The organism is Streptomyces agglomeratus (assembly GCF_001746415.1).
Taxonomy (GTDB): domain Bacteria; phylum Actinomycetota; class Actinomycetes; order Streptomycetales; family Streptomycetaceae; genus Streptomyces; species Streptomyces agglomeratus.
In genome coordinates this window covers 1365001-1480343 of the sequence record NZ_MEHJ01000001.1, presented here as the reverse complement: position 1 = coordinate 1480343, position 115343 = coordinate 1365001, and the positions used below count along the sequence as shown (strand labels likewise).

Annotated in this window: 99 protein-coding genes, 1 tRNA gene, 1 rRNA gene, 3 pseudogenes and 1 riboswitch (2 of these 105 only partly in view); of the genes and pseudogenes, 64 read left to right on the top strand and 40 right to left on the bottom strand. The window is 71.2% G+C overall.

Annotated elements, in window-relative coordinates:
• Nucleotides 1-1058, bottom strand: partial view of an MDR family MFS transporter gene (locus AS594_RS06110; protein WP_069926047.1) — the 5' portion only. Its footprint begins 1027 nt before the window's first position; the window shows 1058 of its 2085 coding nt (coding positions 1-1058); it begins with the start codon at nt 1056-1058; its stop codon lies beyond the left edge, outside the window.
• A gap of 175 nt (nt 1059-1233) precedes the next feature.
• Between AS594_RS06110 and AS594_RS06105 the strand changes: the two genes are divergently transcribed.
• The gene (locus AS594_RS06105; protein WP_069926046.1) at nt 1234-2676 is read left to right on the top strand and encodes an FAD-dependent oxidoreductase; all 1443 of its coding nucleotides are present in this window, start codon (nt 1234-1236) and stop codon (nt 2674-2676) included.
• 13 nt (nt 2677-2689) lie between these two features.
• On the opposite strand, the gene AS594_RS06100 is transcribed toward AS594_RS06105, so the two are convergent.
• The gene (locus AS594_RS06100) at nt 2690-3766 is read right to left on the bottom strand and encodes an ATP-dependent DNA ligase (RefSeq protein WP_069926045.1); all 1077 of its coding nucleotides are present in this window, start codon (nt 3764-3766) and stop codon (nt 2690-2692) included.
• A 95-nt stretch (nt 3767-3861) separates the two neighbouring features.
• Between AS594_RS06100 and ligD the strand changes: the two genes are divergently transcribed.
• Both ligD and AS594_RS06090 read left to right on the top strand, forming a co-directional pair.
• Nucleotides 3862-4875, top strand: coding sequence for a non-homologous end-joining DNA ligase (ligD, locus tag AS594_RS06095; RefSeq protein ID WP_069930310.1), 1014 nt, complete (start codon nt 3862-3864; stop codon nt 4873-4875).
• A 7-nt stretch (nt 4876-4882) separates the two neighbouring features.
• The gene (locus tag AS594_RS06090) at nt 4883-5971 is read left to right on the top strand and encodes an ABC-2 transporter permease (protein WP_069926044.1); all 1089 of its coding nucleotides are present in this window, start codon (nt 4883-4885) and stop codon (nt 5969-5971) included.
• Between the two features lie 11 nt (nt 5972-5982).
• Here the strand turns inward: AS594_RS06090 and AS594_RS06085 are convergent, their stop codons facing one another.
• Nucleotides 5983-8145, bottom strand: coding sequence for an OmpL47-type beta-barrel domain-containing protein (locus AS594_RS06085; RefSeq protein WP_079144917.1), 2163 nt, complete (start codon nt 8143-8145; stop codon nt 5983-5985).
• A 60-nt stretch (nt 8146-8205) separates the two neighbouring features.
• Nucleotides 8206-10694: pseudogene (locus AS594_RS06080) on the bottom strand (ThuA domain-containing protein).
• Nucleotides 10695-10871: 177 nt separating this feature from the next.
• Between AS594_RS06080 and AS594_RS06075 the strand changes: the two are divergent.
• The 3 genes from AS594_RS06075 (at nt 10872) to AS594_RS06065 (ending at nt 13885) form a co-directional block, all read left to right on the top strand.
• Nucleotides 10872-11846: a multicopper oxidase domain-containing protein gene (locus AS594_RS06075; RefSeq protein WP_069933337.1), complete on the top strand. Its 975-nt coding sequence runs from the start codon at nt 10872-10874 to the stop codon at nt 11844-11846.
• Between the two features lie 90 nt (nt 11847-11936).
• Nucleotides 11937-12185, top strand: a complete 249-nt coding sequence (locus tag AS594_RS06070; RefSeq protein WP_069926041.1) for a WhiB family transcriptional regulator — start codon at nt 11937-11939, stop codon at nt 12183-12185.
• Nucleotides 12186-12283: 98 nt separating this feature from the next.
• Nucleotides 12284-13885 carry a GMC family oxidoreductase gene (locus AS594_RS06065; protein WP_069933977.1) on the top strand — a complete coding sequence of 534 codons (1602 nt, stop codon included), beginning with the start codon at nt 12284-12286 and terminating at the stop codon, nt 13883-13885.
• Between the two features lie 144 nt (nt 13886-14029).
• Here the strand turns inward: AS594_RS06065 and AS594_RS06060 are convergent, their stop codons facing one another.
• From AS594_RS06060 to ssgD, 3 genes are all read right to left on the bottom strand, one after another.
• Nucleotides 14030-15004 (bottom strand): acyl-ACP desaturase, encoded by a 975-nt coding sequence (locus tag AS594_RS06060; protein WP_069926040.1) that lies wholly within the window; start codon nt 15002-15004, stop codon nt 14030-14032.
• 197 nt (nt 15005-15201) lie between these two features.
• Entirely contained in the window at nt 15202-16836 is a 1635-nt protein-coding gene (locus AS594_RS06055; RefSeq protein ID WP_069933338.1) for an ABC-F family ATP-binding cassette domain-containing protein, read from the bottom strand.
• 297 nt (nt 16837-17133) lie between these two features.
• Nucleotides 17134-17550 carry a spore wall synthesis regulator SsgD gene (gene ssgD / locus AS594_RS06050; RefSeq protein WP_069934979.1) on the bottom strand — a complete coding sequence of 139 codons (417 nt, stop codon included), beginning with the start codon at nt 17548-17550 and terminating at the stop codon, nt 17134-17136.
• Between the two features lie 220 nt (nt 17551-17770).
• On the opposite strand from ssgD, the gene AS594_RS06045 reads away from it, so the two are divergent.
• Both AS594_RS06045 and AS594_RS06040 read left to right on the top strand, forming a co-directional pair.
• Nucleotides 17771-18868, top strand: coding sequence for a WD40/YVTN/BNR-like repeat-containing protein (locus AS594_RS06045; RefSeq protein WP_079148269.1), 1098 nt, complete (start codon nt 17771-17773; stop codon nt 18866-18868).
• A gap of 81 nt (nt 18869-18949) precedes the next feature.
• Nucleotides 18950-19453, top strand: coding sequence for an FBP domain-containing protein (locus AS594_RS06040; protein ID WP_069926036.1), 504 nt, complete (start codon nt 18950-18952; stop codon nt 19451-19453).
• A gap of 35 nt (nt 19454-19488) precedes the next feature.
• Here AS594_RS06040 and AS594_RS06035 read toward each other — a convergent pair whose 3' ends face one another.
• On the bottom strand, nt 19489-19788 hold the full coding sequence (locus AS594_RS06035; protein WP_069930306.1) for a YciI family protein: 300 nt from the start codon (nt 19786-19788) through the stop codon (nt 19489-19491).
• Nucleotides 19789-19822: 34 nt separating this feature from the next.
• Between AS594_RS06035 and AS594_RS06030 the strand changes: the two genes are divergently transcribed.
• Both AS594_RS06030 and mmpA read left to right on the top strand, forming a co-directional pair.
• Nucleotides 19823-20524: an endonuclease V gene (locus AS594_RS06030; RefSeq protein WP_069926035.1), complete on the top strand. Its 702-nt coding sequence runs from the start codon at nt 19823-19825 to the stop codon at nt 20522-20524.
• A gap of 51 nt (nt 20525-20575) precedes the next feature.
• On the top strand, nt 20576-20758 hold the full coding sequence (gene mmpA, locus AS594_RS06025; protein WP_069926034.1) for a morphogenic membrane protein MmpA: 183 nt from the start codon (nt 20576-20578) through the stop codon (nt 20756-20758).
• 19 nt (nt 20759-20777) lie between these two features.
• Here the strand turns inward: mmpA and AS594_RS06020 are convergent, their stop codons facing one another.
• A complete protein-coding gene (locus AS594_RS06020) occupies nt 20778-21989 on the bottom strand; it encodes a saccharopine dehydrogenase family protein (RefSeq protein WP_069933340.1) in 1212 nt (403 codons plus the stop codon).
• 132 nt (nt 21990-22121) lie between these two features.
• Here AS594_RS06020 and AS594_RS06015 point away from each other — a divergent pair, with 132 nt between their 5' ends.
• The 4 genes from AS594_RS06015 (at nt 22122) to AS594_RS06000 (ending at nt 27956) form a co-directional block, all read left to right on the top strand.
• Nucleotides 22122-23270 carry a CaiB/BaiF CoA transferase family protein gene (locus AS594_RS06015; protein WP_240508949.1) on the top strand — a complete coding sequence of 383 codons (1149 nt, stop codon included), beginning with the start codon at nt 22122-22124 and terminating at the stop codon, nt 23268-23270.
• 46 nt (nt 23271-23316) lie between these two features.
• Nucleotides 23317-24459, top strand: coding sequence for an acyl-CoA dehydrogenase family protein (locus AS594_RS06010; protein WP_069934978.1), 1143 nt, complete (start codon nt 23317-23319; stop codon nt 24457-24459).
• 72 nt (nt 24460-24531) lie between these two features.
• Nucleotides 24532-25746: an acetyl-CoA C-acetyltransferase gene (locus tag AS594_RS06005; protein ID WP_069926030.1), complete on the top strand. Its 1215-nt coding sequence runs from the start codon at nt 24532-24534 to the stop codon at nt 25744-25746.
• A 35-nt stretch (nt 25747-25781) separates the two neighbouring features.
• The gene (locus AS594_RS06000; RefSeq protein ID WP_069933343.1) at nt 25782-27956 is read left to right on the top strand and encodes a 3-hydroxyacyl-CoA dehydrogenase NAD-binding domain-containing protein; all 2175 of its coding nucleotides are present in this window, start codon (nt 25782-25784) and stop codon (nt 27954-27956) included.
• Between the two features lie 136 nt (nt 27957-28092).
• Here the strand turns inward: AS594_RS06000 and AS594_RS05995 are convergent, their stop codons facing one another.
• On the bottom strand, nt 28093-28821 hold the full coding sequence (locus AS594_RS05995) for a MerR family transcriptional regulator (RefSeq protein ID WP_069926028.1): 729 nt from the start codon (nt 28819-28821) through the stop codon (nt 28093-28095).
• Nucleotides 28822-28941: 120 nt separating this feature from the next.
• On the opposite strand from AS594_RS05995, the gene AS594_RS05990 reads away from it, so the two are divergent.
• The gene (locus AS594_RS05990; RefSeq protein ID WP_069926027.1) at nt 28942-29418 is read left to right on the top strand and encodes a macro domain-containing protein; all 477 of its coding nucleotides are present in this window, start codon (nt 28942-28944) and stop codon (nt 29416-29418) included.
• 58 nt (nt 29419-29476) lie between these two features.
• Here AS594_RS05990 and AS594_RS46010 read toward each other — a convergent pair whose 3' ends face one another.
• From AS594_RS46010 to sph, 4 genes are all read right to left on the bottom strand, one after another.
• The gene (locus AS594_RS46010; protein WP_069926026.1) at nt 29477-30034 is read right to left on the bottom strand and encodes a BBE domain-containing protein; all 558 of its coding nucleotides are present in this window, start codon (nt 30032-30034) and stop codon (nt 29477-29479) included.
• Nucleotides 30031-30600, bottom strand: a complete 570-nt coding sequence (locus AS594_RS46005; protein ID WP_069926025.1) for an FAD-binding oxidoreductase — start codon at nt 30598-30600, stop codon at nt 30031-30033. The genes AS594_RS46010 and AS594_RS46005 overlap by 4 nt, the downstream gene beginning before the upstream one ends.
• 35 nt (nt 30601-30635) lie before the next feature.
• Nucleotides 30636-31835 (bottom strand): cation diffusion facilitator family transporter, encoded by a 1200-nt coding sequence (locus AS594_RS05975; protein ID WP_079148271.1) that lies wholly within the window; start codon nt 31833-31835, stop codon nt 30636-30638.
• Between the two features lie 148 nt (nt 31836-31983).
• Nucleotides 31984-32997 carry a sphingomyelin phosphodiesterase gene (gene sph / locus AS594_RS05970; protein ID WP_069933344.1) on the bottom strand — a complete coding sequence of 338 codons (1014 nt, stop codon included), beginning with the start codon at nt 32995-32997 and terminating at the stop codon, nt 31984-31986.
• A gap of 253 nt (nt 32998-33250) precedes the next feature.
• Between sph and AS594_RS05965 the strand changes: the two genes are divergently transcribed.
• Together AS594_RS05965 and AS594_RS05960 are read left to right on the top strand one after the other, a co-directional pair.
• Nucleotides 33251-34120, top strand: coding sequence for an oxygenase MpaB family protein (locus tag AS594_RS05965; RefSeq protein WP_069926023.1), 870 nt, complete (start codon nt 33251-33253; stop codon nt 34118-34120).
• Between the two features lie 198 nt (nt 34121-34318).
• Nucleotides 34319-37096: a glycosyl hydrolase gene (locus tag AS594_RS05960; RefSeq protein ID WP_069933345.1), complete on the top strand. Its 2778-nt coding sequence runs from the start codon at nt 34319-34321 to the stop codon at nt 37094-37096.
• 65 nt (nt 37097-37161) lie between these two features.
• Here AS594_RS05960 and AS594_RS05955 read toward each other — a convergent pair whose 3' ends face one another.
• Together AS594_RS05955 and AS594_RS05950 are read right to left on the bottom strand one after the other, a co-directional pair.
• A complete protein-coding gene (locus AS594_RS05955) occupies nt 37162-38190 on the bottom strand; it encodes a LacI family DNA-binding transcriptional regulator (RefSeq protein ID WP_069933346.1) in 1029 nt (342 codons plus the stop codon).
• 308 nt (nt 38191-38498) lie between these two features.
• A complete protein-coding gene (locus AS594_RS05950) occupies nt 38499-40013 on the bottom strand; it encodes a M1 family metallopeptidase (protein WP_069926020.1) in 1515 nt (504 codons plus the stop codon).
• Between the two features lie 166 nt (nt 40014-40179).
• On the opposite strand from AS594_RS05950, the gene AS594_RS05945 reads away from it, so the two are divergent.
• The 6 genes from AS594_RS05945 (at nt 40180) to AS594_RS05920 (ending at nt 49520) form a co-directional block, all read left to right on the top strand.
• The gene (locus tag AS594_RS05945) at nt 40180-42162 is read left to right on the top strand and encodes a Xaa-Pro dipeptidyl-peptidase (protein ID WP_069933347.1); all 1983 of its coding nucleotides are present in this window, start codon (nt 40180-40182) and stop codon (nt 42160-42162) included.
• On the top strand, nt 42162-43442 hold the full coding sequence (locus tag AS594_RS05940) for a M14 family metallopeptidase (RefSeq protein WP_069926018.1): 1281 nt from the start codon (nt 42162-42164) through the stop codon (nt 43440-43442). Before AS594_RS05945 ends, AS594_RS05940 begins: the two co-directional genes overlap by 1 nt.
• 78 nt (nt 43443-43520) lie before the next feature.
• The gene (locus AS594_RS05935) at nt 43521-45260 is read left to right on the top strand and encodes a BCCT family transporter (protein ID WP_079144773.1); all 1740 of its coding nucleotides are present in this window, start codon (nt 43521-43523) and stop codon (nt 45258-45260) included.
• A gap of 604 nt (nt 45261-45864) precedes the next feature.
• Nucleotides 45865-46626 (top strand): DUF899 domain-containing protein, encoded by a 762-nt coding sequence (locus AS594_RS05930; RefSeq protein WP_069933348.1) that lies wholly within the window; start codon nt 45865-45867, stop codon nt 46624-46626.
• A gap of 159 nt (nt 46627-46785) precedes the next feature.
• The gene (locus AS594_RS05925) at nt 46786-47814 is read left to right on the top strand and encodes an oxidoreductase (RefSeq protein WP_069926015.1); all 1029 of its coding nucleotides are present in this window, start codon (nt 46786-46788) and stop codon (nt 47812-47814) included.
• A 68-nt stretch (nt 47815-47882) separates the two neighbouring features.
• Entirely contained in the window at nt 47883-49520 is a 1638-nt protein-coding gene (locus AS594_RS05920) for an ABC-F family ATP-binding cassette domain-containing protein (protein ID WP_069926014.1), read from the top strand.
• Nucleotides 49521-49636: 116 nt separating this feature from the next.
• Here AS594_RS05920 and AS594_RS05915 read toward each other — a convergent pair whose 3' ends face one another.
• The 3 genes from AS594_RS05915 to AS594_RS05905 all read right to left on the bottom strand — a co-directional run bounded on the left by AS594_RS05915 (nt 49637) and on the right by AS594_RS05905 (nt 53296).
• On the bottom strand, nt 49637-52066 hold the full coding sequence (locus tag AS594_RS05915) for a Tex family protein (RefSeq protein WP_069926013.1): 2430 nt from the start codon (nt 52064-52066) through the stop codon (nt 49637-49639).
• A gap of 96 nt (nt 52067-52162) precedes the next feature.
• The gene (locus AS594_RS44500; RefSeq protein ID WP_167367988.1) at nt 52163-52309 is read right to left on the bottom strand and encodes an LPFR motif small protein; all 147 of its coding nucleotides are present in this window, start codon (nt 52307-52309) and stop codon (nt 52163-52165) included.
• A gap of 126 nt (nt 52310-52435) precedes the next feature.
• Nucleotides 52436-53296 (bottom strand): SCO6745 family protein, encoded by an 861-nt coding sequence (locus tag AS594_RS05905; RefSeq protein WP_069926011.1) that lies wholly within the window; start codon nt 53294-53296, stop codon nt 52436-52438.
• A 110-nt stretch (nt 53297-53406) separates the two neighbouring features.
• On the opposite strand from AS594_RS05905, the gene AS594_RS05900 reads away from it, so the two are divergent.
• Nucleotides 53407-54417: a GlxA family transcriptional regulator gene (locus AS594_RS05900; RefSeq protein WP_069933350.1), complete on the top strand. Its 1011-nt coding sequence runs from the start codon at nt 53407-53409 to the stop codon at nt 54415-54417.
• A gap of 91 nt (nt 54418-54508) precedes the next feature.
• Nucleotides 54509-55147: a DJ-1/PfpI family protein gene (locus AS594_RS05895; protein ID WP_069934976.1), complete on the top strand. Its 639-nt coding sequence runs from the start codon at nt 54509-54511 to the stop codon at nt 55145-55147.
• Here AS594_RS05895 and AS594_RS05890 read toward each other — a convergent pair.
• Nucleotides 55134-55889 carry an enoyl-CoA hydratase/isomerase family protein gene (locus AS594_RS05890; RefSeq protein WP_069926008.1) on the bottom strand — a complete coding sequence of 252 codons (756 nt, stop codon included), beginning with the start codon at nt 55887-55889 and terminating at the stop codon, nt 55134-55136. The genes AS594_RS05895 and AS594_RS05890 overlap by 14 nt on opposite strands.
• Before the next feature lie 84 nt (nt 55890-55973).
• On the opposite strand from AS594_RS05890, the pseudogene AS594_RS05885 reads away from it, so the two are divergent.
• Together AS594_RS05885 and AS594_RS05880 are read left to right on the top strand one after the other, a co-directional pair.
• A pseudogene (locus tag AS594_RS05885) lies at nt 55974-56575 on the top strand (HdeD family acid-resistance protein).
• 95 nt (nt 56576-56670) lie between these two features.
• Complete coding sequence (locus AS594_RS05880) at nt 56671-57150, top strand: ATP-binding protein (RefSeq protein ID WP_069926007.1); 480 nt, start codon at nt 56671-56673, stop codon at nt 57148-57150.
• On the opposite strand, the gene idi is transcribed toward AS594_RS05880, so the two are convergent.
• From idi to galE, 4 genes and pseudogenes are all read right to left on the bottom strand, one after another.
• The gene (gene idi, locus AS594_RS05875) at nt 57116-57709 is read right to left on the bottom strand and encodes an isopentenyl-diphosphate Delta-isomerase (RefSeq protein ID WP_069930304.1); all 594 of its coding nucleotides are present in this window, start codon (nt 57707-57709) and stop codon (nt 57116-57118) included. The two genes, AS594_RS05880 and idi, sit on opposite strands and share 35 nt — an antisense overlap.
• Before the next feature lie 137 nt (nt 57710-57846).
• Nucleotides 57847-58557 (bottom strand): annotated as a pseudogene (locus AS594_RS05870) (class I SAM-dependent methyltransferase); the annotation flags it as partial.
• A 285-nt stretch (nt 58558-58842) separates the two neighbouring features.
• Entirely contained in the window at nt 58843-59784 is a 942-nt protein-coding gene (locus AS594_RS05865; RefSeq protein ID WP_069933351.1) for a cation diffusion facilitator family transporter, read from the bottom strand.
• 143 nt (nt 59785-59927) lie between these two features.
• Nucleotides 59928-60911: a UDP-glucose 4-epimerase GalE gene (gene galE / locus AS594_RS05860; protein ID WP_069933352.1), complete on the bottom strand. Its 984-nt coding sequence runs from the start codon at nt 60909-60911 to the stop codon at nt 59928-59930.
• 250 nt (nt 60912-61161) lie between these two features.
• Here galE and AS594_RS05855 point away from each other — a divergent pair, with 250 nt between their 5' ends.
• The 17 genes from AS594_RS05855 to AS594_RS44495 all read left to right on the top strand — a co-directional run bounded on the left by AS594_RS05855 (nt 61162) and on the right by AS594_RS44495 (nt 79478).
• On the top strand, nt 61162-62949 hold the full coding sequence (locus AS594_RS05855; protein ID WP_069933353.1) for a DUF5941 domain-containing protein: 1788 nt from the start codon (nt 61162-61164) through the stop codon (nt 62947-62949).
• Nucleotides 62946-63683 (top strand): phosphocholine cytidylyltransferase family protein, encoded by a 738-nt coding sequence (locus tag AS594_RS05850; RefSeq protein ID WP_069926003.1) that lies wholly within the window; start codon nt 62946-62948, stop codon nt 63681-63683. The genes AS594_RS05855 and AS594_RS05850 overlap by 4 nt, the downstream gene beginning before the upstream one ends.
• The gene (locus tag AS594_RS05845; protein WP_069933354.1) at nt 63671-64732 is read left to right on the top strand and encodes an iron-containing alcohol dehydrogenase family protein; all 1062 of its coding nucleotides are present in this window, start codon (nt 63671-63673) and stop codon (nt 64730-64732) included. Before AS594_RS05850 ends, AS594_RS05845 begins: the two co-directional genes overlap by 13 nt.
• Entirely contained in the window at nt 64710-65489 is a 780-nt protein-coding gene (locus AS594_RS05840) for a CDP-alcohol phosphatidyltransferase family protein (protein ID WP_079148481.1), read from the top strand. The genes AS594_RS05845 and AS594_RS05840 overlap by 23 nt, the downstream gene beginning before the upstream one ends.
• Before the next feature lie 50 nt (nt 65490-65539).
• On the top strand, nt 65540-66385 hold the full coding sequence (locus AS594_RS05835) for a glycosyltransferase family 2 protein (RefSeq protein ID WP_069933978.1): 846 nt from the start codon (nt 65540-65542) through the stop codon (nt 66383-66385).
• Between the two features lie 94 nt (nt 66386-66479).
• A complete protein-coding gene (locus tag AS594_RS05830) occupies nt 66480-67415 on the top strand; it encodes an ABC transporter permease (RefSeq protein WP_069933356.1) in 936 nt (311 codons plus the stop codon).
• Nucleotides 67408-68193, top strand: a complete 786-nt coding sequence (locus tag AS594_RS05825; protein ID WP_069925999.1) for an ABC transporter ATP-binding protein — start codon at nt 67408-67410, stop codon at nt 68191-68193. Before AS594_RS05830 ends, AS594_RS05825 begins: the two co-directional genes overlap by 8 nt.
• A gap of 326 nt (nt 68194-68519) precedes the next feature.
• Entirely contained in the window at nt 68520-69422 is a 903-nt protein-coding gene (hpnC, locus tag AS594_RS05820; protein ID WP_069933357.1) for a squalene synthase HpnC, read from the top strand.
• Nucleotides 69423-69436: 14 nt separating this feature from the next.
• Nucleotides 69437-70387 (top strand): presqualene diphosphate synthase HpnD, encoded by a 951-nt coding sequence (hpnD, locus tag AS594_RS05815; protein ID WP_420877883.1) that lies wholly within the window; start codon nt 69437-69439, stop codon nt 70385-70387.
• 130 nt (nt 70388-70517) lie between these two features.
• Nucleotides 70518-71945: a hydroxysqualene dehydroxylase HpnE gene (gene hpnE / locus AS594_RS05810; RefSeq protein ID WP_079144774.1), complete on the top strand. Its 1428-nt coding sequence runs from the start codon at nt 70518-70520 to the stop codon at nt 71943-71945.
• Nucleotides 71942-73036 (top strand): polyprenyl synthetase family protein, encoded by a 1095-nt coding sequence (locus AS594_RS05805; RefSeq protein WP_176741062.1) that lies wholly within the window; start codon nt 71942-71944, stop codon nt 73034-73036. Before hpnE ends, AS594_RS05805 begins: the two co-directional genes overlap by 4 nt.
• Before the next feature lie 120 nt (nt 73037-73156).
• On the top strand, nt 73157-75223 hold the full coding sequence (gene shc / locus AS594_RS05800; protein WP_069925995.1) for a squalene--hopene cyclase: 2067 nt from the start codon (nt 73157-73159) through the stop codon (nt 75221-75223).
• Nucleotides 75223-75894: a phosphorylase family protein gene (locus AS594_RS05795; RefSeq protein WP_069925994.1), complete on the top strand. Its 672-nt coding sequence runs from the start codon at nt 75223-75225 to the stop codon at nt 75892-75894. Before shc ends, AS594_RS05795 begins: the two co-directional genes overlap by 1 nt.
• A gap of 5 nt (nt 75895-75899) precedes the next feature.
• Entirely contained in the window at nt 75900-76922 is a 1023-nt protein-coding gene (gene hpnH, locus AS594_RS05790; RefSeq protein ID WP_069925993.1) for an adenosyl-hopene transferase HpnH, read from the top strand.
• 319 nt (nt 76923-77241) lie between these two features.
• The gene (locus AS594_RS05785; protein WP_069925992.1) at nt 77242-78639 is read left to right on the top strand and encodes an aspartate aminotransferase family protein; all 1398 of its coding nucleotides are present in this window, start codon (nt 77242-77244) and stop codon (nt 78637-78639) included.
• 82 nt (nt 78640-78721) lie between these two features.
• A complete protein-coding gene (locus AS594_RS05780; RefSeq protein WP_069933359.1) occupies nt 78722-79324 on the top strand; it encodes a helix-turn-helix domain-containing protein in 603 nt (200 codons plus the stop codon).
• 1 nt (nt 79325) lies between these two features.
• Nucleotides 79326-79478, top strand: coding sequence for a DUF6126 family protein (locus AS594_RS44495; RefSeq protein WP_167367987.1), 153 nt, complete (start codon nt 79326-79328; stop codon nt 79476-79478).
• Between the two features lie 13 nt (nt 79479-79491).
• On the opposite strand, the gene AS594_RS05775 is transcribed toward AS594_RS44495, so the two are convergent.
• Nucleotides 79492-80316 carry a tyrosine-protein phosphatase gene (locus AS594_RS05775; protein WP_069925990.1) on the bottom strand — a complete coding sequence of 275 codons (825 nt, stop codon included), beginning with the start codon at nt 80314-80316 and terminating at the stop codon, nt 79492-79494.
• Nucleotides 80317-80478: 162 nt separating this feature from the next.
• On the opposite strand from AS594_RS05775, the gene AS594_RS05770 reads away from it, so the two are divergent.
• The 3 genes from AS594_RS05770 (at nt 80479) to AS594_RS05760 (ending at nt 85076) form a co-directional block, all read left to right on the top strand.
• The gene (locus tag AS594_RS05770) at nt 80479-82575 is read left to right on the top strand and encodes an alpha-galactosidase (RefSeq protein ID WP_069925989.1); all 2097 of its coding nucleotides are present in this window, start codon (nt 80479-80481) and stop codon (nt 82573-82575) included.
• 327 nt (nt 82576-82902) lie between these two features.
• Nucleotides 82903-83074, top strand: a riboswitch (cyclic di-AMP (ydaO/yuaA leader).
• Between the two features lie 2 nt (nt 83075-83076).
• A complete protein-coding gene (locus AS594_RS05765; RefSeq protein WP_069925988.1) occupies nt 83077-84024 on the top strand; it encodes a M23 family metallopeptidase in 948 nt (315 codons plus the stop codon).
• A gap of 260 nt (nt 84025-84284) precedes the next feature.
• Nucleotides 84285-85076, top strand: coding sequence for an SGNH/GDSL hydrolase family protein (locus tag AS594_RS05760; RefSeq protein ID WP_069925987.1), 792 nt, complete (start codon nt 84285-84287; stop codon nt 85074-85076).
• Here the strand turns inward: AS594_RS05760 and AS594_RS05755 are convergent.
• The 6 genes from AS594_RS05755 to AS594_RS05730 are packed head-to-tail and all read right to left on the bottom strand — an operon-like array spanning nt 85026 to nt 91229.
• Nucleotides 85026-85934, bottom strand: a complete 909-nt coding sequence (locus AS594_RS05755; protein ID WP_069925986.1) for an STM4011 family radical SAM protein — start codon at nt 85932-85934, stop codon at nt 85026-85028. The genes AS594_RS05760 and AS594_RS05755 overlap by 51 nt on opposite strands.
• Before the next feature lie 8 nt (nt 85935-85942).
• A complete protein-coding gene (locus tag AS594_RS05750; protein ID WP_069925985.1) occupies nt 85943-87307 on the bottom strand; it encodes an STM4012 family radical SAM protein in 1365 nt (454 codons plus the stop codon).
• Nucleotides 87304-88116, bottom strand: a complete 813-nt coding sequence (locus tag AS594_RS05745; RefSeq protein ID WP_069925984.1) for an STM4013/SEN3800 family hydrolase — start codon at nt 88114-88116, stop codon at nt 87304-87306. Before AS594_RS05745 ends, AS594_RS05750 begins: the two co-directional genes overlap by 4 nt.
• A 1-nt stretch (nt 88117) precedes the next feature.
• Nucleotides 88118-89320 (bottom strand): STM4014 family protein, encoded by a 1203-nt coding sequence (locus AS594_RS05740; protein WP_069933361.1) that lies wholly within the window; start codon nt 89318-89320, stop codon nt 88118-88120.
• Nucleotides 89301-90272 (bottom strand): STM4015 family protein, encoded by a 972-nt coding sequence (locus AS594_RS05735; protein WP_069925982.1) that lies wholly within the window; start codon nt 90270-90272, stop codon nt 89301-89303. Before AS594_RS05735 ends, AS594_RS05740 begins: the two co-directional genes overlap by 20 nt.
• A 6-nt stretch (nt 90273-90278) precedes the next feature.
• Complete coding sequence (locus AS594_RS05730; protein WP_069925981.1) at nt 90279-91229, bottom strand: STM4015 family protein; 951 nt, start codon at nt 91227-91229, stop codon at nt 90279-90281.
• Between the two features lie 174 nt (nt 91230-91403).
• Between AS594_RS05730 and AS594_RS05725 the strand changes: the two genes are divergently transcribed.
• Together AS594_RS05725 and AS594_RS05720 are read left to right on the top strand one after the other, a co-directional pair.
• A complete protein-coding gene (locus tag AS594_RS05725; protein ID WP_069925980.1) occupies nt 91404-91730 on the top strand; it encodes a hypothetical protein in 327 nt (108 codons plus the stop codon).
• A 134-nt stretch (nt 91731-91864) separates the two neighbouring features.
• Nucleotides 91865-92866, top strand: a complete 1002-nt coding sequence (locus tag AS594_RS05720) for a DUF6745 domain-containing protein (protein WP_069925979.1) — start codon at nt 91865-91867, stop codon at nt 92864-92866.
• 22 nt (nt 92867-92888) lie between these two features.
• Here the strand turns inward: AS594_RS05720 and AS594_RS05715 are convergent, their stop codons facing one another.
• The gene (locus tag AS594_RS05715; protein WP_069933979.1) at nt 92889-93764 is read right to left on the bottom strand and encodes a carbohydrate kinase family protein; all 876 of its coding nucleotides are present in this window, start codon (nt 93762-93764) and stop codon (nt 92889-92891) included.
• Between the two features lie 241 nt (nt 93765-94005).
• Between AS594_RS05715 and AS594_RS05710 the strand changes: the two genes are divergently transcribed.
• Nucleotides 94006-94770: an SIMPL domain-containing protein gene (locus AS594_RS05710; protein WP_069933362.1), complete on the top strand. Its 765-nt coding sequence runs from the start codon at nt 94006-94008 to the stop codon at nt 94768-94770.
• Between the two features lie 79 nt (nt 94771-94849).
• Here AS594_RS05710 and AS594_RS05705 read toward each other — a convergent pair whose 3' ends face one another.
• Nucleotides 94850-95470: a TetR/AcrR family transcriptional regulator gene (locus AS594_RS05705; RefSeq protein ID WP_079148273.1), complete on the bottom strand. Its 621-nt coding sequence runs from the start codon at nt 95468-95470 to the stop codon at nt 94850-94852.
• A 268-nt stretch (nt 95471-95738) separates the two neighbouring features.
• Between AS594_RS05705 and AS594_RS05700 the strand changes: the two genes are divergently transcribed.
• Nucleotides 95739-96329, top strand: a complete 591-nt coding sequence (locus AS594_RS05700; protein ID WP_069925976.1) for a hypothetical protein — start codon at nt 95739-95741, stop codon at nt 96327-96329.
• A gap of 162 nt (nt 96330-96491) precedes the next feature.
• Here the strand turns inward: AS594_RS05700 and AS594_RS05695 are convergent, their stop codons facing one another.
• Nucleotides 96492-97676 (bottom strand): Glu/Leu/Phe/Val dehydrogenase dimerization domain-containing protein, encoded by a 1185-nt coding sequence (locus AS594_RS05695; protein ID WP_069933364.1) that lies wholly within the window; start codon nt 97674-97676, stop codon nt 96492-96494.
• Between the two features lie 629 nt (nt 97677-98305).
• Here AS594_RS05695 and AS594_RS05690 point away from each other — a divergent pair.
• From AS594_RS05690 to AS594_RS05650, 9 genes are all read left to right on the top strand, one after another.
• Nucleotides 98306-99520, top strand: a complete 1215-nt coding sequence (locus AS594_RS05690) for an MBL fold metallo-hydrolase (protein ID WP_069933365.1) — start codon at nt 98306-98308, stop codon at nt 99518-99520.
• A gap of 144 nt (nt 99521-99664) precedes the next feature.
• The gene (locus tag AS594_RS05685; protein ID WP_240508948.1) at nt 99665-100174 is read left to right on the top strand and encodes a DUF1360 domain-containing protein; all 510 of its coding nucleotides are present in this window, start codon (nt 99665-99667) and stop codon (nt 100172-100174) included.
• A 251-nt stretch (nt 100175-100425) separates the two neighbouring features.
• Nucleotides 100426-102537, top strand: a complete 2112-nt coding sequence (locus AS594_RS05680) for a sensor histidine kinase (RefSeq protein WP_079148274.1) — start codon at nt 100426-100428, stop codon at nt 102535-102537.
• Between the two features lie 67 nt (nt 102538-102604).
• Entirely contained in the window at nt 102605-103039 is a 435-nt protein-coding gene (locus tag AS594_RS05675) for a roadblock/LC7 domain-containing protein (RefSeq protein ID WP_069925971.1), read from the top strand.
• A complete protein-coding gene (locus tag AS594_RS05670; protein ID WP_069933368.1) occupies nt 103039-103413 on the top strand; it encodes a DUF742 domain-containing protein in 375 nt (124 codons plus the stop codon). The genes AS594_RS05675 and AS594_RS05670 overlap by 1 nt, the downstream gene beginning before the upstream one ends.
• Nucleotides 103391-103996 carry a GTP-binding protein gene (locus tag AS594_RS05665; protein ID WP_069925969.1) on the top strand — a complete coding sequence of 202 codons (606 nt, stop codon included), beginning with the start codon at nt 103391-103393 and terminating at the stop codon, nt 103994-103996. Before AS594_RS05670 ends, AS594_RS05665 begins: the two co-directional genes overlap by 23 nt.
• On the top strand, nt 103993-104562 hold the full coding sequence (locus AS594_RS05660; protein ID WP_069933369.1) for a GAF domain-containing protein: 570 nt from the start codon (nt 103993-103995) through the stop codon (nt 104560-104562). Before AS594_RS05665 ends, AS594_RS05660 begins: the two co-directional genes overlap by 4 nt.
• A gap of 299 nt (nt 104563-104861) precedes the next feature.
• Nucleotides 104862-105788, top strand: coding sequence for an alpha/beta fold hydrolase (locus AS594_RS05655; protein ID WP_069933370.1), 927 nt, complete (start codon nt 104862-104864; stop codon nt 105786-105788).
• Nucleotides 105789-105955: 167 nt separating this feature from the next.
• Nucleotides 105956-106032 (top strand) — tRNA-Pro (locus AS594_RS05650).
• A gap of 125 nt (nt 106033-106157) precedes the next feature.
• Here the strand turns inward: AS594_RS05650 and AS594_RS05645 are convergent.
• The 4 genes from AS594_RS05645 to AS594_RS05630 are packed head-to-tail and all read right to left on the bottom strand — an operon-like array spanning nt 106158 to nt 108709.
• Nucleotides 106158-106928, bottom strand: a complete 771-nt coding sequence (locus AS594_RS05645) for a metallophosphoesterase family protein (protein ID WP_069925966.1) — start codon at nt 106926-106928, stop codon at nt 106158-106160.
• Entirely contained in the window at nt 106925-107179 is a 255-nt protein-coding gene (locus AS594_RS05640) for a hypothetical protein (protein ID WP_069925965.1), read from the bottom strand. Before AS594_RS05640 ends, AS594_RS05645 begins: the two co-directional genes overlap by 4 nt.
• A complete protein-coding gene (locus AS594_RS05635; RefSeq protein WP_167367986.1) occupies nt 107176-107883 on the bottom strand; it encodes a nucleotidyltransferase family protein in 708 nt (235 codons plus the stop codon). Before AS594_RS05635 ends, AS594_RS05640 begins: the two co-directional genes overlap by 4 nt.
• A gap of 22 nt (nt 107884-107905) precedes the next feature.
• Nucleotides 107906-108709 carry a VOC family protein gene (locus AS594_RS05630; protein WP_028815235.1) on the bottom strand — a complete coding sequence of 268 codons (804 nt, stop codon included), beginning with the start codon at nt 108707-108709 and terminating at the stop codon, nt 107906-107908.
• A 299-nt stretch (nt 108710-109008) separates the two neighbouring features.
• Here AS594_RS05630 and AS594_RS05625 point away from each other — a divergent pair, with 299 nt between their 5' ends.
• Nucleotides 109009-109335 (top strand): plasmid stabilization protein, encoded by a 327-nt coding sequence (locus AS594_RS05625; protein ID WP_069933371.1) that lies wholly within the window; start codon nt 109009-109011, stop codon nt 109333-109335.
• Between the two features lie 64 nt (nt 109336-109399).
• Here AS594_RS05625 and AS594_RS05620 read toward each other — a convergent pair whose 3' ends face one another.
• On the bottom strand, nt 109400-110956 hold the full coding sequence (locus AS594_RS05620) for an FAD-dependent oxidoreductase (protein ID WP_069933372.1): 1557 nt from the start codon (nt 110954-110956) through the stop codon (nt 109400-109402).
• A gap of 243 nt (nt 110957-111199) precedes the next feature.
• On the opposite strand from AS594_RS05620, the gene AS594_RS05615 reads away from it, so the two are divergent.
• Both AS594_RS05615 and AS594_RS05610 read left to right on the top strand, forming a co-directional pair.
• The gene (locus AS594_RS05615; RefSeq protein WP_069934975.1) at nt 111200-112609 is read left to right on the top strand and encodes an NADP-dependent succinic semialdehyde dehydrogenase; all 1410 of its coding nucleotides are present in this window, start codon (nt 111200-111202) and stop codon (nt 112607-112609) included.
• Between the two features lie 35 nt (nt 112610-112644).
• Nucleotides 112645-113178 (top strand): GNAT family N-acetyltransferase, encoded by a 534-nt coding sequence (locus AS594_RS05610; RefSeq protein WP_069933374.1) that lies wholly within the window; start codon nt 112645-112647, stop codon nt 113176-113178.
• Here the strand turns inward: AS594_RS05610 and AS594_RS05605 are convergent.
• On the bottom strand, nt 113126-114298 hold the full coding sequence (locus AS594_RS05605; RefSeq protein ID WP_069933375.1) for a PP2C family protein-serine/threonine phosphatase: 1173 nt from the start codon (nt 114296-114298) through the stop codon (nt 113126-113128). The two genes, AS594_RS05610 and AS594_RS05605, sit on opposite strands and share 53 nt — an antisense overlap.
• An 804-nt stretch (nt 114299-115102) precedes the next feature.
• Between AS594_RS05605 and AS594_RS05595 the strand changes: the two genes are divergently transcribed.
• Nucleotides 115103-115343, top strand: a 16S ribosomal RNA gene (locus tag AS594_RS05595) (it continues 1285 nt past the right edge of the window).

Below are 115343 nucleotides of genomic sequence, written 5' to 3'. Positions count from 1 at the left end.
ATCCGGTACGTGCCCGTCTTGCTGACGACGTTGCCGCTGAAGACGGACGCGATGAGCAACCCGACGATCATGGGGAGCGTACGGACGCCCGAGACCGTGGCGGAGTCCCCGTCGACGTACTGGAGATACGTCGGCAGGAAGATCATCGCGCCGAGCATCGCGAAGCCGACGACGAAGCTGAGGATCGAGCACACGGTGAAGACCGGGTTCGAGAACAGCCGCATGGGCAGCATGGGCTCGACGGCGCGCGTCTCGGCGTAACAGAACAGCGCGAGCGCGATCAGGCCGCCCGCGAAGAGGCCGATGATGACGGCCGAGCCCCAGGCGTACTCGTTGCCGCCCCAGCTGGTCGCCAGGATCAGGGCGCTCGCGCCGACCGCCACGAGCGCGATGCCGAGGTAGTCGATGACCGGGCGGGCAGCCGAGCGCACCGCGGGGATGTTGCGGGCGGCGGCGATGACCACGACGATCGCGATCGGCACGTTGACGTAGAACGCCCAGCGCCACGTCAGGTGGTCGGTGAACAGGCCGCCGAGCAGCGGGCCGATGACGGTGGCGACGCCGAAGACCGCGCCGATCGCGCCCTGGTACTTCCCGCGCTCGCGCAGCGGGATGACGTCGGCGATCAGCGCCATCGAAGTGACCATCAGCCCGCCCGCGCCGACGCCCTGGAGGGCGCGCCAGGCGATCAGGAGGGTCATGTTGCCGGAGAGGCCGCACAGGAACGAACCGGTGATGAAGACGACGGCCGAGACCTGGAAGACGAGCTTGCGGCCGAACAGGTCGCCGAACTTCCCGACCAGGACGGTGGCGACGGTCTCCGCCAGCAGGTAGGCGGTGACCACCCACGACATGTGTTCGGCGCCGCCGAGTTCCGCGACGATGGTCGGCAGGGCGGTGCCGACGATCGTCTGGTCCAGAGCGGCCAGCAGCATTCCGAGCATGATCGTCCCGAAGACGATGTTGCGCTGCCGGCGGTCGAGCACGGGCGGCGCCGAGGCCGCCGCCCGTGCGGGTACCGGGGCCGTGGCCGGGCTGGTCTCGCGGGTGGTGGTCACCCTTGCACCCTCACACCGGCGAGTACGACACGCACGCGCTGACGGTCCGTACGCCGTACGGCGGCGCCGCGCACACCATTTCCCCACAGGGCCCGGTGCACCACGACGGGGTCATGGGTCCTCGTACTGGGCAGGCTTCAGCGACGGGTGGGCACACCGGGCTGAGGGGGGCGGCATGGCGGACTTCGCGGTGATCGGCGGCGGCATCGGAGGACTCGCGACCGCGCTCTTCGCGGCCCGGCGCGGCCACCGGGTGACCGTCTTCGAACGCGACGCCCGCGCCCCCGGGGGCAGCCGCTCCGCCCTGGACGAGGACTTCTTCGGCTGGCGGCGCCCCGGCGTACCCCAGGCCGCCCAGCCGCACCTGATGCTCGGCGCCGCCCGCTCCGTGCTCCGCGCCGAAGCCCCCGACGTCTACGCCACGATCATGCGGCTCGGCGCCCGCGAACGGCACGAGCTGGACTGGTTCGAGGAACGGCCCCCGGCCCGCGCCGGCGACGAGCACCTGGTGATGGTCCAGGCGCGCCGCATCGTCGTCGAGACGGCGCTCACCGAAGCGCTGCGTGCCGAGCCGCGCGCCGCCCTGCGCTACGGCGAGCCCGTCACCGGGCTGCTCGTCGACCCGTCGTGCGCGCCGCCGCGCGTACGCGGCGTACGGACACCCCTCGGGGCGTACGAGGCCGAGCTGGTGATCGACGCGGGCGGCCGCCGGTGCGCCTCGGGGGAGTGGCTGACCGCGGCGGGCTGCCGCCCCCCGGTCGTGGAGCGCCACCGTACCGGCATCGCGTACTTCTGCCGCTGGTACCAATTGCCCGCCGGCCGTACGGACGGCCCCTCCCGGCCCTGGACCGTCTCCGGAGGAAGCTTCGCCGGCTGCGCCGTCTTCCCCGCCGACAACGGCCTGTTCGCCGTCACCCTTTTCGTGCACACCGAGGACCCGACGCGTGGCGCCCTGCGCGACCCCGCCGTCTTCGAGGCGGCGGCCCGCACCTTTCCGCCCGGGGAGGCGTGGCTGGAGCTGGGAGCCCGGCCGCTCTCCCCGGTGCTCGCGACCGCCGGCCTCGACAACCGCTGGAGCGCCCTGGTCGACGAACAGGGACCCGTCGCCACCGGCATGGTCGGCGTCGGTGACGCCGTCACGCACACCAACCCGACCATCGGGCAGGGGATGTCGCTCGCGCTGTGGGCGGCCCGCCGGCTCGCCCTGGAGACGGACCCGGGCGCGGGGCGCGACCGGGGCCACGGCAGGGAGCCCCGCCCGGCCCCCGGGTCCCCGGACTTCGTCGCCGAGCACTACGCCTGGGCCCTGCGCACCCTCAAGCCGTGGTTCGACTTCCAGGTCACGGCGGACCGCGCGATCGGCGAGCGTTTCGCCGCCCGGGAGTTCACGGCGGGCCCCGCCCGGCATATGGCCGCGCTCTTCGAGTGCGCCCAGGAGGACCCGGAAGTGATGCGGGCGCGCGCCAGGGTCCGGCACCTCGTGGCGCCGCCCCCCGAAGCGTACGGAGCCCCCGAGGTCAGGCGGCGGGTGGAGGCGTGGCTGGCCGCGCACCCCGGTTACCTGCCGAGCGCGGCCGGCCCCGACCGCCGGGAGTGGGACAAGATCACCGCCCCCTGAGCCCGGCTCCGCGTCACCGCGTCCCGAGGACGTCCGCGAGGTCGTAGCTCACCGGCTCCTCCAACTGGGCGTACGTACAGCTCTCGGGCGTACGGTCCTCACGCCACCGGCGGAACCTGGCCGTGTGCCGGAACCGGTCGCCCTCCATGTGGTCGTACGCCACCTCGCACACCGCCTCCGGACGCAGCGCCACCCACGACAGGTCCTTTTTACCGGACCAGCGGCTCGGGGCGCCCGGCATCCGGGAGCTCTCGTGGGCCCTCTCGTCCGTCCAGGCCGCCCACGGGTGGCCCTCCGCCTCCGGCGACTCCATCCGCAGCGGCCCCAGCTCGTCGATCAGCTCCTGGCGGCGGCGCATCGGGAACGCCGCGCACACCCCGACGTGCTGAAGGCGGCCAGCGTCGTCGTAGAGGCCGAGCAGGAGCGAGCCGACGACGGCGCCGGTCTTGTGGAACCGGTAGCCGGCGACCACGCAGTCCGCCGTGCGCTCGTGCTTGATCTTGTACATCAGGCGGGTGTCGGGTCGGTACGGCATGGACTCCGGCTTGGCCAGCACCCCGTCGAGACCCGCCCCCTCGAAGTGCTCGAACCACTCCCTGGCCACCTCGATGTCCGTCGTCGCGGGCGCCAGGTGGACCGGCGGCGGCGCGCCTTCCAGCGCCCCGGCCAGCGCGCTGCGCCGGTACCCGAACGGGGCGTCGAGCAGGGCCTCGTCGTCCAGGGCCAGCAGGTCGAACGCGATGAAGCTCGCGGGCGTCCGCTCGGCCAGCGTCCGCACGCGCGAGTCGGCCGGATGGATGCGCTCGCTCAGGCGGTCGAAGTCGAGCCGGCCGTTGTGGACGACCACGATCTCGCCGTCCACGACGCAGCGGGGCGGCAGCGCCGCGCGCAGCGACTCGACCAGCTCCGGGAAGTAGCGGACCAGCGACTTTCCCGTCCTGCTGCCGATCTCGATCTCGTCGCCGTCCCGGTGGACGATCGCGCGGAACCCGTCCCATTTGGCCTCGTACTGCATGCCGGGCCCAGGCGGGATGGTGGCCACGGCCTTGGCCAGCATCGGTTTCACGGGTGGCATCACCGGGAGATCCATGGCTCGATTCTGCGACTGTTCGCACCGGATCGCCCGACATGGACACCGTGTGTCCCGGTGTGCGGCAAAAGCCCGACCGGCTTAGCGTGGCGGACATGGGTGAAGCGGTGGAGCTGCATGCCGGAGAGCGGACCGTACGGCTGTCGAGTCCGGACAAGATCTACTTTCCCGAGTCCGGCTACACCAAGTGGGACGTGGCGCAGTACTACCTCGCCGTGGGCGACGGGATCACCCGCGCCCTGCGCGACCGCCCGACCACCCTCGAACGCTTCCCCGAGGGCGTCGGCGGCGAGTCCTTCTTCCAGAAGCGGGTCCCCAAGAACCTCCCCGACTGGATCCCCACCGCCCGGATCGCCTTCCCCAGCGGCCGCACCGCCGACGAGATGTGCCCCACCGAGACCGCCGCCGTGCTCTGGGCCGCGAACCTGGGCTGTTTGACCTTCCACCCCTGGCCGGTACGCCGCGACCGCCCCGAGCACCCCGACGAACTGCGCATCGACCTGGACCCCCAGCCCGGCACGGACTTCGCGGACGCGGTCAGGACCGCGCACGAACTCCACGCGCTGCTCGACGAGCACGGCCTGCGCGGCTGGCCCAAGACCTCCGGGGGCCGCGGACTGCACGTGTACGTGCCGATCGAGCCCCGGTGGACGTTCACCGAGGTACGCCGCTGCGCCATCGCCGTCGGCCGCGAGCTTCAGCGGCGCATGCCCGAGCGGGTCACCACCGCCTGGTGGAAGGAGGAGCGGGGCGAGAAGATCTTCGTCGACTACAACCAGACGGCGCGCGACCGCACCATCGCCTCCGCGTACTCCGTACGGCCGCGCCCGCACGCTCCCGTCTCCGCGCCCCTGACCTGGGACGAGCTGGACGAGGCCGACCCTCGCGCGTTCGACATCGCCACCATGCCCGTGCGGTTCGCCGAGCTCGGCGACGTACACGCGGACATGGACGACCACGCATTCGGGCTGGAGAGCCTGCTGGAGCTGGCCCAACGCGACGAACACGACCACGGCCTGGGCGACATGCCGTACCCGCCGGACTACCCGAAGATGCCGGGCGAGCCGAAGCGGGTCGCGCCGAGCAGGGCGAAGCACGAGGACGCGTGAGCCACCGATGACCGGCGCACCGGAAGAGGCGGGGGAGGCGTCGCACGGTGCGCACGGCAGACCGCCGACCCGCGCCGAGAAGTGGGCGGCCTTCAAAGAGTCACCGTTCCTGCCCGCCCTCGTCCTGGTGTTCATCCTCGCCCTCGCCGCCGGGCTCTTCGCCGGCTCCTACACGTACACGATGGCCAACCCCACGCCGCACCGGATTCCCACCGCGGTGGTCGGGAGCCTGGAGAGCGGCGGCGGGCGGGCGTTCGTCACCGGCATGGAGAAGGCGCTCAACACCTCACTCGTGCTGACCCGTTACGCCACGTACGCCGGGGCGCGCGACGCCGTCGACGAGCAGGACGAGTTCGCGATCCTGCGGCCCCGGGGCCCGGGCGTGGAACTCGACGTGGCGGGCGCGTCCGGCGCCTCCGTCGCGCAGGTCCTCGCCGAAACGGGCGCGGAGGTAGGTCAACGGACCGGCGTACCCGTCGTGATCAGGGACATCAAGCCCCTCCAGGACGGTGACCCGCGCGGGCTCGCCCTCTTCTACATCTCGCTCGCGGCCGTCATCATCGGGTTCGTCGGTGCCATCCAGCTCAGCGTCCACGCCCGCGGCCTGAATCCGGCCGAGCGCATCGCCTTCACCCTCGCCTACGCGCTCCTGGGCGCGTTCGCGATCGCCGCCACGGTGGACTGGCTGCTCGGGGCGCTCGACCTGCCGTTCGCCGAGTCGTGGTTCATCCTGGCGCTGACGATGTTCACATCGGGCATGGTCTTCACGATGTTCAACACCCTCATGGGCCGCTGGGCGATGGTCCCCACCTGGGGGCTGATGGTGCTCCTCGGCAACCCGTCGTCGGGCGGCGCGGTGTCCTGGCCGCTGCTGCCGTCCGCACTCGGCCACATCGGCCGGTGGCTGCCGCCGGGCGCCTCCGTCAACGCGCAGCACACGGCCGTGTACTTCCAGGGCCACCAGCACCTCTTCCCCTTCCTGGTGCTGGCCGCCTGGTCCCTGGTCTCCTGCACGGTCTTCTGGGTCTACCGCCACCGTCACCCCGGCGGACGCGACCGCGTGCCCGCGCACGCCGCCGAGCCCGCCGGGGCGTAGGCCGCGGTCCCCTACAGCTCCTTGACGCGGATGTCGCGGTACGAGATCACGTCGGTGGTCCCGTGGACCTGGAGGCCGATGTAGCCGGAGGCGTACCGCCGGCCGTCCGTCCCCGGGTCGTCGGCGCGCGGCGGGGAGAAGTCCTGCCCGCCGTTGTTGTCGAACTCGTTGATCAGGACACCGTTCCTGAAGACCGAGTAGTGCTGGCCCTCCACCCGGATCTCGTAGTCGTTCCAGGTGCCCTTGGGCGTGACGCCCGCCCCGCCCAGGCCCACCCGGTCGAAGCCGTACACCGAGCCGGTCTTGTACATGTCGCCGTCCGGGCGGTCCAGGATCTGCACCTCGTGCCCGTACTTGATGGCGACCCACTCCGGACGCGGCTCCTCCGGATGGTCGTGGACCTGCGGGAAGCGGACGAAGACACCGGCGTTGGCGTTGCCCGTGCCGGGGGCGTCGTCGCGCCAGCGCAGCTTGAGGGAGAAGTCCTCGTAGCGGCGCTCCGGGAACCACAGCATGCCCATGCCGGGCGTCGTCGTGCTGCTCGTCATCGAGCCGTCCGCGTTCAGGCCGAACGAACCGCCGCCCACCTGCTGCCACTTGGCGAAGGAGGACCGCGTTCCGTCGAACAGGTCGCGGTACCCGGCCGTCTGACCCGGCTTGCCGATGCCGGACTGCCTGGCGGCGCGGTAGATCTTCCGGTGCTCCCGCTCGTCGATCACACCGTCGTACAGCAGCTTGTCGAGGACCTTGTCGACGTGCTTGAGGAACAGGGCCTGGGAGGTCCACTCCCGCTCGTCCTCGATCAGCTCGTTGATGGTGCACCGGCTGCGCGTGATGCGATTCGGTACGCCCGTGTCGACCGTGCCGACGATGACGGTCAGCCGCTCGTCGTGCTCCGGGCAGTTCGGCGCGGGTACGCCGCCGCCCTCCGCGACCGTGAAGGCCACCTGCTTGGCGACGGACGTGTTGCCCGCCTTGTCGGTCGCGCGGTGGGAGACCGTGTGCCGGCCGACGCGGTCGACGATCACCGGCACGGTGTACGCCAGGTACGGGCCGCCGTCCAGCGAGTACTCGACCTTGTCGACGCCCGAGCCGCCCGCGTCCGTCGCGGCGAGCGCCACCTTGGCGCTGGTGATGTACGCGCCGTCGGCGTTCTTGTCGCCGGTCACCGTCGCCGTCGTCTCCGGCGGGGTCTTGTCCTCGGTCGGCGGGGCGACGACGGTGAAGTCGACGGCCTTCTCGGCGGCGGTGTTGCCCGCCTTGTCGGTGGCCCGGTACCGGATCTTGTGTGTACCGACCTGGTGGACCATGACCGGGCCGCTGTACGCCGTCCAGGCACCGGACGCCCCGAGCGCGTACTCGATCGTGTTGACGCCCGAACCGGCGTCGGACGCGGTCACCGTGACCGTCGCCATGCCCAGGTAGCGGCCCTCGGGATTCTTCTCACCGCTCACCGTCGCCGAGGTCTCCGGCGGGGTCTTGTCGTCGGTCGGCGGGGCGACGACGGTGAAGTCGACGGCCTTCTCGGCGGCGGTGTTGCCCGCCTTGTCGGTGGCCCGGTACCGGATCTTGTGCGTACCGAATTGGTGGACCATGACCGGCGCGGTGTACGGCTGCCACGCGCCGTCCGCCCCGACCGCGAACTCGATCCTGTCCACGCCCGAGCCCGCGTCGGTCGCCGCCAGCGTCACCGAGGCGTGTCCGACGTACGCGCCGTCGGCGTTCTTCTCGCCCTCCACCTTCGCGGAGGTCTCCGGCGCCGTGGTGTCCTCGCCGCCGCCCTCGGTGACGGTGAGAATGCCCTGCATCGAGCCGTGCCCCGGGATCGTGCAGTGGTAGAAGTACCGGCCGGGGGTGAGGGTGACGGTGGCGGTGTGCCGGCCGCCCTGGGCGTCACTCGGGTTGGCGAGCATGTTCAGCTGTACGTCGTTGTTGTACTCGGGGTCGGAGACGTCGAACGTCAGCGTGTGCGGCATCCCGGTCGTGTTGCCGGTCGCCGCGCTGTTCTCGAAGACGATCGTCGTCTCGCCTGCCACCGCCGTCCTCGGGAAGGTCAGGTAGCGGTCGATCGGGTCGCCGGCGGTCCAGGTGAGGGTCTGAGCGGCGGCGGCCCGCGTCGCCGCCCCGCCGTCCTCGCGGCCGTACGCCGCCGTCGACGTCAGGCCGAGGACCATCAGCAGGGCGGCCGCGAGCGCCGTCCACAGGTGAGGAGCTCTTCGTTTCAGCTTCACTGCCTACTCCGCCTTCCTGGCCAGGTCGGCGGCGGCCGGCGTCGGCTCGCCGCCCTTGTACGTCACGCGCCACAGCGCCGACTTGGCGTCCGAGGTGAAGAACCCGCGCCCGTAGTCGAGGACGTAGAGCGAGCCGTCCGGCGCGAACTTCCAGTCCATGAGGTTGCGGATGCCGTCCGCGCCCACCGGAATGATCTTCTTCAGGGACTCGGCGTGCGTGGGAAGCCCGCCGTTGCCCACGGTCTTAGGGTCGGTCAGCACCGCGTGGCGCGGCTGGTCGCCGTCGTAGAAGTCCCCGACGAACCACTTGCCGTCCCAGTACGACGGCCACTTGCCCTCGCTGTCGCTCGCCGCGTCGTACCGGTAGACCGGGCCGTTCATCGTCGCCTGGCCGCCGCCCTTGAGCCACGGCAGGAGGATCTTCTGTTCCTCCTGCTTGTAGCTCGGCACGCCGTTGGCATCGCGCGGGTAGTCCACGCCGCCACCCTGGGGCGAGTACCAGATGGTGTTGGGCGTGACGGGCGGGAGGTTGACCAGGCCGTCGTTGTTCGGGGACTCGTTCTTCGGCTTGGCGCAGTCGTACCAGCCCAGCGGCTTGGCCGGGTCGGGCAGATTGCGGTCGCGGTACGGCTGGTTGTTGCCCATGCAGTACGGCCAGCCGTGGTTGCCCGGCTTCGTGATCGCGGCGAAGGTGTCGTACTTCGCAGGGCCCCAGGTGGTGCTGGGCGCCCCGGCGTCCGGGCCGACCCAACCGGCGTACAGGATGTCGGTCTTCGGATCGACCGCGATACGCGCCGGGTTGCGCACGCCCATCACATAGATCTCGCCGCGCGTCTTGCCGCCGCCCTCGTCCGGCTCCCTGCCCGTGAAGAGATTGCCCTCGGGGAGCGTGTACGTACCGTCGTCCTCGGGTGGATCCGCAGGATTTTGCCGTTGAGGTTGTTCGTGTTGCCGGCGGTACGGCGGGCGTCCGCGAAGGACACGCCCTTGAAGTTCGGCTCCGGGTTGTTGCCGGAGTAACCGTCGCTGAAGCGCGAGGAGTTGTTGTCACCCGTGGCGATGTAGAGGTTCTGCTTCGAGTCCCACGCCAGGCCGCCTCCGGAGTGGCAGCAACTGTGGATCTGCACCGGCCACTTCAGCAGGACCTTCTCGGAGGCGAGGTCCAGCTTGTTGGTGGCGAGGTCGAGCGTGAAGCGGGAGACGCGGCGCTCGGCCATGTGCGTGTCGCGGTTGATCCGCGAGTGGGGTGTGTAGTGCAGGTACACCCAGCCGTTGGTGAGGAAGTCCGGGTCCGTCTCGACGCCGAGCAGCCCCTCCTCGTTCTTGACCAGCTCGTCGCCGCCGCCCTTGTTGCCGAAGACGGTGAGGGCGCCCGCGAGCGTCACCTTCTTCGTCTTCGGGTCGTAGACGTGGATCTGGCCCTGGCCCTTGCCGATGTCGGGGTTGTTCCAGTCGGTGACGACCGGCGCGTTGCCGTCGCCGCCGCCCCGGCCGATGTAGATGACCCGGCCGTCCTTCGCGGTCACCAGGCCGTGCGGCTCACCGATCTGGTCCGACTGGCCGGGCTGGTTGGGCGCGGTGAGGCGCTCGGCCTTGTAGTGGGCGTTGACGCCCGCCTTGCAGTCGGCCCGTACGAGGCGCGTCGTCCACTGGAGGGCGCCGCGCAGGTGGTCGCGGAAGTCCGCCTCCTGGAAGGACTCGGCCGTACCGCCCATGCCGGTGTAGAAGGACCGGCCGCCGTCGTAGTCCCGGCACCAGGAGACCGGGTGGTCCCAGCCGTTCGCGCTCGTCCCGGGCTTGTACGTCGCCTCACGGACGCGCGCCACGGTGTGGACGTCCCCGGACGGGTTCTTCGTCCAGTTCAGCCACTTGTCGGGGCGCTTCCACTGGAGCGGGAGAGCCTTGGCCGCCGGGTGCTGCCGGTCGCCGACCTCCACGGTCGCGCGCTGTACGCCGGTGGGCCCGCCCGAGGCGGGCCGCGCCCCGATCAGGCCGCCGAACCAGTCGGAGTACGGTTCGGTGCGCGCCGCGTCGTGAATCCCGAGGAAGCCGCCGCCGGCCTCCATGTACGCCTCCAGCCCCGCCTCCTGCTCGGGATCAAGGACGTCGCCGCTGCCGGTCAGGAACACGACGGCGTTGAACTTGCCCAGTCGGGCGGCGGTGAAGACGCTCGCGTCGTCCGTGGCTTCGACGCGGAAGCGCTGCGCCGCCGGGCCGGACCGGCCGATGGCCTCGATGGCCTCGATGCCGGCGTTGACGGTCGGTGGCTCGTCGGCGCCCGCCGAACCGTGGAAGACGAGCACACGGACGTTCGCGCCGCCGGGCGGAGACGGCAGTGCGGGGAGCGACAACGTTGTCGTGGGCGGAGGCTCCGGGTACGGCCTGGCGGCGGCCGAGGCGCCGCCGAGCAGGCCGGTTGCGACAACTCCCGCTGTCAGCAAGGCCGTCAGGCCGCTTCGGCGTCTTGACCGGTGATGTGGTGCGCGCTGCATGTGTTCACCCATCCCTCAGTGGTCACAGGAACAGCCGATGAAGCTAGACCTCTTTTCGCGACGCGCCAAGAGGTATGACCGTAATGCCGCCAACTTTGTCCTTGGTGTGGATGAACTGGGGCGCTCCCGCTACGGTGTGCCCGTCAATCTCCGGTACGCGCGTGGGGAGTTCGGACCATGGACAGACGAAGCTTCAACCGGCGGCTGCTGGCAGGCGGAGCCGTCGCGGCGACCGGCGTGACATCGTTGTCGCTCGCGGGCTCCGCGAGCTCCGCGGCGGCGGAGGGCCCGCCGAGGACCGCTCCGGCCGGCGGTCGGGTCCACCGGCTGAAGATGTACGCCGAGAAGCTCCCCGACGGGCAGCTGGGCTACGGTTTCGAAAAGGGCAAGGCGTCGGTGCCGGGGCCGCTGATCGACATCGTCGAGGGCGACACCGTGCACATCGAGTTCGAGAACACGCTCGACGTGCCCGCGAGTCTCCATGTGCACGGCGTCGACTACGACATCGCCAGTGACGGCACCAGACTGAGCAGGAGTCATGTCGAGCCCGGCGGGACCCGGACGTACACCTGGCGCACGCATCTCCCGGGCCGGCGCAAGGACGGCACCTGGCGGAGCGGCAGCGCGGGGTACTGGCACTACCACGACCATGTGGTGGGCACGGATCACGGAACGGGTGGGATCCGCAAAGGGCTCTACGGCGGAGTGATCGTCCGGCGCAAGGGCGACATCCTGCCGGACAAGACCTTCACCATCGTCTTCAACGACATGACGATCAACAACAGGCCGGCGCACCAGAGCCCCGACTTCCGGGCCACCGTGGGGGATCGCGTCGAGATCGTCATGATCACGCACGGCGAGTTCTACCACACGTTCCACATGCACGGTCACCGCTGGGCCGACAACCGCACCGGCCTGCTCACCGGCCCCGACGATCCCAGCCGGGTGGTCGACAACAAGATCACGGGGCCGGCCGACTCGTTCGGTTTCCAGATCACCGCCGGGGAACACGTCGGCGCGGGAGCCTGGATGTACCACTGCCATGTGCAGAGCCATTCCGACATGGGGATGGCCGGACTCTTCCTCGTGGCGAAACCCGACGGGACGATCCCGGGACACGAACCCCACCACCCGCCGGAGCACGCGCACTAGGACCGGCTGATTCCGGCCTGCGGGGGGCGTTGACCGGACGTTGAGAAGACGTTGAGCGGATGTTGATCCATCGGGGGAAGGGTGGGGAGCATGTCCATCAACATCACTCACGAGCCCGAACTCTCCTGGCAGGAGAGCGCACTGTGCGCTCAGGCCGGGCCCGAGTTCTTCTTCCCGGCCCCCGGCAGCTCCACCCGTGAGGCCAAGCAGCTCTGCGGCGCCTGCGAAGGGCGGGTCGCCTGCCTGGAGTACGCGCTCACGAACGACGAGCGGTTCGGCGTCTGGGGCGGACTCTCCGAGAAGGAAAGACTGGGCCTCAGGCGCGGCGCGACGCGCTGACCGTACGCCCCCTGGCACGTCGGCTCACCGCCGTACATGCTGAGATCCGCACCGTCCGCGAACCGCCAGGGGGAGACGCGTTGAGCAGCAACGGCGACATGAGGGCGTACGACTACGTCGTCGTGGGGGCCGGATCGGCAGGCTGTGTGCTCGCCGCCCGCCTCTCCGAGGACCCCACCGTGCGCGTCGCGCTGGTCGAGTCGGGCGGCCGGGACCGCAAGGCCGAGATACGGATCCCCGCGGCGTTCCCCAAGCTCTTCAAGACGCCGTACGACTGGGACTTCACCACCGCCGGGCAACCGGAGCTGGGCGACCGCGAGCTGTACTGGCCGCGCGGCCACGGGCTGGGCGGCTGCTCGTCGCTCAACGCGATGATGTGGGTGCGCGGCCACCGCGACGACTACGACGCCTGGGGCGAGGCGGCCGGGGCCGAGTGGTCGTACGACGGGATCGAACCCTTCTTCCGGCGGGCGGAGCGGTGGACGGGCGACACGTCGGCCGTCGGCGGCCGCTCGGTGTACGGGACGGCCGGGCCGATGTTCGTCGCGCCGCCGCGCGACCCGAATCCGACCACCGCGGCCTTCCTCGCGGCCTGCCGGGGAGCGGGGCTGACGGAACTCCCGGAGCTGAACGGTCCCGACCCCAGCGGGTTCTCCCCGACTCCGGTCAACCAGCGCGCGGGGCGCAGGTGGAGTACGGCCGACGGCTACCTGAAACCGGCCGCGCGGCGCCGGAACCTGGACGTGGTCACGGGCGCGCGGGTACGGCGGCTGACCTTCGACGGCACCCGGGCCAACGGCGTGGTCACGGAGGGCGGCGCGGTGCTGCGGGCCCGGCGGGAGGTGATCCTGAGCGCGGGCGCCATCGGGTCGCCGCACCTGCTGATGCTCTCCGGCATCGGCGACCCGGACCACCTCCGGGAGGCCGGGATCGAGCCGCGGGCGGAATCCCCGGACGTCGGCCGCCACCTCCAGGACCACCTGTCCACCGCGGTCGCCATGCGCTGCCCGCTGCCCGTGACCCTGACGGGCGCGGACACGCTCGCCAACGTGGGCCGCTTCCTGCTGTCCGGGCGCGGGCCGCTCACCTCCAACGTCGGAGAGGCCGTCGCGTTCGTGCGCAGTACGCCCGGACTGGCCGCCCCCGACATCGAGCTGATCTACGCCCCGGTGCCCTTCCTCGAGCACGGCCTCACGCCGCCGGCCGAGCACGGCGTCACCATAGGGGTCGTCCTGCTCCAGCCGGCGAGCGAGGGACGCGTCACCCTCACCGACGCGCGGGTGGCCACCGCGCCCCGCATCGACCCCGGGTATCTGACGGACGTGTCCGACCTGCGGCGGCTGATGGCGGGCGTGCGCACGGCCGAGGCCCTGTTCGCGGACAGCGCGTTCGCGCCGTACACGGCGGGCCCGATGGCGCCCTATCCCGGCATCGTCGACGACGAGGCGCTGGCCCGGTCGGTGCGGGAGTCCTGCGAAACGCTCTACCACCCGGTCGGCACGTGCCGGATGGGGTCCGACGAGGGGTCGGTGACCGATCCGGGGCTGCGGGTCAGGGGAGTGGAGGGGCTGCGCGTGGTGGACGCCTCGGTGATGCCCCGGATCACGCGGGGGCACACGCAGGCACCCACGGTGGCGATCGCCGAGAAGGCGGCGGAACTCGTCCGCGAGGACGCCCGGGTGCGGCGGCCGGCTTCCTGACCCGCGGGGACAGCCTGGCCCGCTGAACCTGCCCGACCTGCGGAAACAGCCGCGCCGCCACCCGGTACAGGGCGTACGTGACGCGGCCTGTGCCGTGGTGACGGCGTACAGCCGACAAGGGGGAGCGCCGGGAAGCGCGGCGGGTCAGGAGGCGGCGCGGGCGGCCATCCGGGCCTTGCGCGCGGCCAGCTTCTCGTCGAATTTGCTCGCCTCGGCATCCAGCCCGTTCATGTACAGGCCGAGCTCCTCCTGTGCCTTGAGGCCCTCCGGGCCGAGCCCGTCGATCTCCAGGACCTTGAGGTAGCGCAGGACGGGCTGGAGCACGTCGTCGTGGTGGATGCGCATGTTGTAGATCTCGCCGATCGCCATCTGGGCGGCGGCGCGCTCGAAGCCGGGCATGCCGTGACCGGGCATCCGGAAGTCGACGACGACGTCGCGCACCGACTGCATCGTCAGGTCGGGAGCGATCTCGAAGGCCGCGCCCAGCAGGTTGCGGTAGAAGACCATGTGCAGGTTCTCGTCGGTCGCGATACGCGCCAGCATGCGGTCGCAGACGGGGTCGCCCGACTGGTGGCCGGTGTTGCGGTGCGAGACGCGGGTCGCGAGCTCCTGGAAGGCGACGTACGCGACCGAGTGCAGCATCGAGTGGCGGTTGTCGGACTCGAAGCCCTCCGACATGTGCTGCATACGGAACGCCTCGAGCTTGTCCGGGTCAACGGCACGGGACGTCAGCAGGTAGTCCCGCATCACGATGCCGTGCCGGCCCTCTTCGGCCGTCCAGCGGTGCACCCAGGTGCCCCAGGCGCCGTCGCGGCCGAAGAGGGAGGCGATCTCGTGGTGGTAACTGGGGAGGTTGTCCTCGGTCAGGAGGTTCACCACGAGCGCGATCTTGCCGATGTCCGTGACCTTCGACTGCTCGGGCTCCCAAGCCTGACCGTCGTCGAAGATGCCGGGGAAGTTCCTGCCGTCGGAGAACGGCACGTACTCGTGCGGCATCCAGTCCTTGGCGACCTTGAGATGGCGGTTGAGTTCCTTCTCCACCACCTCTTCCAGCGCGTACAGCAGTCGGGCGTCGGTCCACGCGTCCGAACTGCCGAGTTGGGGAGAGGTGATCGTCACTGGTGCTCCTGGGGACGGGGGCGGGGGCATGAAGTACCTACGGCTTCGTAGGTTACGTGACCGTAGGTTAAGGGGGTCGTAAGAGTTGAGCCAAGTCCCCGGCGGTAATGTCCCCTTACCGTCAGTTATGACACCAGGTCACCCGGGTGGACCGAGAGCCATGTCACGCCCACATCGTTTCGCCGGACCACCCGAAATCAGCCCAAAGACTCCTCCCGGTCCTCGCCGTCCTCCTCGTCGCCCGTCCGCCCCAGCTCCAGCCGCCGCGTGATCCCGATGGACTCCAGGAACGGCTCGTCGTGGCTCGCCACGATCAGCGCCCCTTCGTACGACTCCAGCGCCTGCGTCAGCCTCCGCACACTCGCCATGTCCAGGTTGTTCGTCGGCTCGTCCAGCAGGAGCAGCTGCGGCGCCGGTTCGGCCAGCAGCAGCGCCGCCAGCGTCGCCCGGAACCGCTCGCCGCCGGACAGCGTCCCGGCCGGCTGATCCGCTCGGGCCCCCTTGAACAGGAAGCGCGCCAGCCGCGCCCTGATGGCGTTGTTGGTCGCCGACGGCGCGAACCTCGCCACGTTCTCGGCCACCGTCAGCGCGTCGTCCAGTACGTCGAGCCGCTGGGGCAGGAAGCGCAGCGGCACATGAGCGACCGCCTCGCCCGCGACCGGTTCCAGCTCCCCGGTGATCGTGCGCAGCAGCGTCGTCTTGCCCGCGCCGTTGCGCCCGGTCAGTGCGATCCGCTCCGGTCCGCGGATCTCGAACTCGCCGGCGACCGAGGACCCGTACCGGAGTCCGAGGTCACACAGCGTCAACACCCTGCGCCCGGGATGCACGGTCGTCCACGGCAGTTCGACGCTGATCTCGTCGTCGTCGCGCACCGCGTCCACCGCGCCGCTCAGCCGCTCCCTGGCCTCCGCCAGTTTCTCGGCGTGCATGATGCGGTGCTTGCCCGCCGACTCCTGCGCGGCGCGCTTGCGTGCGTTCATGACGATCTTCGGCTCGCGCTTGGTGTCGTACATCTTCTGCCCGTACCGCTTGCGGCGGGCCAGCTTCACCTGCGCGTCAGCCAGCTCCTTCTTCTGCCGGTGCACATCGGCCTCCGCGACCCGCACCATGCGTTCGGCCGCCTCCTGTTCGACGGCGAGCGCCTCCTCGTACGCCGAGAAGTTGCCGCCGTACCAGCGGACTTCACCGTCCCGCAGCTCGGCGATCTGGTCGACACGCTCCAGCAGTTCACGGTCGTGGCTGACCACGATCATGACGCCCGACCACGACTCGACGGCGGCGTAAAGGCGCCCGCGCGCCCATCGGTCCAGGTTGTTCGTCGGCTCGTCGAGGAGGAGTACGCCGGGCCGGCGCAGCAGCAGCGCGGCCAGCCGCAGCAGCACCGACTCGCCGCCCGACACCTCGCCGATGGTCCGGTCGAGGCCGACACGGTGGAGCCCGAGCTGGTCGAGGGTGGCGCGGGCGCGCTCCTCGACATCCCAGTCGTCGCCGACGGCGGTGAAGTTCTCCTCCGTGGCCTCGCCCGCCTCGATGGCGTGCAGGGCGGTGCGCGCGTCGGCGATGCCGAGTGCTTCGTCGACGCGCAGCCTGGTGTCGAGGACGAGATCCTGCGGGAGGTAGCCGACTTCGCCGGCCACCTGGATCTTTCCCGCGGTGGGGGTGAGTTCACCGGCGGCCAGCCGCAACAGGGTCGACTTTCCGGAGCCGTTGAGGCCGATGAGCCCCGTTCGGCCGGGGCCGACGGCCATTTGGAACCCGTCGAAGACGGGCGTTCCGTCGGGCCAGCCGAAGGTGAGCCCGGAGCAGGTGAGATGGGTGGGGAAGGTGGACAAGGTGGCCTCCCGGTTGCTGGGTGCGAGCAAGGGCAACGGGTGGAGACACCGGGAGCGTGGGCGGCGTACGGCCGGAGAGGGGAGTCCCGCGCCGGGACCGGGACGGCGAAACAGCCCCGGTCAGGGGGTGGACGGCTCAGGTGCCGAGGTCGCACACGGGCGCACAGACGAGAGCTGTGCGACATGGTGTCTCAGGACCTCAGACGAGCAACGTCCACTCCGATCGACGACAACAGGGCCACGACCAAAGTACGTCGCGGCCCTGCGGGATGCCAAGCTGTTTTTACCGAGCCTGTTTCACAGCGCGTCACGCAGGAGTTCGGCCAAGTCGTGGTCGACGTCGAGGTGCAGGTGTTCGCCGCCGGCCGGGACGAGCGCGTGCGTGCGCTTGAGGAAGCGGCGCAGGTCGGCGGTGCGGATGTGGACCATCGCGGTGCCCTCCGCGGCATGGAACTCCAGCACGGTCCGCCCGTACCCGTAAGGCCGCACCTGTACGTCGCCCAGGCCGGCCTGCCGGTCCGTGCCCGTCTCCAGCAGTTCGCGGGCGAAGGCCCAGGACACCTCGGTGCCCTCCAGGGTGGCGTCGGGGGGGGAGGCCATGCGTACGGCGAACGGGTCCGCGCGGTCGTACCGCAAGGTCGCCGAGACCGTCTCCGTCCCGGGTGTCGACGAGACCAGACGGGCCTGCACGGCTTGCTCAATCACGGGAGACACGTCCTGCTCCCTCTCACGGTTCGGTTGTTGCGTCCTGTCACAGGGACAGACGTAAGAACGCGGGAATCCGTGCATGCGACGGTGATGTGACCTGCGTCACCGTCGCACCCCGCGCCGCGACGTGCCGTGCCGCGCGGTGCCGTGCCCGCCCCGGTACCCGGGCGCGCAGCGGGCGACGCACCCTGGACGGGGCCGGTGCTCTGGGCTAGCTTCCAGCGCCATGAGGGGCATGGGGAAGACGAGACGAATGGTGTCGCTGGGCCTGTGCGGGGCGGCGCTGGCCGCCGCCCTGGCCGCGCCCGCGCAGGCGGACGCACCCGCACCGCCGGAGGCGGCGGAGACAGCACCGCCCGGCTGGCGGCTGAAGGACACCGGCAAGGACGTACGGCTGCGCGGACTCGCGGCGGTCAGCAGGAAGACCGCGTGGGTGGCGGGCTCCAGGGGGACGGTGCTGCGTACGGCCGACGGGGGACGCGGCTGGCTCGATGTCTCGCCGGCGGGCGCGCAGGGTATGGAGTTCCGTGACATCGAGGCGTTCGACAGCCAGCGCGCGGTGGTGCTGGCGATCGGCGAGGGGGAGGCGTCCCGGATCTTCCGTACCGGGGACGGCGGCGCGACCTGGACCGAGAGCTTCCGCAACACCGACCCGAAGGCGTTCTACGACTGCGTCACCTTCTTCGACAGCCGCAACGGCCTCGCGATGAGCGACCCGGTCGACGGCAAGTTCCGCATCCTGTCCACCGGCGACGGCGGCAGGTCGTGGAAGATCCTCCCGGACGCCGGCATGCCCGCCGCGCAGAGCGGTGAGGCGGGCTTCGCCGCGAGCGGCCAGTGCCTGGTCAGCTCCGGGCCGCGGGACGTCTGGCTCGCCACCGGCGGCGGCGCCACCGGCCGGGTGCTGCACTCCGCCGACCGCGGCCTCACCTGGGCCGCCGCGGATTCAACGGTCCCGGCGGGCGACCCGGCGCGGGGTGTCTTCGGCCTCGCCTTCCGCGACCGCCACCACGGCATCGCGGTCGGCGGCGACTACCGCACAGGGCAGGCGTCGCCGAAGGCGGCGGCCGTGACCGGCGACGGCGGCGCGAGCTGGCGGCAGGCCGGCACCCCGCCGCCGGCGTACCGCTCGGGCGTGACCTGGCTGCCGCACACCAGGTCCGGCGCGCTGGCGGTCGGCCCCACGGGGACCGACCTCACCCTGGACGGCGGCCGCACCTGGCGGACCATCGACACCGGCTCGTACGACACGGTCGACTGCGCCGGCGACTTCGGCTGCTGGGCCTCGGGCGAGAAGGGCCGGGTGGCGCGCCTGGAGTTCTGACCCCCGAGCGGCCCCCGCGCGCCGGGATACGCCGGGATAATCGGATGCGGGTGCGGCGGACTGCCCGTACGGTCGACGCCCGTGGAACCGCTCAGTGAGAACCAGATCCGCTCGTCCTTCGTGAACTGCACCAAGGGCGAGGCGTCGCGCCTGAAACTGCCGCTCGACTTCGCCGAACTGCCCTGGGGCGACCTGGACTTCCTCGGCTGGGTCGATCCGGGCGCGCCGCTGCGCGCGCATCTCGTCCTGCCGCGCCCGGACGGACCGCTCGGGATGACCCTGCGGGTGCCCGGCGCGACCCGCACCAGCGCGGTGAAGTCCAGCCTCTGCCAGCTCTGCCTCACCGGGCACGCCTCCTCCGGCGTCACCCTTCTCGCGGCCCCTCTGGCGGGCGCCCGGGGCCGCGCGGGCAACACGGTCGGCATCTACGTCTGCGCCGACCTCGCCTGCTCCCTGTACGTACGGGGCAAGCGGCAGCCCAAGCTGCGCAGCGGCCGGTACGAGGAGAGCCTGACCCAGGACGAGCGGATCGCGCGCACGCTCGCGAACCTGGACGCCTTCGTGGCGAAGGTGACGCAGGGCTAGGGCGGCGCCACGCGCCCGCCCCTGCGCCGCGCCCCCTACGCCGGAAGCTGCTGGCGGTACGGGGCGAGTGCGGGCGCGGTCTTGGTCGCCACGAACTCCGTGATCCGGTACGCGCAGACGCCCGCCACCGTGAACGGATCGGCGGCCGCGATCTCCTCGATCCGGGCCCGGTCGTCCGCGACGGCAAGGATCACGCCGCCGTCACGCGGCTGCTTGCGCCCCGAGGCGATGAAAACACCCGCCTCGTACTGCGCGTCCAGCCACTCCACGTGCGCTTGCAGCAACTCGTCGACGCGCTCGACGGGTGCGGTGTAGGTCAACTCCATTACGAACATGATCGCCAGGCTACCCCGTACCCTTTTGATCACTATGAAGAGCCTGCGCACTCCCGCCGACGAAGCCGAAGCCTGCGCGATCCAGGACGAATTGCGCACGCGCGTCGTGCTCGACGAGCCCGGCCCGCCCCCGGGAACCGGTTTCGTCACGGGCGTGGACGTGGCATACGACGACGAGCGCGATCTGGTGGCCGCGGCGGCCGTGGTCATCGACGCCGCGACGCTCGCCGTCGTGGAGGAGGCCACGGCCGTCGGCCGCGTCGCCTTTCCGTACGTTCCCGGGCTGCTCGCCTTCCGGGAGCTGCCGACGGTCGTCGCCGCCCTCGAATCCCTGACGACGGACCCGGGGCTGGTCGTCTGCGACGGATACGGGCAGGCTCACCCGCGCCGCTTCGGCCTGGCCAGCCACCTCGGCGTCGTGACGGGCCTCGCGGCCATGGGCGTGGCCAAGAACCCCTTCACCTTCACGTACGAGCAGCCGGACCACCACCGCGGCGCCGTGTCGCCCCTGCTCGACGGGACGGGAGAGGAAGTGGGACGCGCGCTGCGCACCCAGGACGGGGTGAAGCCGGTCTTCGTCTCCGTCGGCCACCGCGTGAGCCTGGACAACGCGTGCGCGCACGCCCTGCGCCTGGCGCCCGCCTTCCGGCTCCCGGAGTCGACGCGCGCTGCGGACACCCTGTGCCGGCGCGCCCTGCACGAGGCGATTGGCACCGGTTTCGGCACAACCACGTAACTGAGTATCTGTACGGATGTTTGAACTGCCGTAATCGGACAGAGTGATCGTATGACCGCATACACGCACCCGGAGCACCCCACTCACCCCAGGACCCCCAGGCCGGCGGCCGAATCCGTCACCGTCCACCGTGCGGGCCGCCGTACGAACATGGTCATCCTGGTCGGCGGCCTGGCCGCGCTCGGCTGGACCGGCGGGATGATCTACACCCTGGCGGGCTGGTTCTCCGGCTGACGCACGCGACCCGCGCGCCTCACTCCCGCACGGCCGCCACGCGGAACCGCAGGCCGGCCGCCACCAGTCGCTCCAGCAGTGCGTCGCCCATCGCCGCCGCCGTGGTCACCTGACCCGACGTCCTGGGCAGCTCGTCGAAGGCCAGGCAGAGTACCGACTCGGCCAGGATCTTCGCCGTCTCGTCGTAACCGGGGTCGCCTCCCGACACCTCGGTGAACACCCGGCGCCCGCCGCCCTCGCCGACGAAGCGCACCGAGAACCAGCTCCGCGCCCGGCGCTCCTCGTCGGGGCCCGAGCCCGCCGTGTACCGGCTCATCAGCCACGCGCGGGCCGCCGGAATCTGGGCCAGCCCGAACGCGGCCCCCACCGCCGCGACCCCGCCGGCCGCCACCGGAAGCCACTTCACCGCCGCGTAGTGCCGGTAGCGGAAGTCTGGCCCGTACCGCTCCAGCGCGGCCGCCGAACGTGCCACCACCTGCGGATCAATGGTCGGCAGCGGCAGTGCCCAGGTCCCCGTCTCGCGGCTGCGTCGCGGTGCGCCGATCGGTGCCCGCGCCCGCCGCCCCACCAGCCTCGGCTCGGACAGCCGCCGTTCCTTCGCGGCCCGCAGCGTCTGCCGGCCGCGCCCGAAAGCGGTCATCGCGGACGCGAACGTACCGCCCGAGAACATCGCGTTCGACCGTACGTATCCGTCGACGCGCAGGGGTATGCCCTCCGGCAGCTGCTGGACCGTGAAGTACACACCGAGGTCGTGCGGGACCGAGTCGAAGCCGCACGCGTGCAGAATCCGCGCCCCGGTCTCGCGGGCCCGCGCGTCGTGCGCCAGATACATCCGGTCGGCGAACTCCGGCTCGCCCGACAGATCCGCGTAGTCCGTGCCCGCGTCGGCGCAGGCCGCGACGAGCCCCTCGCCGTACCAGACATAGGGTCCGACGGTCGTCGCCACGACACGGGTGCCGGCGGCGAGGGCGCGCAAGGAGCCCGGGTCGGCCGCGTCGGCCCGCAGGACGGGCAGGGTCGCGCAGGCCGGATTGACCGAGATGAGCCGCTCGCGCAGCTTCTCCAGTTTCGCCCGGTTGCGCCCGGCGATCGCCCATCGGCAGTCGGCGGGTGCGTGCGCCGCGAGGTAGCGCGCGGTCAGCTCCCCGACGAAGCCTGTCGCCCCGAAGAGCACGATGTCGTACGGGCGCTCCGCGCTGCCCGCGCCACTGCCTTGAACGGTCTCGGTCATGGGGGCAGAGGGTAGCGGTGAACACCGGTAAAAAGAACTAAGCGCTTGCTCGCCCCAAGGGCTTGTGCTGAGTGGAACACGTTCTTAGCATCATTGATGTTACATCAGTTGTGTCACATCGCTGGGGGCTTGATGGCAGGGACAGGGAACGGCCCGCTCGCCGGAGTGCGCGTGGTGGAACTGGCGGGCATCGGTCCCGGCCCGTTCGCCGCCATGCTCCTCGCCGACCTCGGCGCCGACGTGGTGCGCGTGGACCGTCCCGGTGGCGCGGGGCTGGGCATCGATCCGGCGTACGACCTCACCAACCGCAACAAGCGCTCGGTGATCGTCGACCTCAAGGCGGCGGACGGACCGGCCCAGGTCATCGACCTGGCCGAGCGCGCCGACGTACTCATCGAGGGCTACCGTCCCGGTGTGGCCGAGCGCCTCGGTGTCGGCCCCGACGCCTGCCTGGCCCGCAACCCGCGTCTCGTGTACGGGCGGATGACCGGCTGGGGCCAGGACGGGCCGCTCGCCCGGCGCGCCGGGCACGACATCGCGTACATCGCCCTCACCGGCACCCTCGGCATGTTCGGCAGGCCCGACGAGCCGCCCACCGTCCCCGCGAACCTCGTCGGCGACTACGCGGGCGGCTCGCTGTACCTCGTCATCGGCGTCCTCGCCGCCCTTCAGCACGCCCGTTCCGAGGGCGGCGCCGGCCAGGTCGTCGACGCCGCCATCGTGGACGGCGCCGCCCACCTCGCCACGATGATCCACGGCATGCTGGCCGCCGGCGGCTGGCAGGACCGGCGCGGATCGAACCTGCTCGACGGCGGCTGCCCCTTCTACGGCACCTACGAGACGTCCGACGGCCAGTACATGGCCGTGGGCGCGCTGGAGCAGCAGTTCTACGCCGAGTTCACACGGCTGCTGGGGCTGGAGGAGAGCGCGGCCGACGCCCGCCGCGACATGGCGCGCTGGGGCGAACTGCGCGAGTCGATCGCCGCCCGCTTCAGGACGAGGACCCGCGACGAGTGGACCGCCGTGTTCGAGGACTCGGACGCCTGCGTCGCTCCTGTCCTCTCCCTGGGCGAGGCCCCCTCCCACCCGCACCTCGCCGCCCGCTCCACCTTCCTCACTCACAGCGGCATCACCCAGCCCGCGCCCGCACCGCGCTTCTCGGCCACACCGGGCACCGTGCGCGGCGGCCCCGCCCGGCCCGGCGCGGACACCGCCGAAGTGGCGCGCGACTGGGACGTACCGAGCATCGCGAGGACCATCGGCAAGGACGGCGACGGCTGATGGAACCGACCGAAATATCAGGGCCGGACCCAGGAGGCAGAGTCAGTTGAAGCGTCAGATCTTCACCGTGGAGCACGAGGCATTCCGGGAGACGGTGCGCACCTTCCTGGCGAAGGAGGTGACGCCGTACTACGAGCAGTGGGAGAAGGACGGCATCGTCAGCCGTGAGGCGTGGCTTGCGGCGGGCAGGCAGGGCCTGCTCGGACTCGCCGTACCGGAGGAGTACGGGGGCGGCGGCAACGCCGACTTCCGCTACAGCGCCGTACTCGCCGAGGAGTTCACCCGCGCGGGCGCCGCGGGGCTCGCCCTCGGCCTGCACAACGACATCATCGGCCCGTACTTTACCGGCCTCGCCACCGACGAGCAGAAGCGGCGCTGGCTGCCCGGGTTCTGCACCGGCGAGACGATCACCGCCATCGCGATGACGGAGCCGGGCGCGGGCTCGGACCTCCAGGGCATCCGTACGACGGCCGAGGACCGGGGCGACCACTGGCTGCTCAACGGCTCGAAGACCTTCATCTCCAACGGCATCCTCGCCGACCTGGTGATCGTCGTCGCCAAGACGTCGCCCGAGGGCGGCGCCAAGGGCCTGTCCCTGCTCGTCGTGGAGCGCGGCGCCGAAGGGTTCGAGCGCGGGCGCAACCTCGACAAGATCGGCCAGAAGTCCCAGGACACCGCCGAGCTGTTCTTCAACGACGTACGCGTCCCCAAGGAGAACCTGCTCGGGGAGCTCAACGGGGCCTTCGTCCACCTGATGACCAACCTCGCCCAGGAGCGCATGGGCATCGCGGTCGCCGGGATCGCCGCCGCCGAGTACCTGCTGGAGATCACCACGACGTACGTCAAGGAGCGCGAGGCGTTCGGGCGGCCGCTGTCGAAGCTCCAGCACATCCGCTTCGAGATCGCGGAGATGGCCACCGAGTGCGCCGTCACCCGTACGTTCCTCGACCGCTGCATCGTCGATCACTCGAACGGGGAACTCGACGCGGTCCACGCGTCGATGGCCAAGTGGTGGGCCACCGAACTCCAGAAGCGGGTCGCCGACCGCTGCCTGCAACTGCACGGCGGCTACGGCTACATGAGCGAGTACCGCGTCGCCAGGGCCTTCACCGACGGCCGCATCCAGACGATCTACGGCGGCACGACCGAGATCATGAAGGAGATCATCGGCCGTTCGCTCCTCGCCTGAAGCCCCGCCCGGGTCATGCCGCCCGGCTCCTGATCGCCGACTTCTGTTAGTACCCCTCGAAAGGCTGCTGTCTTGAGTACCGAAGCGTTTGTGTACGACGCGATCCGCACCCCGCGCGGGCGCGGCAAGGCCAATGGCGCCCTGCACGGCACCAAGCCGATCGACCTCGTCGTCGGCCTCATCCACGAGATCCGCCGCCGCTTCCCCGACCTGGACCCGGCGGCCGTCGACGACATCGTCCTCGGCGTCGTCAGCCCGCTCGGCGACCAGGGCTCGGACATCGCGCGCACCGCCGCAGTGGCCGCCGGGCTGCCGGACACCGTCGCGGGCGTACAGGAGAACCGCTTCTGCGCGTCGGGCCTCGAAGCCGTCAACATGGCGGCGGCGAAGGTCCGCTCGGGCTGGGAGGACCTGGTCCTCGCGGGCGGTGTGGAGTCGATGTCACGCGTCCCCATGGGCTCCGACGGCGGCGCCTGGGCCATGGACCCCATGACCAGCTGGGACACGGGGTTCGCGCCCCAGGGCATCGGCGCCGACCTCATCGCCACCATCGAGGGCTTCAGCCGCCACGACGTCGACTCGTACGCCGCCCTGTCGCAGGAACGGGCCGCCGAGGCGTGGAAGGACGGCCGCTTCACCCGCTCGGTCGTTCCCGTCCTGGACCGCAACGGGCTGGTGGTCCTCGACCACGACGAGCACATGCGCCCCGGTACGACGGCCGAGTCGCTCGGCGCGCTCAAGCCGTCCTTCGCCATGATCGGCGAGCACGGCGGCTTCGACGCCGTCGCGCTCCAGAAGTACCACTGGGTCGAGCGGATCGACCACGTCCACCACGCGGGCAACTCCTCCGGCATCGTCGACGGCGCGGCTCTCGTCGCCATCGGCTCGCAGGCGGTCGGCGAGCGCTACGGCCTGACGCCCCGCGCCCGCATCGTGTCGGCCGCCGTCTCCGGCTCCGAGCCGACGATCATGCTGACCGGCCCCGCGCCCGCCACCCGCAAGGCACTCGCCAAGGCGGGCCTGACCATCGACGACATCGACCTGGTCGAGATCAACGAGGCGTTCGCGGGCGTCGTACTGCGCTTCGTCAAGGACATGGGCATCTCCCTCGACAAGGTCAACGTCAACGGCGGCGCCATCGCCATGGGCCACCCGCTGGGCGCCACCGGCGCGATGATCCTCGGCACGCTCATCGACGAGCTGGAGCGCCGCGACCAGCGGTACGGCCTGGCCACGCTGTGCGTCGGCGGCGGCATGGGCATCGCCACCGTCATCGAGCGTCTCTGACCGTCCCGTCCCACCCCTTACGGAGAAGAAAACTCATGAGCGAGAGCACCACCATCCGCTGGGAACAGGACGAGACCGGTGTCGTCACCCTCGTCCTCGACGATCCCAACCAGTCCGCGAACACCATGAACCAGGCGTTCAAGGACTCCATCGCCGTCATCGCCGACCGTGCGGAGGCCGAGAAGGACTCCATCCGCGGCATCGTCTTCACCTCCGCCAAGAAGACCTTCTTCGCCGGGGGCGACCTCAAGGACATGATCAAGGTCGGTCCGGAGAACGCCCAGCAGGTCTTCGACACCGGTACGGCGATCAAGGCATCCCTGCGCCGCATCGAGACCCTCGGCAAGCCCGTCGTCGCCGCCATCAACGGGGCGGCCCTCGGCGGCGGTTACGAGATCGCCCTCGCCTGCCACCACCGTGTCGCCCTCGACGCGCCCGGCTCCAAGATCGGCCTGCCCGAGGTCACGCTCGGCCTGCTCCCCGCGGGTGGCGGCGTCACCCGCACGGTACGCCTCATGGGCATCGCGGACGCGCTCCTCAAGGTCCTGCTCCAGGGCACCCAGTACAGCCCGCAGCGGGCCATGGAGAACGGCCTGGTCCACGAAGTCGCCGCCACGCCCGACGAGATGCTGGCCAAGGCCCGCGCGTTCATCGACGCGAACCCGGAATCGCACCAGCCCTGGGACGTCAAGGGTTACAAGATCCCCGGCGGCACCCCCGCCAGCCCCCGCTTCGCGGCGAACCTGCCCGCCTTCCCGGCCAATCTCAAGAAGCAGACGGCAGGCGCCCCCTACCCGGCCCCGCGCAACATCCTCGCGGCGGCCGTCGAGGGCTCGCAGGTCGACTTCGAGACCGCGCTGACCATCGAGGCCCGGTACTTCACCGAGCTGGTCACCGGGCAGATCGCCAAGAACATGATCCAGGCGTTCTTCTTCGACCTCCAGGCCGTCAACTCCGGCGCCAACCGTCCCAAGGGCATCGAGCCCCGCCCCGTCCGCAAGGTCGCCGTCCTCGGCGCCGGGATGATGGGTGCGGGGATCGCGTACTCCTGCGCCCGCGCCGGCATCGAGGTCGTCCTCAAGGACGTGACGGCCGAAGCCGCCGCCCGGGGCAAGGAGTACTCCGAGAAGCTGCTCGCCAAGGCCCTGTCGCGCGGCCGTACGACCGAGGCGAAGCGGGACGCGCTGTTGGCACTCATCACGCCGACCGCCGACCCCGCCGACCTGGCGGGCTGCGACGCGGTGATCGAGGCGGTGTTCGAGGACACCTCGCTCAAGCACAAGGTGTTCCAGGAGATCCAGGACATCGTGGAGCCGGACGCGCTGCTGTGCTCCAACACCTCCACGCTGCCCATCACCGGCCTTGCCGAAGGTGTCTCGCGCCCCGTCGACTTCATCGGCCTGCACTTCTTCTCGCCCGTCGACAAGATGCCGCTCGTCGAGATCATCAAGGGCGAGCGGACGGGCGACGAGGCGCTGGCCCGCGCCTTCGACCTCGTACGCCAGATCAAGAAGACGCCGATCGTCGTCAACGACTCGCGCGGCTTCTTCACCTCGCGCGTCATCGGCCAGTTCATCAATGAGGGCGTCGCGATGGTCGGCGAGGGCATCGAGCCCGCGTCCATCGAGCAGGCGGCGGCCCAGGCCGGCTACCCCGCGAAGGTCCTCTCCCTGATGGACGAGCTGACCCTCACCCTCCCGCGCAAGATCCGCAACGAGACCAAGCGGGCGGTCGAGGAAGCGGGCGGCACCTGGCCGGGCCACCCGTCGGACGCGGTCATCGACCGCATGGTCGACGAGTTCGGTCGTACGGGCAGGAGCGGCGGGGCGGGCTTCTACGAGTACGGCGAGGACGGGAAGCGCACGCGTCTGTGGCCGGGCCTGCGCGAGCACTTCGCGAAGCCCGGCGCGGAGATCCCCTTCGCCGACATGAAGGAGCGGATGCTCTTCTCCGAGGCGCTGGACACCGTGCGCTGCTTCGAGGAGGGCGTACTCACTTCCGTGACCGACGCCAACATCGGCTCCATCATGGGCATCGGCTTCCCCGCCTGGACGGGCGGCGCGATCCAGTACATCAACGGGTACGAGGGCGGCCTGCCCGGCTTCGTGGCCCGCGCGCGCGAACTGGCGGCGACGTACGGCGAGCGCTTCACGCCGCCCGCGCTGCTGGTGGAGAAGGCGGAGCGGGGCGAGAAGTTCAGCGACGCGTGATCCCGCCGTCCGGCGCCGGTCCCTCGCGCGGGCCGGCGCCGGACGGTGCGGGGCGGTGAGGGGCGGCGCCGGATGGTGCGGGGCCGAGGACCGCCGCCGACCGGGGGCTCCCCGCCCGGCGGCGGCCCCTCAGCCCTCACTCCGCGGTGAACGCCGCCCGCAGCTCTTCCTTCAGCGAGCGCTGGAATGCCGTTACCAGTGCCTGCACCACCATCGGCTGCATGTGCGCCGACAGCGACTTCATCGCTTTCACATGCTCGGGATCCGACTCGCGCTCGCGGTACGGACCCCACACCTCGTCCTTGAAAAGGTTCGTCAGGGCGTGCGCGGCCGAGCGTGTGTGCTCCAGCAGAATCGTGCGGGCGGCGAGGATCGTCTCGTGGGCTATGGGCACGCCGAGAAGCTGTACGCCGAGGGCCAGCAGGCCCGGGTCGACCCGGAAGGCGTCGGGGGAGTCCGCCCGCTCCAGGACCTCCATCGCGGCGAGCCGGTCGATGTCCTCCTCCGACAGCGCACGGCCCGCCCGGCGCTCCAGCTCCGCCCGTGTCGCGTCCTCCGCCGAGTCCGGCACCCAACTCGCCACCAGCGCACGGTGTATCGCCAGGTCATGGGCGCTCAGATCGGCCGGCAACTGCTCCAGGTAGCGCTCGATCGCCGCGAGCGTCATGCCGTGGTGCTGGAGTTCCTCGATGAGCGCCAGCCGCGACAGGTGGGCGGGACCGTAGTGGCCGACGCGGCGGGGTCCGATGACGGGCGGCGGCAGGAGCCCTCGGGTGCTGTAGAAGCGGACCGTACGCACCGTGACCCCGGCCCGTGCGGCCAGCTCGTCTACCGTGAGCGTCGGCTCGTCGGTGTCCGTCGTCATGTCTGCGCCTCGCTTCCCACTGCTGTGCGGCTCTCCGGTGCAACAGTATTGCTGTCTCACCATTGTTGTGAAAGCGTCCGGCACCGCCGGGCTGTCAGTGGTGGCCCGTACGGTTGTGCCATGTCCGAGATCGGTTACGTACGGGGGGACGCCACCGCCCCACAGGGCAAGGGCGTCAAGATCATCGCGCATGTCTGCAACGACCTGGGCGGCTGGGGCAAGGGTTTCGTGGTGGCGCTGTCGCGCCGCTGGCCCGGACCGGAGGCGGCCTACCGCCGCTGGCACCGGGAGCGGGCCGCCAACGACTTCGGCCTGGGCGCGGTTCAGTTCGTACAGGCCGAGCCGTACGTGTGGGTGGCCAACATGGTCGGCCAGCGCGGCATCCGCACCGGCAGCAAGGGGGTGCCGGTCCGGTACGAGGCCATCGGCACGGCGCTCGACGCGGTGGCGGCCAAGGCGGCCGAACTGGGCGCCTCGGTTCACCTGCCCCGCATCGGCTGCGGACTCGCGGGCGGAAAGTGGTCGCGCGTCGAACCGCTGATAGAGGAGCGGCTGGTGCGGCGCGGGATCGCGGTCACGGTCTACGACCACGACTGAACGCGGGCGCGCTGCTCGCCGCTCACATCACGTCCGGGGCGGCCCGGCGGCCTGCTGCCTACTTGGCCGCGGGCACGGCGACGGACTGCTCGTGGCGGAAGACGTTGTGCGGATCCCACAGCTTCTTGGCCCGTTGCAGACGCTGGTAGCTGTTCTTGTAGTACAGCTGGTGCCACGGCTGGCCCAGCGTGTTGAGTGTGGGATCGGAGATGTCGACGTCGGGGTAGTTGATGTAACAGCCGTCCGTGTTCGCGTCCTTGGTCGCGGGGAAGGCCGGATCCACCACCGCCGGCACTCCGCCGGTCGGCTTGTAGACGTCCTGGTAGAAGTTCCGGATCCAGCGCAGATGCGGACCGGCGATCTCCGGGTCCTTCTCGGCGTCCCGGTAATCGAAGAACCCGTTCTTGTCGGCGTCCGTGCCCCAGGTCCAGTACGTCTGGTACTGGAGTTTCATGACCGAGGAGCGCTGCGGCACAGCAGTTTCCTCCGACCGCACGTCGTTGACGGCCCCGCCGTACGAATCGACCTGGAGCACCGCCTCCGGGTTCTTGTACTCCGCGTCGGTGAGATGGCGGTGGATCGCCTCGATCTGGTGCTCGGTGAACCCCTTCGTCATGTACGCCGACTTGTGCGCAGCGCCTCGTCGGCCGAGTCCTTGCGGGCCACGGTCTTCTTGGGGGTCCTGCTGTCGGCGACGGTGACCACCTCCACGGCGTGCAGGTAGTCCACCGTCAGGCCGAAGTACCGGGAGAGCAGCCCGTAACCGCCGCCCGAGACGTGACCGCCCAGCCCCACCGAGTAGCAGGAGCCGCCGGGCAGGGCAAGGCCGGTCGACCGGTAGAGCTGAGTGGTGCTGTGCCAGTTCGTGGCACCGGCCTCGATGCAGTACGCGCTCATCTCCGGGTCGTAATAGACCCGGTTCATCTGACTCACGTCGATGATGACCCCGACGTTCGCGGAGGAGACGAAGTTCTCGTAGCAGTGACCGCCCGAGCGCACGGTGATCCGGCGCTGGGAGTTGGCCGGGTCGGCGACGAACTTGCCGACCGCCTTCACCACGTCGTCGGCCGACGTGGCCACCACGACGTAGGCCGGGTCGGCGATCCAGCGTTGGTTGAAGCCCCGGCGCAGCGCGTCGTACCGCGCGTCCTTGGGTCCCACTTCGATCGGATGCGCAGTCACGGCTTCCCCCCGGGGCAGATCAGAGCTTCAGGCACTCACTCCAAGTTATCAGTCGTGCGCGAAGAGTTACGAACCCGTTCGGGTGAATGTGCCGGCGTCCCGCGGCCTGCGCGGGCCAGCGGTCGAGGCGCCGAAGTCGCGCCCTGTGCGCTGTGGTGGGCCAGGGGCGCGTGCGGGTCGGGCGCCGCGGGCCGGGGCGCGTGGTCGACATGGACCGTCGCGCCGCTCAGCCGTCCCACCGCGTGCAGCAGCGCGTGCTCCGCCGCCACCGCCACCGCGTGCGCCTCGACCACCGTCAGCCCCGGGTCCACCACGACGGACGTCTCGGCGCGCAGACTGTGGCCGAGCCACCGCATGCGGACGGCGCCCACCGCCCGTACGCCATCGACGTGGGAGAGCGCGTGCTCGGCCGCGTCCACCAGAGCCGGATCCACCGCGTCCATCAGCCGGTGCCAGACCTCCCTTGCCGCGCCGCGCAGCACCAGCGCGATCGCGGCCGTGATCACCAGCCCGATCAGCGGGTCGGCGTAACGCCATCCGAGTGCGGAGCCGCCCGCGCCCAGCAGGACGGCGAGGGAGGTGAAGCCGTCGGTGCGGGCGTGGAGCCCGTCGGCCACCAGGGCGGCGGAACCGATCCTCCTCCCGGTGCGGATACGGGCCCGCGCCACCCACTCGTTGCCCGCGAAGCCGATCAGCCCGGCCGCGGCGACCGCCGGGAGATGACTGACCTCCTGTGGCTCGAACAGGCGCTGTAGTGCCTCGTACCCGGCGAACACCGCCGAGGCGGCGATCACCAGGACCACGAAGACACCTGCCAGATCCTCGGCCCGCCCGAAGCCGTAGGTGTAGCGGCGGGTCGCCGCACGCCGTCCCAGCAGGAAGGCGACGGCGAGGGGGAGGGCTGTCAGGGCGTCCGCGGCGTTGTGCACGGTGTCACCGAGCAGTGCCACCGAACCGGACAGCGCGGCGACGACGGCCTGCGCTGCGGTGGTGGCCGCGAGGACGGCGAAGGAGAACCAGAGGGTCCGCATCCCCGCCGCCGAGCTTTCCAGGGCGGAGTCGATCCGGTCGTGGGAGTGATGGTGATGGCGGTTCCAGCGCCGCCGCCCGCGCCCGTTGTCGTGCCCATTTCCATGATCATGACCATGGTCCCGACCGTGTTCGTGCCGGTCCCCGCGTCCGTCTCCGCGTACGTCTCCGCGTACGTCTCCGTGCCCGTGTTCGCGACCCGTCATGGGCACCACCGTGGCACATCAACTCCCCTGCGGCCACTGCCGAAAAACCGCCTGTGACCAGGTGCGAACGAGTTGCGATTGCGTCGTGGGCCCCGGTGCCGGGCCCGCCGCGCGGCGCAGCACGGCGGGCCCGGCCGGAGGGCGTGGCTCAGCGGCCGGCCGCCACCACCGGGTAGTGGTCGCTCAGGTTCGTGTACGTGTACTGCTTGCCCCAGCTGGACACGGTCCAGGGCGCGCTCTGCTCCTTGATCACCTCGTTCGTCCAGCCCGCGGGCTTGACGTGCCCGGCGCGGTGCAGGACGTAGTCGAGGTCCTCGCGCGGGTCGTCGGGGTAGCGCTCGGAGGCGATCGAGTTGTCGGCGGTGTCGAAGGAGTACGGGTGGCCGGTGCGCGCGTCGTCGCCGGTCAGGCCCCCGTCGGTGAGCATCGTGGCGTACTCCGGGCTGTGCGAGTCGACGTTGAAGTCACCCGCGACGATCACCTGCTCCGAGGCGGGGATGCTCTTCGCGTCGAGGAAGGCGTCGATCGCCTTGAACTGCCGGCTGCGCATCTGGGCGGCCTCGCCCGCGCCGCAGCCCGGGTCGGTGGACTGGGCGTGCGTGCCGACGACGTGGACGCGCGTGCCGCTCACGTCCAGTACGGCGTACACGAAGCCCTTGTTGGAGTACCAGTCGGCGCCGCAGGCGTCCTTGTAGACGTACTGCTCCTTGCGGACGACCGGCCACTTGCTGAGGATCGCGACCCCGCCGTCCTCCGGCGTCGTGGAGGAGTACGACCCGCCGGTCGCGTCCCAGCCTGTCCTGCCGCGGCCCATCACCGGCGTCTGGTACGGGTACTGCGCCGCGGCGTTGCTCTTCAGCGCGTCGGAGGCGCTGTTGTCGAACGCCTCCTGGACGACAACGACGTCGTTGCCGCGGAAGAAGGATGCCGCGGGTATGGCCTTCGCGCGGTGGTCCTGGCCCCAGTTCGGGTAAAGGTTCTTGCTGAAGAGGAACGTGTTGTACGACAGGACCTTCAGCGAGGGCACCTCGGCCGACGCGGACGCGGCGGCCGGGGTCACCGGCCCCGCCGTGGCGGCCGGTGCGGTCGCGGTGAGGGTGGCGGCCGCGAGTGCGGTGGCCAGGGCTGCGCCAGGGGTGCGGCGGAGCGCGGAGTACGGCACGGGGTCTCCCGTTCGGGGTGGGGGCAAGGATCGGCGCGGCACATCAAATCAGCCGGAGTTACCTTCCGGTAGCCATTGGACGGCGAATGCCTTGCGGCGCGCACACGATCTCCCCAACTCCTTCTTCCGGCAGGCTGGCCGCCTGGCCGGCCGGCGGCTCTGACCCGGCCCCGCCCCTCCCGGTCCGTGCGCGCCGGTCGTACGGCCTCCCGTGCTGATCGCACGCCCCCGCTCCGAATCGCATACTGGAGGCATGAAGATCAGCGGGCAGGACCCCGCGCCGCCTCCGCCCGACGGCGTCCTGTGGTCGGTCGCCGGTGACGTGCGCGCGCTGCTCATGCTGCCCGCCGCGCTCACCCTCCAGGTGGCGCACCCGGCCGTCGGCGCGGGCGTCGACCAGCACTCCGTCTTCCGCACGGACCCGTGGGGACGCGGCGAACGGTCGCTGCGCTCCTTGCAGCTGTGGGTGTACGGGGGAGCGGCGGGCGCCGAGGAGGGCCGCCGGCTCCGCCGGCTCCACAGGACCGTCCGGGGCATCGACGCGCACGGCCGCCCGTACCACGCGCTCGACCCGGCCCACTACTCCTGGGTCCACGCCACCGGTTTCCCCTGCTACCGGCACGCGCTGGGCTACCTCTTCCGGCCCCTCACCGAAGCGCAGGAGCGGCAGCTGTACGCGGAGTGGCTCCAGGTCGGGCGGATCCTCGGCATCGACGACCGGGACATGCCGCAGACCGTCGACGCCTTCTGGCCGTACTACCGCGAGATGCTGGCCGGGGAACTGGAACGGACCGTGGTGGTGCGCGAGCTGATCGCCACCGACAGCCCGGTGCCCGCCCCCGACCGGGGGCCGCTGCCGGTGCGGGTCGTCCTGCGCGCCCTGTGGCCGGTCCTGCTGCCGCCGCTGGCCCGCTTCAGGGCGTTCGTCACCGTCGGGTACATGCCGCCGGACGCGCGGGAGGCGCTGGGGCTGGAGTGGAGCGACGTCCAGGAGCGCAGGCTGCGCCGGTTCAGCCGCGCCGTACGCGCCGTGGTTCCGATGCTGCCCGAGCGGCTGCGCTACCTGCCCCTGGCGCGCGAGGCCAGGGCGCGGCGCCGCGAACAGGTCGCCCACGGCAAGTGAGAGCGCTCCCTGCAACCCTGCTCCGAGCATGCCGCCGCATGCCCTCATCCGTAAACACTTGAACGCTCCGGGGTTTGCGACGCCCTCAACTGCCGTCTGTGTCACATGTATTGACACTTCTGTTTCAGGAGTTTTACGTTCCCTGCTATCTGAGAGCGCTCTCGGACGCCCTTCCCCCACCACCCAGAGGTGCCGTCCATGTCAGCTCCTCCCTTCAGAACCGTGTCCGCGCTGGTCCTCGTCTCCGCCCTGACCGCCCTCGGCCTCGGGTCTGCCGCCTCCCCGGCCGCCGCCGCCACCGTCCCCGTAGGGGCGGGCAGTTACTCCGACGTACGCCCCGCGGGAACCTCCGGCCCCACCACCAACACCGGCACACCCGTCACCCCCAAGCTCACCCCCGCCGCGAAGGACAAGCCGCTCCCCACCAACGACTGGTGGTCCTCCCTCGCCTTCCAGCGGTACGGCGACAACCCGCACTCCACACCGATGTACGGCCACCCGCTCACCTACCAGTCCACCGCCGCCGGCCTGGAGGTCGGCTACCCGACGACTCCCGCCGTCGTCGGGGACGGCCGCCAGTACGAGTACGCCCACAAGCGCGACCTCACGCTCGGCCTGACCGGCCTGAACTCGCCCGACACCAAGGCCGACGACTGGTCCGACTGGACCGTCACGCCCTACTGGTCCGACGGCGCCCGCACCCTGCGCACCACCATCGGCCACGGCATGCCCTTCGTGTACGCCAAGGGCTCGGGCGCCGGCGCCCAGATCACCACCGCCGCCGCGCCCACCGTCTTCTCCGACCAGGGCAACGTCCTCGGCATCACCGTCGCCGGCCACCACTACGCCCTCTTCGCACCGACCGGCAGCGACTGGAACATCGCCGGCTCCACCCTCAGCGCGGGTCTGGGCGCCAAGGACTACTTCTCGCTCGCCGTGCTCCCCTCCACCGACGCCCTCGCGACGTACAAGAAGTACGCCTACAGCTTCGTGACGGGCTCGAAGGCGAGCTGGAACACCACCGGCGGCACCGTGAAGGCGACGTACACCCTCACCACCGAGGCGAAGGAGGGCAGCGAGACCGGCACGCTCCAGGCCCTCTACCGCCACCAGTGGCTGCACACCTCCGACCCGCTCACCCCGTACACCTACGTCTCGCCGCGCGGCACGATGAAGGTCCGCGAGGGCGCCTCCTTCACCACCAGCCAGCGGGCCTCCGGCGTGCTGCCCGCGCTGCCGCAGTCGAGCGGCGTCGACAAGGCGCGGCTCCGTGGCTACCTCAACGAGGCCGCGAACGCCGCCGACCCCTTCTCCGGCGCCACCGACACCTACTGGACGGGCAAGGCGCTGGGCCGCCTCGCCCAGCTCGTGCCCGTCGCCGACCAGATCGGGGAGACCGCCGTACGCGACAAGCTGCTCGGCCTGATGAAGGGCCGTCTCCAGGACTGGTTCACGGCCGGCGGAGCCAACGAGTTCTCGTACGACAGGACCTGGAAGACCCTGACCGGCTACCCGGCGTCGTACGGCAGCGACACCGAGCTGAACGACCACCACTTCCACTACAGCTACTACGTCTACGCCGCCGCGATCGTCGCCCAGTACGACCCGGCTTGGGCCGCCGATTCCGCGTGGGGCGGCATGGTCAAGACGCTCGTACGGGACGCCGCCAACCCCAGCCGCACCGACACCGCCTTCCCCTTCCTGCGCGGCTTCGACGTGTATGCGGGCCACAGCTGGGCCTCCGGCCACCAGGGCTTCGCGGCCGGCAACAACCAGGAGTCGTCGTCGGAGTCCACCAACCTCAGCGCCGGACTCGTCCTGTGGGGCGCGGCGACCGGTGACACGGCCCTGCGCGACCTCGGCACGTACCTCCTGACCACCGAGTCGGAGGCGATCGCGCAGTACTGGTTCGACGCCGACGAGCAGGTCTTCCCGTCCTCCTTCGGCCATGACACGGTCGGCATGGTGTGGGGGAGCGGCGGGGCGTACGCCACCTGGTGGACGGCCAACCCGGAGGAGATCCACGGCATCAACGTCCTCCCGGTGACCGGCGGTTCACTCCACCTGGGCGGCGAGAAGGCCGCCATCCGGCGCAACCTCGCCGAGATGGAACGCGAGAACGGGGGACCGGCCGTCGAATGGCGCGACATCCTCTGGGAGTTCCAGTCACTGGCCGACCCGGGCGCCGCCAAGGCCAAGTGGGACGCGGGCCACGCGGGCTACACCCCCGAGCAGGGCGAGTCGAAGGCGCACACCTACCACTGGATCAGCACCCTCGACACGCTCGGCGCCCCCGACGCGACGATCAGCGGCGACATCCCGACGTCCGCCGTCTTCACCAAGGGAACGGTACGGACGTACGCCGCCCACAACCACACCTCCACCGCCCGTACGGTCACCTTCTCCGACGGGGCGAAACTGACCGTCCCGGCCCGCTCGGCCGCGACCGGCACCGGCACCGGAGGCACCGACCCGGACCCCGACCCCGACCCGCCCACCGGGAACACCTTCCAGCTGCGCACCGGCGGCACCCTCACCACGGCCACCGGAACCACCGCCGCCACCGACACCATCGCCTCGGCGGGCGGCGCCAACCACGACGGCACCCCGCACCAGCCGCTGACGTACACCGCCAAGGGGGTCAACGGCACGCTCAAGTCCGGTACGCCGACGGCCTTCCGGCTCCAGGTCGACGCGGGCACGGCGGTCGGCCTGGGCCAGCAGGCCCGGGTCAGTTACGACCTGACCGGCGACGGCACGTACGACCGGACGGAGACCTACCAGTACTTCGCGACCGATCCGGTGGCGGGCTGGGAGGAGTACACCCAGGCACGCGGCCTCAAGTCGGCGACGGGCACACTCGGCGACCTCAAGGGCGGCACCGTACGCCTCGAAGTGTGGAGCGCCATCGGCAACGGCACGGCGAAGCTCCGTACCGGCACGGGCGATTCGGTGCTGGTGATTCCCTTCCAGTAGCCGCAGCGCACCCGACCGCAGCGCACCCCCACGGCACCGCCCCCCACCGCGGCGGGCCCGGCCGCTCAGGCCGAGGCCCGCCGCACCAGTTCCGTCGGCATGACGACCGAGGCGGGCGCGGCCCCTTCCCCTCCGCCGTCGCCCAGGACCCGCATCAGCAGCCTGACCATCAGCCGGCCCATCCCCTCGATGTCCTGACGGACGGTGGTCAGCGCGGGATCGGTTGCCTCGGCGACACCCGCCACGTCGTCGAACCCGACGACCGCGACGTCCTGCGGCACCCGTCGGCCGCGCTCCCGCAGGACCCGCAGCGCACCCGCCGCCATCAGGTCGTTCGCGGCGAAGACGGCGTCCAGATCCGGTCTGCGGTCCAGCAGCTCCGCCATCGCCCGCGCACCGCTGTCCACGGTGAAGTCGCCCTGTGCGGTGAGCGCGGGATCGGCGTCGAACAGTACGTCGCGGTATCCGTCGGCGCGGTCGGTGGCGGAGGTCTGGTCGCGGGGGCCCGCTATGTGCGCGACGCGCCGGCGGCCCAGGCCGACGAGGTGGTGTACGGCGCTGCGGGCGCCGCCCCGGTTGTCGCAGTCGACGTACGGGACCGCAGCGGCGCCGGAGCCGGGCCGGCCGCCGAAGACGGTCGGTACCTTGGCGCGGCCGATGAGGGCGGGCAGACCGTCGTCGGCGTGCAGCGAGAAGGCGAGCGCGCCGTCGACGTGGCCGCCGCCGAGGTAGCGGGCGATGCGGTCGTAGTCGCCGGTGCCTTCCACCCACAACAGGACCAACTGCGAGTCGTTCGCTGTCAGTTCCCTGCTGATGCCGCGTACCTGCTGCTCGAAGAAGGGGTCCGAGAAGATCCTGAACTCGGGCTCGGCGATGATCACGGCCACCGCGCCGCTCTGCCGGGTCACCAATGACCTGGCCGCGTGATTCGGGACGTATCCCAGCGCCTCGACGGCCTCCCGCACCTTGTCGGCCAGGGGCTGCCGGACGCCCGCACCCCCGTTGACGACACGGGAGGCGGTGGCCCGCGAGACTCCGGCGCGGGCGGCGACGGCTTCCAGAGTGGGGCGGTAGCCAGCGGGCTGTCCGGGCAAGGCGGGTGCTCCTCGGCGGGTCGGCGGAGAGGGGTGCTGGGGGGAGGATATCTGCCGCTCCGACCGCGTGAGAGCGCTTTCAGCAACCCGCGGCAACCGGCGGCGGCGACCCGCAGCGACCAGCCGCGAATCCACCACTCGCACCCATCACGACTACACCACGACGACACCGCGAACCACCGCGCACCCGCGTCGACGCCGCGAACCACCGCGCACCCGCCACGACGAGCCGCGAACCACCGCGACGCGCCTGCCACGACGCCGCCGCGCCCCCACCCGCACAAAGGGGCGCGGCGGCGTACCGGCGCTCAGTGGTGGTCGTCGTGCTCGTGGACCGAGTTCGTCGCGGCGATCTTCTTCCACGACTTGGGCTGTACGGGCTTCGCGCTCTCACCGGCGTACGAACCCGCGATCCGGGACCCGGCCGCGGCCGGGGCAGCCGGCTTCGACGGCTGGTACAGCCAGGTGTCGAAGAGTCCGGCCAGCGGCTTGCCCGAGACGCTCTCGGCGTACTTCACGAAGTCGGCCACACTCGCGTTGCCGTGGGCGAACTTGGCCGGCCACCCCTTCAGGATCGTGAAGAAGTCCTCGTCGCCGACCTCGTTGCGCAGCGCCTGCACGGCCAGCGCGCCCCGGTCGTACACGGCGGCGTGGAACTGGTTGTCCGGCCCCGGGTCGCCCGGCGCGACCGTCCAGAAGGGGTCGTCGGCCGCGCGCGTCCCGTAGACGTAGTCGGCCAGCTCCTGCGCCGTGCCCTCGCCCTCCTTCTCGGACCACAGCCACTGGCTGTAGCGGGCGAAGCCCTCGTTGATCCAGATGTCCTTCCAGCCCTTGACCGCGACGCTGTCGCCGTACCACTGGTGGGCCAGCTCATGGACGACGACCGAGACGTTCGCGCCGTTCGCGAACTGGCGGGGGCTGTAGAACGGCCGGGTCTGCGTCTCCAGCGCGTATCCGCTGGTCACGTTCGGGACATACCCGCCGAGCGCGTTGAAGGGGTACGGGCCGAAGACCTCGCTCAGGTACTCGGCGACCTCGGTGGTCCGCTCGACGCTGGCGCGCGCGGCCCCGGCGTTGTGCCCCAGGTCCTTGCTGTAGGCGTTCAGCACGGGCAGCCCGTCGGCCGTCCTGTCCGTCGTGATGTCGAATTTGCCGACCGCCAGGGTGGCGAGGTAGCTGGCCTGCGGCTTGTTCGAGCGCCAGTTGTAGCGGGTCCATCCGAGCCGCGAACTCTGCGACTGGAGGACGCCGTTGCTGATGGCCTGCGTGCCGTCCGGCACCGAAACGGAGACGTCGTACGTCGCCTTGTCCAGCGGGTGGTCGTTGCTAGGGAACCACCAGACGGCCGAGTCGGGTTCCTGCGCGGCGACGCCGCCGTCCGGGGTGCGGTGCCAGGCGGTGTAACCGGCGATCTTCAGCTGCGATGGCTTTCCGGCGTACCGCACGACGACCGAGACGGAGCGGCCCTTCTCCAGCGGGGCCGCCGGGGTGACGACGAGCTCCTGGTCGCCCTCCTTGACGAACGTGGCCTTCTTCCCGTTGACCCGCACCTCGCTCACCCCCAGACCGAAGTCCAGGTTGAAGCGCGAGAGGTTCTGCGTGGCGGTGGCGAGGATCGTCGCCGTCCCCTCCAGCAGGTCCGTCGTGGGCTGGTACTTGAGGCGGAGGTCGTAATGCGACACGTCGTAGCCGCCGTTGCCGCTGGCCGGGTAGTAGGTGTCCCCGATGCCCGGAGCGCCTGGGCCGAAACTCGCGGCCGATGCCGGGATCGCCAGCAGAAGTGAGGCCGCCAGGGCGCCCGGGACGAGAAATCTGCGGTGCACGGATGCTCCAAGTGGTCAGTCCGAAGGATCTGTTCGCACCCTATTCAGCCCACCTGCCACCAGTCATGTCCATGGTCGCTCCTGTCACACGACTGCCATCCGGCCGACACGAGTCCCCCTCCTGCCCTCTTTTGCACGGCAGTTGACCGGAGTACCTTCCAGCCCCATGCCCATACCTGCGCGGAGATCCCGCTTGAAGTGGCGAAGGCTCATACCGGTGGCCACGGCCGCCCTGATGGCGGTCGCACTGACCCCGGCGGGCGTCGCGGAGGGCGCCGCGGGCGCCGCGCCAAAGGAGAGCAGACCGGTCTACTCCTACGACAACGCGATCCGCGAAGCCGTATGGGTCGACACCAGGACGGACGCGGACGCCGACGGCAGGACCGACCGCGTCGCCGTGGACATCGTCCGCCCCCGGGAACCCGCCCAGCAGGGCAGGAAGATCCCCGTCATCATGGACGCCAGCCCGTACTACGCCTGCTGCGGGCGCGGCAACGAGAGCCAGAAGAAGACGTACGACGCCGACGGGAACCCGGTCCGGTTCCCCCTCTACTACGACAACTACTTCGTACCCCGCGGCTACGCGTTCGTCGCCGTCGATCTGGCCGGCACCAACCGCTCCGACGGCTGCGTGGACGTCGGCGGCCACTCCGACGTCCAGTCGGCCAAGGCGGTCGTCGACTGGCTGAACGGCCGCGGCAAGGCGTACACGACCCGCACCGGAACGGAGCGCGCCATGGCCCGCTGGTCCACCGGCAACACCGGGATGATCGGCAAGAGTTACGACGGAACCGTCGCCAACGGCGTCGCGGCGACCGGCGTCGAGGGCCTGAAGACCATTGTCCCGATCGGCGCGATCTCCTCCTGGTACGACTACTACTTCGCGCAGGGCGCGCCCCTCTACGATAGCGGCCCCGAGTGGCTGTCGGACTACGTCGAGAGCCCCGAGGCCCGCGCCCGCTGCCAGGCGGTGCAAAAGCGCCTCGTCGACGAGGCTCCGCGCAACGGCGACTTCACCCCCCTGTGGGCCGAGCGGGACTACGTACCGGACGCGGGGGACGTGAACGCCAGCGTCTTCGTCGTACACGGCATGCAGGACCTCAACGTCCGCGCCAAGCACTTCGGCCAGTGGTGGGACGCCCTCGCCGAGGCGGGCGTGGACCGCAAGATCTGGCTCTCGCAGACCGGCCACGTCGACCCGTTCGACTTCCGCCGGGCGGACTGGGTGCGGACTCTGCACCGCTGGTTCGACCACGAACTCCTCGGCTACGACAACGGCATCGACCGCGAGCCGATGGCCGACATCGAGCGCGCTCCCGACCAGTGGTCCACCGACAAGGTCTGGCCGCCCCGCTCCACCGACGCCACCACACTGCGCCCCGGCAAGGGCTCCGCGCCCGGCGTCGGCACCCTGTCGCTGAAGCGCGCGGCCCCCGGCGCCACGGAGACCTTCACCGACGACCCGAAGCTCTCCGAGAGCGACTGGGCGGCCGCGATCGACACACCCACCCCATCCAAGGCCGGCTTCACCACCCAGCCGCTCACCCGCGACCTGCGCCTTTCCGGCTCCTCCGCGGTGACGGTGACGGCGACGCCCTCCACCTCCACCGCTCACCTCTCCGCCGTTCTCGTCGACCTCGGCCCCGACACGATCCGCGACTACACCGCCTCGGGCGAGGGCATCACCACACTCGCCAACCGCACCTGCTGGGGGCCGAGCACCGCCGGTGACAGCTCCTGCTTCAAGGAGACGTCGGCCCGTACGGCGAACGTCGACTACACCGTCTTCAGCCGCGGCTGGGCCGATCTCGGCACCTACGCCGACGCGGGCAAGGGCCGCCCGCTCACCCCGGGCAAGCGGTACACGATCACCCTGGACCTCCACGCGAGCGACCACGTCGTACCCGCCGGACACCGGCTCGCCCTGATCGTCGGCGGTACCGACGCGGGTCTCATCGACCCGCCCGCCTCCACCCCGACCCTCGCCGTCGATCTGTCCCGTACGGCCGCGGAGCTGCCCGTCGTCGGCGGCGCCAAGGCATTCGCGGGCGCCACCGCCGGATCGCCCGCCGCCACCGCGCGGGGCGCCCGCCTCGACGGCGTGGCCGAACCCCGCCCCGTCCGCCCGATCCCGGGAGCCACCCGCTGATGCACCCGCGTATCCGCGCCCTCGCACTCGCCGCCGCCGCGACCCTCGCCGCACCCCTGGCCACGACCACCGCCCAGGCGTCCCCGGCCCCGCCCCGCACGGGCTTCGAGGCCACCGGCGGCGCCCGCTGGACGACGCAGCCGGAGGAGCAGAGTTTCCTGACCGCGGTCGACCGCGCCAGCGAGCGCGTCACGATGTCCACCATCGGCACGACGAAACTCGACCGCCCGCTTCGACTCGTACGCATCGCCGCCCAGCGGCACACCTCCACCACCGTCCTCCTGATCTGCTCCCAGCACGGCGACGAACCGTCCGGACGTGAGGCGTGCCTGACGACGGTCAGGGACCTCGCGTACGCCAGGGACAAGAAGACCCGCGACTTCCTCGCCCGCACCACGGTCCTCGTCATCCCCACCGCGAACCCCGACGGCCGCGCGGCCGGCACCCGCACCAACTCCGACAACATCGACATCAACCGTGACCACATCGCCCTCAAGACGGCCGAGGGACGGGCGATGGCCGCCGTCATGCGCGACCACAGGCCCGACGTCGTCTACGACCTGCACGAGTACGGCGCCACCCCGCCTTACTACGACAAGGACCTCCTCTCCCTCTGGCCCCGCAACCCCAACACCCACAGCAAGGTGCACGCCGAGGCCCGCACCCTCTCCGAGTCCTATGTGCGCCCGCACGCCGAGGACGCGGGATTCAGCAGCGGCATCTACGGCATCTGGACGGACCCGGTGACGGGTGAGCCGGTCAAACAGGTGGCGGGCGACGGCCAGGAGCGCATCCTGCGCAACACGGCGGGCATCAAGCACGCGGTCGGCCTCCTGGTGGAAACCCGCGTGGACCCGCTCACGGACGAGGAGAAGAAGGACCCGGCCCTCAACAACAAGCGGCGCGTGAACACCCAACTCGCGGCCCTCACAGGCGCGTTCACGTTCATCGACGAGCGGCGCCCGAGCATCCGGGCCGCGACCGCGCTCGCGCGCCTCGAAGGCTTCGCGGACCGCGGCCCCGTCCACCTCGGCGGCGCCGACAACGACCCGCCCGAACCCGCCGAGACGATCCAGAATCCCCCCTGCGGCTACCACCTCTCCCCGGCGCAGTACGCGGAGGTGGGGGACGAACTGGCACTGCACGGCGTCACCGCTCACCGGGACACCGAGGGCGCGTACGTACCCCTTCGGCAGTCCCGGCGCGACCTGGCCGTCCTGCTCCTCGACGACCGGGCGGCGTACCACCTGACAACCGGGAGGCCCGACACCAGCTGTTAGGCAGTTGTGACGTGCAACACATGTGGTAGGGGGTACGGGAGCGAAATCAAGCTCAGTAATTCCCGAAAGGTGCCGCTTGTGTCGCACGAACAGAAACCGGCTCAACGGCTTCGCCTGCCGGTGAGGGCGGCTCTCCCGGGCCGCCACCCGCACGAGGACGAGACGCCCCGGACCGACCGGGTGGTGTTCGGCGTGACGGCCGTGCTCACCCTGGCCTTCGTGCTCTGGGGCTCCGTCTTCACCGGGACGCTGGAGCGAGTCTCCGACAGCATGCTGAGCGGCCTGATGCACAACGGCGGCTGGGCCTTCGTCCTGGCCGCCTCCGGCTTCGTGGTCTTCGCTCTCTGGCTGGCCGTCAGCCGTTACGGCAGGATTCCGCTCGGCCAGGAGCACGAGGGACCCGAGTTCCGCACGGTCTCCTGGGTCGCGATGATGTTCAGCGCCGGCATGGGCATCGGCCTCATGTTCTACGGCGTCAGCGAGCCGCTCGCGCACTACATCACCCCGCCGCCCGGCACCGACCCCGCCGACTCGGCGGACGCCATGCAGACGGCCCTGGCCACCACCCTCTTCCACTGGACGCTCCACCCGTGGGCGATCTACGCGGTGGTCGGCCTCGCCATCGCGTACAGCACCTTCCGGCGCCGCAGGCGGCAGACCATCAGCGCCGTCTTCGTACCGCTCATCGGCAGGAAGCGCGCCGACGGCACCCCCGGCCGGGTGATCGACATCCTCGCCATCTTCGCCACCCTCTTCGGCTCGGCCACCTCCCTCGGCCTGGGCGCCCTCCAGATCGGCAGCGGTTTCCGCGAACTGGGCTGGATGGAGAAGGCCGGAACCGGACTCCTGATCTCCATCATCGGAGTCCTCACCGCCGCGTTCGTCTTCTCGGCCGTCTCCGGCGTCGAGAAGGGCATCCAGTGGCTGTCCAACACCAACATGGTCCTGGCGGTGATCCTCGCGGTCTTCGTCTTCATCGCCGGCCCGACCATCCTGATCCTCGACCTCCTCCCCACCTCCCTCGCCGCCTACATCGACGAACTCCCGCAGTTGGCCGGCCGTACCGAGGCCGCGACCGGCGGCGGCGAGGTCTCCGAGTGGCTGAGCAGCTGGACGGTCTTCTACTGGGCGTGGTGGATCTCCTGGACGCCGTTCGTCGGCATGTTCATCGCGCGCATCAGCCGCGGGCGTACGATCCGTCAGTTCGTCGGCGGCGTCATCCTCGTCCCCAGCACCGTCAGCCTGGTCTGGTTCGCCGTCTTCGGCGGTACGGCGATGAAGCTCCAGGAGGGCAGGCAGCTCGGTGACGAGACGACGCCGGAGGGCCAGCTCTTCGACGTACTCCAGCAGTTCCCCATCGCCGGCGCGATGAGCCTCCTGGTGATGATCCTGGTCGGCATCTTCTTCATCTCCGGTGCCGACGCCGCCTCCATCGTGATGGGCACGCTCTCCCAGCGGGGCACCTTCGAACCGGCCCGGTTCGTCGTCATCTTCTGGGGCGTGGTGACCGGCGCCGTGGCAGCGGTGATGCTGCTCGTGGGCGACGGCAAGGGGGACGCGCTGGCCGGCCTCCAGAACCTCACCATCCTCGTGGCGGCGCCCTTCGTACTCGTCATGATCGGCATGTGCCTGGCCCTGATGCGCGACCTTCGCCAGGACCCGCTGATCGTCCGCGGGGAGATCGCGGAGGAGGCGGTCGAGAGCGCGGTGATCGCGGGCCACGAGAAGTACGCGGGCGAATTCGAGATCCGCATCGGTCCGGGTCCGGGTCCGGGGCCGGAAGCGGAAGAGGGGAACGACGGCAAGAAGACTCCCTGACCCCGCGAGTCCCCTGGCGCACCCCCAGTGCCGGCAGGGGGTGCCCGCAGGGGTGCGGAACGCCCCCCTCCCCACACGTCACGGTGCGGGGAGGGGCAGCGCCGGCAGGACGCCTCCCGCCGCCGCACGCGGCAGGGGCCGTACCGCACAGCACCCTGCCGGACCCCGCCCCGCAGCCGCACACCGGTGGTTCCGGGCGTACGGGCCATGCGCTCCCGGACCCGCAGCGAGTCCGGCGACCACTCGCCCACGACTTCCGCTGAATCGATGCCGTAGGGCCCCCACCAGCGCTTCCGTCACGGCCGGGCACGTCCGTTCCGCGGGGCGGCGGCCCCACGTCCGCACCGGCCGCCCCCGCTCCGCCGACACGAACCGGTGGCCGGCGGAGCCAACCCGCCGCCCACGACCATCACCGCGCGCAGTAGGGCCGGAAACTGAATGCGCGAATCATGGCCAGAAACTGACGGAAGGTGGGTAGCGTGTTCGGCTTCCGCGGCAGTGAACGAATCGCCGCGGTATGTGGCCGTACTCGCGGCCGACCAGCAAAGGAGCGGCCGGAGAACACGAAGCGCGTTGCTGAGGCAACGGAGCGGGGGGAGAAACAGTGTCGGACAACAGAACCGGAACCCGGGAAGCATGGCTGGCGGCTCGGCTGGAACTGCTCGAAGCCGAGAAGGACCTGACGCGGCGCAGTGACGAACTGGCGCGCCGGCGACAGGAACTGCCCTGGGTTCCCATCGTCAAGGAGTACCGCTTCGAGACCGACGAGGGCGGGGCATCGCTCACCGATCTCTTCGCGGGGCGCTCGCAGTTGCTCGTCTACCACTTCATGTTCGGACTCGACTACACGGCAGGGTGCACGTTCTGCTCGGCGATCGCGGACGGCTTCGACGGCGCCGTCGTCCACCTCGCGAACCACGACGTGACGCTCTGCGCGGTGTCGCAGGCCCCGCTGGAGAAGCTCCAGGCGTACAAGCGGCGGATGGGCTGGAGCTTCCCGTGGGCCTCCACGTCCGGTGGCGACTTCACCTACGACTTCCAGGCGTCGCACACGGAGGAGGAGTGGCACGCGGGGGCCGTCGAGTACAACTTCCGCACGACGGACTTCCGGCTGCCGGAGGGCGCCGAGAGCGCGGGGTTCGACGAGATCGCGTTGAGCGTGGGAACGGACTGGGCGACGTACTGGCGAGAAGGGGCCGGCATGAGCGCGTTCGTGCTCCGGGACGGCGTCGTCCACCACACCTACTCCGCGTACGCGCGCGGGGTCGACAGCCTCTGGGGCATGTACCAGTGGCTCGACCGCGCGCCACTCGGTCGCAACGAGACCAGTTTCTGGCTGCGCCGCCACGACGAGTACCAGAGCTAGCTCGAACCGGCTCCGGCCGTGCGGCCCGTTCGGCGGCCGCGCGGAAGGGCACGGTCAACGCGCCGCGACCACCGGCGGTCCACGAGTGGGCGCACGTCGCACCCGACGCAATTCCGCGGCGTGTGCTCACATCGGGTCATACGTGGGGATACTCAGGACATGTCTGCCGACTACGCGACTTTCGGGCTGTCTCCGGCGATGCGGGCCGGTGGTGTTCTCGTCAACGGGGACTACCAAGTGCACCGCGATTTCATGGACTTCGTCATCGACGGCCGCCCGCTGCTCCACCAGCTCTCCGACCTGGACGCGGTGTCACCGCTGGCGGCCGACGTACCGCCCGCCGTCTTCACCGCCCAGGTGCGCGGTCTGCTGCTGGAAGCGGACGCGCCCCTCCCGCAGAGCAGGTACGTCATCTACGGCTGCCCCGAGTGCGAAAGCCTGGAGTGCGGCGCGGTCACCGCCGTGATCGAACGGTCCGGGGACGATTTCGTCTGGCGGGACTTCGCCTGGCAGACGTCCGAGGTGGCGGACCTCGACCGGAACGGCTACCACGGGATCGGTCCCTTCCGCTTCCGTGGCCGGGAGTACCGGACGGCGCTGGAGCTCCTCCTCGCGGCCGGCGACGAGGAGCCGCCACCCCGCCGCAGGGTTCTCCTGATCGGCGCGAGAGTGGACGTTCTGGCGAAGCTCGCCGCCGCGCTGCGCACGATCAACATCGGCGCGGACATCACCGGCGACGCGGCCGGCGTACCGCCCGAAGAGCTGCGGGCGTACGGAGCGGTGGCCTTCGGCAGGGCCGTCGACGAGCGCGTACGCGCCTCGGTGCGGCAGGCGTTCGAGGGCGCCGGCGCCGACGTCGTCTACGTGGACGGCCTCGCCCCCATCACCCCGCTCCTCGTCGCCCAGATAGAGGCGGCCCTGGACCGCAGCCCACCGGAGCGGCGCCGTCTCGCCCGGCTGGCGGCGCGGCGCGGCGAAGCGGACGTCGTGGTGACGTCCACCTGCCGGGTACAGCTCATCGCGTACCGCCTGGACCGGCTGTACCGGACCCACACCCAGGAGGTCTTCGACGGCGTGCTGGAACCGGGGGAGCACCGGATCCCGCTGGACGGCCGGGCGACGAAGGGCCAGTCGTTCGTCGTGGCCCGAACGGCCGGTGCGGTACTGACAGCCCCCATGATCCACTGACGGGGCGCACCCCTCGGACCACATCTGCCGACGGTCCCGCGCCGGGCGCTCGGTAGGATCGTCCCCTGATGACTGCCACTCTCGTCGCCAAAGATCTCGCCGCAGGCCACGGCGACCGTTCCCTCTTCGCCGGGCTCGACCTGGTGGTCGCCCCCGGCGACGTGATCGGCCTCGTGGGCGTGAACGGCGCGGGCAAGTCCACGCTGCTGCGCCTGCTCGCCGGACTCGACACCCCCGAGGCGGGCGAGCTGCGGCTCTCGCCGCCCACCGCCACCGTCGGGCACCTCCCGCAGGAGCCCGAGCGCCGCGAAGGCGAGACGGTACGGGCCTTCCTGGCCCGGCGTACCGGAGTGGCGGCCGCCCAGAGCGCCCTCGACGCGGCCACGCAGGCGCTCGTCGACGAGACCCCGGGTGCGGACGACGCGTACTCGGACAGCCTCGACCGCTGGCTCGAACTGGGCGGCGCGGACCTCGACGAGCGGGCGGAAGAGGTGGCCGCGACCCTGGGCCTGACCGTCGGACTCGACCAGCCGATGACCGCCCTGTCCGGCGGCCAGGCGGCCCGCGCCGGACTGGCCTCGCTCCTCCTGTCCCGCTACGACGTGTTCCTCCTCGACGAGCCCACGAACGACCTGGACCTGGACGGCCTGGAGCGCCTGGAGCGCTTCGTCTCCGGTCTGCGGGCCGGCACGGTGGTCATCAGCCACGACCGCGAATTCCTCACCCGCACCGTCACCAAGGTCCTGGAGCTGGACCTGGCCCAGCAGCAGATCAAGCTGTACGGCGGCGGCTACGCGGCCTACCTGGAGGAGCGCGAGACCGCGCGCCGCCATGCCCGCGAGGACTTCGACGAGTTCGCGGACAAGAAGGCCGCGCTGGAAGGCCGGGCGCAGATGCAGCGCGGCTGGATGGACAAGGGCGTCAGGAACGCCCGCCGCAAGGCCACGGACAGTGACAAGATCGGCAAGAACCTCCGCAGCGAGGCGAGTGAGAAGCAGGCCGCCAAGGCGCGCCAGACGCAGCGCATGATCGAGCGCCTCGACGTCGTGGAGGAGCCCCGCAAGGAGTGGGAGCTGCGCATGGAGATCGCCGCGGCCCCGCGCTCCGGTGCGGTGGTGGCAACGCTGCGCGACGCGACCGTCGCGCGCGGCGACTTCGACTTCGGCCCGGCGTCCCTCCAGATCGACTGGGCCGACCGCGTGGCGATCACCGGGGCCAACGGCGCGGGCAAGTCCACGCTGCTGGCCGCCCTGCTCGGCCGCCTTCCGCTGGACGGGGGCCACGCGTCACTCGGCCCCGGCGTCGTCGTCGGCGAGGTCGACCAGGCACGCGGCCTGTTCTACGGCTCCGAGTCGCTTCTGGACGCCTTTTGCGCCGCGGTGCCCGACACGGAACCGGCGGAAGTACGCACCCTCCTGGCCAAGTTCGGCCTGCGCGCCGCGCACGTACTGCGCCCCGCCACCACGCTCTCGCCGGGGGAGCGGACCCGCGCCGCGCTCGCACTGCTCCAGGGCCGGGGCGTGAACCTGCTCGTCCTCGACGAGCCGACGAACCACCTGGACCTGACGGCGATCGAGCAGCTGGAGTCCGCACTGGACTCGTACGAGGGCACGCTGCTCCTGGTCACCCACGACCGCCGCATGCTGGACGCGGTCCGTACGACCCGCCGCATCGAAGTGGCGGACGGCAAGGTCACCGAACTCTGAGGCAACGGCCCCCCCGGCCCCCGGAGCTCTTCGGGCGTGTCCCCGGTCGCCGGACGGACTCGTGGCGCGTCTGTCCGGCGACCGGAGGGCCGGGGCCCCGGGGGCGAGCCCCCGGTTCAGCCCCGCTTCGGGTCCGTCAGCCCCGCCCGCCGCAGCGCGTCCGCCATGGCACTGTTCGACGGCGCCGGCGCCTGCCGCGCACCACCGCCACCGCCACCGCCACGCCGTTCACCGGCACCACCAGCGCCACGCCGTTCGCCGCCACCGCCACCGCGACGCTCTCGGCCGCCCTGCCGCTGCGCCGGCGGACGGCCACCCGGACCGCCCCGATCCCGCTTCGCCTCGCCGCCGGGCGCCGTCGCCGCCACCTCGTCCTCCAGCCGCAGCGTCAACGAGATCCGCTTGCGCGGAATGTCGACATCCATGACCTTCACCCGCACCACGTCACCCGGCTTCACGACGTCGCGCGGGTCCTTGACGAAGGTCTTCGACAGCGCCGAGACATGGACGAGCCCGTCCTGGTGGACGCCCACATCCACGAACGCCCCGAACGCGGCGACGTTCGTCACCACACCCTCCAGGATCATCCCCGGCTCCAGGTCACCGATCTTCTCGACACCTTCCTTGAAGGTCGCCGTCCTGAACGCGGGCCGGGGGTCGCGCCCCGGCTTCTCCAGCTCCTTCAGGATGTCCGACACCGTCGGCAGCCCGAACTTGTCGTTCACGAAATCGGCGGCCCGCAGCGACCGCAGCACGGCGGTGTTGCCGATGAGCGTGCCGACCCCGCTGCCCGCCGTCTTCACCATCGCCCGCACCACCGGATACGCCTCGGGATGCACGCTCGACGCGTCCAGCGGGTCTTCGCCGCCCTGGATCCGCAGGAAGCCCGCGCACTGCTCGTACGCCTTGGGGCCGAGCCGCGCCACATCCTTCAGCCCCTTGCGGGACCGGAACGGGCCGTTGGCGTCCCGGTGCGCGACGATGTTCTCCGCCAGCCCCGAGCTGATGCCCGACACCCGCGAAAGCAGCGGCGCGGAAGCCGTGTTGACGTCGACACCCACACCGTTGACGCAGTCCTCGACCACCGCGTCGAGCGAGCGCGACAGCTTCACCTCCGCCAGGTCGTGCTGGTACTGCCCGACACCGATCGACTTCGGGTCGATCTTCACCAGCTCGGCGAGCGGGTCCTGGAGCCGCCGCGCGATGGACACGGCGCCGCGCAGCGACACGTCCATGTCCGGAAGCTCCTGCGAGGCGAAGGCGGACGCCGAGTACACCGACGCACCCGCCTCCGAGACCATCACCTTGGTGAGCTTCAGTTCGGGGTGCCTGTCGCACAGCTCACCGGCGAGCTTGTCGGTCTCGCGGGACGCGGTGCCGTTGCCGATCGCGATGAGCTCGACGTCGTGCTTCTTGGCGAGCCGCGCCAGCGTCGCCAGCGACTCGTCCCACTTGTTCCGGGGCACATGCGGGTAGATCACATCGGTCGCGACGACCTTGCCGGTCGCGTCCACGACGGCGACCTTCACGCCCGTACGGAACCCGGGGTCGAGCCCGAGCGTCGCCCGCGTCCCGGCCGGGGCCGCCAGCAGCAGGTCACGCAGGTTCGCCGCGAAGACGCGCACCGCCTCGTCCTCCGCCGCCGTACGCAGCCGCAGCCGCAGGTCGATCCCGAGGTGCACCAGGATCCGGGTCCGCCACGCCCACCGCACCGTGTCGCCCAGCCACTTGTCGCCGGGACGGCCCTGCTGGGAGACCCCGAACCGCCGGGCGATCATGTTCTCGTACGTGGAAGGCCCGGTCGCCTCCGAAGCCGACGGCTCCTCGGGCTCCAGAACCAGATCCAGTACGTCCTCCTTCTCGCCCCGCAGCATGGCGAGCACCCGGTGCGACGGCAGCGCGGTGAACGGCTCGGCGAAATCGAAGTAGTCGGCGAACTTGGCGCCCGCCTCCTCCTTACCCTCCCGGACCTTCGCGACCAGCCGCCCGCGCGACCACATGCGCTCGCGCAGTTCACCGATCAGATCGGCGTCCTCCGCGAAGTTCTCCGTCAGGATCGAGCGGGCACCGTCCAGGGCGGCCTGCGCGTCGGCGACGCCCTTCTCCGCGTCCACGAACGCGGCGGCGGCGGCCGTCGGTTCCACCGAAGGGTCGGCCAGCAGCCTCTCGGCCAGCGGTCCGAGCCCCGCCTCCCGCGCGATCTGCGCCTTCGTACGGCGCTTGGGCTTGAACGGCAGGTAGATGTCCTCCAGCCGCGCCTTGGTGTCGGCGGCCCGGATCCGCGCCTCCAGGGCCTCGTCCAGCTTGCCCTGTTCGCGTACGGACTCCAGGACGGCGGTCCGCCGCTCCTCCAGCTCCCGCAGATACCTCAGCCGCTCCTCGAGCGTGCGCAGCTGCGCGTCGTCGAGCATCTCGGTCGCTTCCTTGCGGTAGCGAGCGATGAACGGCACGGTCGAGCCGCCGTCGAGCAACTCGACGGCGGCCCGGACCTGCCGCTCCTTTACGCCGAGCTCCTCGGCGATCCTGCCTTCGATGGACGTCGTCACGATGTTCCCGACTCGCCTTCTCCTGCGGGCTGTGCTTGAGCCTGCATTGTGCAGCGTTGCCGGGCCTTCTGTCGCGCGCGCCCTGCGGCGGGGCCGTCAGGCGCGCCGCGCGCGTCCGCCGCCGCGGGACGCGGTGCTCGACGCGCCTCCGAAGAGCTTGGCGACCAGCCGGAAGGGCAGAGTCACCACTGTCGCGATGGCCGAGCCGATCATCCGCAGTCCATCTGCAATCGCACGCAACACGTTGAACCTCCTGCTGTCTCGGTGTCCGACACACATCACGTTGTCCGACACAGCACGGGTGTCCGTCATCGCGTCGCCCAAACGCCCTGAGCAGCGGGTGCTGTTCCGGGCGGGGTCACGGTGACGTCACTGGCCGGTGAGATCCGCGGGGAACGCGCCCGCCCCCAGCGCGACCGCGAGGAACCCCCGGCCGAGCTCGGTGAGCCGCTCCGTGCCCTGCGCGCCGAGGTGCTCGTACGGCGCCGAGTCGAGCCGGTCCGTCACCTCCTCCAGCTCGGCGCGCAGCGCGGTGCCCGCCTCGGTCAGCCCGCCCCCGGCATCCAGGAGCCCGCGATCCCGCAGCCGCGCCGACGCCGCCTCCCAGTCCGTACGGCTCCAGCCGCGCGTCGCCAGCGTCCAGCGCGGCGACATGCCCTTGCCCGTCGCCGTGTGGCTCACCAGCGCCTCCAGCGGGTCGAGCCCCGCGGCGAGCAGCGCGGCCAGGTGGCCGTCCCCGCGGTGCTCGCGCAGCAGAGTGGCGGCGTGCCAGTACGCGAGGTGGGGCCGCTCCGGGACCGGCAGGTCGGCGTGCGCGGCGTACAGCGGGCGCGCGTGGCGGGTGCACGCCTCGGCGGCGCGCAGGGCGAGCCCGGCGGCCTCCGCCATCTCGTCGGAGGCGAGCGCCTCCGCGCCGAGCAGCCGGCGCAGGGTGGTGTCGACGGCGCGCAGGCGCGCCTCCAGTACGACGCCGGGCGAGGCGGTGCGCCACACCTCGGGGACGTGACGCGCCACGAGCTCGTGGTTGAAGTTGTAGAAGGCGGCGGTGATCACACCCGCCCCGACCGCGCCCATGGCGGCGCCGCGGCCCGCGAAGTAGGCGGCGTTGCTGTCCTCGATACCCACCCCCGCCAGCTCCTTCGTGAAGTCCGGGGAGAAGTACACGGTCGAGTGGAGCGGATTGAGGGCGTTGTGGCAGCGGCGGCCGGCGCGCGCGGGAAGGGAAGTCATGTCCGTACGCTACCGACTGGTCAGTACGTCGGGAAGCGTCGGGGCCCCATGGCAGGAAAGGTGGGGTACTCGTCATTGCGGACGCGCCGGGCGCCCTCAAGGATGGCTGCATGACTCAGCGGTCCGAACGATCCGTCCGAACATCCCGGTCTGTCGTCGTCGTCCTGTTCGACGACGTCCAGAGCCTGGACGTGACCGGCCCGGTGGAGGTCTTCGCCGGCGCCGCCCTGGAGGCCGCCGGCGGGCACGGCGCCGCGGACGCCGCGTACCGCATCCGCACGGCCTCGCTCGACGGCGCGCCCGTCCGCACCTCCAGCGGGCTGACGCTCGTCCCCGACGGCGCCCTCGACGCCGAGCCCGCGCCCCACATCCTCCTGGTCCCCGGCGGCAGGGGCACCCGCACCCCGGACCCGCGCCTGATCGACTGGCTCCGCGAGAACGCCCCCCGCGCCGAGCGTCTGGTCAGCGTCTGTACGGGAGCGCTGCTGCTGGCCGCGGCCGGGCTGCTCGACGGCCGCAGAGCCACCACCCACTGGGGAGTGAGCGAGCACCTGGCCCGCACCTACCCGGCCGTCGAGGTGGACCCGGACCCCATCTACGTACGGGACGGCAACGTGGCGACCTCGGCCGGGGTCACCGCGGGCATCGACCTGGCGCTCGCCCTCGTCGAGGAGGACCTGGGCCGGGACATCGCCCTCACCGTGGCCCGCCATCTCGTCGTATTCCTCCGGCGCCCGGGAAACCAGGCCCAGTTCAGCGCCCAGCTCGCCGCGCAGACCGCCCTGCGCGAACCTCTCCGCGAGGTCCAGCAGTGGATCACCGAGCACCCCGGCGACGACCTGTCGGTCGAGTCGCTGGCCGGCCGCGCCCGCCTCTCACCCCGCCAGTTCGCCCGCGCCTTCCGGTCCGAGACCGGCACGACACCGGGCAAGTACGTCGAACGCGTACGCCTGGAGCACGCGCGGCGGCTCCTGGAGGACTGCGCGGACGGCATCGAGGAGATCTCCCGGGCCTGCGGCTACGGCACTCCCGAGGCGATGCGCAGGGCCTTCGTGAAGAGCCTCGGCACCGCACCCGCCGAGTACCGCCGCCGCTTCCGCCCCCAGACCACACCCCGTTGACAGCACGGACAGCACGGACAGCACGGATAGCACCGACAGCACGGACAGCACTGCCAGGACGCCCGGCCCCCGGGCCGGCGAAAGGGACATCATGCCGCAAATAGCCATCCCCCTCTTCGACCGCTTCACCGCACTCGACGCGGTCGGCCCGTACGAGATGCTCTGCCGCCTGCCGGACGCCGAGACCGTCTTCGTCGCCGAGCGCACCGGGCCCGTGCTCAACGACCGGGGCGACCTCGCGCTGGTCGCCGGCAAGACGTTCGCCGATGTCACCGGTCCCGACATCGTGGTCGTGCCGGGCGGCCCCGGTCAGTCGGGCCAGATGGAGAACCAGGCGCTGCTCGGCTGGCTGCGCGCCGTCGACGCCACCACCGCCTGGACCACGTCGGTCTGCACCGGCTCGCTGCTCCTGGCCGCCGCCGGACTCCTCGTGGGCCGCCGGGCCGCCTCGCACTGGTTGGCCCTGGACACCCTGAAGACCTTCGGCGCGCGGCCCACCACGGAGCGCGTGGTCACCGACGGCAAGTACGTCACGGCGGCGGGCGTCTCGTCCGGCATCGACATGGGTCTCACCCTGCTCGGCAGGATCGCGGGCGACGAACACGCGATGGCCGTGCAGCTCCTGACGGAGTACGACCCCCAGCCGCCGTACGACGCAGGATCGCCGCAGAAGGCGCCGGCCGCGCTCGTCGAGGAGTTCCGCGGCAAGAGCCGGTTCATTCTCCAGTAGGTCCCGGCGTCCAGGTGAAGCGGGGCGTGCGGCGCTCCAGGAAGGCGGCGACACCCTCGGCGGTGTCGCCGCCGGCGCGCGCCTGCCCGGCCCAGTACGCGTCCCGGTCCTCCCGGCCGTCCGCGAACTCCTTCGCCGCCGCCTGGGTCAGCTGCGAGCGTGACACCAGTACGCGCGTGAACGCGGCCACCCGGCCGTCCAGTTCACTCGCCGGCAGCACCTCGTCCACCAGCCCGGTGCGCAGCGCCCGCTCCGTGCCGATCAACTCGCCCGAGAACAGCAGGTGTTTGGTGGCGGAAGGCCCCACCAGCGCCACCAACCGCCGGGTCGACGACGCGGCATAGACGATGCCGAGCTTCGCGGGCGTGACCCCGAAGGACGCGCCCTCCTCCGCGAACCGCAGGTCGCAGGCGGCGGCCAGCTGGCTGCCACCACCGACGCAGTACCCCCTGACGGCCGCCAGCGTCGGCTTCGGAAACGCGGCCAGAGCGTCCTCGGCCCGCACGGCGAGCCCCTGCGGAGAGTCGCCCTCGCGCAGCGACGAGATGTCCGCGCCCGCGCAGAACGTGTCCCCGGCCCCGGTCAGCACGAGCGCCCGTACGCCGCGGTCCCCGGCCAGCCGCTCCAGCAGCCCGGGCAGCGCCGCCCACATCCCGGCCGTCATGGCGTTGCGCTTGGCGGGATTGCTGATGACGACGGTGGCTACCCCGTCCGCGACGGTGTGCTCAAGCTGCGGCTCCATGCGCCGGATGCTATCCGGACGGTACGAACCTATGATCAAGAAGGGGCCGAGAAGCGGACACTGGCGCGTGTGAAGGAGTCGCTCATGGCCGGTCGCGCAGCAGACACACCCGAGGCCAGGAAGCTGAGCCGCGGCTTCGGCCGGCTGACCGTCCTCGGCGCGGTTCTCGTGCTGGGAGGAATCGTCGGCCTCGTCTACACGGCGGTCGCCACCCTCACCTCGATGATCCTCTTCGGCTGGCTGCTGCTCGTCGGCGGCCTGGTCGGGCTCCTCCAGGCGGTCCAGTCGCGCGGCTCGAACTTCTTCTGGCTCGGTGTCGTGGTCGCCGCCCTCAACATGGCGGCCGGAATCGTCGTCATCCGCCACCCCGAGGGCACCGCCGAGGCACTGACGATGTTCGCGGCACTGCTCTTCCTGACCGGCGGCGTCTTCAGGCTGGTGGGCAGCGTGGTGGTGCGGGGCCGCAGTTCGGCTGGACGCTGGTGCAGGGCGCGTTCGGCCTGCTGCTCGGAGTCCTCGTGCTCCTGGACTGGCCGCACAGCAGTCTGTACGTACTCGGCTGCTTCTTCTCGCTCGCGCTGCTCTTCGACGGGCTCGGCCTGATCGCGATCGGAACGGGTGGCCGTCAGATGGTCAATATGGTCACGTCAAGGCCGTCGACCGATCAGGAAGAGACGCAGAGCTGACGTCATCGTGGGCCAAGCCGTCAGAATCTGTCGAATGCGGCTGACTTCTGTTCAGTGACGGGGCCCGGCTCTCCGGGTTCTCAACACTTCGATGCGTGGTGACGAGAGAAGACGCACCGGCAGGGTACGAAGGAGTCTGGCGCTTCACCGCCCCCGCGGCGGACGCCTCCGTACCGGAAGCCAGACACGCGGTCCGCGATCTGCTGAACAGGCAGGGCGTACCCGTCCACGACGATCTGGTGCAGGACCTGCTGCTCATCGTCTCCGAGCTGGTGACCAACGCCGTACGCCATGCGGCGCTGCTCTCCCCGCAGCTCGCCGTCGAGGTGGCGATCGGCACGGAGTGGATCAGGGTGTCCGTCGAGGACAACCATCCGTACCGGCCCAAGGCGCTGGAGCGTGACTACGCGCAGACCGGGGGGCGTGGCCTGCTGCTCGTGCGGGAGATCACCACCGAGGCCGGAGGGGTGTGCGACATCGAGCACACCGCGACCGGCGGCAAGGTCATCTGGGTCGCACTGCCGCTGTCGGGTGCGGCCGTCACCAGCCCGCGGCCGGGCCCGTCAGCTCTCTGATCGCCGGCCGCGCCGCGTCCAGCACGGTCATGAACCACGCCGAGAACGGCGCCCGCGCGTGCCGCTCGGCCAGCTCGTCCGGCGTCACGAAAGCCGTCTCGCCGACCTCCTCCGGGTCGGGCCGCAGCGCGCTCTGCGCCATCCCGACGAAGAGGTGGTTGTACTCCTGCTCGACCAGCCCGGAGTCCGGGTCGGGGTGGTTGTAGCGGACGGTGCCCGCCTGGGCGAGCAGCGACGGGGAGATGCCCAGCTCCTCGTGCGTACGACGGGCGGCCGCGGCGAACGGCGACTCCCCGGGGTAGGGGTGGCCGCAGCAGGTGTTGGACCAGACGCCGGGGGAGTGGTACTTGCCGAGCGCGCGGCGCTGGATCAGCAGCCGTCCCGTCTCGTCGAAGAGGAAGACCGAGAAGGCGCGGTGCAGGCGGCCGGGAGCCTGGTGCGCGGAGAGCTTCTCCGCGGTGCCGATGGTGTTGCCGTCCTCGTCGACCAGCTCGAGCAGGATCTCTTCCGCTGTGCCGTTCGACGAGCTGTTCGCGGCGGTGACTGGTGTGCTCGGCATGACCATCCTTCGCTTCGGTACCCGGCGTCCAAGTCTGCCGTACAAAAGCGTCTTGTCCGTACTTCGCGGAACGTGCCGCATGTCCGCCCCCGCCGCGCGAAGCGGCGGGGGCGGACGGCGCGTCAGCTCAGGACCGCGGAGGGCCGCAGTACATAGCCGGTGTAGCCGTACTCCGTCCCGTGGTCCGCGCGCACGGCGATCTCCTCGCGGGTGAGGGCGAGCGCCTGCTCCATTCCGGGCGTGGCGGGGTCCGCCGCGTCGGCGCGGGCGCCGAGCGGGACGTAGTATTCGTCCCAGTCGCTGTCGGGCTGCTCGTACACCCCGAGGACGGCGTAGCCGGCCGCGACGGCCGCGGCCGTGTTCCCGGACCGGTCGCGCATCGCGGGATAGTTCGCGTCCCAGAACGCGCGGGCGCCGAGTGACGGCTCGCCGGAGGTCCACTCGCACTCGGTGACGACGAGCGCGCCGCCGGGTGCGACGAGGCGCCGCCACTTGTGCAATGCGGTGTCGAAGCCGATGCTGTAGGCGGAACTCTCCGCCCAGACGAGGTCGAACACCCCGTCGGGGAAGGGGAGTTCGCCCATGTCACCCTCGACGGTACGGATCGAACCGCTCAGCCCGCGCGCCTCGGCGGCGCCGCGCAGCTCGGCGAGGAACGGCGCGTACAGATCGACGGCCGTCACCTCGGCCCCGTACTCCGCCGCCAGCAGCAGCGAGACCCGGCCGGGGCCGCAGCCCAGGTCGAGCACGCGCGGACGCCGCGGCAGAGGTCCGGCGAGGGAGAGCAGGTGGCGGGTGGTGCGGTCGGAGCCGGGGCCCTGGCGCGGAAGCCCGCGGTGCAGGGTCATGAAAGCTTCGAACATGGCGTTGTCGGTCAACGTGGGAAACCCTTTGGTCAGAGGGCTCCGGCCGACGCGCCGCGAAAGGCGCGAAGGATCGACGCGAACGATCGCGATGAAAACGATGCGAAGAAAACGATCGCGAGGAAGGGGTCAGCCGAGAGCCCGGGAATTGAGGATGAACCGGACACTGCTCGCAGCAGCATCGACCGTGACGGTCATCAACCTCAGCTCCCCTCATCGTGTCCCCGAGACCCGAACGTCTCTGCGAAGACCTTAACAGTCCCGCCCCGCTCAGTGGCAGAGTCTCGCCTCGTGCTCGGCGTGACCGCTCGGCTCCAGCTGGAACGTGCAGTGCTCGACGTCGAAGTGGTCACCGAGGCAGCCCTGAAGGGCGTGCAGCATCTTCTCGTGCCCGACCGAGTCGAGATAGTCCTGGCTGACCACGACGTGCGCGGACAGGACCGGCATGCCCGAGGTGATCGTCCAGGCGTGCAGGTCGTGCACGTCGTCGACGCCGGGCAGGCCGAGTATGTGCTCCCGTACCTCCGTCATGTCCACACCCTTGGGTGCGATCTCCAGAAGCACACTCAGCGTCTCCCGCAGCAGCTTCCAGGTGCGCGGCACGATCATGAGGCCGATCACCAGGGACGCGATCGGGTCGGCGGCCTGCCAGCCGGTCGCCATGATGACGCCGGCTGAGACCAGCACGGTGACCGAGCCCAGGGTGTCGGCGACGACCTCCAGGAAGGCGCCGCGCACATTGAGGCTGTTCTTCTGTCCCTGTATCAGCAGGGACAGCGAGATCATGTTGGCGACGAGACCGACCAGGGCGAAGACGATCGCCGTACCGCTCCTGGTCTCCGCCGGGGTGATGAAGCGGTCGACCGCCTCGAAGAGGAGGAAGCCGCCGACGCCGAGCAGCAGCAGACAGTTGGCGAGCGCGGCGAGGATCTCGGCCCTGGCATACCCGAAGGTGGCCTTCGCGGTGGCCGGGCGGTTGGCGAAGTGGATCGCCAGCAGCGCCATCGCGAGTCCGAGCGCGTCCGTCGCCATGTGGGCCGCGTCCGCGATCAGCGCCAGCGAATTGGCCAGCAGACCACCGACGATCTCGACCGTCATGACGGTCAGGGTGATGCCGAGCGCGATACGCAGCCGCCCCTTGTACGCGGCGGCGGCCGTGCCGGTGGGCGGCGGCCCACCGTGCGTATGCCCGTGATCGTGCCCAGCCCCCATGAAGGACGCCTCCCCGGTCGTGTGAACGGTCTGTCCGAGGTGCCAGTGAACTACGGGCGGGGGGTATGTGCAACACGGGACTGAACACCGTTGTCATATGCTCTGACCTGCGGAAATGCCCGCAGGTCAGAGCGATGACACGATCAGTTCCGGGCGGCTTCCGGGTGCCGGAGGAGCCAGCCCTCCCAGGCCGACGCGATCATCTCGCGCACCCCTCGCCCGGCCGTCCAGCCCAGCTCCTTGGCGATCAGGTCGGACGAGGCGACCGCCTTCGCCGCGTCACCGGGACGGCGCGGCTCGACCACCGGAACGAGCGAGGAACCGGTGATCTCGCCCACCAGCTCGGCGAGCTCGCGCACCGAGACGCCTTCGCCGCGTCCGATGTTGAACGTCATGTCCGTCTGCTCGTCGCGCGCGGTGAGCGCCCGCGCGACCGAGAGATGGGCGTCGGCGAGATCACAGACGTGAATGTAGTCACGGACACAGGTGCCGTCGGGCGTCGGATAGTCGTCCCCGAAGATCCGCGGCGCCTCACCGCGCGTGATCCGGTCGAAGAACATCGGGATGATGTTGAACACCCCGGTGTCGGCCAGCTCCGGCCTCGCCGCGCCGGCCACGTTGAAGTAGCGCAGGCACGCCGTGGAGAAGCCGTGCGCCCGCCCGGCGGCCCGCACCAGCCACTCACCCGCCAGCTTGGTCTCGCCGTACGGATTGATCGGCACGCAGGGAGCGTCCTCGGAGATCAGCTCCGCCTCGGGGATGCCGTACACGGCGGCGGAGGAGGAGAAGAGGAAGCGCTTCACCCCGGCGGCCGCGACGGCCTCCAGCAGCACTGTGAGCCCGTACACATTCTCCCGGTAGTAGAGCAGCGGCTGCTCGACCGACTGCCCGACCTGCTTCTTCGCCGCGAGATGCACCACACCCGTGACCTCGTGGCCCGCGAGCGTACGGTCGAGCAGTTCCCGGTCCAGCACCGAGCCGCGTACGACCGTGATGTCCGCGGGCAGGCGCTCCGGCACCCCGGACGAGACGTCGTCCAGGACGACCACCCGCTCACCCGCCGCCGCCATGGTCAGCGCCACATGCGCGCCGATGTAACCCGTCCCACCCGTGATCAGCCATGTCATAACGGCCACCCTAGGGCGTCCGGGGACCACCGGCGGTCGCGGTTTGTGGGGCGGGGTACCCATCGACCAAGATGATCTCGGTGGGCCGCCCGGGTCCCGGTCCGGTCTTATCGGGGCGTTAACGGGCCGTGAATTCCCGCTTCCGTACATCCGATAGCCTCTGCCGACATGCCTTCGAGCCCGTGCCGGGCCGGAAATGCCGCATGCCACGCAAGGCCAGCCCCTGCCCAGCGCCAAGGAGTGAGTTCGTCTGTCGACCGCCATCCTCACCGGTCCGCCGGTACCCGGATCGCCGCTCGAGGGCGATCTGCGGTCGCTGGGATTCGACGTACGGTCCGCCGCCGACGCGGAGGAGACCGCGAAGCTCCTCGACGCGACACCCGCCGGTGAGCGGGTCGCCCTCGTCGACCCGCGCTTCGTCGGCCACGTCCACTCGCTGCGCCTCGCGCTCACCGACCCCCGCTTCCCGGCCGCCGCGGCCCCCGGCGCGCTCACCGCGCAGCCCGAGGCACGCGCCGCGCTGGCCCGCGCCGTGCGCGGAGCCACCGGGCCGGACGCCGTGGCGGGGCCGGACGCCGTCGCCGCCGCCCTCGACGCGGACGGCGCCGACGTGCGCCGCCCGGAGCTCGGCTCGCTGGTCGCCGTCGTCGCCACCGGCGAGGACGAGCGCGAGCGCGCCCGCGCGGCCGTCGCCGCCGTCGACGAGGAGGCCGTACGGCTGCGTACGGCGGTGAAGTCCCGCGACGGTTTCTTCACCACCTTCTGCGTCAGCCCGTACTCGCGCTACCTCGCCCGCTGGTGCGCCCGCCGGGGCTTCACCCCCAACCAGGTCACCACCGCCTCGCTGATCACCGCGCTGATCGCGGCCGGCTGCGCGGCGACCGGCACCCGCGGCGGCTACGTCGCGGCCGGCGTGCTGCTGCTCCTCTCCTTCGTCCTGGACTGCACCGACGGGCAGCTCGCCCGCTACTCGCTCCAGTACTCGACGATGGGCGCCTGGCTCGACGCGACCTTCGACCGCGCCAAGGAGTACGCGTACTACGCGGGCCTCGCGCTCGGAGCCGCCTGGGGCGGCGACGACGTGTGGGCGCTGGCGCTCGGCGCGATGGTGCTCCAGACTTGCCGCCACGTCGTGGACTTCTCCTTCAACGAGGCGAACCACGACGCCGAGTCCAACACCAGCCCCACCGCCGCGCTCTCCGACAGGCTCGACAGCGTCGGCTGGACGGTTTGGGTACGGCGCATGATCGTCCTGCCGATCGGCGAGCGCTGGGCGATGATCGCGGTCCTGACCGCGGTCACGACCCCGCGGATCGTCTTCTACGCCCTGCTCGTCGGCTGCGCGCTCGCCGCCCTCTACACCACGGCCGGCCGCGTCCTGCGCTCGCTGACCCGCAAGGCACGGCGCACCGACCGGGCCGCGCAGGCGCTCGCGGACTTGGCCGACAGCGGACCGGTGGCCCAGGCCGTCGCGGCCCGCGGGCCGCGCCTCAAGGGCGCCTGGACCGCCCCGGCCGTCGCCGCCGTCGGCGCCGTCGCCCTCGTGGTCGCGGCGCTCACCCAGCCCGTGGGCAGCCCCCAGGTGATCATCGCGGCGGTCTTGTACGCCGTGCTCTCGGGCACAGCCGTCGCGCGCCCCCTCAAGGGCGCCCTCGACTGGCTCGTCCCGCCCGTCTTCCGGGCCGCGGAGTACGGCACGGTCCTCATCCTCGCCGCCCGCTCGGAGGTGGACGGGGCATTGCCGGCGGCCTTCGGGCTGGTGTCGGCCGTCGCCTACCATCACTACGACACTGTGTACCGCATCCGGGGCGGCACAGGCGCGCCGCCCCATTGGCTGGTGCGGACGATCGGCGGCCACGAAGGCCGGACGCTCGTGGTGGTGGTACTCACCACGCTCCTGGCGACGCAGAACACAGACCTCACCTTGGCGCTCACGGCCCTCGCTGTGGCCGTGGCGCTCGTGGTGCTCACGGAGTCCATCCGCTTCTGGGTGTCCTCCGGAGCACCCGCAGTACATGACGAAGGAGAACCCGCATGATCGGCCTCGTACTGGCTGCCGGCGCCGGCCGGCGTCTGCGTCCCTACACGGACACCCTCCCGAAGGCCCTGGTGCCCGTGGACGGTGACACGACCGTCCTCGACCTGACCCTGGGCAACTTCGCCGAGGTCGGCCTGACCGAGGTCGCCATCGTCGTCGGCTACCGCAAGGAAGCCGTCTACGCGCGCAAGGAGGCCCTTGAGGCGAAGTACGGCCTCAAGATCACCCTGGTCGACAACGACAAGGCCGAGGAGTGGAACAACGCCTACTCCCTGTGGTGCGCCCGTGACGTCCTCAAGCGGGGCGTGATCCTCGCCAACGGCGACACCGTCCACCCGGTCTCCGTCGAGAAGACGCTGCTCGCCGCCCGAGGCAAGGGCCAGAAGATAATCCTCGCCCTCGACACGGTGAAGAACCTCGCCGACGAGGAGATGAAGGTCATCACGCAGGACGGCAAGGGCGTCCAGCGGATCACGAAGCTGATGGACCCGGCCACCGCCACCGGTGAGTACATCGGTGTCACGCTCATCGAGCCGGAGGCCGCCGAGGAGCTGGCCGACGCGCTGAAGACGACGTTCGAGCGCGACCCCGACCTCTACTACGAGGACGGCTACCAGGAGCTGGTCAACCGCGGCTTCACCGTCGACGTGGAGCCTATCGGCGAAGTGACGTGGGTCGAGATCGACAACCACGAGGACCTCGCGAAGGGCCGTGAGATCGCGTGCCAGTACTGACCCGGCTCATCCCGTCCCCGGTCGTCGTCGACATCGGCTGCGGCGCCATGGACGACCTGGCCGGCCTGCTGGCCGACCAGCGGATCTCCGCGTCCGGCAAGCTGGCGATCGCGACCAGCCCCGGCTCGGGCCAGGCCCTGCGCGAGAAGCTCGCGCCGGTGCTGCCCGGGGCCGACTGGTACTCCGTCGCCGACGGCACCATCGACTCCGCGGTCAGGCTGGCCGACGGGATCAAGGGCAAGCGGTACGACGCCGTGGTCGGCCTCGGCGGCGGCAAGATCATCGACGTGACGAAGTACGCGGCCGCGCGGGTGGGCCTGCCGATGGTCGCCGTCGCGACGAACCTCTCGCACGACGGTCTGTGCTCGCCGGTGTCCATCCTGGACAACGACAACGGCCGCGGCTCGTACGGCGTCCCGACCCCCATCGCCATGGTCATCGACCTCGATGTGATCCGGGACGCCCCGGTCCGGTTCATCCGGTCCGGGATCGGCGACGCGATCTCCAACATCTCGGCGATCGCGGACTGGGAGCTGTCCCACCGCCTCCACGGCGAGCCGATCGACGGACTGGCCGCCGCCATGGCCCGTACGGCGGGAGAAGCCGTACTCCGCCACCCCGGCGGGGTCGGCACCGACGAGTTCCTCACGGTCCTCGCCGAATCCCTCGTGCTGTCCGGCATCGCCATGTCGATCAGCGGCGACAGCCGGCCCTCGTCGGGCGCGTGCCACGAGATCAGCCACGCCTTCGACCTGCTGTACCCCAAGCGGGCCGCGAGCCACGGCGAGCAGGTCGGCATCGGCGCCGCCTTCGCCATGCACCTGCGGGGCGCGCACGAGCAGTCCGGCCTCTTCGCCGAGGTGCTGCACCGGCACGGCCTGCCGGTGCTGCCGGAGGAGATCGGGTTCAGCGTCGACGAGTTCGTCAAGGCCGTCGAGTACGCGCCGCAGACCCGCCCGGGACGCTTCACGATCCTGGAGCACCTCAACCTGTCCGCCGACCAGATCAAGGACGCATACGCCGACTATGCAAAAGCCATCGGTAGCTGAGCTCCGACCGGTCGTTCACCCCCCGGGTGTGAAGGACCGGCGCAGCGGCGAGCACTGGGCCGGCCGGCTCTACATGCGCGAGGTCTCCCTGCGCGTCGACCGGCACCTGGTGAACACACGGGTCACGCCCAACCAGCTGACCTATGTGATGACCGTCGCGGGTGCCCTCGCCGCCCCGGCCCTGCTCGTACCGGGCGTCACGGGCGCCCTGCTCGGCGTGCTGATGGTCCAGCTCTATCTGCTGCTCGACTGCGTCGACGGCGAGATCGCCCGCTGGAAGAAGCAGTACTCGCTCGCCGGGGTCTACCTGGACCGCGTCGCCGCCTACCTGTGTGACGCGGCGGTCCTCGTGGGCTTCGGCCTGCGCGCCGCCGACCTGTGGGGCGAGGGGCGCGTCGACTGGCTGTGGGCCTTCCTCGGCACCCTGGCCGCGCTCGGCGCGATCCTGATCAAGGCCGAGACCGACCTCGTCGGCGTCGCCCGTCACCAGGGCGGCATGCCGCCGGTGAAGGAGTCGGCGTCCGAGCCGCGCTCGTCCGGGATGGCGCTGGCCCGCAAGGCCGCCGCGGCGCTGAAGTTCCACCGGCTCGTCCTCGGGGTCGAGGCGTCCCTGCTGATCCTCGCCGCGGCGATCGCGGACAGCGTCCGGGACGACCTGTTCTTCTCGCGGCTCGGTGTCGCCGTCCTCGCGGGGATCGCACTCCTGCAAACCCTGCTCCACCTCGTGTCCGTCCTCGCCTCCAGCAGGCTCAAGTGACGGCCGCGGGCACGGGCACCGGCCTGAAGGTCGGCGCCGTCGTCATCACGATGGGCAACCGGCCGGACGAGCTGCGCGCCCTCCTCGACTCGGTCGCCAAGCAGGACGGCGACCGCGTCGAGGTCGTGGTGGTCGGCAACGGCTCCCCGGTCACCGGTGTTCCCGAAGGCGTACGGACGGTCGACCTGCCGGAGAACCTCGGCATCCCGGGCGGCCGCAACGCCGGCATCGAGGCGTTCGGCCCCAGCGGCGCCGAGATGGACATCCTGCTGTTCCTCGACGACGACGGCCTGCTGGCCCACCACGACACGGCCGAGCTGTGCCGCCGGGCCTTCGCCGCCGACCCGAAGCTCGGCATCATCAGCTTCCGGATCGCGGACCCCGACACGGGGGAGACCGCGCGCCGCCACGTCCCGCGGCTGCGCGCGGCCGACCCGATGCGCTCCTCGCGCGTGACGACCTTCCTCGGCGGCGCCAACGCCGTACGCACCAAGGTCTTCGCCGAGGTCGGCGGACTCCCGGACGAGTTCTTCTACGCGCACGAGGAGACCGACCTGGCCTGGCGGGCGCTCGACGCCGGCTGGATGATCGACTACCGCTCGGACATGGTCCTGTACCACCCGACGACCGCCCCGTCCCGGCACGCCGTCTACCACCGCATGGTGGCCCGGAACCGGGTCTGGCTCGCCCGGCGCAATCTGCCGGCCCCCCTGGTCCCCGTCTACCTGGGCGTGTGGCTGCTGCTCACACTGGCGCGGCGCCCCTCCGTACCGGCCCTCAAGGCATGGTTCGGGGGCTTCAAGGAAGGGTGGACGACCTCCGCCGGACCGCGCCGTCCGATGAGATGGCGTACCGTCTGGCGCCTGACCCGGCTCGGCCGACCTCCTGTCATCTGACAAGCTCGGGTCTGAAAGCATCGGGTGCACGCGGGATCCGTAGCCCGTTCCTGCGCCTTACGCCTGCGCATCTTGAACACGAAAGTTTCAACTTGTGAGTGACACAACCCATGACGGTGCGGTCGCGACGAGCGCCCCGCCATCTCCCGACGACGGACTTACCCCGGCGCAGCTCGCCGCGAAGTACGGCCTGTCGGTGAGCGGTGCCCGGCCGGGGCTGATCGAGTATGTCCGGCAGCTGTGGGGCCGGCGCCACTTCATCCTCGCGTTCTCGCAGGCGAAGCTGACCGCCCAGTACAGCCAGGCCAAGCTCGGCCAGCTGTGGCAGGTGGCGACTCCGCTGCTGAACGCCCTCGTGTACTTCCTGATCTTCGGCCTGATCCTGGAGGCCGACCGGGGCATGGAGCGGGAGGTGTACGTACCCTTCCTGGTCACCGGGGTGTTCGTCTTCACCTTCACCCAGAGCTCGGTGATGGCCGGTGTCCGGTCCATCTCGGGCAACCTGGGGCTGGTGAGAGCGCTGCACTTCCCGCGCGCCTCGCTGCCGATCTCCTTCGCGCTCCAGCAGCTCCAGCAGCTGCTGTTCTCGATGATCGTCCTGGTGATCATCGCGGTGGCATTCGGCAGCTACCCGTCGCTCTCCTGGCTGCTGGTCGTTCCGGCGCTGGCCGTCCAGTTCGTCTTCAACATCGGCCTCGCGCTGATCATGGCCAGGCTCGGCAGCAAGACCCCCGACCTGGCGCAGCTGATGCCGTTCGTGATGCGTACGTGGATGTACGCCTCCGGTGTGATGTTCAGCATCCCGGCGATGCTCGCCGACAAGGACCTGCCCGGCTGGGTCACGGACGTGCTCCAGTGGAACCCGGCGGCCGTGTACATGGACCTCATCCGCTTCGGCCTGATCGACGGGTACGGCTCCGAGAACCTGCCCCCGCACGTCTGGGGCGTCGCTCTGGGCTGGGCGCTGCTCGTGGGCCTCGTGGGCTTCGTGTACTTCTGGAAGGCTGAGGAGAGGTACGGCCGTGGCTGACGAGAACAAGCAGGGGCGCGTCCCCACCGTCATCGCGGACGACGTGCACATCGTCTACCGCGTCAACGCCGGTGCCGGCGGTCGCGGCAGCGCCACCGCCGCCCTGAACCGCATGATGAAGCGCGGCAAGGGCGACGCGCCCGGCGTCCGCAAGGTGCACGCGGTGCGCGGTGTCTCCTTCACGTCCTACCGCGGCGAGGCGATCGGCCTCATCGGTACGAACGGTTCGGGCAAGTCGACCCTGCTGCGCGCCATCGCCGGCCTCCTGCCGACCGAGCAGGGCAAGGTCTACACGGACGGCCAGCCCTCGCTGCTGGGCGTGAACGCGGCGCTGATGAACGATCTGACGGGCGAGCGCAATGTCATCCTCGGCGGTCTCGCCATGGGTATGACCCGCGAGGAGATCCGCGAGCGCTACCAGCAGATCGTCGACTTCTCGGGCATCAACGAGAAGGGCGACTTCATCACCCTGCCGATGCGCACGTACTCCTCCGGCATGGCGGCCCGCCTGCGCTTCTCCATCGCCGCCGCCAAGGACCACGACGTACTGATGATCGACGAGGCGCTCGCCACCGGCGACCGGAAGTTCCAGATCCGCTCCGAGCAGCGGATCCGCGAGCTGCGCAAGGAGGCCGGCACGGTCTTCCTGGTCAGCCACAGCAACAAGTCGATCAGGGACACCTGCGACCGCGTCCTGTGGCTGGAGAAGGGCGAGCTGCTGATGGACGGTCCCACGGACGAGGTCCTCAAGGCGTACGAGAAGGAAACCGGCCGCTAGACCCGGGTTCGGTGCCCCCGCCGGTCGAACCCGGCGGGGGTTCCGCGTGTCCGCGCGACGCGACCGGCCCGGCGGGCCGTAGCATGCCGGAATCGTCAACTCCCGCCACCTTCGGGAAGGTTGGGGCGTATCGCTGTTTTGTTGTCATACGCCCAACACCCTGGGGCGGTGCCGGTCGTTGTACAACGTAAGCTGTACCGGTGGGCGGCGTGTCCGAAATGGGATGTATTAGGTCGACGGTGTAGAACGGGAGATGTGACGGCAATGGCTAGGGAATCTCTCCACATCGAAGACGCTTCCGCCGTCCCCGCACCGGGCAGCCCCCGATGACCGGAACCCGGCACGTGCGCACCGACGCACACGCGCGCACGACCCTGGACAAGGCCGCCGACGAGAACTTTCCGGTGGCTCCCTTCTTTCTGCCGCGCGCCTGGCGGGCCGACCTGATGGCCGTCTACGGCTACGCCCGCCTCGTCGACGACATCGGTGACGGCGACCTCGCCCCCGGCGGCGCCGACGCCCGTCTGCTCGGCCTCGACCCCGCCCTGGCCGACGACCGCCTGCTCCTCCTCGACGCCTTCGAGGCCGATCTGCGCCGCGTCTTCGACACCTCGGGGGACGGCCCGCGCCACCCGCTCCTGCACGCCCTCGTGCCGACCGTGCGGCGCTGCTCGCTGACGCCCGGCCCGTTCCTCGGTCTCATCGAGGCCAACCGGCAGGACCAGCTCGTCCGGCGCTACAAGACGTACGACGACCTCCTCGCGTACTGCGAGCTGTCGGCCAACCCCGTCGGACGGCTGGTCCTCGGCATCACCGGCACCGCGAGCCCCGAGCGGATCCGCCGCTCCGACGCGATCTGCACCGCCCTCCAGATCGTCGAACACCTCCAGGACGTCGCCGAGGACCTCGGCCGCGACCGGATCTACCTGCCCGCCGACGACATGGCCCGCTTCCACGTCGAGGAGGCCGACCTCGCCGCCCCGTCCGCGAACGCGAAGGTGCGCGCACTGATCGCCTACGAGGCGGAGCGCGCCGGACGCCTCCTGGACGAAGGCACTCCGCTCGTCGGCAGCGTCAGGGGCAGACTCAAGCTGCTGCTGGTCGGTTTCGCCGGCGGTGGCCGCGCCGCCCTCACCGCGATCGCGGCCGCCGGCTACGACGTGCTTCGCGGACCGCCCAAGCCCACCAAGCTCAGCCTGCTGCGCGCAGCGGGAGCTGTCTTGCGATGAGACCGAAGAGAGGGGTGAGCCGGCCCGTGGAAGGACTCATGCAGATGTCCGCACCGGTACTCGCCGCGTACAGCTACTGCGAGGCCGTGACCGGACAGCAGGCGCGCAATTTCGCGTACGGCATCAGACTGCTGCCGACCGACAAGCGCAACGCCATGTCCGCGCTCTACGCGTTCTCGCGGCGCGTGGACGACATCGGCGACGGCATGCTGGCGGCCGACGTCAAGCAGGCGCGGCTCGAGGAGACCCGCGCGCTGCTCGACCGCGTCCGCGCGGACGCGGTCGACGACGACGACACCGATCCCGTCGCCGTGGCGCTCTCCGACTCGGCGCGCCGTTTCCCGCTCCCGCTCGAAGGGCTCGACGAGCTCATCGACGGCGTCCTGATGGACGTGCGCGGCGAGACCTACGAGACCTGGGACGACCTGAAGGTCTACTGCCGGTGTGTCGCGGGCGCCATCGGAAGGCTCTCCCTGGGCGTGTTCGGCATCCAGACCGGCGCGCGCTCCACGGAACGCGCCGCCGAGTACGCCGACACGCTCGGCCTCGCCCTCCAGCTCACGAACATCCTCCGTGACGTACGCGAGGACGCCGCGAACGGCCGCACGTACCTGCCCGCCGACGACCTCGCCAAGTTCGGCTGCTCGGCCGGTTTCCACGACGCGACCCCGCCCGACGGGTCCGACTTCACGGGCCTCGTCCACTACGAAGTACGCCGCGCCCGCGCCCTGTTCGCCGAGGGCTACCGGCTGCTTCCGCTGCTCGACCGGCGCTCCGGAGCCTGCGTCGCCGCCATGGCCGGCATCTACCGGCGGCTCCTCGACCGCATCGAGCGCGACCCCCTGGCCGTGCTGCGCGGCCGCGTCTCGCTGCCCGGACGGGAGAAGGCGTACGTCGCCGTGCGCGGCCTCTCGGGCCTCGACGCCCGGACCATCTCCCGCAACCAGACCTGGAGGCGGGTCTGATGCGGCCCGGCGCGGCAGGCAGGACGAACGCCCGCGAGGCAGGCGACGCAACCCCCCGTCGGGCCGGCGCGTCCCTGACGGCAGGGGCCCGCCGTCCGTACACCGTCGGCGGAACCCGGGGGGAGAGCGCATGACACACGGCACCACGGGCGGCAGGCTGTCCCCGGCCGGGCGGAAGCAGGCCCACCCGGCGGGGCACGCGGTCGTCGTCGGCGGCGGACTGGCCGGTGTCACCGCCGCGCTCCGGCTGGCCGACGCCGGAACGCGCGTGACGCTACTCGAAGGCCGCCCGCGCCTCGGCGGCCTCGCGTTCTCCTTCCGGCGCGGCGACCTCACCGTCGACAACGGCCAGCACGTCTACCTGCGCTGCTGCACCGCCTACCGCTGGTTCCTCGACCGTGTGGAGGGCGCGGCGCTGGCACCGTTGCAGAGCCGTCTCGACGTACCCGTGCTCGACGTGGGACGGAGGGCGGGGCCCCGGCTCGGACGGCTGCGGCGCACGGCACTGCCCGTACCGCTGCACCTGGCCGCGAGTCTGGCGACGTATCCGCACCTCTCCCTCGCCGAACGTGCGAGCGTCGGGCGCGCGGCGCTGGCGCTCAAGAAGCTCGACCCGGCCGACCCCGCCCTCGACGGGGTCGACTTCGCCACCTGGCTCGGCCGTCACGGGCAGTCCCCGCGCACCATCGAGGCGCTGTGGGACCTCGTCGGCGTCGCGACGCTCAACGCCACCGCGCCCGACGCCTCCCTCGGCCTCGCCGCGATGGTCTTCAAGACCGGCCTGCTCTCCGAGCCCGGTGCGGCCGACATCGGCTGGGCCCACGTACCGCTCGGCGACCTGCACGACACGCTCGCCCGCAAGGCGCTGGACGCGGCGGGCGTACGGACGGCACTGCGCACCCGGGTCACCTCGCTCAGCCGCGCGGCCGGCGGGGGCTGGGAGGTCCGGACGGCGGGGGAGCTGATCGAGGCCGACAGCGTCGTGCTCGCCGTACCGCAGAACGAGACGCACGCGCTGCTGCCCGAAGGCGTCATCGACGACCCCGGCCGGCTGCTGGACATCGGTACCGCGCCGATCCTCAACGTCCATGTCGTGTACGACCGCAAGGTGCTGCGCCGGCCCTTCTTCGCCGCGCTCGGCAGCCCCGTCCAGTGGGTCTTCGACCGTACGGAGTCCTCCGGGCTCAAGGGCGGCGGGCAGTACCTCGCCGTCTCGCAGTCGGCGGCCCAGGACGAGATCGACACGCCCGTGTCCGAACTGCGGGAGCGTTATCTGCCCGAGCTGGAGCGGCTGCTGCCCGCCGCGCGCGGCGCGGGCGTACGCGACTTCTTCGTCACCCGGGAGCGGACAGCGACGTTCGCCCCCACCCCCGGCGTCGGACGGCTGCGCCCCGGCGCCCGTACGCACGCGCCCGGTCTGTACCTGGCCGGCGCGTGGACCGCCACCGGATGGCCCGCGACCATGGAGAGCGCCGTACGCAGCGGCATCACCGCCGCCGGCGCGGCACTCTCCGAACTCGGCCGCGCACACGAACATCCGTTGCAGGAGGCGGTATGAGCACTGGCATGGAAACAAGAGGAGAGCCTGTGACCCCGGCGAACACGGCCGACGACACCACGGTGGACATCGCCGCCCTTCTGGAGCGCGGCCGCACCCTGTCCACCCCGGTGCTGAAGGCCGCCGTGGACCGGCTCGCGCCGCCCATGGACACCGTCGCGGCGTACCACTTCGGGTGGATCGACGCCCAGGGACGGCCGGCCGACGGCGACGGCGGCAAGGCCGTACGTCCGGCGCTCGCGCTGCTGTCGGCGGAGGCGGCGGGCGCGGCGCCCGAAGTCGGCGTACCCGGCGCTGTGGCCGTCGAACTCGTACACAACTTCTCGCTGCTCCACGACGACCTGATGGACGGCGACGAGCAGCGCAGGCACCGCGACACCGTGTGGAAGGTGCACGGGCCCGCGCAGGCGATCCTCGTCGGTGACGCGCTCTTCGCGCTCGCCAACGAACTGCTGCTGGAGATCGGCACCGTCGAGGCGGGGCGCGCCACGCGCCGGCTCACCACCGCGACCCGCAAGCTCATCGACGGCCAGGCGCAGGACATCTCCTTCGAGCACCGCGAGCGGGTCACCGTCGAGGAGTGCCTGGAGATGGAGGGCAACAAGACGGGCGCGCTGCTGGCCTGCGCTGTGTCCATCGGCGCGGTGCTCGGCGGGGCGGACGACCGTACGGCCGACACGCTGGAGGCGTACGGCTACCACCTCGGTCTCGCCTTCCAGGCCGTCGACGACCTGCTCGGCATCTGGGGCGACCCGGACGCCACGGGCAAGCAGACCTGGAGCGACCTGCGCCAGCGCAAGAAGTCCCTGCCCGTCGTCGCCGCGCTGGCGGCCGGCGGCCCGGCGTCGGAGCGGCTCGGCGAGCTGCTCTCCGCCGACGCCAAGAGCAACGACTTCGCGAGCTTCTCCGAGAAGGAGTTCGCCACCAGGGCGGCTCTGATCGAGGAAGCGGGCGGCCGCGACTGGACGGCGCAGGAAGCCCGCAGACAGCACGCCGTCGCCATCGAGGCGCTGGACCGCGTCGACATGCCCCAGCACGTCCGTGCGCAGCTCACCGCGCTCGCGGACTTCGTCGTCGTACGAAAGAGATGATCAGCATCCGCCTCATATGACTCGCAAGTCGCCGTCCGGTGCGCGGGATGCGGTAAACCCCGCACCGGACGACGTCAGACCCCAGCACAGCAGATGACCAACTGCCACGAAGGGGAAACCATGACAGCGACGACCGACGGCAGCCCCGGGGCCATGAAGCCCCGCGCAGCCGCGGCCAGCGAATGCGCCGACCACCATCACACCGACAACACCCGGGCCCCGGACGTCATCGACAGTCCCGGGCTCGCCGCCACCCCCGGCGTCACCGACGCCCCCGATGTCCTGGCCGCCGCGCGGCGGGCCACGGACCGCGCGGTCGAGCACCTGCTCGCCCAGCAGGACGACCAGGGCTGGTGGAAAGGCGACCTCGAAACCAATGTGACCATGGATGCCGAGGACCTGCTGCTCCGCCAGTTCCTCGGCATCCAGGAGGAGAAGACCGTCCTGGCCGCCGCGCTCCATATCCGCGGCGAGCAGCGGGACGACGGCACCTGGGCCACCTTCCACGGCGGTCCCGGCGAGCTCTCCACCACCATCGAGGCGTACGTCGCCCTGCGGCTCGCGGGGGACCTGCCGGACGATCCGCACATGGAGCGCGCCGCGGCCTGGATCAGGGCGCGCGGCGGCATCGGCGCGAGCCGTGTCTTCACCCGGATCTGGCTGGCGCTGTTCGGCTGGTGGAAGTGGGACGATCTGCCCGAGATGCCGCCGGAGATGATCTTCCTTCCCTCCTGGCTGCCGCTCAACATCTATGCCTTCGGCTGCTGGGCGCGCCAGACCATCGTGCCGCTGAGCATCGTCTCGGCGAAGCGGCCGGTGCGTCCCGCGCCGTTCGCCCTCGACGAGCTGCACACCAATCCGCGGCTGCGCGTCCCGCGGAAGCGGCTTGCCCCGCCCACCAGTTGGGAGGGTGTCTTCCAGCGGCTCGACAAGGCCCTGCACGTGTACCGCAAGGTCGCGCCCGCCAGGCTGCGCGGCGCGGCGATGAAGAGCGCGGCGCGCTGGATCGTCGAGCGGCAGGAGAACGACGGCTGCTGGGGCGGAATCCAGCCGCCCGCCGTGTACTCCCTGATCGCGCTCCATCTGCTCGGGTACGACCTGGACCACCCGGTCATGCGCGCGGGTCTGGAGTCGCTCGACCGGTTCACGGTGTGGCGCGAGGACGGCGCCCGCATGATCGAGGCGTGCCAGTCACCGGTCTGGGACACCTGCCTCGCCACCATCGCGCTCGCCGACGCGGGGGTCGGGCCCGACGACCCGGCCCTCGTCAAGGCCGCCGACTGGATGATGAGCGAGCAGATCGTACGGTCCGGGGACTGGGCGGTTCGCCGCCCCGGTCTGGAGCCGGGCGGCTGGGCGTTCGAATTCCACAACGACAACTATCCGGACATCGACGACACCGCCGAGGTCGTCCTGGCGCTGCGGCGTGTCGCGCACCCGGACCGCGCGCGTATAAGGGCCACGGTCGACCGCGCCGTCCGCTGGAGCCTCGGCATGCGGTCCAGGAACGGGGCGTGGGCCGCGTTCGACGCCGACAACACCAGCCCCTTCCCCAACCGGTTGCCCTTCTGTGACTTCGGGGAGGTCATCGACCCGCCGTCCGCCGACGTCACCGCGCATGTGGTGGAGATGCTGGCCGTCGAGGGCATGGCCGACGACCCCCGCACCCGGCGTGGCGTCGAGTGGCTGCTGGCCGAACAGGAACCGAGCGGTGCCTGGTTCGGGCGATGGGGCGTCAACTACGTCTATGGCACGGGAGCGGTCGTCCCGGCCCTGACCGCCGCCGGGCTGCCCACGGACCATCCCGCCGTCCGCCGCGCCGTCACCTGGCTGGAGACGGTCCAGAACGACGACGGCGGCTGGGGCGAGGACCTGCGTTCCTACCGTGAGCGGGGCTGGGCGGGGCGCGGTGCCTCGACCGCCTCGCAGACCGCCTGGGCCCTGCTCGCCCTGCTCGCGGCGGGGGAGCAGGACGCCAGGTCGGTCGAGCGCGGCGTCTCCTGGCTCGCCGCCACCCAGCGGGAGGACGGCTCCTGGGACGAGCCGTACTTCACGGGCACCGGATTCCCCTGGGACTTCTCCATCAACTACCACCTCTACCGTCAGGTCTTCCCGCTCACCGCTCTCGGGCGGTACGTCCACGGGGAGCCCACCTACCCCGGCCTGGACGTCCGGGAAGGGACCTGATGGGCCTGACGGACCCGACGGGCCGGACCCCGGAGCCTCCGCCGCCAGGGCCGCTGCTGATCGCCTGCGCGCTCGGCATCGAGCGCTTCGCCCTGCGCCGCGGTCACCGTAAGGAGGCGCCGGGGCCCGTGACCGTACTGCGTACGGGCATGGGGCCCATGGCGGCCGAGGCCGCCGTCACCCGAGCGCTCCGGGCCGGCGGCCCGGCCGGGGGCGCCGCCGTCATCGCGTCCGGTTTCTGCGCCGGGCTCGCACCCGGGATGCACCCCGGGGACCTGGTCGTCGCCGATGAGACGCGCGGCCCCGGCGGCAGCACGGTGTGCACGGGCGTGGAGCTGCTGGCCGAGGCGCTGTCGAGGGCGGTGCCCGGACGCACCGTCCATACGGGCCCGCTAACCGGCTCCGACCATGTCGTACGCGGCCACGAGCGAGCCGGCCTGCGGGCCACGGGTGCCATCGCGGTGGACATGGAATCCGCCGCGACGCTGTGGAGCGCGCGGCGCGCGGGATCGTGTCCGGTTGCGGCCGTTCGGGTGATCGTGGACGCCCCGGAGCACGAGCTCGTACGCATTGGGACGCTTCGCGGTGGAATATCGGCTTTTCGTGTTCTCCGCGCAGTGATGCCTGCCTTTTTTGAATGGCACCGTTCTTTGCTGCTCCCCAGGAGGTGAGCTAGATGGCCATGCCGCTCCGTCAGACCATCAGGGTCGGGACGTACCTCGTTGAACAAAAGCTCCGCAGGCGTGAGAAGTTCCCGCTCATCGTCGAGCTTGAACCTCTCTACGCCTGCAACCTCGCATGCGAGGGCTGCGGCAAGATCCAGCACCCCGCCGGGGTCCTGAAGCAGCGCATGCCCGTGGCGCAGGCCGTGGGCGCGGTCATGGAATCCGGCGCTCCCATGGTCTCCATCGCCGGCGGCGAGCCGCTGATGCATCCGCAGATCGACGAGATCGTGCGGCAGCTGGTGGCGAAGAAGAAGTACGTGTTCCTCTGCACCAACGCCATGCTGCTGCGCAAGAAGATCGAGAAGTTCACCCCGTCGCCGTACTTCGCCTTCGCCGTGCACATCGACGGGCTGCGCGAGCGGCACGACGAATCGGTGGCGAAGGAAGGGGTGTTCGACGAAGCCGTGGAGGCGATCAAGGAGGCCAAGAAGCGCGGCTTCCGGGTCACCACCAACTCCACCTTCTTCAACACCGACACCCCTCAGACGATCATCGAGGTGCTCAACTACCTCAATGACGACCTGGAGGTGGACGAGATGATGATCTCGCCCGCCTACGCGTACGAGAAGGCCCCCGACCAGGAGCACTTCCTGGGTGTCGAGCAGACGCGGGAGCTGTTCAAGAAGGCGTTCTCGGGCGGCAACCGGCGGCGGTGGCGGCTGAACCACTCGCCGCTCTTCCTGGACTTCCTGGAGGGCAAGACGGACTTCCCGTGCACGGCGTGGGCGATCCCGAACTACTCCCTCTTCGGGTGGCAGCGGCCCTGCTACCTGATGAGCGACGGGTACGTACCGACGTACCGGGAACTCATCGAGGAGACCGACTGGAGCAAGTACGGGCGGGGCAAGGACCCGAGGTGCGCCAACTGCATGGCGCACTGCGGCTACGAGCCGACGGCCGTCCTCGCGACCATGGGCTCGCTCAAGGAGTCCCTGCGCGCGGTCCGCGAGACGGTGTCGAGCAGCCACGGCTGACCTGATGCGGCGTGGGTGAGCCAGTCGCACAGGGTTCCCCCGGCCGCCGGCCCGGGCCTCGGCGGTGCGCGGCCGCGCACGGCGTGTCCGGGCCGGGGCCGGCGGCGGCCGGCGCGGACGCACCCGTTCCGCCCGGACCGTACGGAGCCGCGGGACGGTGCGGAATCCGCGAGCAGATTCCCGCCCACGGCAGGCCCGGCGAGGCGCCGGCCGGGCACCGGGCCCACGCCCGCGTCGACGGCGGCCCGGACCGCCCTCGCCCCGCGGCCCGCGAAGAACGGGCCGCCCGACCGGTGAACCACGCGAAGGAGAGCGCACGATGACGGACGTGGTGCCGAAGGAGTTCGACCTGGCGCGGCTCCTCGCCGAACGCGGGGCCGAGCGCTACGAGCTGCACGCCAGACACCTGAACCACCAGTTGCCCCGGATGCTGCGCACCATCGGCTTCGACAAGGTCTACGAACGGGCCGAGGGCGCCTATTTTTACGACGCGGAGGGCAACGACTACCTCGACATGCTCGCCGGCTTCGGCGTGATGGGCCTCGGCCGGCACCATCCCGTCGTACGCAAGGCGCTCCACGACGTACTCGACGCCTCGCTCGCCGACCTGACGCGCTTCGACTGCCAGCCCCTCCCGGGGCTGCTCGCCGAGAAGCTGCTGACGCACAGCCCTCACCTGGACCGGGTGTTCTTCGGCAACAGCGGCACCGAGGCCGTCGAGACCGCGCTGAAGTTCGCCCGCCGCGCGACGGGCAGGCCGAGGATCCTGTACTGCGCTCACGCCTTCCACGGCCTGACGACGGGTTCGCTCTCGGTGAACGGCGAGGCGGGTTTCCGTGACGGGTTCGCGCCGCTGCTGCCCGACACCGCCATCGCGCTCGGGGACCTCGACGCGCTGGAACGGGAGCTCAAGAAGGGCGACGTGGCCGGCTTCGTCGTGGAGCCGATCCAGGGGAAGGGCGTGCACGCGTCCCCGCCGGGGTTCCTGCCCGCTGCCCAGGAACTGCTGCGCCGCCACAAGGCGCTGCTGATCGCCGACGAGGTGCAGACGGGGCTGGGAAGGACCGGTGACTTCTACGCCTACCAGCACGAGGAGGGCGTGGAGCCCGACCTGCTGTGCGTCGCGAAGGCGCTCTCGGGCGGCTACGTCCCGGTCGGCGCGACCCTCGGCAAGGACTGGATCTTCAAGCGCGTCTACTCGTCGATGGACCGGGTGCTCGTGCACTCGGCCAGCTTCGGCTCAAATGCCCAGGCGATGGCGGCGGGACTCGCGGTCCTCGCCGTGATGGAGGACGAGGAGATCGTCGCGAACGCCCGGCGCTCGGGCGACCTGCTGCGCGAGCGGCTGACCGCCCTCATCGGCCGCTACGAGCTGCTGCACGACGTACGCGGGCGAGGGCTCATGATCGGCATCGAGTTCGGCCGGCCCGGCTCGCTGAAGCTGCGCAGCCGCTGGGCGGTGCTCCAGGCCGCCCGCAAGGGACTCTTCGCGCAGATGGTCGTCGTACCGCTGCTCCAGAAGCACCGGATCCTCACGCAGGTCTCCGGCGACCACATGGAAGTGATCAAACTGATTCCGCCGCTGACCGTGGGGGAGCGGGAAGTGGACCGGTTCGTCGGGGCGTTCACCGAGGTGATGGATGACGCCCACAGCGGTGGCGGTCTGATGTGGGACTTCGGCAAGGCCCTGATCAAGCAGGCGGTCGGCAACCGCTAGGGGCGGGCTCCGAGGCCAGGATGCCTTTTGCCTCTGAGGCAAAATTTTTGCCTCGCGGGTAATCCTCTGGCCCAATGGAGGCATGACACCCCGCCTCGAAGAGCCGGCCGAGGGAGCACTGCCCACGGTCGCCCCGCGCCTGCGCGACCTGCGCCGGCACAGCGGCCTGACGCTGGAGGCGGCCGCTGGCCGCGCCGGGCTGTCGCCCGCACATCTGTCGCGTCTGGAGACCGGACAGCGCCAGCCGTCGCTGCCGATGCTGCTCACGCTGGCCCGGGTCTACGGTACGACGGTCTCCGCGCTCCTCGGCGAGACCCCGGGGGACCGGGACGCCGTACTGCGCGCGGGCGAGGCGCAGGCACGGGAGGCCGACGGCTGGACGTACCACCGGGCCGGCGGGCCGGGACGCGCCATGCAGGCGCTGCGGGTGCACGTGCCGTACGGCGCGCAGGGCGACCTGGTGCGCGTGCATCCCGGCGAGGAGTGGCTGTACGTCCTGTCCGGACGGCTGCGGCTCGTACTCGGCGAAAGCGTCCACCGGCTCGATGCCGGGGACAGCGCGCATTACGACTCGCTGACCCCGCACCGCATCGCGGCCGCTGGCCCGGACGGGGCCGACCTGCTGTTCGTCCACACATTGATGCAGAGCGCCACGGCCGGGCTGTGCCTACCCCAGGAGACCTGACATGCCGCAGCCGGAAGAGAAGGCCGCCGCCCGCCGCTTCGTGGAGGACAGGATCCCCCGGGGGCTTGCAGTCCGCGTCTTCGTCTACGTCGTCGCGGGCCACCTCTTCGCGGCCTTCGTCTACCTGCTCTTCACCCTCGGCGGCCAACGCTGACGGGGGGCTGCTCTCAGCCTTCGTCGAGCAGGCGCGTCCGCAGCCGCTCGCGGGTCTCCGGAGTGATGTTCAGCCCTTCCGTCAGGTAGCGGTCGGTGGTGCCCCAGGTCTTCTCGATCGTCTCGAAGGCGGCCGCCAGGTACTCCGCGCGCGCCTCGAAGAGCGGGCTGAGCAGCTCCATGACCTCGGGTGACATCCCGGTCGACGAGCTGTCGCTGCGGTGCACCTTGTAGCGGCGGTGCGGGTCGTTCGACTTCAGGTAGTCGGCCTCGATGGCCTCGCGCTCGACACCGACCGCCAGCAGGGTCACCGCTATGGACAGGCCCGCGCGGTCCTTGCCCGCCGCGCAGTGCATCAGCGCGGGAACGGCTTCGCCGGCGAGCGCGTGCAGCACCTGGCTCTGCTCGGCCGTACGCTCCTTGATGATCATCCGGTACGTCGCCGACATCCGGCCCGCGGCCTTGCCGTCCGCGAGGATCTCGCGCAGCTCGTCGAGGTTCCCGTCGCGGACCATCTTCCAGAACACCGCGCCGTCGGCCGGGTCCGTCAATGGCAGGTTGACGTTGCGCACCCCCGGCAGTTCGACGTCCGGGCCCTCCAGCTTCTGGTCCGCCTCATTGCGGAAGTCGAAGATCGTGTGGAGGCCGAGCGAACCGAGGAACGCCGCGTCGGCGGCCGTGGCGTGCGCCAGGTGGCCGCTGCGGAAAAGCACTCCGTGCCGGACCCGCCGCCCGTCCACCGTCGGCAGGCCGCCCACGTCACGGAAGTTGCGCACCGCGGCAAGCTCCGGCTCGGGCTCGGGCTCTGTCGGCGGGACCTGCGGCAGCTGCTGTGTCACGTGGGCTCCTGAAGTCTGCCGTCGGCGCTGCTCGCCGACTTCGGCGCGATTCGACGATACGACATGGGTTCCCGGGGCAATCATCTCGGCCGACGCCGGTCATTGCACCGGGGAAGCCGGACGAACCAAGATGATCGCACCTGTGCTGATCTGGGGGACCTGATGATCGAGACCGGCGGCAACGGCCGTACGTGGCTGCTCACCGGGGCGGCCGGAAGCTACGCGCTGCACCTCACCGACCGCGACGAGCTGGTCCATCTGCACTGGGGGCCACGGATCTCCCTGGCCGACGCCGAGTCGCTCGCCGCCGAACCCCCACCGCCGTACTGGCCCTTCGAGTCGCAGCTCGACGGACGCGAGGAGTACCCCGTCGAGGGTGGCCCCCGCTTCGTACGGCCCGCCCTGTCCGTCCGTACGCCCGCCGTGCGCGGCACCGAGTGGCGGCACACCGGGTCGGCCACGGACGGCGACGAGCTGCGGCTGCGCTTCGCCGACCCCGTGCACCACCTCGGCCTCACCCTGCACTACCGGATGCGCGCGGACTCCGACGTCGTCGAGCGGTGGGCCACCGTCGCGCACGACGGGCCGGCCGGCGCTCTCGGCCTGGAGCTGCTGCGGGCCGACGCGGCCGCCTGGACGCTGCCCCGGCGCGAGCGGTGGCGGCTGAGCCAGCTGCACGGCCGGTGGGCGGCCGAATCCCGGCTCGTACGCTCGGACCTCGCTCCCGGCGAGAAGGTCCTGGGCAGCCGGCGCGGCCACACCGGGCACCAGCACCTGCCCTGGGTCGCCCTCGACGCGGAGGGCGCCACGGAGGAGAGCGGCGAGGTGTACGGCTGCGCGCTCGGCTGGTCCGGGTCGTGGCGCATCGCCGTACAGCAACTGCCCGACGGCACGATGCAGATCACCGGCGGGGCGGGACACGACGACTCGGGCCTGCTGCGGCTCGCTCCCGGCGGGACGTACACCACGCCCGTCTTCGCCGGGCTGTGGAGCGACGGCGGGTTCGGCGGGGCGAGCCGCGCCTGGCACGCCTGGCAGCTCGCCCACGTGATCCCCGACGCCGGGCGCTCGCGGCCCGTCCTCTACAACTCCTGGGAGGCGACCGGCTTCGACATCTCCGAGGAGCAGCAGCGCGCCCTGGCGCGACGGGCCGCGGACATCGGCGTCGAGCTGTTCGTGGTGGACGACGCGTGGTTCGGCGCGCGGGTCAGCGACCGCGCCGGGCTCGGCGACTGGACACCGAATCCCGACCGCTTCCCCGGAGGGCTGAAGCCGCTCGCGGACGAAGTGCACGGGCTGGGCATGCGGTTCGGGATCTGGGTCGAACCGGAGATGGTCAACGCCGACAGCGATCTGTACCGAGCCCGTCCCGACTGGGTGCAGCACCATCCCGGTCGTACCCGCACGGAGTTCCGCAACCAGCTCGTCCTCAACCTCGCGCGGGACGACGTCCAGGCATACCTCTGGGAGCAGCTCGACGGGCTGCTGTCGAGCGCCCCGGTCGACTACGTGAAGTGGGACTTCAACCGCTGCTTCACCGACGCGGGCTGGCCCGGTGAACCGTACCCGCAACGGCTGTGGACCGAACACGTGCACGCTCTGTACGCGCTCCTCGACCGGCTGCGGGCCGCGCATCCCGGCGTGGCCTTCGAGTCCTGCTCGGGCGGCGGAGGCAGGATCGACCTCGGGATTCTCTCCCGTACCGACCAGGTGTGGACCTCGGACAACACCGATCCGCTGGACCGGCTGGCCATCCAGCACGGATTCAGCCAGCTGCACCCGGCCAGGGCGATGGCCGCGTGGGTCACCGACAGCCCCAACTCGCAGCTCAACGGACGCGTCAGCTCGCTGCGCTTCCGGTTCGTGAGTGCGATGGCGGGCGTGCTCGGCATCGGCGGCGATCTGACCGGGTGGGGGGAGGACGAGATCGCCGAGGCGCGCGAGTGGGTGGACCTCTACAAGGAGATCAGGCCGGTCGTGCAGCACGGCGAGCTGTACCGGCTGCGCGCACCCGACGGAGGACTCAGCGCGGTCCAGTACGTGCGCGGTGACGACGTCGTGGTCCTCGCCTGGCTCCAGGCCCAGCACTACGGGGAACAGCAGCCGCCGCTGCGCCTGCGCGGGCTGGACCCGGGTGCGGCGTACGCCTGTCCCGACACGTCCGCCGTGCACCGGGGTTCGGTCCTGCTCCACCGGGGGCTGCGCACCGCGCTGCGCGGGGACCTCGACGCGGCGGTGTTCCGGCTGCGGCGGATTTGACCCCCTTACGGCAGCAAGATGGTAGGTATGCGGCAGTTGGTGCGAAACGGGCGATATCACGTTAACTGCCCTTGTGTGCAAGGGAAATGGCCCGAAGGCGGGTGAGCAGGATCATATTCGTGACAGTGCGTGGTGAAGCGCCGTGTGCGAATGCCAGCTCACGGCCGGGGCGTAAAGATCCGTAATCCACGGAGGGTGACGGGAATTGCCTCAGGAATTCGCACCGGTCCATGGCGGAATGAATGGACTGGCTTGTACGGGGCAGCCCCGTCGGCTTACGGTCACCGTCAATCCGGGTGGACCGCCGAATCCTGCCACCTCCCGGAATCCGCACTCACACTCACTCACGCGTGGCAGGAGCGGGGGAACCAGGTAAGTACGCCGGTCTCCGGATGTCCCATTGTCCGGACCGGCTTGGGGTTAAGTCGCGCACCGGCGCGGCCGGGCATCTCCAGCCCGAACCCGACAGCTCACCTCGTAGGCGCCGGAGAGGAATGTTCCATGCCCGCAAAGGGTAAGCACCGCCGCCCGAGGTCCAACCCGCTGACGCGCGGTTTCGTCGCCGCCGGAACGGGCGGAGCCGTACTCGCACTTCCCCTCATCGCCGCCACCGGCGCGAACGCCGCGGAGAAGGCCGCCCCGGCTCCCGCCGCCGCCGGCAAGAGCGCCGCCTCCGACGTCGCCGAGAAGGCGGCTCCGCAGAAGAAGGCGCCGCAGAAGAAGACCGCCACCAGGACGTACTCCGTGGTCTCCGGCGACTACCTGTCGAAGATCGCCGACGAGCAGGACGTGCGCGGCGGCTGGCAGGAGCTGTACGAGGACAACCGTCAGGTCGTCGGCGGCAACCCCTCGCTGATCCTGCCCGGCATGAAGCTGACCATCGGCGGCGAGGCCGCGGCGCCTTCTAGGCCCGCCCCCGCCAAGGCGGCTCCCGCGAAGCCCGCCCCGGCGAAGGCCGCGCCCAAGGCTGCTCCGAAGGCCGCTCCGAAGGTCGAGAAGCAGGTCTCCGCCCCCGCTCCCGCCGCTGCCGCGCAGAGCAACGGGTCCGGCTTCACCGCCCCGGTCGCAGCGGGCGTCACCACCCCGTACCGCGCCGCCGGCGGCAGCTGGTCCAGCGGTTACCACACGGGCGTCGACTTCTCCGCTTCCAGCGGCACCCCGGTCAAGGCTGTCGCCCCCGGCACCGTCGTCTCCGCGGGCTGGGGCGGCTCGTACGGCAACGAGGTCGTCATCAGGCACAACGACGGCCGGTACTCGCAGTACGCCCACCTCTCCTCGCTGGCCGTCTCCGCCGGCCAGAGCGTCGGTGGCGGCACGCAGATCGGTCTCTCCGGCAGCACGGGCAACTCCACCGGCCCGCACCTGCACTTCGAGATCCGCACCGGCCCGGGCTACGGCTCGGACGTCGACCCGCTGGCCTACCTCCGCGGCCACGGCGTCACCATCTGATCAGCCACTGTCTGACCAGTCGCCGTCCGATCAGTCACTGTCGATCGTCACTGTCTGATCCGTCCTTCTGCGTCGGCCGGGCGTTCCTGAACGCTCACGTACGCCCTCTTTTGCAGCCACACGCGGCGGCAAAAGGGGGCGTACGTGCGTTTTCGGTCTATTCCGGGTTGGGTGAATCTTGACCGGTGTCTTATCTCACGCCGCGTCAACCCGTCCCTACGGTGGCGTAGGTCACTCGCTCCAGTGAAGGATGTGCCGACGTGGCAGACGATTCGAGAACATTCAGTGCGGGCACCATCGGGTCGTACGCGGCGATCGGCGACAGCTTCACCGAGGGCGTCGGAGACCCCGGACCCGACGGTGCGTTCATCGGCTGGGCCGACCGGCTCGCCGTACTCCTCGACGACCGCGTCCCCGAGCACACGTTCCGCTACGCCAACCTCGCCGTACGCGGCCGGCTCCTCGACCAGATCGTGGCCGAGCAGGTCCCGCGCGCGAAGGAACTGGCTCCCGACCTGGTGAGCTTCTGCGCGGGAGGCAACGACATCCTCCGGCCGGGCAGCGACCCCGACGACGTCGCCGAGCGCTTCGAACGGGCCGTCGCGGAGCTCACCGACGCTGTGGGCACCGTCATGGTGACCACCGGCTTCGACACGCGTGGCATTCCCGTGCTGCGTCATCTGCGCGGCAAGATCGCGACGTACACGGCGCACGTGCGGGCGGTCGCCGACCGCTACGACTGCCCGGTGCTCGACCTGTGGTCGCTCAAGTCCGTCCAGGACAGGCGCGCGTGGGACGGCGACCGGCTCCACCTCTCGCCCGAGGGCCACACCCGCGTCGCGCTGCGCGCCGCCCAGGTGCTCGGCCTCGACGTACCGGCCGACCCGGACCAGGCGTGGCCGCCCATGGCCCCGCGCAACTCACTGGAGGCGCGCCGCGACAACATCCAGTGGGCGCGGGAGCACCTGGTGCCCTGGATCGGGCGGCGACTGCGCGGCGAGTCATCGGGTGACCACGTCGAGGCGAAGCGGCCCGATCTGCTGCCCTTGTGAGACGGCGGCCGGTACGCGCTCCAGGACGCCGCCCGCGAACACGTCGTACAGCGGCAGCGTCTCCAGGTGGACGTAGCCGATGTGGCAGTCGCAGACGGCGAGCGGGCAGGCGCGGGGGCGCAGTGCCCGGCGGTACGAGCCGTCGTAGAGGTTGCCGAGCTCGGCACGGACGAAGTGGCAGCGGCGCACCGTGCCGTCGCCGTCCACCGAGATCACCGACTCGCCGGTCCGGCAGGGGAGACCGGCGGAGCGGTGCGGGTGGCGGCTGTACGGGAAGAGGGGGTCCAGGGCCGTCCAGTGGGCGGCTTCCTCGTCCGTGTAAGTGCGGCCCTCCGCCGCGTTGGCCCACAGGTAGACCTCGGCCGGGAGCGCCGCGCGCAGTCTGCGCGCCTCGGCCAGGTGCTCGGGGAAGCCGACCACACCGACGCTGAAACGCACGCCGCCGGCGGTCAGTTCGCGGCACTTGGCGAGGAAGCGGTCGTACGGCGTCTGACCCGGGTGGTACGTGCACCACAGCGCGAGCGTGCCGAGGTCCGGGCCGCCTTCGGTGAGCCAGTCGGTGCGGCAGCTCAGGTTCGTCTGGATGGCGACGCGCCGGATGTGCGGCAGCCGGGACAGCTCGGTCAGGGCGCGGCGGTACCAGGAGCGGACCAGGCCCTCGCCCCACGGCGTGAAGAGGACCGAGAGCCGGTCGTCGGTCTGCGCGGCGGCCCACGCGGTGAAGCGCTCCAGCGCGGCGCGGTCGGCCCGCAACTGCTCGGAGCTGTCACGCCGCTTGGCGAACGGGCAGTACGGACAGTCGTAATCGCAGGAGGCGAGCGGGCCGCGGTAGAGGATCGTCAGGTGTGCCGGGTCCATGGCCGCGCTCACTTCAGGTCGTACGCGGCCATGGCGGCCCGTACGGCGGGGGAGAACAGCTCGGGGCCCAGCGCGTCGGAGTGCGCGAGTCCTTCCGGGGACAGGCGCAGCAGGCCCTCGGGTGCGCTCTCGTCGAGCCAGCCGAGGGCGGCGAAGCGGTCGAGTTCGGCGGGGAAGTCGTCGGTGGGCGCCGTGCCGAACCGGTCGGCGTAACCGGCCAGGGGCATGCCTTCGGCCTGAAGGAGCGACTGCAGCAGATGCCGGCGGCGGGCCTCACCGGCGTCGACGTACCGGCCGACCTCGGCACGGGAGAAGTCCTCCGTCGCGGTGTAGTCGTCGATGATCTTGCGTACCTCGCGCATGTCGACGGCGTAGTCGAAGGAGTAGTGGAGCGAGGAGGTGTACGAACGGGCTCCGCAGCCCAGGCCGATCATGCCGTCGGTCTGGCAGGCGTAGTCGTCGGCCGCCTGTTTCGGCGCGTCCGCGCGGCGGAACATGCGCATCGAGACCTGCTCGTAGCCGTGGGCGAGCAGGTGGTCACGGCCCTGGCGGTACAGCCGCAGGCGCTGGGTGTCCCAGGCGACGTCGGCGTCGGTACCGAGCCGGCCGAGGCCGGTGAGGGGGCGTACGTACAGGGGATAGAGGTAGAGCTCCTCGGGCCGCCAGGCGAGCGCCGCGTCGAGCGAGGCACGCCAGGTGCGGGCGCTCTGGCCCTCGATGCCGTAGATCAGGTCGATGTTGAGGACGGGGATGCCGGCCTCGCGGACGGCGGCCAGGGCCGCCTCGACGTCGGCGCGCCGCTGGGGGCGCACGGCCGCGCGGGCCTCGGAGGCGACGAAACTCTGGACACCGAGGCTCAGGCGGGTCGTGCCGCGGCCGGCGAGGACTGCGAGGCGGTCGCTGGTCGCCGTGGCGGGGGACGCCTCGACGGACAGGGGAACCGCGCCGAGGTCGGCGCCCATCCGCTTCTCCGCGATGTCGCAGAGCCGTTCCAGCTCGCCGGGGTCGAGGAAGGTGGGGGTGCCGCCGCCGAAGGCCGCGGCGGAGAAGCGCACCGCGCTGTCGCCGTTGCCGCCGTCGTCGGCTCCGGCGGGTCCGGCGTCGAGGGCGTCGCGGACGGCGGTCGCCTGGCGGTCGAGCGCGTCGAGGTAGCGGCCGGTCAGTTCGTCCGGGGCGCCGATCCGGGTGAAGAGGTTGCAGAAGCCGCAGCGGACCTCGCAGAACGGTATGTGGAGGTAGAGGGACAGGGCGTTCTTGGGCTCGTCCGCCCACAGTTCGCGGAGGGCGGGCCGGTCCTCCAGCTCGCGGTACGCCGTCTTGTGCGGGTAGGCGTAGACGTAACTGCCGTAGGGGCGGGGCGGTGCGGTGCTCATGGGGTGGCCCCTCGGTCGAGAGTGAAATGGGCGTAGGGCACGGTCCAGACGGCCTTGTGGCCGAGGCGGTGGCCGGTGTAGCCGTCGTCGCCGTACGCCGTTCCGTGGTCGGAGCAGACGATGGCGAAACAGGGACGGCGGCTGCTCGCGGCGGCGAACAGCCTGCCGATGTGCCGGTCGACGTACTCCAGGGCGGCCGCGTGGGTGGCGCGGGAGTCACCGGCCTCGCGGGTGGCGCCGGGCAGATGGAACCAGTTCGGCTGGTGCAGGGCGGAGACGTTGACGAACAGGAACAGCCGCTGCTCGTCGGGGAGCCCGGCGACGACCTGCTCGGCCCGGGCGACCTGCTCCTCGAAGGACGTGGGCGAGGCCACGCCGAACCGCGGCTCCCAGTGGCTCTCCTGGAACATCCCCGGCAGCACCGAGCCGAGTGGGCCCTGCCGGTTGAAGAAGCCGACGCCGCCGACGCACACCGTGCGGTAACCGGCGTCCGCGAGGCCGGAGACGAGGTCGGGCGCGTCGAAGACGTACGTGTGCCCGGCGGTGGTCTCGCTGCCCGCGAAGCGCGCGGCGAAGAGCCGGGGGTGCGGGCCGGGGGAGGCCGGCGTGGGCAGGAAGCCCGCGAAGATCGCCTGGTGCGAGGCATAGGTGAAGCTGCCGGGCGCGTGCCGCTTCTCCCATGTGCCGCCGGGCAGATGCCGGACCAGGTTCGGAATCCGGCCCGCGGCGGCGAGTTCGGCGGCTACGTCGTGGCGCAGGGTGTCCAGGGTGACGAGCAGCAGATCGTGGCTGCCGACGATCTCGTTCATGTCAGGTGATCGCATGGTGGTTCCTTGTCGTGCGCTGTACGGCGGGACGTACGGGCTGCCGCACCGGGTGCTGTACCGACCGCTGTACGGCGGCGACCTGCGCCGCGTAGGTGTCCAGGCCCTCGGCGCCGCTGCCCGGCAGACCGGTGAGACGCGGCAGCAGATCGCCGAAGGCGTTGACCTCGCAGACGGCGAAGCGGCGCCAGCCGACGGCGGGCAGCAGATCGACACCCACGCAGAGCGTGCGGGGGAAGCACGCGGCGGCCCGCTCGCACACGTCCACGGCCTCCGCCCAGCCGGCCCCCGCCGCTGCCATGGCGGCGCGGGCCTCGTCGAGGTCGCCGCGCGTGCCGCCGAGATGGAGGTTGGTCATGGGGGAGCGGCTCGTGCGTACGACGGCGTGCGTCACCCTGCCGCCGACCACGATCACCCGGAGGTCGGCGGCCCGGCCACGCTGTGCGGCCTTGGGCAGCCAGCGCTCGACGTGGAGTCCGTCCGGTGCGAGCGCGTCCACGATCGACGCGACCTCGGTCTCGGTCGTACAGCTGCGCACCCGCAAGGAGTTGTATAGCCGCCCCCGCGCGTCGCGCTCCACGGACGTGGTGGCCCGTACGCGGCCGGGCCCCGCCGTTTCGACGGCCAGTACACCGGAGGCCGACGAGCCGTGGGCGAGCTTGACGAAGGCGCGCGGCATGCGGTGCGCCCGCAGCAGTTCCCGTACGTCCGCCCAGCCGCGCACGGCCGGTGCCGTCGGTCCGGAGGTGGGAGAAGCGGGCACGGGAACGCCCGCGCCGTTCAGGACGGCGTGACACAGCCGCTTGTCGAACAGCACCGCCAGCTCGTCGGGGTCGTCGAGCAGGACGCAGTCGGCGGCCGCCCGGCCCACTTCCCGTACGGCCGCGGTGAACCGTTCGTACCAGAGCGCCGAGCCCTCCACACGGGTGGCGTCGCCGGCGCCCCGCAGGAGCCGCTCCACCGCGGGGTCCTCGCCGGGCGAGTCGATCCGTACGGTCTCTCCGGGCCGGAACGCGGGGGCCCGGCCCCCGAGCACGTCGAGCCAGGGGACGACCCGCGCGGCGGGAAGCCCGGCGGCGGCCACCGCGTCCTGGAACAGCGCGACACGGCGGTTGGCCGGGTTGCCGACGACCGCGAAGCGCGGAGCCGGGCCGTCCGCGCTGCCCGGCCTACTCGTCGACGGCGACATAGCGGGTTTCGTCGTACTCGGGGTCCCAGTGGTCGGGCTCGTCGAGATGCAGGCGCACGCCGTGCGGTTCGAGTGTCGTGCGCAGGCGCTGCTGGACCGGTTCGGTGATGTAGTGGTGGTGCAGGTCCAGTTCGCCGAGGTGGGTGAGTGGCTGCCCTTCGAGCAGAGCGTGGGCACCGGCGTCGGTGAGCGTGCCCATCGACAGCGCCAGCGTGTCCAACCGGGCCACGACCGGCGCCGCGGCGACGGCTGTCGCGATCTCGTCCTGGATCTCACTGTTCTGCACGCCCAGCTGACGCAGGCGCGGCAGGGCGCCGCCGGACAGCAGGGGCGCGAGGTCGGCAACCGTCGCGTCCCCGCCGTAATGCGTGACACCGAGCCACAGCTCCAGGCGTTCCAGGGCGGGCAGCCGGGACGCGCCGACGGCGCGGACGACGGAGCCGGGCAGGCCGCCCGATTCGAAGCGCAGTACCTTCAGCGCGTCGTGGGCAACCGGCCGCAGGGAGAGTGTGTCCGTGTCGGAGAGCGACTCGCCGCAACCGCGCACGACCAGCTCCTCCAGCCTGGGGAAAGCCTCCAGACACGGTGTCACGTCCGTCATCTCCAGCCAGGACAGCTCGCACTCCTCGCTGATGACGTCGGCGAGGAAGAGGCCGCGCAGCGCGGGGAAGCGGTCCGCGTCCGCGAGGATCCGGTCCAGGACGGGCCCCAGATGCTCGTACTCACCGTGCCACCACGGGCCGATCAGCAGGGCGCGCACCCGCGAGGAGTCGACGGAGTCGAGGAAGCGCGGCCACAGTTCGGCGAACGGATTGTCCTCGTTCCACAGACAGTCCAGACGCCAGGCGACGGAGTCCGCGGGCGGCAGCGGCGGGGCGTGCTGCTCGCCGGGCTCGGGCAGGGTGAGAACGGGAAGGCCGTGGAAGGTCTCGGGGTGCTCGATGTCGGTCATGGCCGGTCACTCCGCCACGGCGGTGTAGCGGCCCTCGGCCCCGAGGTTGTCCCAGGGTTCCAGACGGTCCGACAGGTCGACGTCCACACCATGGGGCTCCAGGGCCCCGGCCACCCGCTCCTCCATCTCCTGCGAGAGGAAGTGGTGGTGCAGGTCGAGGGTTTCCAGGTGGGTGAGCGGCTGCCCTTCGAGCAGCGCGGCAGCGCCCTCGTCACCGAGGGTGCCGTTCGACAGGTCCAGCGTGTCCAGCCGGGCGACCACCGGGGCCGACGCGACGGCCGCGGAGATCTCGTTCTCGATCTCGCTGTTGCGCAGGCCGAGGTGGCGCAGTCCGGGGAAGAGGGTGCCGGAGAGCAGCGGCGCGAGGTCGGCGATCTCCGTGTCGCCGCCGTACTCGGACACGCCGAGCCACAGGTCCAGGTGGTCCAGGGAGGGCAGCTCGCTCTCGGTGATGCCCCGCACGACCGAGGCCGGTAGGCCGCCGGACTCGAAGACGAGCGAGCGCAGCCGCTCGTGCCGCACGGGCGGGAAACGGAGCCCCGTACCGCCGCGTACGCCGAGTTCCAGCAGGCGCGGGAAGGTGCTGAGCAGACCTGTGACGTTGGACTGTTCGATCCAGGAGATCTCGGCCTGCTCCTGGGTCAGGTCGCCGACGAAGACTGCCTCCAGGGAGGTGAGCCGGTCGGCCGCCGCGATGACCAGGTTGACGGGGTAGCTGGAGTCCGCCTCGTACGACTCGCCCCACTGGCCGATGATCAGCGCACGTACCCGGGCGGGATCAACGGCCTTCAGGAACGCGTCGAAGCTCTCGTCCCACGTCCCGTCCTCGTCCTCGTACGGGTCCACGGAGATGCGCCACGCCACGGTGTCCGCGGCCGGCAACGGCGAAGGGGAGTCGGGACGGAAGTCGACGGCCGGGAGGCCGAGCAATTCCTGCAAATGGTCCACACCGGACATGGCCCTGGTCTCCTGACACTGTGCGAGCGACTGACGTGCGAAAGGTTTATCAAGCGGGACTGACAATCCCGCGAGCGGGTGGGTCACCGCAGGTCAGGGGTGATTGTCAGACCCGGGTCGTAGCGTTTTCCCCGTGGCCGGCACAGAGTGTGCGGTCCGGGAGGGGAGACAGCCATGTACCGGCAAGGGGACGTACTGATCGTGTCGCTGGACGAGTCGGCCGTACCGGCCCATCTGGCGGACGCCCCTGGTGAACGGCGCGACGCCAGGGGCCGGTTGGTGCTGGCGCTGGGCGAGGTCACGGGGCACGCGCACGCAGTGCAGGGGCCGGGCAGGCTGCTGCGGGAGGCGGGACCGCTCGACCCGATGCTGCTCCATCTGCCCGAAGGCGGACGGGTGGTGCACGAGGAGCACGCGGCGATACCGCTGCCCAAGGGCTGGTACCGGGTGGTGCGCCAGCGCGAGTACGTACCGGGCTCGGTCCGTATCGTCGCGGACTGACGACCCGGCCCGGCCCGGCTGACGGAGCAGAGGGGCCGACGGAGCCAACGGGCTGAAGGTGCTCGACGGCGCGGGCAGCAAGGGCCGGCGCGACAACGCGGCCAGGAACCAGACACCAGGGGACAGGGAATTCGATGCAGCAGGTGAACACTTGGCGGGCCGTCGCGGCGGCGACCGGTGCGGCGGACCGTGCGGCCGCTGAGGAGGGCGTGCGGCTCGCCTACCGCAGCGCAGGGCTACCGGAGCCGGAACGGATCGTCTGGGCCGCCTCGCCCAAGGAGGCGGTCAAGGCCGTGGAGCTGCTCTCCGGCGCGGGGAAGTCGGTGCGGGAAGAGGTGCGCACCGGACCGTGGGCCGAAGAACGACGTCGGCTGCACGACGAGTTGGGCCCCGCGGGCTGGGCGGAGCTGTGGTCCGCCACCGGAGCCCAGCTGTGGGACACCACCAGGGAACTGGCCGAGCGGATACGGGCGGGAGTCGTCTCCGAGCTCGTGGAGCGGCCGGAGGACGAGTCGGACGTGCGGCTCGTCCTGCTGGACGCGGTCCTCGGCCAGCACGACGCCGCCTGGCTCTCGGCGTTCGACGGCCGGGGCGAGCGGCTCACGGGGCTGGCGCGGGTGGCCCGGAACGCCGGCTGGTGGTGGCCCTACGAGCACGCCGTGGTGATCAGCGAACGGCCGGTGGAGCTCCACCGCGACGAGGCGGGGCGGCTCGACCGCGGCGACGGCCCCGCGCTGGCCTTCTCCGACGGCTTCGCGCTCTACGCCTGGCGCGGTATGCCCGTACCGGCCGAGTTCCTCGACGAACTGACCTCGCTGACGCCCGAGCGCATCCGGGTCGAGGAGAACGCGGAGCTGCGCCGCGTGATGCTGGAGTACTACGGCTACGACCGCTATCTCGCCGAGTCCGGGGCGCAGCCCGTGCACCGCGACGAGACCGGCGTCCTGTGGCGCATAGCCCTGGAGGGAGACGAGGACGTGGTGATGGTCGAGGTGGTCAACTCCACCCCCGAGCCGGACGGCACGTACCGGACGTACTGGCTGCGCGTGCCGCCGGCCACGAGGACCGCGAAGGAAGGCGTGGCCTGGACGTTCGGCCTCGGGCAGGAGGCGTACGAACCGGTGCGCCAGACCTGACCCGCGACCGCCCGGGGGGTCGCTAGGTGGAGAGGAGGCTGCCCGGTCCGATCAGGTCCGTGTTGCCCTCCGTCGTACAGGCGTGGGCTCCAGCCCGCGCCCCGAGGCGGGCACACTCCTCCAGGCCCCGGCCGGTGAGACGCCCGTACAGGAATCCGCTGACGTACGCGTCCCCGGCGCCGTTGGAGTCCACCACCGGGCCGGGCGGCACGGTCGCCGGTACGGGGCGCGGGGTGCGGCTGCCGTCGCGCGTCAGGAGGTACGAGCCGCCCGCCCCGGCCGTGGCCACCACGGCCTCGGCGCGGCCCTCGCGCAGGATGTCGCGCATCACGGCGGAGATACGCTCCCCGGCGCCGGCCGCACTGAGGAACACGAGGTCGGCGCGGAGCGCGAACTCCCGTTGGTGATCGGCGAGTCCGTCCCAGTCGTGCAGATCGGTGGAGACCGGCACCCCCAGTTCCTCGATGTCGTCGAGCAGGTGCCGGGCGAAGTCCATGATGGACAGATGGACATGCCCCGCCCGCCGCAGGTGGGGCAGGTAGAAGTCGCGGGGCATCCGCAGATCACCGGGGTCGCGGCCGTCGTAGAAGGACATCCGGCGGCCCGTGGCGCTGTCGACGAGATTCACCGCGCGGCGGGTGCCCGCGGGCGAGATCAGCGGCTCGAAGTCGACGCCGCCCTTGGCGAGACGCTCTCTGACCTGCCCGCCGATCCAGTCGTCACCGATGAAGTCGAGGAACTTCACCTCGAGTCCCAGGGCCCGGCAGCCCAGCGCCACATTGCCTCCGGTGTGCCCCGGCCATTCGCGGATGGGCGGCACGCCGAACGAGTCGGCGACCGGCACGGGCAGCGAGTCGACGCGGACGACCGTGTCCACCCCGCTGCCGCCGACCACCAGTACGTCGTACGCCGTGTGCGCGGACCGCTGTTCAGCGCCCTGTTCACACCGCTGCCCGGATTGCTGCTCGGATTGCTGCTCGGACTGCTGTTCAGACTGCTGTTCAGACACCGCAAGCCCCTTCCGGCTCCGCTGGGCACAGTATGGCTGGTACGGAGAGGTGACAGGGCGGGAGTGGCGCGACCGGCCCCACGGTCGCCGGTGCTGGGATGGGCTCCCCTCCCTTGGAAGGACCAATGCCATGTCCGTACGTACGGCCCTGACCGCCGCCGCGCTCACCGGTGGACTGCTCGCCGGCGGCGCCGCACCCGCTTTCGGGGCATCCGCCGCGACAGCCGCTCCCACCTCGGTCGCGGCCTTCGCTCCGGCCGACGCCGACCGCGACGCCGCCACCGTCTCCGTCGGCGGCGAAGGCAGTGCCTCCGCCGCCCCCGACATGGCGACCCTCGCCGTCGCCGTCGAGTCCACGCAGCCCACCGCGAAGCGGGCGCTGGCCGCGCAGTCCGCAGCCGCTGAAGCGGTGCTGGGCGCCGTACGGAAGCAGGGCGTCGCCGACCGCGACGTACAGACCGAGAGTCTCTCCTTGAACGCGGTCTACCAGCACAGCGACCGCGCGGGCTCCAAGCTGACCGGATATCAGGCGGGCCAGTCCTTCTCCATCAGGATTCGCGACCTCGCCAGGACCGGCGCGGTCGTCGAGGCCGTGACCGGGGCGGCGGGCGACGCGGTCCGGATCAACGGCGTCACCTTCGACGTCGCCGACCCTTCCGCCCTGCGCGCCATGGCCCGCGAGGCCGCTCACGCCGACGCACGGGCCAAGGCAGTGCAGTACGCGCAACTCAGCGGCCGTCGGCTGGGGCGGCTCGTGTCGATCACCGAGACGGGCGGCGGTACGCACCGCCCGGTGGACGTACCCGGCGCCGCGTTCCAGGAGGGGAAGATGCCGGTGGCGCCCGGCGAGATCCGGAACGAGGTCGCTGTCACCGCGGTCTACGAGCTGTCCTGACGCCATGAGCGGCGGCCGGCCAGCCAGCCAGCCGGCCGTCCGATCCATCCGATCCTTGCGAACCCGCCGGACGGGAAGGTCAGCGCGCCGCGGCCGCCAGCTCCGCGCGGCTGATACCCAGTTCGCGGGCGAGCGCGTCGTCCGTCCACTCCAGCATGGCGGCACGGGACAAGGACCCGGCGTACGAGGTCATCTGAACGGCGAGCCCGTCGAGCAGGGCGGTGAGCCGCCAGGCCGCGGACGAGGGGTCCTCGCACCGGAACTCTCCTGCCCGCGCGCCCTCCGCGATGACATCGGCCAGCGCTGCCTTCCACTGCTGGTCGAGGTCACGCGCCACCTCGCGGAGCACCGGCTCACGCAGCGAGGCGGCCCACCCCTCGATCCACAGTTTCCATCCCTTGGCCCGGCCGGTCGGCGCGTACCAGCGGATCGCGGTACGCAGTCTGCGGACGGCGCTGGTGCGACGGCCGAGAAGCGTGCGCAGCTGGGCCAGATCGCCCTCGGCGGCGTACGCGAAGGCGGCCGCGACGAGCTTCTCCTTGGTCGAGAAGTGATAGAGGACCAGCGCGTTGCTGACGGAGAGGGCGGAGGCGACATCGGCGATGCGCACGGCGCTCACGCCCCGCGCCTCGATCTGCTCGACCGTGGCACGCAGCATTTCCTCGCGCCGCTCCTCCACGCTCAACCGGACCCTTGTCACGCGCCAACCCTACACACGGGTCGCCTGGCCAGGACGGGCCACGCGGACGCCGACGAGCCCTCGACAGCGCACCGTGGAGCGGGCCACAGCCGCCTGTACAGGCTGTCCATTCAGTCAGTACGCACGGGGAAACCGCTCAGCGTGAAACCGCACAGCGTGAAGCGCGCGGTGCGAAGTCCGCAGGACGAAAGCACTTCGCGGCCGGTCCGGAGCCGCGGCGAAGACGCGGCGCGCGAAGTGATGAGGCGTACGGGATAACGTGCGGCGCATGGGCGATGCGTACGTATGGGTGGCCGATGTGGACGCCCGGCCGGAGGAGGCGGCGGTGCTGGCCGGCCGAGTCATGGACTGGCTGGAGCGCCGGGGCATTGTCCGGAGCGAGCTGACGAACTGCCTGACGGGTGACGAGCTCGGAAGGGCGCCCGGACCGTACGCCGCGCGCGCCGTCACCGAGGACGAGGTGACGGCGGGCGGGGTGACTGCCGACGGGGTGTGCGGTGTCGGCATGGAGATCGAACGCCGTGTCTACGTGTGCGCCGGCTTCTGGACGGCCACCTGTCCGGCCTGCGGCGCCACGACCGAACCCGCCGAGCGCGGCCCCGACGTGTGGACGCGCGCGTGGGCCCCGCTGCTCGACGACCTGTACGCCTGGTTCGGGGGTACGGGGCCCGGCAGCGGGGCCTGTGTGCGGTGCGGTGAGCGGGCGGAGTTCACGGCGTGGGCGATCGAGCCGCCGGTCGCGGTCGCGCACCTGGGGCTGGTGCTGTGGAACTGGCCGCCGCTGGGGGAGTCGTTCCTGGACGAGCTCTCGGCCGTTCTGGGCGGCCACCGACTCGTGACCGGGAGCACGACGGCTTGACGCGCCGCAGCCGGGGCTGCGGCAGGCTCCGGGACGGGCCGGCCGGGTGCTCGGTTCGCAAACGTGGAACTCAGCGGCGAGAGCTCCCACTTCTCCGGGGCGGCGGAGGCCCGGCGACCGCCACCGCCCCGGGGGCCGGGAAGCGCGTCCAGGACCTGCCCGTCACCTGTACCACCCGTACCGCTCCGCGATCACCGGCAGCCGGTCGGCCACGATCGCGTGCGCCGCGGCACGTGGCGACGTGCCGTCGGCCTCCGCCCGCGCCAACATCTGGTCGACCAGTGCCCGCATCGATCGCCGCGTGTACGCGAACGCCTCGTCCGCGTCCGCGCCGATGTCACCGAAGAGCGTCCACCACCACCACGCGTTCGTGGCGGAGTTGACGACCACGTCCGGCAGGACGCTCACCCCCCGCTCCGCCAGCAGCGCCTCCGCGTCCGGCAGCACCGGCATGTTGGCCGCCTCGACGATCCAGCGGGCGGCGGCGCCGATCCGCTGCTGGTTGGTCGCATCGACGGCGTACGACACGGCCGCCGGAATCAGGACCTCCGCCTCCACCGAAAGCCAGTCCCCGCCCGGCAGTTCCGCGTCTGCGAGGCGCAGCACCCCTCGGTCCACGGCCCCGTACGCGTCCCTCGCCGCGAGCAGCGCCTCGACGTCCAGACCTTCCGGGTTGGCGATCGTGCCCTTCACGTCGGCGACGGCCACGATCTTGAGCCCCGCACGCGCCAGGAAGCGGGCGGTCGAGCCGCCCATCGTGCCCAGGCCCTGCACGGACACACGCGTCCCCTCGTGTGCGACGCCCGCGCGGTCGAGCGCCGCGAGCACCGATTCGGCGACCCCGCAGCCGCCGGCAAGTTCGCCGAGCCCGATGCCGTCGACCTCGACGGCGAACGCGTCGGCGAGCCGGCGCCGCGCCGCGACCTCGTCGTCGAGCAGCGGATAGACGGCCTGGACGGAGGAGACCAGACCGGCCTCGGCGGCGGCCCTGTCCACGAGGTCCTGCGTCAGACCGAGGTCCTCCCCGGTGGTCCAGAAGCTCTCGATGTACGGACGCATCGCCCGCAGGAAGCGGACGAGGATGCCGTAGGCCCCGGGGTCGCGCGGGTCGCAGTCGATGCCGCCCTTGGCGCCGCCGAGCGGGATGTAACGGCCCTCGGGGTTGTAGTGGAGGGCCTCCTTCATCGTCATGCCGCGGGCCAGCCCCGCGACCTCGTCGAGCGTGCAGCCCTCGCGCATGCGCAGCCCGCCGCTGGAGACACCGCGCACCAGCCGGTCGACGACCAGGAAGCCGCGGCGCCCGGTGACGTGGTCCGTCCAGGTCTGCGAGATCAGGGGGGCGTTCATACGGTGCTCTCCTCGGGAACGGCGATGACAGTGGGGCCAGGGGTGCGCAGCGCGCGCCGGCGCGTCGGCGAGCGCGCCGCCGGGGACGCGGCATGCGTGCCCCCGCCGCCCGTACGCGCGCCTGCACCGGCAGGTCGACACCTGGGAGACCCACGCCTTCCGGTCGTTGCCGATGCCCGGGTCGCCGACGCACAGCTCCTCCTGGGCGAGGCGCCGCATGAAGACGTCGGTGAAACCGCCGCCTCCGTACCCCTCGGGAGCATGAACCCCGTGATTCCGACCTCGCCGGGGTGCCATCCGGAACGGCGACGGTGTCCCAACGCCATATTGACTGAACCATCAGTCAGTATCCGGAGCCAGGAGCGACCCTGTCAACGAGGTCCGTGACTAAATCGCCGATCGGTCCAGGACGGCTGCTGCGGCTGTCTCGCCCCCGGCTCCGAACCCGCCCGCCTGCGCCCCGCACCCCGCCCCCTGCGTCTCCGCGCATCCCGCCCCGTGCACCTCTCGCACCCCGCCCCCTGCGCCTCCGCGCACCCAGTCCCGCACCCCGTCCCGTAATGGTCCCGTTCCCGCGCTGTCGTACCCGGCGCCCATAATGGGAAGGACACTGAGCCCCTGGAGGTCCTGTGACCGGCGCTGACGCCCTGCTACCGCTGCGCACCCGGCTGCGCTCGCTGCGGACCGCCGCCTTCGGCGCGGATCCCGCGGGGGAGCGGATGGAGCGCATCCGCCGCTCGCCCCACTTCGCGGACGGGGTCTTCCAGAACCCGGTGGGCGCGCGGCACAGGCCCTCGGGCTCGACGGTGGAACTGGCGAAGGTGTACTTCCGCAAGGAGGAGCGGCGTCTCAGAGCGCCGTCCGGCCCCGTTCCCCTGAGCGCCACGACGCTCGACGATCTTGCCCGGCCGCCCGCCACGGGGCTGCGCCTCACCTGGATGGGCCATTCGAGCGTGCTCGCCGAGATCGACGGCCGACGGGTGCTCTTCGACCCGGTGTGGGGCGAGCGCTGCTCCCCCTTCACCTTCGTCGGGCCGGGGCGCCTGCACCCGGTCCCGGTACCGCTGGCGTCGCTGGGTCCGCTCGACGCCGTCGTCATCTCCCACGACCACTACGACCACCTGGACATGCCGACGATCCGCGCGCTCGCCGGCACACGGACCGTCTTCGTGGTGCCGCTGGGCGTCGGCGCCCACCTGGAGCGCTGGGGTGTACCGGCCGACCGGATGCACGAGCTGGACTGGAACGAGACGGTGAAGACCGCCGGGCTCAGCGTCACCGCGACCCCCGCCCGTCACTTCTGCGGCCGCGGCCTGCGCAACCAGCAGCACACCCTCTGGGCTTCCTGGGCCGTCGCCGGACCGGAGCACCGGATCTACCACAGCGGTGACACCGGCTACTTCGAAGGCTTCAAGGAGATCGGCGCCGAGCACGGCCCGTTCGACGCGACCATGATCCAGATCGGCGCGTACAGCGAGTACTGGCCCGACATCCACATGACGCCTGCCGAAGGCATGCGGGCCCATCTCGACCTCCAGGCCGGCGCGCCACAGGGCTCGGCCGGCGGCCCCATGCTGCCGATCCACTGGGGTACGTTCAACCTCGCCCCGCACCCATGGGCGGAGCCCGCCGAGTGGACGAAGGACGCGGCCGAGGAAGCCGGGCAGCTGGCCGCCTTCCCCCGGCCCGGAGAGCCCTTCGAGCCCGCGGGAACGCTTCCCGTGGACCCGTGGTGGCGAGCCGTGTCCGCGTCGCCCGTCGCACACCCGTGGCGCCGCCCCGAGGAGCCGCGCATCACGCCGGAGGCCGACCGGGGAGACCTCGACTTCGCCGGTGAGCGCTGACGCGGCGCAGGGAGCTCGCCGGCAGCGCGGCACCGGTCTTGCGGTCCCACTGGGCTCGGGCGACGGACCGCCGGTGCGGCCCCTTGCTGATTAGCCCCTTCCCGCAGGGGGAACCCGCCGTCTGAACGACGAAAAGGGGTACTGGTGAGCGCGCAAGAAGATGCTGTCCGGGAGACCGGGGAGGAAGCCGACGAGCGGCCGCTGCGCGGTTACGCCGTCGCGATGGCCGCCTACGCGGCGTACGCCGGAGGATGGGCGGCCCTGATCCGGCGTCACGGCCGCCAGCCCGGACGGCACGAGGTCCGGGACATCGCCCTCACCGCGGTCGCCACGTTCCGGCTCAGCCGCCTCCTGACCAAAGGGGCGGTCACCAGCCCCTTGCGGGCGCCCTTCACCACGTACCAGGGCACGCAGGGGCCGGCCGAGGTCAGCGACGAGCCGCGTCACGGTCCGGGGCACACCTTCGGCGAGCTGATGACGTGCCCGTTCTGCATGAGTCTTTGGACCAGCACCGCACTGACCGCGAGCCGTTGCGTGTGGCCGCGGGCGACCCGGACCGTAACAGCCGTTCTGGCGTCCGTGGCAGGGGCGGACGCCCTCCAGCTCGCGTACAGCGGGCTGATGGACAAGGTGACGCGCGCGAACGAGTCGTGAGTCCCCGTCCGGTCGCGCGGCGACGGGGACACCGGCCGTAGGTTTTTCGGTCTGTAGTACGAGGTGTCATACCAGAGCGGGACGCTGCACGGGCAAGTTTGGCAACAGCGCGTCGATCATGAAAGGTTGCCGACTACTGTGAGTGCCCGGTGATCAACATGGGGCCACATCACCCAAGTTGAGCCCAGACCGAAAGTGGTCGAACCGACGCAGTACGCCGATCCCTGGGGCCCCACGTACCGAGGACACTGATGTCTCAACTTCGCGCACCCGCCGCGCGCGCAGACCGCCGCGAGGGCGGGCGGCACGGACGGCCGGGCGCCCGGCCCCACACCCCGCAGCCGATGCCCGATGTCCACATACGCCCTCAGCTTCTGCGCGCCGCCGTACTCCCCGCCGTCGTCGTCGCCCTCAGCGGCGCCGCGGCGGTCCTGTTCACCCTCCGCGCCACCGCCGCCGAGCCGCAGCGCGACTTATGGGTGGCGCTCGCCGCGGCCGCGGCGCTGGTCGTGGTCTCACTCGCGGCGGCCGTCGTGGGCGCCGAACGGGCCGCGAGAACCGTGCTCGACCGCTGCAACGCCCTGCGCGGGGCCGGGGCGCGGGCCCAGGCCGAACTGCGCACGGTCGTCGAGCAGCTGCGGCGCGGCGAAGGGCCGCCCGTCCGGCGTACGCCGCCACCCGCACCGCGGGGCGGTGACGCGTTCGACCGGCTGGAACAGGAGATGGCGCGGGCGCACGAGGCGGCCCTGGGCGCTGTCGTCCAGGCCGCGCAGCTCTCGAACAGCGCTGGCGCGGACCAGATGGTCGAGGTCTTCGTCAACCTCGCCCGCCGGCTCCAGTCGCTCGTGCACCGGGAGATCCAGCTGCTCGATGAGCTGGAGAACGACGTCGAGGACCCCGAGCTGCTCAAGGGACTCTTCCACGTCGACCATCTCGCCACCCGTATCCGCAGGCACGCCGAGAATCTCGCAGTCCTCGGCGGTGCGGTGTCCCGCCGTCAGTGGAGCAACCCGGTGACCATGACGGAGGTACTGCGCTCCTCGATCGCCGAGGTCGAGCAGTACTCACGGGTCAAACTGGTGCCGCCCATCGACGGCACCCTGCGGGGCCACGCCGTCGCCGACGTCATCCACCTGCTCGCCGAACTCGTCGAGAACGCAACGGTGTTCTCCGCCCCGCACACGACGGTGCTGCTGAGGGCCCAGCACGTCACCTCGGGCCTCGCCATCGAGGTCGAGGACCGCGGACTGGGCATGCCCCTCGCCGAGCAGAACAAGATGAACGCCCTGCTCCACAACCCCGACAACGTCAACGTCGGCCGTCTTCTCCAGGACGGGCGCATCGGCCTCTTCGTCGTGTCGGCCCTGGCCCGCAGGCACGGCATCACCGTCCGGCTCCAGGCCAACATCTACGGCGGCGTGCAGGCCGTACTCGTTCTGCCGCAGCAACTGTTGGGCGGGGACGATCAGGTCGGTCCCGGCAGGGCGGCGACGGCGGCGACCGGGCAGCCGGGCCCGCCGCCCGCGCCGGCCGTGAACGTGCCGCCCCATGCCCCCGCGTCCGGCCCGGCCCACCCGGCGCCCACCGGTCCTGGCACCGGTCCGAGCACCGCCGGCTCCGTACCCACCCCTGCGGCCCCGACTCCGGCGGCTCCCGCCCCGGCCCTGAACGGCCACAGCCACGCACCGCTCCCCGTGCGCGACGCGCGTGAGGACCGGCCTACGCCGGCCGCCGCCCGCCCGGGCGCCGGCATCTCACCACGGCCCGACTTCTCCGCCGAGCCGGTCCACACGCAGGCCCAGCCGCGTTCCAGCGGATACGTACGCGGCATCACCAGCCGCCCGAGTCTGCCCCGACGCCGCAGCCAGGAAAACCTGGTGCCCCAGCTCCGGGAAGCTCCCGTCGTGCCCCGGGACGACGAGTACCCGGCCCTGCACGACCCGGGCCTGATGGCGGCATTCCAGCGGGGTATCGGCCTGGCGGAAGCCCAGCCGGACCCGGAACCGCACGCGGCCCCCGACCGGCAACTGGAGCCGTACGCCGAGCAGCACGCGCCGTACACCGTCCCGCACCCGGACAGGGCGCCGGACCCGCACCCCGTCCCCCGCCTGGACCAAGCTGCGGATGGCTACCCCGTCCCGCGCCTGGACCAAGCTCCGGATGACTACCCCGCACCGCTCGTGGATCAAACGCCGGACTCGTACCTCGTCCCGCATCAGCACCCGGCGCCGGACCCGTACCCCGCCCCGCACCTGGAGCAGGTGCCGAGCCCGGTCGCCGACCCGGCACGCGGCTCGGCGACCGCCCCCGCTCCGGAGCAGCACCCGATGCCGTACCACCCCCGAGAGGGCGACGCAGGCTGACCACTGCCTCCGCCCTCCCCCTCCCCGCCCCTCCGCCCCCGCGCGGTACCCAAGGAGTAGATGCACCATGGTGAGTGATGCGCCGACCGGTCAAGCATCCGATCTCGACTGGCTGTTGAGCGGCCTGGTCCAGCGTGTTCCGTTCACACGCAACGCCGTCCTGCTCTCCGCCGACGGCCTCGTGAAGTCGGTCCACGGCCTCGACGCCGACAGCGCCGACCACATGGCCGCCCTCGCCTCCGGCCTGTACTCCCTCGGCCGCAGCGCCGGAGCCCGCTTCGGCGACGGTGGCGAGGTCCGCCAGGTCGTCGTGGAGCTCGACTCCACGCTCCTCTTCGTCTCCACCGCCGGCTCCGGCACCTGCCTCGCGGTCCTCGCGGGCCGCGAGGCCGACGCCGCGGTCCTGGGCTACGAGATGGCGATGCTCGTCAAGAGCGTCCGGCCGTACCTCGTCACCCCGGTCAGGGAGCGGGCGGGCGTACCGAGCGCCACGGGACGCTGATGGGGCCGCTCCCGCAGGACGGGCCGTGGCTCGACGACGCGGCCGGGCGGCTCATCCGCCCGTACACGGTGAGCGACGGACGCACCCGCCCCACCACCGCCCTCGACCTGTTGTCCATGGTGCGGGCCACCGGCGCGGAACCCCCGCTGCACCTCGGTCCCGAGCACACCCAGGCGCTCGGGCTGTGCTCGCACCCCACCTCGGTGGCGGAGATCGCGGCGTACCTGCGGCTTCCCGTGGTCGTCACCAAGGTGCTGCTTTCCGACCTGGTCGACTGCGGGGCGCTCACCACCCACGCGCCCCGCTTCGACGACCAGCCCACCGACCTCACCCTTCTGGAGGCAGTGCTCGATGGCCTACGACGACGGCTCTGATCTGTTTCCCACCGCACTCAAGATCCTCGTCGCGGGCGGGTTCGGCGTCGGCAAGACGACCTTCGTGGGAGCGGTCAGCGAGATCGCCCCCCTGAGTACGGAGGAACTCCTCACCCAGGTGAGCGTGGGGACCGACAGCCTGGAAGGGATCGAGGAGAAGGCCACGACGACCGTGGCCATGGACTTCGGCCGGATGACCCTCGACGAGCACCATGTGCTCTACCTCTTCGGGACGCCCGGCCAGGAACGCTTCTGGTTCATGTGGGACGAACTCTCCAAAGGCGCCCTGGGCGCCGTCGTGCTCGCCGACACCCGCCGCCTCCAGGAAAGCTTCGCGGCGCTGGACTTCTTCGAGCGGCGCGGCATCGAATTCGTCGTGGCCGTCAACGAGTTCGACGGGGCGCACCGCTACGAACCGGAAGAGGTACGGGCCGCCCTCGACCTCGCGCCGGAGGTCCCGGTCGTGCTGTGCGACGCCCGTATCGCCAGCTCAGGAATCAAGACGCTGGTCACCCTCGTCCGGCGACTGCTGACCATCACCCCGGCCTCGACGGGCTACGGAAGCTACGGAGCACCCGCATGACGTACAACCGGATCGGCCACCTGCTGCTCACACCCGTCGACCCCGAGGCGCCCGCCCGGGTCCGGCGGCTGCATCAGCTCGGGATCGGCGACCGGGCCGTGCCGGCGTTCGACACGTTCGCGGACCGGCTGGCGGAGATGACCGGAGCGCCGTACTCCATGGTCAACTTCATCGACGAGAACCGGCAGTTCTTCGCCGGACTGCACACCCCGACCGGCACGCACAGCGGCACCGACCTCGGCGCGGTCGCCGCGACGAGCCGCATCGGCCGGTTCCTCGCCCGCGACCACGGGTACTGCCCGCACGTCGTCGCGCGGCGCAAGGCGCTGGTCCTCGAGGACGTGTGCGACTACCCGCGGTTCGCGGGCAATCCGGTCGTCGACGAGATCGGCATCCGGTCGTACATGGGCGCGCCCGTCATCGACCGTACGGACATCCTCCTCGGCACGGTCTGCGTCGTCGACACCGAGCCGAGGCGGTGGGGGCGCGCGGGCCTGGAGACGATCAAGGCCATGGCGGCGGAACTGGCCGAACTGATCCGGCGCCGTGAGGACGGCGGTATCTGACGCGCGCGGTATCTGACGCGTCGCGCTCCGCCGCGTCGCGTCGCGCCCCGTCTCGTCCCGCCCCTCCGCGGCGCGCCCGGCCGAGTCGCCGCCCCCACGGCATCGTCGGCGGCAGGGCGCCGACTGCGGTGGCGCGGAAAGGGCTTTCTGACGTGCGTCGCCCGGAGCAGGTACCCGCCAACAGAGGCATGGGCCGGCACCGGACCGGTGTGAGCCGCTTTCCCGTGGGGAGGGTCAGCCAGGACTAGCTCGGGCGTGCGAGCCCGGACACCAGCAGACTCACCCAGGAGGCGTGCCCGATGAGCACCGCACACCGCACGGGAACAGCGACCGCAGGCGACGGCGCCCAGATCGCCGCGTACACCTGGCTGCCGGACAGCGGCAGGCCCCGCGCCCTCGTACAGATCGCCCACGGCGCGGCCGAACACGCCCTGCGTTACGACCGCTTCGCCCAGCACCTGGTCTCGCACGGCTACGGGGTGATCGCCTCCGACCACCGCGGCCACGGCGCGACCGCCGCCGCCACCGGTGGCTACGGCGTGGTGGGCGAGAACAGCTGGCGCGCGGTCGTCGACGACCTCAAGGCGGTCGGCGACCAGGCCCGCGCGCTGCACCCGGGCGTGCCCGTCGTGCTGCTCGGCCACAGCCTCGGCTCCATGCTGGCCCGCGACTACGCCCAGGAGTACCCGGACGACCTGGCCGGCCTCCTCCTCTCCGGCACCTTCCGTACGCTCCCGGGAGCCGAGATCCAGGAGTCGATCGCCGGCCTGGAGGCGGAGATCGCGGAGCACGGCCGCGCGGCCCGGTCCTCGTACCTGCCCACGCTCTTCTCGTCCTTCAACGACGCGTTCCCGCACCGCACGGGCTTCGAGTGGCTCTCGCGCGACGAGGCCGAGGTCGACGCGTACGCGGCGGACGAGCGCTGCGGCTTCGCCTTCAGCGCGGGCCTCGCGCTGGACTGGGTGCACGCGATCCGCAAGATCAACGACCCGAGCAACCTCGCGCGTGTCCCCGCCGACCTGCCCGTCCACATCGCCGTCGGTACGCACGACCCCTGCAACCAGGGCATGACCCTCGTCTACGAGCTGTTGGAGGACTTCCGCTACCTGGGCACGGAGGACCTGACCTGGAAGGGGTACGAGGGGGCCCGCCACGAGATCCTCAACGAGACCAACCGGGACGAGGTCCAGGACGACCTGACCGCCTGGCTCGACAAGCGCGTCTGAACACGCGGCGCGGGACCCGGCCGAGCTCCGGCGCAGCACGCGTCGGAGCACACGGCGCAGTACGCGTCCGAGCGCGCGGCGCGGAAAGCGGTTCGTGACCACCGGCCCAAGTGCGGTATTGTTCTCAAGCGCGTTCAGCCAGGGGAAATCCCAGGCCAGACGGGCACCGGGACGTGGCGCAGCTTGGTAGCGCACTTGACTGGGGGTCAAGGGGTCGCAGGTTCAAATCCTGTCGTCCCGACCAGCGTTTTTCCGCAGGTCGGAGGTCGTATCGGAGCAATCCGATACGACCTTTTCCGTTTCCCGGGAGAACGGCCGGAGCAGGGCCGAGCAAAGCCGGGAGATTTTCCGGGGGAGCGCGCAGCCGGTCTATTCAGCCGCCACGGGAACACCGCCGACCCGGGTGGCCGCCGCCGTGCGCACCGCCAGGTGGTAGACCGCGAAGGCGCGCCCGATCACCGGCTGGGCGACATTGCGCACCCGCACCCCTCCGCTGGTCATGCCGTGCTCCGTGCCCAGGTGCGCGTGGCCGTGGACCGCGAGGTCGGCTCCGGACTCGTCCATCGCCTCGGCCAGCAGGTAGCTGCCAAGAAAGGGAAAGATCTCCGGCGGCTCGCCCGCCAGGGTGTCCGGTACGGGCGCGAAGTGCGTCAGGGCGATGCGTACGGCGCAGCCCTGCTCCTTCAGCCCGTCCAGCGAGTACCGCAGGCTCTCCGCGCACCGCCGGGAGTACCGGATGAACTCCTTCATCACCGGCTCGCCGAACTCGCCGCCGCTCCGCCCGGCGAAGCCGCCTCCGAAGCCCTTGGTGCCGGCGACCCCGACCGGTACCCCGCCGATGTCCAGCACGGTCCCCTGGCCCTCCAGCACGGTGACGTCCGCGTCGGCGAGCACCGCCGTCACCTCGCCCTGCTGGTCGCTGTGGTAATCGTGGTTGCCCAGGACGGCCACCACGGGCACGCCGAGCCCGGCCACCTCCCCGGCGACGATCCCCGCCTCCGCTGCCGTGCCGTGCCGCGTCAGGTCGCCCGCGAGCAGCAGCACGTCGGCGGAGTCCCTGATGGTTTCGAACGCGGGCCGCAGCACCCCCGCGCTGTCCAGCCCCAGGTGAATGTCGCCGACGGCCGCGATCCGGATCACGCGAGCTCCTCAGGGTGGTCGGGGGCGGTCGCGGAGACCACGACCAGATCCTCGTGCAGCGGGAGTCCCGCCAGTTCGTCCTCGGCCATCCGCAGGATCTCGTCCCGGCACGCGGCGCTGGAGACGGTGCCCGCGATCAGGACACTGTTCCCGCGCAGCTCTATGCGTACGCCCATCTCGGCGTAGTCCCCACTCGCCAGATGCTCCTGAAGATGGGCGATGCGGTACTCGACGGCGGATGTGTCGTTCACGGCCCTGCCTCCCGTGGCTCGATGACGTGCAGACGCTCCAGAAGGTAGAGAAACGCGTCCGGCATGGGTGAGTCCTGGTGCTCGCGGCGCAGGCGGTCCCAGTCGATCTTCTCCCGCAGCGTCCGCGCGATGGGCAGTACGGCGCCGAAGTCGCAGTGGTGCTCCGAGAAGGCGTGGAGCTGGCTGCTCATGAGATCGGTGGGCGACAGTACGGGCATGTGAACCGAGTCCACCGGCAGGGTCTGCGCCCGGCTCAGCAGCTCCCTGGTCACCGGCTGACGGGCCAGTTCGAAGATCAGGTCGATCTCCTCGCCGTGGCTGTGTGCCTTGATCAGCCAGTCCTCCGGCGGGACACGGACCTCGATCCCGGCGGCCTCCAGTGCCTCGGTCACGGCTTCCGCGTCCTCCCGCAGGATGCAGAAGTCGGCGTCGTGCTGGAAGCTCGCCGGCACCCCGTGGGCGTACGCCGCGACACTCCCCACCAGCGCGAACGGCAACCCGCAGCTCTTTAGCCTGGAGGCCACCCGCTTGGCGGCCTCCAGGATGGCCTGGGTGCGGTCCGGGGGCAGTTCCCGGGAACGGCCGTACGGCGTTCCCGGGGGCGGTCCGGCGGAGGCGCTTGCCACAGCTGTCCCCGCCGTCAGCCGCCCGGCCGGTTCGGGCCGGTCGCCGGGCCGGGAGGCGTCTGGTGAGTAACCGCGCACGCGTCCACCCTTCCTCGTCGCCCTATCCGGGCCCTGCACTGGTGACGGTGAAGATCGCGCCGTCCGGGTCGCGCAGCGTCGTCTCCGTGCCGTACGCGGTGGGGCCGTGCCCCAGAGCGGTACCGCCGTGCCGGAGCGCCGCCTCGACGGTGGCTTCGACGTCGGGCACCGGGAAGTGGGCGTGCCACCGGGGCTGGATCAGGGGATCGGGCGCCGTGTCGACGGCACCGGAACTCAGCCGCGCGAGGATCTGGCCGTCCTGGAGCAGTACGACCTCGTCCTCCTGGTACTCGACCTCGCAGCAGCCGGGGCGGCCGCTGGCCCATTCGAGGACCTGTCCGTAGAAGATCGCCGCATCGAACGCGTCCCGGGTCCGCAGGCGCAGCCATACGGGTGCGTTCTTGCGCCAGACGTGCCAGTCGGAGAAGAGCTGTCCCTCCCAGATGCCGAAGACGGCTCCGTCACGGTCCGCCGCGATGGCGCCGCGTCCGGTGGCGAACCGGAGCGGGCCGACGGCGACCGTGGCACTCCGCTCCCGGATCCGGCTCGCGGTTTCGTCCACACTGGCGACGGCGAAGTACGGCGTCCAGGTGACAGGGGCGCGCAGAGCGGTGTCGAGCGACCCGATTCCGGCGACGGGGTCGCCGTCGAGCAGGGCGATGCTGAACCCGCGGCCGAGCCCGGCCCGCCGGAATTCCCAGCCCAGTACAGCGCCGTAGAACGCTTGGGCCGGCTCCAGATCGCGTGCCATCAGGGTGATCCAGCACGGAGCGCCGAAGATCTCGTGACTCGAAGTTCTACCGGTGGCCGTCGTTTCCATTTCCATCGCAGGTGTCCTGGTCGAATGGGGGCATGGGGGCAGGAGCATGTGAGGCCGGTTTCGTAATCCATCCTGCCCCCCGGGGCGCGTGCTGGCGAACCGCTGAACACCCGGAGCGGCACATTGATCATGGAAAGGCGTGTCTGTTCCCGTGCGCGGAGGGCGCCGGCCGCGCTCCCTACTGAGTTTGCGGAGAGAACGCACCGGACGCAGGGTGGGCGGGAGCCGCTCGCACGACGAGCGGCCGACCACTGCCGCTCGTACGACGGGCGGCCGACCACTGATTCACGTGCGAAGGAGTAACCATGCCGAAGGGTTCGAGCTCCAAGCGGGAACGTCAGTACGAACACATCAAGGAAGGCGCCGAAGAGCGCGGCGCCGGCACCAAGCGGGCCAAGGAAATGGCCGCGCGGACCGTGAACAAGGAGCGGGCGCGTTCCGGCGAGTCCAAGACGGCGAGCAGGAGCTCGACCCAGGACAAGTCGTCGTCGAAGCGCGGCGGACAGCGCTCGCAGAGCGGGTCGGAGGGACAGACGTACGACCAGCTGTACGCGGAGGCGCGGCGCCGCAACATCCAGGGACGCTCGTCGATGAACAAGTCCGAGCTCAAGCGCTCGCTGGGACAGTCCTGAACCGTCGGGCCGACCCGTCGGGCCCTGACCGGCCGGCAGTCCCGGCCCGGCCGCGCACCGGCCGTCACCCGCGTTCCCGGGGCTCCGGAGATCCGCGAGGTTCCAGGGGCCGCGTGGCGGGGCCGTGCAGCACAGTACCGTCCGCTCCGAAGCGCGAACCGTGGCACGGACACTCCCAGACCTTCTCGGCGTCGTTGAAACGCACCAGGCAGCCCAGGTGCGTACAGCGCGCCGAAACGACGCGGGTCCCGCCGGACTCGTCGCGGTACACCGCACAGAGGTGCCCCTCAAGACGGACGACCGCGCCGCCGCCCGGCGGGACCTCGTCCACCGAGTCGGCGTGAGCGGTGTGCAGACGGTCGCCCACGAAGTGCCGGGCGACAGCGGCCTGGAAATGCGCCAGCTCCGCGGTCTCCCGGACCTGCGGCAGGCGGCGCGGATCGTACAGATCCGTCCAGGCGGGGCGCGGGCCGCCCACGATGTGCGCGGTGAGCAGGCGGCCGGCCATCACACCGTTGCTCATGCCCCAGCCCCCGAACCCGGTCGCCACGAACACGTGCTGGGTCCCGGCGTGCGCGTACCCGACGTACGGCAGATGGTCCCTGGAGTCGTTGTCCTGCGCCGCCCAGCGGTAGACCCTGTCGGCGCCGTCGAAACCCGGCATCCGCTCGCGCGCCCACCTGTCCAGACGCGCGAAGCGTTCCCGTACGCCGCCGGCGCCCGGCTCGAACGTCTCGCCCGTGACGACGAGCAGTCGCCGCCCTTCGTCGTACGGCGCGCTGCGGACCGAACGGACCCGGTCGGCCGGGCTCATGTACATGTCCCGTGGCGCGTCACCGGAAGGCACCGGCGCCGCGATCACCAGCTCCCGTCTCGGCTTCAGGCGGGTGAACAGGAACGTGTGGTCGAAGACCGGGTAGTGCGTCGCGATGACGGCGTCACGCGCCTCGACGGTGAAACCCCGCTCCGTCGACAGCCGGCACCGCGTCCCGTCACGGAGTCCGGTCACCCGCGTGCGTTCGTGGACGCGTCCGCCCGCGGCGGTGATCCGCTCGGCCAGGGCCAGCAGGAACTTGCGCGGGTGGAACTGCCGCTGCCCCTCCGCCCGCACCCCGCCGGCCACCGGGAAGGGCAGCTCGGTCCCGGACACGAAGGACGCGTCGAGCCCCGCCCGCCGGGCGGCCAGCGCCTCCTGCCGCAGCTCGTCCGTCCGCCCCGGATCCTCCAGATACGTACAGGCCGCGGTGGACTCCAGATCGGCGTCGATGCCCAGCTCGGCGCAGAGAGCCGCCACCCGATCGACCGCTTCTTGCTGCGAGAGCGCGTACAGCGCGGCGCTGTCCGCCCCGTGCGTCGCCTCCAGCCGGGCGTACCCGAGACCGTGCAGCGCTGTCAGCTTGGCTGTCGTGTATCCGCTCACCCCGGCGGCGATCCTGTCCGCCTCCAGCAGTACGACGTCCAGGCCGGCCCCGACCAGCTCCCAGGCGGTGCACAAGCCGGCGATGCCACCGCCGACCACGGCGACGTCCGCGGTCAGGTCCGTGTCCAGAGCGGGAAAGCCGGTGCCGGGGGCGGTAGCCATCCAGTACGACTCGTCGATCGTCGGACGCTCTGCATCCATGGCCTTCGGCTTCCCGTTCCGCGCTCCGGCTAACGGCCGCTGTACGGGACACGCAGACGCCCGCCGCGCCCGTGCACGGCCTCCCGCACGTCGGCCCCCGACTGCCGTCGCACCCCCGCGCCCACTGAGGCACGGACCGCGAGAGCCAGCTGCCTCCCCAGGCGAGCACGCCGGTCCGTCGCGTTGCGGGACCGCCTGCGGCGAGCAAGTGTCGAAAGGACCGAGTCCGAGGAGGACCGCACCATGCCCATCGCCACGGTGAACCCAGCCACCGGAGAGACGCTCAAGACGTTCGACGCGCTCGGACCGGAAGAGATCGAACGGCGCCTGACGCGCGCCGCGACGGCCTTCGCGCAGTACCGCACCACCGGGTTCGACCGGCGGGCGGAGCTCCTCAACCGCGCCGCGGACCTGCTGGACGAGGACCGGGACGACATCGCCCGCACCATGACCACCGAAATGGGCAAGCCCGTGACCGCCGCCCGCGCGGAGGCGGCCAAATGCGCGAAAGCGATGCGCTGGTACGCCGAGAACGCGAGGGAACTCCTGGCCGACGAGTACCCCTCCGCCGACGACGTGACGGACTCCGGCGCCTCCCGGGCGATCGTCCGCTACCGCCCGCTCGGAGTCGTCCTGGCCGTGATGCCGTGGAACTTCCCGCTCTGGCAGGTCGTACGCTTCGCGGCCCCGGCACTCATGGCCAGCAACGTGGGCCTGCTCAAGCACGCCTCGAACGTTCCGCAGACCGCCCTCTACCTGGAGGACCTCTTCCGCCGGGCGGGCTTCCCCGAAGGGTGCTTCCAGACACTGCTCGTCGGATCCGGCGCGGTCGAGGACATCCTGCGCGACCCCAGGGTGGCCGCCGCGACGCTCACCGGAAGCGAGCCGGCCGGCCGCTCGGTCGCCGCCGTCGCGGGAGACGAGGTGAAGCGGACCGTTCTGGAGCTCGGCGGCAGCGACCCCTTCGTGGTCATGCCGTCCGCCGACATCGCGCGGGCCGCCCGCACAGCCGTGACGGCCCGCGTGCAGAACAACGGCCAGTCCTGCATCGCCGCGAAACGCTTCATCGTCCACACCGACGTCTACGACGACTTCTGCGAACGATTCACCGCCGGAATGCGGGACCTGGCCGTCGGCGACCCGATGCGGGAATCGACCGACGTCGGACCGCTGGCGAGCGAACAGGGACGTACCGACATCGAAGAGCTCGTCGACGACGCCCTGCGCCTCGGCGCCACGGCACAGTGCGGGGCACGGCGCCCGGAAGGCCAGGACAAGGGCTGGTTCTACGAGCCCACCGTCCTCACCGGCGTCACCGACAGCATGCGCATCCACCGGGAGGAGGCGTTCGGCCCCGTGGCGACGGTCTACCGGGTCTCCGGGCTCGACGAGGCGGTGACCCTCGCCAACGACTCGCCCTTCGGCCTGAGCTCCAACGTGTGGACGCGCGACGACGCGGAAGTCGAACGGTTCGTGCGTGACCTGGACGCGGGCGGTGTCTTCGTCAACGGCATGACCGCCTCCCATCCGGCGCTGCCCTTCGGCGGCGTCAAGCGCTCGGGTTACGGCAGGGAACTGTCGGGCCACGGCATCCGCGAGTTCTGCAACGTCACGACGGTCTGGCACGCGGCCGAGCCTGCCGGCAAGAGCTGACCCGCCCCGCCCCAAGGCCGCGCTAGCGTGCGCCCATGGCCAAGACTCTGTACGGCGCCCAGGTCGTGCTGCGCCCGCCCACCGCGGACGACATTCCAGTACTGGCGGCAATCCGCGCCAGGCCGGAAGTGCACGCTGTCTGGCGCGGCGGTGACGACCTGGTCGCCGCGGTCACCCAGGACCTCGCCGATCCGGACGTCACCACACTGGTGATCGAGCACGCCGGGCGTACCGCCGGCGCCGTCCAGTGGGGCGAAGAGCGGGACCCGGACTACCGGCACGCCAACATCGACATCTACCTCGACCCCGAGGTCCACGGCCGCGGCCTCGGCACGGACGCCGTGCGTACGCTCGCCCGCCACCTGATCACCGACCTCGGCCACCACCGGATCGTGATCGACCCGGCGGCGGACAACGCCGCCGCCGTCCGCTGCTACACCAAGGCCGGCTTCCGGCCCGTCGGCATCATGCGTGACTACGAGCGCGGACCGGACGGCACCTGGCACGACGGACTGCTCATGGACCTGCTGGCATCGGATCTGCCGGCGTCGGACGTGACGGCGCCGTGACGGCTCCGGTCGCCTCGGGGATGTGACGTACGAGGGCCAGCGCGGCTGCGTCGTCGCGCAGCCGGCCCCCGGCGGCGTGCTGGGACACGTCGGCGAGTAGCGCCCGGGTGAGGGCCTCGGGACACGGCCCGAGGTCCTGCCCCGTCACGGCGGCCTTGAGATCGAAGAAGTCGCGGTCGCCGTTGCGGGCCTCGGTGATGCCGTCGGTCACCATCAGCAGGGAGGTGCCGGCGGCAAGCGTGTGCGTGTCCACCCGCAGGGGCTCGTCCTGTGCGAACTCGAAGTACCCCAGCGGACAGCCCGGCCACAGGCTCAGTTCCCTGGAACGCTTCGGAGACACGGCGATCGGCGGGACGTGCCCGCAGTTGACGAGCTTCAGGGTGCCGTCCGGGTGTCCTTGCAGCAGGAGCGCCGTCGCGTACCTGTCGTCCCCGCTGGCACCTTGGCGACGGCGAAGGGAAAGGTCCATGCGCCGGGCCACCGCGGCGAGATCGGGCTCGTGGTACGCCGCCTCCCGGAAGGCTCCCAGCAGGGTCACCGTGGCATCGACGGCAGGCAGCCCCTTCCCGCACACGTCGCCCAGTACGAGACGCAGGCCGTGAGGCGTCTGGAGCGCGTCGTAGAAGTCACCACCGACCCGGGCCTCCGCCTCGGCGGCGCGGTAGAAACCCGCCAGCCGGTAGCCCGCCGTCGACTCGGGGAGCGGCCGCAGCACCGCCCGCTGCACTCCACCGGCCAGCGAACGCACGTGGTCCAGCGTGCGCTCACTGCGCTCACGCGCGACGGCCGCGGCTACCCCCGCGACGGTCACCACCACGATGGCGATCGTCACCATCGGCAGGGCCGAACCGCCCAGCGGCACGCTGCCCCAGCGCAGCACCGTCTGCGTCGCGGCGGCCAGCGCACCGAAACCGAGGATCCCCAGCCACCGGTGAGCGACGGCCGCCAGCGCGGGCACCGCGGCGAGCACCGGCCCGACCGAGACGTCCGGCTCTGTCAGGAGCGCCACCAGCAACGCCGCCGCCCACACCAGCCACGGCATCGCCGCCGCGAGTCTGCTGCCGCGCGGTGAGAGGTCCGGGACCCGCAGGGGCAGGGGACGGAGCAGACGGACCGGCATACCCAGGGGCCTCTCGCGCAGTGGACGACTGATCCATCGTGACGGGCGTCACGCCGTCCCCGCCAGGGGAACTTGTGCCCGTAGGGCGAGGACCAAGGGCCCGTCAGTCCCTTCGCGGCAGCGCGTCCAGCTCGCCGTAGTCCACCCGGTCGGTGAGCGCGGGTGCACGGGCCGGTGGTGAACAGTTCGCGGGCCGAGCTGCGCACCGGGCACAGGCGGCGCCGCGGTGCAGTCGGCTTCGGTGGGCCGGTTTGACTCGCGGCCGGCGGATCCGTAATGTTCTCCGAGCTGTCATGGAGCCGGAATGGTTCTGCGACTCCACCACGTCGCGAGAGCGACAATCCCAAACCCAGCACGTTTCCCGGTCCGGGAGAAATTCGGCATGCCGGAATTCATTCGACAGGCTCGATTATGAGCCGCCCGGGAAATCCGCTAGAGTTCGGGACGTCGGAACGGCCCAACAGCCGGAAAGATAAAGAAACACCCCACCGACGGGGAATCGGACACGAAAGAGTCTGATAGAGTCGGAAACACGAAATACCGAACGAAAGCCCGGAGGAAAGCCCGAGAGGGTGAGTACAAAGGAAGCGTCCGTTCCTTGAGAACTCAACAGCGTGCCAAAAGTCAACGCCAGATATGTTGATACCCCGGCCCACTTCGGTGGGTTGGTGGTTCCTTTGAAAAGTCCTGGCTGTCCTTGTGACAGTCCAGGCGAACACAGCGAGGACGCTGAGAACAGCGGGCCATATTCCGGCCCGACCTGTTCCGCTCTTTCGTGTGTGTGATCCCGATTACGGGAAAACATTCATGGAGAGTTTGATCCTGGCTCAGGACGAACGCTGGCGGCGTGCTTAACACATGCAAGTCGAACGATGAAGCCCTTCGGGGTGGATTAGTGGCGAACGGGTGAGTAACACGTGGGCAATCTGCCCTTCACTCTGGGACAAGCCCTGGAAACGGGGTCTAATACCGGATAACACTTCTTCAGGCATCTGAAGAGGTTAAAAGCTCCGGCGGTGAAGGATGAGCCCGCGGCCTATCAGCT

Bases quoted from the DNA above. Each gene is read 5' to 3' on its own strand.
- AS594_RS06105 (WP_069926046.1), top strand. From the start codon at position 1,234: ATGGCGGACTTCGCGGTGATCGGCGGCGGCATCGGAGGACTCGCGACC.
- AS594_RS06100 (WP_069926045.1), bottom strand. From the start codon at position 3,766: ATGGATCTCCCGGTGATGCCACCCGTGAAACCGATGCTGGCCAAGGCC.
- ligD (WP_069930310.1), top strand. From the start codon at position 3,862: ATGGGTGAAGCGGTGGAGCTGCATGCCGGAGAGCGGACCGTACGGCTG.
- AS594_RS06090 (WP_069926044.1), top strand. From the start codon at position 4,883: ATGACCGGCGCACCGGAAGAGGCGGGGGAGGCGTCGCACGGTGCGCAC.
- AS594_RS06085 (WP_079144917.1), bottom strand. From the start codon at position 8,145: ATGGTCCTCGGCCTGACGTCGACGGCGGCGTACGGCCGCGAGGACGGC.
- AS594_RS06075 (WP_069933337.1), top strand. From the start codon at position 10,872: ATGGACAGACGAAGCTTCAACCGGCGGCTGCTGGCAGGCGGAGCCGTC.
- AS594_RS06070 (WP_069926041.1), top strand. From the start codon at position 11,937: ATGTCCATCAACATCACTCACGAGCCCGAACTCTCCTGGCAGGAGAGC.
- AS594_RS06065 (WP_069933977.1), top strand. From the start codon at position 12,284: ATGAGGGCGTACGACTACGTCGTCGTGGGGGCCGGATCGGCAGGCTGT.
- AS594_RS06045 (WP_079148269.1), top strand. From the start codon at position 17,771: ATGAGGGGCATGGGGAAGACGAGACGAATGGTGTCGCTGGGCCTGTGC.
- AS594_RS06035 (WP_069930306.1), bottom strand. From the start codon at position 19,788: ATGTTCGTAATGGAGTTGACCTACACCGCACCCGTCGAGCGCGTCGAC.
- AS594_RS06030 (WP_069926035.1), top strand. From the start codon at position 19,823: ATGAAGAGCCTGCGCACTCCCGCCGACGAAGCCGAAGCCTGCGCGATC.
- mmpA (WP_069926034.1), top strand. From the start codon at position 20,576: ATGACCGCATACACGCACCCGGAGCACCCCACTCACCCCAGGACCCCC.
- AS594_RS06020 (WP_069933340.1), bottom strand. From the start codon at position 21,989: ATGACCGAGACCGTTCAAGGCAGTGGCGCGGGCAGCGCGGAGCGCCCG.
- AS594_RS06015 (WP_240508949.1), top strand. From the start codon at position 22,122: ATGGCAGGGACAGGGAACGGCCCGCTCGCCGGAGTGCGCGTGGTGGAA.
- AS594_RS06000 (WP_069933343.1), top strand. From the start codon at position 25,782: ATGAGCGAGAGCACCACCATCCGCTGGGAACAGGACGAGACCGGTGTC.
- AS594_RS05995 (WP_069926028.1), bottom strand. From the start codon at position 28,821: ATGACGACGGACACCGACGAGCCGACGCTCACGGTAGACGAGCTGGCC.
- AS594_RS05990 (WP_069926027.1), top strand. From the start codon at position 28,942: ATGTCCGAGATCGGTTACGTACGGGGGGACGCCACCGCCCCACAGGGC.
- AS594_RS46010 (WP_069926026.1), bottom strand. From the start codon at position 30,034: ATGACGAAGGGGTTCACCGAGCACCAGATCGAGGCGATCCACCGCCAT.
- AS594_RS05975 (WP_079148271.1), bottom strand. From the start codon at position 31,835: ATGACGGGTCGCGAACACGGGCACGGAGACGTACGCGGAGACGTACGC.
- AS594_RS05965 (WP_069926023.1), top strand. From the start codon at position 33,251: ATGAAGATCAGCGGGCAGGACCCCGCGCCGCCTCCGCCCGACGGCGTC.
- AS594_RS05960 (WP_069933345.1), top strand. From the start codon at position 34,319: ATGTCAGCTCCTCCCTTCAGAACCGTGTCCGCGCTGGTCCTCGTCTCC.
- AS594_RS05945 (WP_069933347.1), top strand. From the start codon at position 40,180: ATGCCCATACCTGCGCGGAGATCCCGCTTGAAGTGGCGAAGGCTCATA.
- AS594_RS05940 (WP_069926018.1), top strand. From the start codon at position 42,162: ATGCACCCGCGTATCCGCGCCCTCGCACTCGCCGCCGCCGCGACCCTC.
- AS594_RS05925 (WP_069926015.1), top strand. From the start codon at position 46,786: ATGTCTGCCGACTACGCGACTTTCGGGCTGTCTCCGGCGATGCGGGCC.
- AS594_RS05920 (WP_069926014.1), top strand. From the start codon at position 47,883: ATGACTGCCACTCTCGTCGCCAAAGATCTCGCCGCAGGCCACGGCGAC.
- AS594_RS05905 (WP_069926011.1), bottom strand. From the start codon at position 53,296: ATGACTTCCCTTCCCGCGCGCGCCGGCCGCCGCTGCCACAACGCCCTC.
- AS594_RS05900 (WP_069933350.1), top strand. From the start codon at position 53,407: ATGACTCAGCGGTCCGAACGATCCGTCCGAACATCCCGGTCTGTCGTC.
- AS594_RS05895 (WP_069934976.1), top strand. From the start codon at position 54,509: ATGCCGCAAATAGCCATCCCCCTCTTCGACCGCTTCACCGCACTCGAC.
- AS594_RS05890 (WP_069926008.1), bottom strand. From the start codon at position 55,889: ATGGAGCCGCAGCTTGAGCACACCGTCGCGGACGGGGTAGCCACCGTC.
- idi (WP_069930304.1), bottom strand. From the start codon at position 57,709: ATGCCGAGCACACCAGTCACCGCCGCGAACAGCTCGTCGAACGGCACA.
- AS594_RS05865 (WP_069933351.1), bottom strand. From the start codon at position 59,784: ATGGGGGCTGGGCACGATCACGGGCATACGCACGGTGGGCCGCCGCCC.
- galE (WP_069933352.1), bottom strand. From the start codon at position 60,911: ATGACATGGCTGATCACGGGTGGGACGGGTTACATCGGCGCGCATGTG.
- AS594_RS05850 (WP_069926003.1), top strand. From the start codon at position 62,946: ATGATCGGCCTCGTACTGGCTGCCGGCGCCGGCCGGCGTCTGCGTCCC.
- AS594_RS05840 (WP_079148481.1), top strand. From the start codon at position 64,710: ATGCAAAAGCCATCGGTAGCTGAGCTCCGACCGGTCGTTCACCCCCCG.
- AS594_RS05835 (WP_069933978.1), top strand. From the start codon at position 65,540: ATGGGCAACCGGCCGGACGAGCTGCGCGCCCTCCTCGACTCGGTCGCC.
- hpnC (WP_069933357.1), top strand. From the start codon at position 68,520: ATGACCGGAACCCGGCACGTGCGCACCGACGCACACGCGCGCACGACC.
- hpnE (WP_079144774.1), top strand. From the start codon at position 70,518: ATGACACACGGCACCACGGGCGGCAGGCTGTCCCCGGCCGGGCGGAAG.
- AS594_RS05805 (WP_176741062.1), top strand. From the start codon at position 71,942: ATGAGCACTGGCATGGAAACAAGAGGAGAGCCTGTGACCCCGGCGAAC.
- shc (WP_069925995.1), top strand. From the start codon at position 73,157: ATGACAGCGACGACCGACGGCAGCCCCGGGGCCATGAAGCCCCGCGCA.
- AS594_RS05795 (WP_069925994.1), top strand. From the start codon at position 75,223: ATGGGCCTGACGGACCCGACGGGCCGGACCCCGGAGCCTCCGCCGCCA.
- hpnH (WP_069925993.1), top strand. From the start codon at position 75,900: ATGGCCATGCCGCTCCGTCAGACCATCAGGGTCGGGACGTACCTCGTT.
- AS594_RS05785 (WP_069925992.1), top strand. From the start codon at position 77,242: ATGACGGACGTGGTGCCGAAGGAGTTCGACCTGGCGCGGCTCCTCGCC.
- AS594_RS05780 (WP_069933359.1), top strand. From the start codon at position 78,722: ATGACACCCCGCCTCGAAGAGCCGGCCGAGGGAGCACTGCCCACGGTC.
- AS594_RS44495 (WP_167367987.1), top strand. From the start codon at position 79,326: ATGCCGCAGCCGGAAGAGAAGGCCGCCGCCCGCCGCTTCGTGGAGGAC.
- AS594_RS05770 (WP_069925989.1), top strand. From the start codon at position 80,479: ATGATCGAGACCGGCGGCAACGGCCGTACGTGGCTGCTCACCGGGGCG.
- AS594_RS05765 (WP_069925988.1), top strand. From the start codon at position 83,077: ATGCCCGCAAAGGGTAAGCACCGCCGCCCGAGGTCCAACCCGCTGACG.
- AS594_RS05755 (WP_069925986.1), bottom strand. From the start codon at position 85,934: ATGGACCCGGCACACCTGACGATCCTCTACCGCGGCCCGCTCGCCTCC.
- AS594_RS05750 (WP_069925985.1), bottom strand. From the start codon at position 87,307: ATGAGCACCGCACCGCCCCGCCCCTACGGCAGTTACGTCTACGCCTAC.
- AS594_RS05745 (WP_069925984.1), bottom strand. From the start codon at position 88,116: ATGAACGAGATCGTCGGCAGCCACGATCTGCTGCTCGTCACCCTGGAC.
- AS594_RS05740 (WP_069933361.1), bottom strand. From the start codon at position 89,320: ATGTCGCCGTCGACGAGTAGGCCGGGCAGCGCGGACGGCCCGGCTCCG.
- AS594_RS05735 (WP_069925982.1), bottom strand. From the start codon at position 90,272: ATGACCGACATCGAGCACCCCGAGACCTTCCACGGCCTTCCCGTTCTC.
- AS594_RS05730 (WP_069925981.1), bottom strand. From the start codon at position 91,229: ATGTCCGGTGTGGACCATTTGCAGGAATTGCTCGGCCTCCCGGCCGTC.
- AS594_RS05725 (WP_069925980.1), top strand. From the start codon at position 91,404: ATGTACCGGCAAGGGGACGTACTGATCGTGTCGCTGGACGAGTCGGCC.
- AS594_RS05720 (WP_069925979.1), top strand. From the start codon at position 91,865: ATGCAGCAGGTGAACACTTGGCGGGCCGTCGCGGCGGCGACCGGTGCG.
- AS594_RS05710 (WP_069933362.1), top strand. From the start codon at position 94,006: ATGTCCGTACGTACGGCCCTGACCGCCGCCGCGCTCACCGGTGGACTG.
- AS594_RS05700 (WP_069925976.1), top strand. From the start codon at position 95,739: ATGGGCGATGCGTACGTATGGGTGGCCGATGTGGACGCCCGGCCGGAG.
- AS594_RS05695 (WP_069933364.1), bottom strand. From the start codon at position 97,676: ATGAACGCCCCCCTGATCTCGCAGACCTGGACGGACCACGTCACCGGG.
- AS594_RS05680 (WP_079148274.1), top strand. From the start codon at position 100,426: ATGTCTCAACTTCGCGCACCCGCCGCGCGCGCAGACCGCCGCGAGGGC.
- AS594_RS05675 (WP_069925971.1), top strand. From the start codon at position 102,605: ATGGTGAGTGATGCGCCGACCGGTCAAGCATCCGATCTCGACTGGCTG.
- AS594_RS05670 (WP_069933368.1), top strand. From the start codon at position 103,039: ATGGGGCCGCTCCCGCAGGACGGGCCGTGGCTCGACGACGCGGCCGGG.
- AS594_RS05665 (WP_069925969.1), top strand. From the start codon at position 103,391: ATGGCCTACGACGACGGCTCTGATCTGTTTCCCACCGCACTCAAGATC.
- AS594_RS05660 (WP_069933369.1), top strand. From the start codon at position 103,993: ATGACGTACAACCGGATCGGCCACCTGCTGCTCACACCCGTCGACCCC.
- AS594_RS05655 (WP_069933370.1), top strand. From the start codon at position 104,862: ATGAGCACCGCACACCGCACGGGAACAGCGACCGCAGGCGACGGCGCC.
- AS594_RS05630 (WP_028815235.1), bottom strand. From the start codon at position 108,709: ATGGAAATGGAAACGACGGCCACCGGTAGAACTTCGAGTCACGAGATC.
- AS594_RS05625 (WP_069933371.1), top strand. From the start codon at position 109,009: ATGCCGAAGGGTTCGAGCTCCAAGCGGGAACGTCAGTACGAACACATC.
- AS594_RS05620 (WP_069933372.1), bottom strand. From the start codon at position 110,956: ATGGATGCAGAGCGTCCGACGATCGACGAGTCGTACTGGATGGCTACC.
- AS594_RS05615 (WP_069934975.1), top strand. From the start codon at position 111,200: ATGCCCATCGCCACGGTGAACCCAGCCACCGGAGAGACGCTCAAGACG.
- AS594_RS05610 (WP_069933374.1), top strand. From the start codon at position 112,645: ATGGCCAAGACTCTGTACGGCGCCCAGGTCGTGCTGCGCCCGCCCACC.
- AS594_RS05605 (WP_069933375.1), bottom strand. From the start codon at position 114,298: ATGCCGGTCCGTCTGCTCCGTCCCCTGCCCCTGCGGGTCCCGGACCTC.